We start from the raw sequence: 115343 nt of genomic DNA on the forward strand, positions 1-115343 counted from the left end.
TTTCTTTTTTGATTTTATCTGTTTTTTATTCTGTTACTTTTTATTTTAATATATAATATTCTATATACTATATTTTTTATTTTTGTCTTTTGATATAACTTTCCTCCATAAGCCTTTCTCTCTTAGTTCTGTGATTAAGCTGCTTACTGATTTCTAGTAAAGCCTTCTCTTCACTTAATCCTTCTTTTAATTTGTTATCATAAAAATTTTGAGCATAGTTTCTTCTTAAATTATGAAAAGAGTTTCTTCCTAAACCTAATTTATCTTGAACTCTATTTAAATAACGATTTACGCTACTTGCTTTTATACTAAATAAAGCATTTGAACTATAGTTTTTATCAAGTATTTCTTTTACTAAATTTATATTTTTTATTTTCTTAACTATCTTTTTTCCACCCTTTGTATTTTTGAACAAAATTTCTTTTCTTTCTAAATCTATATTTTCTTTTTTTATATTTACTACCTCGTTAACTCTTACCCCAATCTCTTTCTCTAAAATTATTACATAAGCACTTTGACACTTGTTTTTTTCTGCATATTCAATTATTTTTTTATAGTCTTCATTGCTTATTACTGCTTTAACACCTCTCTCTTTACTTTTAATAGCTTTTATACTTTTAGGTACTTCTATATCCTCTCTCCATTTGACATTAAGATTATAAGTCTTATTTACTACTTCCTGTAATTTATAGATACTATTCTTATAGCTATTTATAGTTTGTTGAGTACAATCATATTTTTTAGAGTCTAAAAATTTATTTATATCTTCTGATTTTATATCTCTTACACCTCTTCTTTCCATTTCATTCTCTCTTAAAAAATTATTTATATCTCTTGCAACATCTTTTAATCTATATAGCTCCTGATAGCTAAATACTTTATTATCCATATCTTGTCCATTCTCTATCTTGTAATCTCTCTTTTTAACTCCTTCTTTAAAATTTTTAGTAATCGCATAATGAAATTGACTCTTTATACTTCTTTTTTTAGCCATTATTACGTTCTCCTTTCTCAAAAATTTTTTAGATGTTTTTACTTTATTTATCTGTGCTTTTGCTTTACTTCAATTCAATTTGGATATATTTTACAAATTTATCTATTACTTGTCCATCATTAACATCCACTTTCGTATCTCCACTTAATGGCGACAAGACATAAAGATAAAATAAAAATATTGCGTGATTTGAATAACAGTTTGATAGAAATTATATTTACTTACTTCTACAAACTAATTGCACCCTCATATCAGCCCGCCGACTAGATAATTTTGTGTGCCTATACAGTTATTATTTATAACTAGATTTATGCTTTTACATATTCGCATTCGCTCATATGCTAAAGCATACTTTATTATGCTAATAACTCATTTCGCTTCGCTGTATGCATTATTAGCATACAATGCTTTTTTAGAATGCTTTTACACATTCTAGTTACACTCAAAGTTCCTAAAAGCATTCTAAGTGTTTTTTTCGTTTTTTATACAATTTTAAATATTAAATAAGTTAAAGCTTTTCCCAATTTTTTTATAAAATTTAATATAAAAATTGTATTCTTTTAAATTAAGTTAGTTGTCCCAATAAACTTAATTTAATTTTTTTCTTTTTTTAATTAATTCATTCTAAACATTTAAGTTTATTCTTTATTATTCTTTAATTTTTTAGTTCAATTATCTTTTATTAAAATAAATTTTTAAATTTGCTATAAGAGCTGTCTACAACAGCAGTTTAAGTAAATTTAAATTCAAATTTTTCAATTTGAATCTTATATTAAATAAAAATATAAGTTCTTACAGTTCAATTAAAAATTTATATTTATTAATCAATAAAATTACTAAAAAATATTTTTTTAATTTAATTTCTCCTATTCTGTTTTACAGATTACTTTATTTCTTTAATTTTCTTTTTTTAATTCCTTCTAATCTCAATTTAATGAGTTTCTATATTTTTTATCATTTAAGATATTTTGATTTGCATTTAAATTAATAAAGCAAAAAAAGTCTATAAGTATAATATGTAGATTTTTTAATCACTTTTGCAATTATTTTTAAACATTTAGTAACTAAATAGTAAAATAAATAAGCCTTTTAGTTACAAATTAATTTTTAATATACTTTTTCATTTAATTAATTAGTAAAACTATTTATTTTAAATTTTCTCTCATAAGAAATATGCTACTTTCCAAGCAAAAAGTTTTTTCTATTCTGTGAAAAATTTATAAAATAAAATTATATTTTAGTTACATTCTCAATTAAATTATTTATTCTTTCTTTAAATTCTCATTTAGGCAATAAAAAAAAGCACTCTTTCGAGTGCTCCAATCGGTATTTTTTCTATATTTATTGAATTTTTTTAATATAAATTTCGCATTAGAGTATTTTAGCAAAATTTTTTATCATTTCAATTTTTCTTTTCTATCTCCTCTTTTAATAATTTAGCTAATTTGATAGTAATATCTTTATTTGGTGTATCAAGATAAAGATATTGTTTTTTAGAATATAAATCAGCAAGCCTACTTTCAATTCTAATTGACATTAAATATGATGCCGCAAAAAACTCTGCTATATTTCTATTTTCTAATTCAAATTCAACAATATAACGTTTTTTAGTCATATCTTGTTTTTTCTTAATATTTAAGATTTTTGCCATAATCATCACTTCCTTTATTTAATATTATATTTTATATTAAAAATCCAAATTTACTTGAATAAATAAAACAAATTATTATTGGATTGAATGCATATAATGCAATCTCTTTATTAAAGAAATTTATTATTGGAGTTATCATTACTAAAATTATAAACGCTTTCACTAATATTTTTATGAATTGATCGCTTTTTTTCTTTAATCAGTTTCCCATTTATCATTACATATGAAAATGCTACATAGAAAATATATATAAATGAAAATTTCACTAAAAAACCACTTATATAATTTTCAAAAAATTGTGTTATAGTATTTTTAATTATATATCCCATCATAACACCAAATAAACTAATCATAATAACATTAAAAATTATAGTTACTATACTATCTATACATCCTAATACTATTTTTTTATTAAATTCTGATTTTAACTTCATTATTATTTCAGGAACTATTACTAAATAAATTATATATACTAAGACACCAATAACAATAAAAATATTTACTATGTCTAAGCTTTGTGTTTTATTCAATAACAATTTTATTATAGGCTTATATATACTTAAAGTTATTGGAATTAATAAAACATTTATTTCTAATGTTTTTTTAAAAAAAGACATAATATCTTTTTTTAAAAATTCTCTAATTAAACATATTATAAAAAATAATGCTGTTAAAAACATTATTTTTCTTTCTTCGTTATAATTTAATAATATTAATAGTAACCCTATAATAGTAATTGCTACTTTACTTACATTATCTAATTTTATTTTTAAATTGTCACTCATTTAATTTACCAACTTTCATATTGAAATTTCTTAATTTTTTTCCTCAATTTTCAACCTTTTAATAATCTAAAAAAAAAAACAGATTAGAAACTATCCAATCTGTTTTTAAACTTATTTACTTAAAATGGAAACATAAAACTCATTTCACAACTTTTAGTTTCTTCTTCAGTCATATCCCTTGTCACATATGGGTAACATATTATAACTAATGATTTATATTCTTCAAAAGCTTCTTCATTTGCAAATCCAATACCAGCATACATATTATTCAAAACACTCATTATATGTTTTAAATATAATATAGGATTAATAAACTCTGATAAATCTTTCCATACATCTGATTCATTTTCTTCTAATCTAAGCTTTAAAAGATTATCACATTCCCCCTTTCAACAAGGCACAATTCTAATAATCTTCTTTGTAATTATATCATCAACAATTTATACCATAGACATCTCTGGGTCTAACATTAAATCTTTACCACAATTTGCACATAAAACTTTTTCTTCTTTTTCAAAAACATTTGATTTATTCATAAATCTCTCCCCCTATTTAATATATTATATCATAAAAATAAGTAACTCTTTATTTACCTTTACTTAAATTTATCCCTATAAATAAACTTCATTTTTAATTATTTAAACCTTAACATTGCAAAAACAAATAAATTCATTGATAATATAACTTCTCCACTCCCTAATCTTACATTTTGGTTTTATAATAATCTCATCCTTTTATCACCATCCAATTTTCTCCTTTAAATTTATCAATTTTCCCTCTGTAGTTATAACTCTTTTATCTAATTGTTCTTGATATTTTTCTTTAGTATAGTCTTTTTCTATTATCTCATTTATGTAATTACAAAGTAATTCACTTATTGATTTTCCTTGCTTTTCAGCTATTTCTTTAATTCTCTTTTTATCTTCTGATTTTATTCTAAACTGTATCAATTCTTTTTTACTCATGTTATTGTCATTACACCTTTTCTTTAATGTAATTACACTTTTTTATTTGCCATTACATAAAAAATTAAGTGTAATTATAAAATATTCTGTAATTACACTCATTTTCCCTCTATTTTATTCCATATATTTTGGAGTTATTTAAATCATTTTTATATTTTTCTATTTTATTTAAAATATATTCTGTTACATTTAACTTTTCCGAATTCTGATACAATTCATTGAATTTTTTTATAAATTCTTCTTCATTTTCTAAATATTCAACTGGATAATATTCCTTATAATATTCTATATTATTAACTATTACTATTTCTATTCCAGTCCCTAATGCTTTTTCATCTAATTCTTCTAAGTTTTTCAATATACCATTATAACCAAATGAACCTATCATATCAGCTTTTCTTAAAATAATAGCTTCCATTACATATCACCACCTTTTTATTTAACATCATCTAAAGTTATTTCTTTTCCCAAATATTTTGCACTTTGCTTATATAATATTTTTCCGTATACATCCCTCTTATATATATTATAATGGAATTAAAGTATTTTTTTACAATTTAATTATAACAATTTTTTAAGGAGGCAATCCAATTATTATGTATAGTAATATTATAATTACGATTCTTTTTCTTGTTATATTTCTTAAAAATTTGATTTTTCCTAAAAAATACGATTCTATTCTTTTTAATTCATCTAAATATCAAGTAATAGATGCTTCTTTCTATAAACTTGAACATTTTTTATTAAAAATTTTCTGAATATTTCTTATACTTATCTGCTTACCGCATATTATTATTCTTTCTATTCCATATCAATATGAATTAACTATGGGTGGAGAGATTTTAATATTTATATTTTTAACACGATATTCTCTATTGAAATTTAACTATATAAAAAAAATATAATAAGGAGTTTTTATGATACAACTTATTTTAATTGAATTATTTTTTATATTTTATTAAATACTATCTTTAATTATTTTGACAAAAAAAAGAAAACTATAAATTGCTTTATAGTTTTCTTTTTTTTTATAATCACCCAAACTTATTCTTAAACTTTCTTAAATTTTCCTCAAAAGTAATAACTTTTTTTCTAATTGCTCTCACTATACTTTTTAAATTTTTCTCTTTCAATTATATCTACAACATATTCATTTATTAATTCACTCATTGTAAGCCCTTTATTTTTTGCAATTTTCTTTAAATCAACTTTTGTTTTACATTCTCTTCTAATTGTAAGGCTTGAATTTTTTCATTTTTTCAACCATTTTTAAACCTCTCAAAATCCCTCTTATCCCTTTAATTCTAGATTTCTTAAATTAATTTCTTTTTGCCTTACATAGTAATTTATAAATTTTTGACTGCAACTACATCAAACGCCAAAAACTTGGTATCCTATATAGAATAAACAAACTAAAATAGTATAGTAGAATAAAAAAATTAATAAATAAAAGAATATATAATATTAAATAAAAACCAAGAGCTAATAGAAGTTCCCCCATATAGTCCTTAACATTTCAAGCAATGCTAATAGGAAATCTTTTTATTTTTTGATTTTAAATATATGTACATCATATAGTTATATTAAAATTTAATCTAATTTTACCTGAACTATTTAACTTAATTACTATATTTTGATTTATTATTAATTTATTCTTCACTAAAACTTCTACAAATACATATATAGTTATTACTATTATATATAATATTGTCTGTGTTAATATTAAGTGCAAATTTAATTTCCATTCTTCAGTAGCTTCTTTTTACCTAGTTCTTTTCGGTTAACATCTTTGGCTTTTGAATATTAGATATTGGATTAACTTTTTTTCGTTCTTCTTAACCTCTATTTTAGTACCTTTGTTATCTATATTATTTTTATATTTTTTATTATAAATAATCGAACTACAAATTATTATAATTATCACAAAAACTATTACTATACTTATTCCTATAACCTAATAATTGTTTATTAAACTATGTAAATGAATGTAAATATGGACTTGTTTAAAATCAAGGTGTAGAATAATATGTAAAGGCAGTCATCTTAATTCTTACATAGATTATTTTTTGAAGGGAAGATTTTACTATGGAAGAAGATAAATCAAAAGCAGGTAAACTTGGATTAGTTGGACTTATTGCACTTTGTATTAGTGCTATGGTTGGGTCAGGAGTCTTTGATTTACCTAAAAATATGTCTATGGAAGCTGGGGTTACAGCTCAGTTTATATCTTGGATTATTACTGGTATAGGTATTTGGTTTATTGCAAAAATGTTCGTTATTCTTAGTGATGTTAAACCAAATTTAACCGCTGGATTATATAAATATGCTGAAGTTGGTTTTGGACCATTTAGTGGATTTTTTACTGCTTGGGCTTACTTTATTTGTGAATGTGCTGCAAATGCTGCATATGCAGTTTTAGTTATGAGTACATTAAATTATTTTTTCCCAGGTGTTTTCACTGGTGGTAATAACTGGCCAGCAGTTATAGGTGCATCTATTATTACTTGGTTAATTACTGCTTTAGTTCTTCAAGGTGTAAAAATTTCAAGTGGAATACAAAAAGTTGCTACAGCTTTTATGCTTGCAGTAGTTTTTGTATTCTTAGCAACTGTTCTATTCCATTTTAATTTACACACATTTACTGCTAATGCAGCAGCAACTAGGGCTCTTCCATCTTTACAAGATAAACCTATGGGAAGCATTATGCACCAAGTTATGAATACTATGATGGTTACATTATGGTTATTTGGAGGTATTGAAGGTGCTGTTGTTATGTCTGGTAAAGCAAAAGATGTAAGACAAGTATCTAAAGCAACAATTATAGGTTTTATTGTTTGCTTAGTAATGTTTGCTGCTGTAGGTATGCTTTCACTTGGTGTATATTCATATGGCGAATTAACTAATATGACTTCACCATCTACTGCATATATTCTTATGAATTTATGGCATAGTACTCTTGGACGTGATGTAATAACTGTTGCATTGTTATTTGCTGTTTTTTCAAGTTGGATTTCATGGATTCAAATGTTAGCTGAACTTCCTCAACATGCTGCTGCAGATGAAGGTTCATTCCCTAGAGCTTTTGCTAAAATCTCTAAAAAAGGTGTTCCTGCATTCTCAATTATTATAGCAACTATTGTAATTGAAGCAGTTATTCTAATTGCCCATTTTGATAGTAGTGCTTACCAAATGCTTTTAACTATTGTTGGGGTTATGACTATTCCACCATACTTATTTTCAGCAATGTATTTAATTAAAATTAGTAAAAATAAAGATAGTAATGATTTTGCTGTGAATACAAAACATAGCAGGAAAAGTGCATTAGCAATTGGTATCCTTGCATTTTTGTATATTATTTTCATGGCATATTCTGCACAAATTAAATATACATTCATTTCATTTATTTTCTATGCTATCGGAATTCCAATTTATATATTAGCTAGAAAACAACATGGTAAAAAAATATTTAGTAAAGGCGAAATTATATTTGCCGTTATAATTGTATTAGTCGCAATTTATGGTATTTTCGCTTTAATTAAGTAATAAATTTTTAAATAAGCTTAGTAGAAAATTTTAATTTTCTACTAAGCTTATTTTTTTAATAACTTCTAAAAACTTCACTAATTTAAAACAAATAGTTTATTTATTTCTTAATTTAGAAAAATTTTATATAGTTAATATTTAAATTTTATATAGTTTAAAAGATTTTGATTTTAATAAAAAATTTTTACCATTAGTAATTTATTGTTAATTAATAGTATATTTAGAAATTGATTAAAATTTTTTTAATATTATCAAACCTTTTTATAATATAAAAAAAATTATATTTATTATGAATATAAAGGTTATTTTATACATATATTAACTTTTTATTCAATAATTTTATTTATTTACTAATTTACCACTATAAAGTAGTTGCTTGAATAGCAAATTTATTAAGAATACACTTGTCTTGTAAGAATACAGATGGCGCCTTCTTAATTTACATTATTTAAATTTAATTAACGGAGGTTTTTGATATGAGTGAATTAGATATAAAATTAAATAAACTTGGAGTAGACCGTATTGCTATTAATCCATATAAACAATGGACACGTGGTTATATGGAACCTGGAAATCTTGGTAATGGATATGTTACTGGTTTAAAAGTTGATGCTGGTGTTAGAGATAAAACTGATGATGATGTTTTAGATGGAATTGTTTCATATGATCGTGCTGAAACAAAAAATGCATATATTGGACAAATTAATATGACAACTGCTTCAAGCTTTACTGGTCCACAAGGACATGTTATTGGTTATGACATTTTAAGAAATCCAGAAGTTGATGAAGCTAAACCACTTTTCACTGTAAAACAATGGGATGGTAGTGATTTACCAATTTATGATGCAAAGCCTTTACAAGATGCACTTGTTGAATATTTTGGTACTAGAGATGATCGTAGACATTATCCAGCACCTGGTTCATTTATTGTTTGTGCTAACAAAGGTGTTACAGCAGAACGTCCAAAAAATGATGCTGATATGAAGCCTGGTCAAGGTTATGGAGTTTGGTCTGCTATTGCAATTTCATTTGCTAAAGATCCTGCTAAAAATTCTAATATGTTTATTGAAGATTCTGGTGTTTGGGAAACTCCTAATGAAGATGAACTTATTGAATTCTTAGACAGTCGTCGTAGAGCAATTGCAAAATCTATTGCTGAATGTGGTGAAGATGCTAATACATCATTTAAAGAATCTTGGATTGGTTTCGCTTATACAATGATGGAACCTGGTCAAATTGGTAATGCTATTACTGTTGCTCCTTATGTTACATTACCTGTTGATTCTATACCAGGAGGATCAATTCTTACACTAGATAAGGACATGGAAATAATGGAAAATCTAACTATGCCAGAATGGCTAGATAAAATGGGATATAAATCTCTAACTATAGATGGAAAAATTAAGTACTAATAGATAATGGAGGTATTGTTGCATGGAGGAAGTATCAAAGATAAATAATATTCGATTTGAAAAGCGTGTTCCAAATAAGCTATATCAAAAATTATTTGGATTGTATATTTCTAAACTTGATGAAAAAATATCACAAATCGTTATTAATGAAGAAAATAATAGCTTAGCTATGTATGTTACCTCTATTCATAAGGTTTATAAAATTTATTCTGATGTAATCAATGAAGTTACTAAGGAATCTGTTAATTATGCATGTGCATCAAAAGGTACACCTAATGGAAAGTTAAAGATTGGCTTTAAATCAGGTAATGAGTGGGTTCTTGATAATATTATTTTTGGTCGTGCATATGATTTTGTTCAAGATGTAAAGCCAAAAAAAATTAATAGTGCGAATTATGACAATACTATTAGAGGTGAATTTCCTCAATTATTAGATCCAGACCATGCAGAAGAAGTTGATCGTCTACGTCGTTGGATGCAAGATGGTAATATCAGTCATTATCAATATGATGATGCTAATCCAGTTTATCCTAAAGCTGGGAAGTAATAATTGATATTTACAAAGGATAAAGTAAATTATAGCTTTGTTCTTTGTAAATATTTATTTGTTTTTAAGATATATTAATATTAAAAAGTTCTTATTTAAAAGACCTTTTATTTTTTCTCCTCTTTAATCATTTCTTTTTATTATATATTTGAATTGCTCATGAAAAAATACCGTATATTTTTCTGAATAATACGGTATTTTCTTAATTTAATATTTAATTTTATCTTAGTAATATATTATTATTTGTATTATTATTTTAACTTCATATGTAATATAGGGAATGGATTACCTTGTTCATCAAACTCTGACTTTTTAAAAACTTGAAATCCCATGTGTTTATAAAATCCTATTGCTTGTGGGTTTTGTTCATTTACATCTACATAATTTACATTTAAAACTTCTATTGCATAGTCTATAAGTTTTTTGCCAATTCCTTTTCCTCTACTCTCATTACTTACAAATAACATTTCAATTTTAAAATCATGTATTCCCATAAAAGCTTTTATAGTATCTTTTTTATCTCTTACGCATAAAAGTTTGCTAACATATTTAACTCCTTCTATAACTTGAGGTTTTATTGATATTATATCATCTTCACTTAAAAAGTCATGTGTTGCTCTTACTGATGATTCCCATGTATCTAATATTTCATTTATATCCTTATTGTTAATGTCATTTAAACTTTCTATTTTTATCATTAAAAAATCCCCCTAAGTATATACATCACTTAATATCATATATTAAATAAAATTTTAAAAAAATTTATTAAGAATATCTATGTAATAGCTATAATCGACTAAATATATTTATTTTTATAAATATATAAATTAATATATTTAAATATTAAACTAGCAACTCCTTAACACCCTATAGATAATCAATCTATAATTCTATTTTGTCTGAAAACCACTAAATACAATTTATTAAACTAATGGTTTCATTGTTAGAACTACACAAATAAAAATTAAAATTAAAAAATTTAGTGATACTAATACAATATAAAATAATTTAGCTTCCTTTGTAAAAAAGTCAATAAAATATATTATACTCAGTTCAAAAGATATATACATATAAATAGTACATAAACTTATACCCATAAATAAAATTCTAAATTTCATAATAAAATATAACACTAACATAGTAATTATAAAAACTAATATTTTCTTTTTTAGTGGAAATTTTATAAATAAATTACCAATAAAAAAAGAAATTATTATAGAAAATATTATATAAATTTCACGAATATCTTTTGTTATTATATAATTTTTAAAAGACATTTCTGTATTTCCAAAGGATACTATAACAATACCTGCAAAACATAAAAATTTAATTATATTAAAAACAGTACATTTTTGACTTAATTTCATAAATCATCTCCTTATATGTAAAATATTACATATAATATTATATGATATTTCATATATAAACTAAAGAAAAAAACTCTATTAAAACAATAGAGTTTTCCCTTAATATATTAATATCTTTGTAAAACATAATCAAATAATCTTGTACTAGCGACAGCACATTGTAAAAGAGTTAGTCTTATTCCCTTAAATACAACTATAGTTAATAAAAATAATAGTAATCTCCCGTGTGAAGTCTATTTTATTTCCACTACCATAAGTTATAGTTAAATCAATAAAGAAAGTAATTAAACTCTCTTTATTACTTCAAAAGTTTTAAATCCTTGATATAGTAAAATCAAATTCTATATCTTTATTAGATGGAATTAAGAATTCATCATGTACTGGTGCACCCCAGCTATCATCACCACCAACACCCATTTGTTTAGCAATTATACGAACCCAAGTATAATTTATATTAGGTAATTCGTAAATATGCATAGCATTTTCTATTTCATAAGCACTATATGGTAATAAACTTAATTCAAATGGATTATTTTTAAATTTAAATTTCAATCCATCTCCATTATTATTAGTTACTTCTGCCCATCTTACATTCATTCTATTTCCGCATTCTTGAGGAATTAAATATCTTGACATATTTTCTTTGGCTGTACTCTTAAATACTCCAAGTCTTGCTCCTTGACTTCTATCTATATAGTTTTCCTCTGGACCATATCCATAATATTTAAAATTATTAAACTCTCTCTTTAGCTTAAAATCCATAGAAAGTAAAGGAATTTCAGATAAACCTTCTACTCCTTTATAATTTATATTTACATCTATATCTCCACATCTTTTTACAGTATATTTAATGACATTATTAGTTGGTATAGCAGTTGGTAATTCAAATATATATGTTAATATTGCTTCATTTTCTTTTTCTTCTACTTTAAAATCTATAAGTTTTTGGTTTGCTCCTGCTATTTGCCATTGTGCACATCTAAAATTATGCATATTTCCTTTGTCATTATCTGTTGTAGCTCTAAAATAAGATATTTTAGGTGTTCTTGTTATATATTCTTTTCCATCATAACATAAAGAGACTATTCCACCTTCTTGCATAGAGAACATAAAGTAAAAATTATTACCTTTAACTCCTATATTTCCATCTCCATGAATAACTTTAAATTCGCCTTTTTTAATAATTTCCTCTTTTTTAAACTCATTTATATTAAATACATATTGTCCAAAAGTCACTTCATGTCCTTTATTTGTCCATATAGTATCCTTATTTAATACCATAGAAACATTTAATATATATTCTCCATTTTCTTTAAGCTCTGGATATTTAAAATCTATAATTTTCTTTTCTTGTGGATTAACAATTACTTTTATAGTTTTTTCAAGTAATTTTTCTCCTTCTTTTTCTAAAGATATTATAAAATCATAATCCTCTGTAGTTATAAATAAATTATTATTTTTTATAACAATTCCATTCTTATCTATATCTATTTTAACATTTGAATAAAGATATTTAACTTCTTGAACCTTTGGTGATGGAGTTCTGTCTGCATATATAATTCCATTTGTACAGAAACAATAGTCTGTTGCTCTATCATCAAAATCTCCACCATAAGCTAAAATTTTATTTCCATTATCATCAGTTGTTTCTATAGCTTGGTCTATATAATCCCATATGAAGCCACCTTGATACATTAAATATTTATCTTCAAGTTCTGAATATAAATTCATTCCTCCACAAGAATTTCCCATAGCATGAGTATACTCACAATTAATATAAGGCTTTTCAGGATTATTATTTAAATATTCTTCTATCTCATGTGGCTTTGCATACATCCTACTTTCTATATCACTTATTTCATTAAACTCTCTATTCCAGAATACTCCCTCATAATGAACTAAACGAGTATCATCATTTTTATGAAAATAATTTGCCATTTCTAAAATATTTGTTCCAGCATATGACTCATTTCCACAAGACCACATAAGAATAGATGGGTGATTTTTATCTCTTTGAAACATAGATTCAGCTCTATCTACAACTACCTCTCTCCACTCTGGTAATGAACCTGGTATATTCCAGCTAGGTTCACACTTTCCTAGTTTCATCCATGAACCATGACTTTCTAAATTAGCCTCATCTATTAAATAAATTCCATATTCGTCACATAAATCATAAAAATAACTTTGATTTGGATAATGAGAAGTTCTAACTGCATTTATATTATTTTGTTTTATAAATTTGATATCCCAAATCATGTCTTCTTTGCTTATAGCTCGTCCAGTTTTACAACTAAATTCATGTCTATTAACACCTTTAAATAGAATCCTTTTTCCATTTAAATGCATTATTTTATTTTTTAATTCGAACTTTCTAAATCCTATTTTTTGAGGAATTATCTCTATTAAATTATTTTTCTCATCCAAAATTTCAATATATAAAGTATAAAGATAAGGATTCTCTGCACTCCATAAATTAACGTTTTTTATTACTTCATTAAATATTATATTCTCATTTCCTTCTACTTCATTAAATTTAAATATAATTTTTTCATCTTTATCTTTTAGATATGCCTTAACTATACATTTTTCTAAAGCATCTAATTTGATATTAACTTCTAGCTTACCATTTTTATAAGTATCATCTAAATCTTGTTTTACAAATAAATCCTTAACATGGCATTTTGGAGTTGCATATAAATAAACATCTCTAAATATTCCTGAAAATCTCCAAAAATCTTGATCTTCAAGCCAACTAGCACTGCTTCTCTTATATACTTCAACTGCTAATTTATTTTCCCCATCTTTTAGATATTTTGTTAATTCAAATTCTGATGGTGTAAATGAATCTTCACTATATCCTATAAACTCTCCATTTAACCAAAGATAAAAGGCTGTTTCTACTCCTTGAAATGATATAAATACTTTTTTATTCTTTAATTCATTTTTCAACTCAAAATATTTAATATAACTACCTACAGGATTATATTCCTTAGAAATATGAGGTGGTCTAAGCTCTTCTCTTCCATCCCAAGGATATAATGTATTTATATATTGCACATTGTCATATCCTTGAAGTTGTATATGTCCTGGAACATCTATCTCATTAAAATTTTCGCAATTAAAACTTTCTTTATAAAAATCTTTTATTCTTTTATCTTGATTTATTGCATATGAAAATTTCCATTTTCCATTTAAATATTGTCTAAGAGGCATATCATAACCTAATGCTATATCATCCTCTTTTTCATAATATAAATGGTCTGAATGTGCATCTATTCTATTTATCTTAAAAACTTCTGGGTTTTCTAACCAATCTAATCTTGAAATATTATTCATAAAAACATCTCCTTTTAATATCTTTTCATTTCTTGTTAACCTTTACAGAAGGATATACATAATTAACATATGCTTAATTAAAACTCTATAAAAATCTAATAGATTCTTTCTTAATCAATCTTTTTTATATCTATATTTTGTTATCATTAAGCTTAATTTTACCTATGGAACATATTAATATAGCTATAATTATAAAAATAATACAACATGGAAATATTAAATAAGCATTATTTGTTATTAATTTTCCTGCTATAAGATTTCCTATAATCTGTGGAAGACTTATAAATATATTATTTATTCCCATATATTCTCCTAATCTATCTTTAGGTGCAACAGCTGGAATTAAAACATAAAATACTACACTAAACATAGCACAAGCTAATCCAAAAATTAATGTAAATGCCCACAACATACTTAAATTCATAACAAATGCTCCAACAATAAATCCAATTAACCAAATTGTACATGAGATAAATAAAATTAATTGTTTATTGTATCTATCACATAGTTTTCCTATAAGAATTGAAAATATAAGCCCCATTAAAGTCATTCCAGTTAAAGCTGTACTTATTTCATTACTTGTAAATCCATTCATTTTTTCATAATATTGTATCCAATATGGCATAATAAATCCGTATGATAAATATAAAAAGAATGCAGTCATGAATACTTTCATTGCTGATTTATTTTTTATAAAATCAAAACTAATTTTTACAGTTGATTTTACTAAATGATTGCTATCTTCTTTTACAAAGGCAACAGTTATTAAGTTTGTTACTATTACAACAATTCCTGATACAATAAGTGGTAATGCAGGATTTATATTAAATAGAATAACTCCAGAAGCAAACACTATAATTCCACCAATAAAATAAAAAGATGTTCTAAATCCTGTAGCTAGTCCAATTGCATTTTTTTCAACTGCTTCTGGTACCCATGCATAATAAACTCCTTGATAAAAGTTCATTGATAAATAAAATAAAAAAGCAAAAATAAACATTTCAAAATAAAATGAGGAATATCCCAATAAAAACAAGAAAATAGCTCCGGATAATGAACCAACTAAAACAAAAGGTTTTCTTTTTCCTACTCTATCACTTAGGGTTCCTGAAATATACGGAGCAAATAATCCTGTAAATGATGCCATAGAAACTAATAACCCAAGTAGAAATGAAGATTTAGTTACAGTAGCTACAATTAATGGTACTACGGTACTATTCATATTCCAGGCTAATCCTAATCCTATAGCAGGTAATGAAATTAAAATAGGTACTAGTTTATTATTTTGATTTTTCATTTGTTAAATCAGTCCTCTCTTCAAATAGTAGAATTATTCTAAATTTTTAATTTTAAATCACTAATATATCTGTCTAATGCTTCTCTTCCAGCATTATCCCATTTAAATACACCACAATGTTCTAGAACTTTAGCAAATACTTCTCCAACTTCTTTTTGGATTAAATCATCTATATTTTTCTTTGTAAAAGTGTTTCTTTCTTCTATTTCTTCTATCCAATCTAAATGAATTTTTAAAGTATCTGTTATTTTATCTTTATATTTTTCTTTATTTAAAATATAATCTTTTATTTCTTGAAGCTCATCTTTTAATCTTGCTGGAAGAACTGCTAACCCTAAAACTTCAATCAAGCCAATATTTTCTTTCTTTATATGATGAAGCTCTTTATGTGGATGGAATATTCCATCTGGATGTTTTTCATTTGTTCTATTATTTCTTAATACTAAATCTAATTCAAAAAGTTCTCCTCTTCTCCTTATTATTGGAGTTATTGTGTTATGAGGTATATCACCTGAAAAAGCCAATATTTCAACTTTTTCATCAGAATATTCTCTCCAATGTTTTAATATCTTTTCAGCTAATTCACTCAATCTATTTCTATCTTTACTCTTCATTCTAATTACAGTTAATGGCCATTTAATTATTGATAATTCTATATCATCATATCCATCAATACTAAACTTCTTAACATCTTTAGCTCTATCCATAGCAAACTCATATCTTCCACCTTGATAATGATCATGAGATAAAATAGATCCTCCTACAATAGGTAAATCAGCATTTGACCCTAAAAAATAATGTGGAAACTTTTCTACAAACTCTAATCCTCTATCAAAAGTGTCTTTATCTATAACCATAGGAACATGTTTGCCAGAGAAAATTATACTGTGTTCGCTATAATATGAATAGGGTGAATATTGCATATACCATTGTTCATTCTTTAAATCTATCTCTATAACTCTTAGATTCTGTCTTGCAGGATGATTTACTCTTCCACTATAACCTACATTTTCTTTGCAAAGTAAGCAGCTTGGATAAGATGATGCCTTTAAATTTTTTGCAGCAGCTATTGCTTTTGGGTCTTTTTCTGGCTTAGATAAATTTATAGTTATATCTAAGTCTCCATACTCAGTTTCTGATTTCCAAGTAATATTTTTAGATATTCTATCTGTTCTTATATAATTACAAGCTTTGCTTAAATTATAAAAATAATCTGTAGCTTCTTTTTTATCTTTGCTATATTTAAAATAAAATTCTCTAGTTACTTCAGATGGTCTTGGCATTAAAACTCCCATTATTTTGGTGTCTAATAAATCTCTATATACTGATGTGTTCCACTCTAAAATGCCCTGTTCAAAAGCATAGTTTAATAGATTATCTAATATTTCTGTTGGTGAATCTAAGTCTTCATCTTCTGTTTTTACTTCTTTATATTCATCTAAATTAAATAAAGCTATTAAAGAATTCCTTATAAATATCTTGTCCTCTTCTTCAAATAATTCTTTTTTTAATCCATATTGAACTAATCTTTCAATCTCTTTGTATATATCCATAAATATACTCCCTTAAATTTCTGTTGTTCTAGTTCCTATATTTGCTATATAGAACTCTGCATCATATCCTATTTTTTCTTTATATCCTTTAGAAACAAAATCTATAAATTCATCTTTTTTATATGCTTTTACTATAAATACTGCACAACCACCAAAGCCTGCACCAGTCATTCTCGCTCCAATAGTTCCTTCAAAATTCCAAGCTAAATCAACTATTGTGTCTAATTCGATTCCTGTAACCTCATAATCATCTCTTAGTGATATATGTGATTGATTCATAAGCTTTCCAAACTCATTTAAATTTCCTTTTTCAAGCTCTGCTGCTGCTTTTAAAGTTCTTCTATTTTCATAAACAGCATGTTTAGCTCTTTTTCTTCTTATATCACTTTTTATTAAATGTTTATGCTCTTCAAATTCTTCTTCTGTTAACTTTCCAAGTGATGAAATAGAAAGTTCTGTTTGTAATTCTTCTAAAGCCTTTTCACATTCACTTCTTCTTTCATTATATTTTGAATCTCCAAGACCTCTTCTTTTATTTGTATTACCTATAATTATTACTTCATCTTTTAAAACAATTGGATAATAGTTATATTTTAATGTATTGCAATCTAACAATATTGCTGAATCTTCTTTTCCCATTCCAATAGCAAACTGATCCATTATTCCACAGTTAACTCCAATAAATTTATTTTCTGCTTCTTGGCAATACTTAACCAACTCAACTCTATCAATATTAAGCTTGTGGATTTCATTCATCATAACTGCCATTAATAATTCTAATGATGCTGATGATGAAAGCCCAGCTCCATTTGGAATATTTCCGTAAACAACCATTTCAAATCCATTTTTTATTTTATAACCATGCTTGTCCAATACATCTAAAACACCTTTTAGATAGTTTGCCCAATCATGTTCTTTTTCATTTTTTAAATTCTCTATATTAAATTCTATTATTCCTAAATCTTTGAAGTTCTCTGAATAAACTCTAACTAAATTATCTTCTCTAGTTCTTATTGCTCCATAAGTTCCAAAGCTTAGTGAACATGGAAATACATTCCCACCATTATAATCTGTGTGCTCTCCTATTAAGTTAACTCTTCCTGGTGAAAAGAATACTCTTACCCCTTCACAATCTGAGTAAATATTTTTAAACATTTCTATCATTTTATTTTTCATTTCTATTCCTCCTTGTTCCAAATAATTTTTATTTTTACAATATATCCTATATCCATAGGATATTATATTTTTTCTTCAATGTAAACATTTTTAGTAAAAATATTTTTATTTTTTTACTAAAATTTGTTTTATTTTTTACTTTTGCTTTTACTAAAATTTGTTTTACTTTATTTATAAGCACTTAATATGGGAATTAGAATACAATTTAAATAAAAAAAACTCCTAAAAAGGAGTTTTTTTATTTTAAAATTTTAAATTTTTTTTACTGTTTCTCTAACTACTAATCTACTTGCTATAAGAACTTCTTTTGGATATTCTCTTTTTTTATCTATCCTCTCTAACAATAAGTCAATTGCAGCATCAGCTAAATATTCAATATGTGCACTTACTGTTGTTAATGGTGGTGTTGTGTGTCTTGCTCCAACAATATCATTAAATCCAACAATACTTACATCTTCAGGAACTCGAATACCTTCTTCTGATAAAGCCTTTAAAACACCTGTTACTACAGTATCATTCCCTACAAAAAATGCTGTTGGAATTTCTTTTTTACTCTTTAAAAAGCCTTTTATCTTTTCATATCCAAGTAATGCTGTCATTTCATTTGTATCTAATACATTTTCTTCTCTATATGCATTATTTTTCTTCATATACTCTAAATAAATACTATATCTTTCATCTATTTCTTTTTCTTTCTTATCATTTAAAGTTTTTATACTTCCAACATATCCAATATTCTTGTGACCTAATTCCCATAAATATTCTAATGCTTTAAGAGTTCCACTTTTAAAATTAATCTTTACAGAATCATGAGTGTCTCTTGGTGAAGAATCTACAAAAATTATATTTTTAGATAATTTCTCCATTAAGTCCACATCTTCATCATTAAATTTTCCTATTGCAATCACTCCATCAATCTCTTCATCACCAATAAATTTATATACACCTTCTTTTATGTAAATACTAATGGTGCTTAAATTATTTTCAAAGCATTCTTTTTCAATCACTTTTTTAAGTAATAAATAATATGGGTCCTCTAATTGCTCTGTTATACTGCACATTTCAATAATTCCAATTTTTATTTTTTTAACGTCTTTAACTAAGCCTTCTTTTTTATTTTTTAATGTCTTATAATTTAACTTTTCTGCTGTCTCAAATATATTCATTTTTGTTGTATCTGAAACTGAAATCTTATCATCATGATTTAAAACTCTTGATACAGTTGCAATAGACACCCCTACAACTTCTGCTATTTCTTTTAATGTTGCCATAAATCACATTCCTTTATATTCTTTATTACTTTAAATACTATCATATAAGGAAGATTTGTTTCAATGTTTTAGTAAAAAATATAACTTTTTTACTTAAATAATTTAACTACATATTTTATACTATAAATCCTCTTTTTACTTTACTCCAAATTCATATATAGTTTCTTTATTAAATATTTCATGAGCTTTTAAAATAGAAAACTCTTTAAATGATTCATTATATCCTATTGGTGGATATTGAACCTCTAAGCAAATACCATTTCTCTTTTTTGTTTCTTTGCCTTCTTTTAAAACTAAGCCATCTATAAAGTTTTGACTATATACTACAACACAAGGATATTCTGTAGTTACTTTCATATATCTACCGCTTTTTTCATCATAAAGTTCTACATTCCCTTTTTCATTTTCATTAAACATAAATGGATGATCATATCCATATCCAAGCTTCATTTGTTTAGATGATCCTTCTATATCTTGTCCAATCTTTTTTTCCTCTATAAAATCAAACTCTGTATTATTAACAGGAATAATTTCTCCTGTCACTCCCCCATTTTCATCAATAGCTAAAAATCTATCACAATTCATCTTTAAAGTATGATTTAATATATCTTCTTTATAATCTCCTGATAAGTTAAAATAACAATGATTAGTTATATTCATTAAAGTATCCTTGTCTGAAACTCCTTGTATTTTAAATATTAACTTATTATCCTCAGTAATCTCATAAGAAACCTTAATCTCTAAATTTCCTGGATATCCCTCTTCTAAATCCTTTGATAAATAGCTAAACTCTAAAGTTATCTTTTCTTCTGTTTCTATAGCATTTACATTCCAAATCTTTTTATTAAATCCAACACTTCCACCATGTCCACTATTCACTCCATAATTCTTATTAAGAATGTATTCGTTGTCATTTAAAGTAAATCTTCCTTTATCAATTCTTCCTGCTGTTCTTCCTACAGTTGCACCATAATAAGAAGGATTTTCTATATAATTTTTTTCATCTTCATAACTTAAAACTATATGCCCAAACTCTCCATTTCTATCTATTGTTTTTATTTCAGTTATAGTTGCCCCTAAATTTAATATGGATACCTTAAGACCTTTTTCATTATCAACACTATATTTTATTATTTCTTCATTCCCTAAATTTCCTATTGATTCCCTTTTTAACTTCATTTTTTATTTCCTCCTTTTAAAGTAATTATTTACAATTTTATTTACCAAAAAAATAATATCAAATAATTGTTAATTATTTCTAAACTATATCAATTGTGCCTAATTTAAAATTTATTTTTTCATTTCCACATAATCATACCTCTCTTAATTTCCAAATACTTGTAATAATATAAATAATACCACACTATTTTATAGTATGGTATCAAAAATTATGATTAAAAATATTTAATTATAATATATTTTCAATGTTTGTATTTCCTAATTCATTAAATCTAAAGCTCAAAAAAATCCATTACAAGCTTAATTCATAATGGATTCTTTCTTAATTATTTTCTCTCTAATGCTTCCTTTAATATTTTTATAAATCTATAAATTCTTAAGATAATTACTTTGCATTTACATTATTATTTTTTCTAACTCTTCTTCTGTTTTCTCCACTTTATTTTCTTTAATATATGGATTTCTATAAAATGCATAAGCAAGCTGTGCACACATGAAACACCATATAACTGGTTCACTAATTATTACACCCAAGTATTGAAGCATTGGAATAAATACTGCTACAAAAATTATTTTCCCAACAAATTCTATTATACTTGAAATAAGAGGTAAAACCTTTTCTCCTATTCCTTGAAGTGCATTTCTTAAATTCAACAATATCCCTAATACTGCATAAAAAGGTGCGTTTATTACTACATATTTAACCCCTGTATTTATAAGAATCTCTTCACTTGAGCCTGTTAAAAATTTTACTAAAATAGGCGCTACTAATATTAGTGATACAACAAGTATACATCCCCATATAATTGACATTAAATTTGAATAATATACAGCTTTTCTTATTCTATATCCCTGATTTGCTCCTTTATTTTGAGAAACAAAAGTTGAAAGGCTTATGGCAAGTGAGCTAATAGGAATCATTGCAAAACTTCCTATCTTTCTAGCTGCAGTATGTCCAGCAATTATTAAATTTCCAAACCCATTTATAGCAGTTTGAAGTATTACAGTTCCTACTGAAACTATTAAAATCATAAATCCCATAGATAACCCTTGTCCTAATAAATCCTTATATAACTCTTTAGAAACTTTAAAATGTTCCTTCTTAGGAATTAAAATTGGACATTTAAAGTAAATATATAAAATACATAAAATTCCTGATATTCCTTGAGCTATAACTGTAGCCACAGCTGCTCCTCTAATTCCCATATTAAATTGTGTAATAAGTAAAATATCTAATCCAATATTTAATATAGATGCAATTATAAGAAAAACTAAAGGCATCATACTATTTCCTATTGCTCGTAAAAATCCTGAACATAAATTATATAAAAAAGTTACTCCGACAAACATTCCAATTACAGAAATATATGAATATGTTTCTTCTATAATATTTGCAGGTGTATTTACTAATTCTAATAATGGATATAAAAATAATCTTGATATAATCATTATTATAAATGTTAGTCCTACTCCAATAACTAATGAACCTGCAACTGATCTTTTTACTAAATCTTCATCACTAGACCCATATCCTCTAGCTGTTACTATACTAAGACCGTTTCCAACTCCTAGTGAAAATCCAATTAAAAGCTCATAAACAGCTGCACAAGCCCCTATTGCAGCTAAAGATGTATCTCCTAAATAATTACCTACAATCATTATATCTACAGTGTTATATAACTGTTGAAATAAATTAGATATAAATAATGGTATTGCAAATATTATAAGAGATTTTAAAATATTCCCTCTCAATAAATCAACATTACTCTTAAACATTTCCTATCTTTAATAAGAACATTACGAAGCTCTTATTAAATACTCACTCCTCTCTTTATATACCCTTTTACATTAAATAAATTATTATTTTTACTATTTGTCCCATAATTAATATTACTAATTAATTACTTTTAATTCAATCATAATTATTTTGAAATATAATTTAATTTATACATCATAAGCTTAATCAATAAAACAGACTATTTTCACTATAAACATAATAATTTTTTATAATAAATTATATGTCTTTTTAATATTCTTAATTTTTCTAAAATTCAATCCATTCCTATTATATCTATTTTGTTAAATTTAATTTAAAATAAAATATCATAATTAAAATTTATTAAAAAATTACTATGTTAATTATCTTTCTATAATTCTAATCTTCTTTAATATTCGAATTCCATATATACTTACTATATACATAATTTAGAATTAAAATTTTATTATTTTTTCAATTGACTTTTATAAACCTGTCCTATATAATACTCCTAAAAAGACATTGATTAGGAAAAGTAATTGTTCACTGTATTTTTAGAGAGTGCTTGGTTGGTGAAAAAGCATATTACATTTCAATGAAAATCACCTATGAGTTGGTAGCTGAAAAGATTTCTGATTAAGCTTACACGTTAGCTCGCGTTAAGAGATAGGATATGTTAGTATCTGAAATTAAAATCAATATAAATTTTGAAAAATGTCAAATTTATATATTGATTATTAACCATAGGTGGTTTAACGAGTTTACTAACTCGTCCTATTATAGGACGAGTTTTTTTATAAAAAAAATTAAAATTTAACTAAAATAATTTAAGAAACTTAATGTTTTTTGATAAAATTTTAAACATTACATTATTAACTCAAATATAAATATAAAAAAACTAGCTAAATAAATAGTTGCAGAATTCTAAAACTAATTTAATTAAATATTTAAACAAAGGAGAAAGTACTGTGAAGAATAATTTAAGTAAAACTATAACATTTTGGGCAGCATTATCTACAGTAATTGGACTTGTAATAGGTTCTGGTGTATTTTTTATGCCTCAACAAATTTTTAAAGCTACAGGCGGAGCACCTGGCTTAGGTATTTTTGCTTGGATATTAGGTGGAATTATAACTATTGCAGCAGGTTTAACTGCTACTGAAATTTCAGCTTTATTCCCTGAAACTGGTGGAATGATGGTATATATGCGAGAAATTTATGGAGAAAAGCTTTCATATTTAACAGCATGGATGCAAACTATTTTATATTTTCCTAGTGTCATTGCTGCTCTTTCTATACTTTTTGCAGAACAAGCATGTATAGTTATTAATTGTCCTAATTTAAAAATTCCTATTGCTATAGGTATAATCATATTTATAGTAATTTTAAATCTTTTTGGTTCAAAAACAGGAGGTTTTGTACAAATTATTTCTACAGTAGGTAAACTTATACCTATTGTTCTTATAATAGCTTTTGGATTTATTAATAATAAACATGCCTCTAACATAATGACACCATTTTTAGGACATAATCTTAGTTTTGCTTCAGTACTTGGACAAGTATTAGTTGCAACACTTTTTGCTTATGATGGTTGGATATATGTAGGTAATATTGCTGGAGAAATGAAAAATCCTAAAAAAGACCTTCCAATTGCTATAATTGGTGGACTTATGATAATAATGGCTGTTTACATAGCAATTAATATAGCATTTATACTTGTAGTTCCAGCTAAAGATTTAGCAGCTAATTCTACACCTGCTTCATTAGTTGCACAAAAATTATTTGGTAATGTTGGTGCTCAAGTTATAAATATAGGTATATTAATATCTATACTTGGAACATTGAATGGATATATTTTGACAGCTCCTAGAGTTCCTTTTGTTCTTGCAAATAATAGACTTTTACCATTTAGCAAAATTTTTTCAAAAGTAAATAAAAAAAATGTACCAGCTAATGCTACATGGCTTATAGCAATTTTAGCTATGTTATATGCTTTAAGTGGGCAATTTAGTCTATTAAGTAATCTCTCAATATTTACTATATGGATATTCTATTCATTAATATTTATTGGAGTATTTAAATTAAGAAAAGAAAGACCAGAAATTGATAGACCTTATAAAGTTATTGGATATCCTATCATTCCTTTAATAGCTATACTTGGTGGTTTATTTGTTACAATAAATCAGTTATTTATGTCTGGACTTAAAACAAGTATTATTGCTCTTGGAGGACTTATTATAACACTTGTAGGTATTCCTTTATATCACTATATGTTAAAAAGAAAAAATTTTAAATATTAAGCTATAATATTTTTCAACTAATTATAATTTTTATAATATAAGTAATACTACATTTTTAACTCAATTGAATATGTTATTGTATATTACATGGTTTTAAATAAAAAAACAGTTTAGAAAGATTTCCTTTCTAAACTGTTTTTTACTATTTATAAAAATATATCTTATTAAACATATATTCCTTACATTTAAAAACTTTTAATAATATATATTATTTATAATATTTAGTTAGTCTTTTATTTAAATTTGTTTATATAATTCGTCTTTTTTATCTAAATTAAATGCTTTCCAACAAACTAAAGATACAACCCAAACTAATATAAACATTCCTACAAGAGTGAATCCCATCTTACCAAAATCTAAGTTTTGTAGCCATCCCCAAAAACCATTATTTAAGCCTCTTTCCATAGCAAAAACTTGTCCAACTTCTATAATACTTATTACTCCTGCTGCTAATATAGAAAGGATAGTAATAGTCATGTTGTAATATACTTTTTTTAATGGTGAAGTAAGAACCCATTGATAAGCTGTAGACATAAAGAATCCATCTAATGTATCCATAAGACACATACCAGCAGTAAATAAAATAGGGAAAGCTATTACTGCAGTCCATGGAATTCCTTGAGCTGTTGCTGTTGCTGATGTAGCAAGAACTGCTATTTGTGTTGCTGTATCAAATCCAAGTCCAAATAAGAAACCTATAATATATATATGCCAATTTTTATTAGCTATGTTAAGTATGTGATTTATCGTTCTATTTATGTAATTTGTATTTGGTCTCTCAAGACTTTCCTCAACATATGTACCATTTTTCATACTTTTAAACGTTTTTACTACATCTTTTAATATAATAAAGTTAGCAATAGCAAGAAGTAATAAAAATACAGCTGAAATTACAGTACCTATAACTCCTCCAACAGCTTGAAATTGAGGTATTGCTTTCTTTGCCCAGTTAACAGCAAAAATTGTTGCTATTCCCATAAGCATAACTACAGTTGAATGTCCTAATGAAAAGAAGAATCCAGCTCCTCTAGTTTTTCCTCCTTTTTGAACTAACTTACGAGTCATATTATCAATACATGCTATATGGTCACAATCGAATGCATGTGCAAGTCCAAAAGTTAAAGATATCACTCCCATTCCTAAAAGTGTTGGAAACTTAAAGACTCCAGTTGCAAGAAATATTCCTCCACAGATAAACATAAAAATTATGAATGCTCCATATTTTATCGCATCCACTTTCCAGTTTGGACTACTGTTACGCATAAAAAATCATTCCTTTCACTGCACTTAGCGTACATAATTTAATTTTATTGATTATATACAATTTTCTAAATTTATAAATATAAAAATATTTTAATAATAATTATTTTATAATTTTTCATTTCAAAAAATAAATAATTCCAAAAAATAAAGAAAATTATATAAAAATTGGCTACAAGTTGAAGCTGTAATAAGTATAATCCAAAATTAACTTTCTTACAATTTACCTATTAAAAAATTCAAATTATATTTTTTTTTAACTTTTTTTATTAATATTTACAGGCAAAATTTATAAAAAAATTAATAATGAAGCTTTTGTTTTTAAATTTTTTATTTTATTTTTTAATTATTTAAGTCTAAAATAAATAGTAATATCATTACAAATATTCTAAATAATTTAATTTATGTATATTTACTTACTTTTCTATTTTAATTATTTATTAGTTTAAATTTTGTTATTGTAAAATTTAAACTAATATTATGACTAAAAATAACTAAATCTAAATCAATATTTCCCTCAAAAACGGCTCATTATACCATAAAAATCCTATTTTATTTTTTAATAAGTAGATAATTTCCTTAAATATACTTACTATAATTCATTTAATATATGTTTATTTAAATTTTCATAAGCAAATATTTTAAGATTTATTAGTACTTTAAATAAAAAAATAGATTAGAAAATACTAATTTCTAATCTATTTTTTTTATTTTAAACCTATTATTATAAAATTTTATCTAACTATTTTATCAACTTAAAATATATACTTTTATATTAAAAATAAAACTAAAAATCTATTAGATAAACTCTAAAATATATATTCAAGATTTGTGATTATTCTATTTATAATTAAAAATAAAATATTTAATTTCTTAAATCATTAAATAATTTATATCTTTACTCTTACATTCTTATATAAAATTGCTATTGCTATTACTATGAGAATAATCCCCATAAAAGCAAAAGATGAATGACCAAATGCTACATAAATTTGTCCTCCAATTATAGGTCCAATTATTCTCGCTAATGATTGAATAGATTGGCTACCTCCTTGAATTCTTCCTTGCTCACTATCATTTACAGACTTAGATATCATTCCATTAAATGAAGGCCCAATTATTGAATCTCCAAAACCAAATATAAACATTCCAATTATAAAAAGAGGATAGAATGCTAATAAACCTGATGCTGCAATAAAGGCATATCCTATAATTTCTGATACCATTCCAAGAACAGTTATTTTTATATCACTAAGCTTAATTAAAAGCTTTGGCATTATAAATCCTTGTGAAATTATATCTTGAATTCCCATAATTGAAAGTATAAGTCCTATTATTGCAGGTGTCCAATTAAAAGTATTCATTGTAAATTGTGAAAAAAGAGCCTGAAATGATCCACTAGTTATCCAAAGTAAAAAGCCTGAAATAAGTAATCTTTTTAAATTTTTTATAGAAAGCACACTTATAAGTTGTGTAAATGGATTTAGTCTTACAAAAGTAATCTTTTTTAATCTATTATTATTATCAAGGCTCTCAGGCATATAGAAAATTCCATAAACTAAATTTATTAAAGTTATTATTGCTCCAAAATACATTGGTACAGAATAACCAAATTTAGCAAGTAATCCACCTATAGTAGGTCCAAGTACTGTTCCTACTCCTGCCACTGCGCTAATCCACCCAAAATATTTTGTTCTTTGTTCTCTAGGAGTTATATCAGCAAAATATGCAAATATGGTACTTATATTCCCACCTGTTATACCATCTATTATTCTACCAGCAAATAATACCCATAAAGCTCCTCCTATTCCAAAAACTAAGTATCCTATTGCAGATCCCAAAAGGCATACTAATAATATTGGTCTACGTCCATATCTATCACTTAAAGCTCCAAGCCCAGGTGCTGCAAAAAACACACAAACTGCATAAACAGAAGTCAATAAAGTAACAACTATAGCTTGTTCTCCTTGATTACTTATATAAGGTTGTACTAAAAATGGTACAACAGGTGCTATAATACTAAAACCCATTCCACAAAGAAATACAGACATAAGACCAAATATTAAAGCCTTTTTATCTATAGTTTGTTTATCTATTTTATGTTCATTATATGATTTAGATTTAAACACTTAAATTCTCCTCTCAAATTATTTTTGTTTCCTTGTCAACAAAAATAATATCTCAATTTTGTTTCCTTGTCAACAAAAAAATAAAAATAAAAATGCAGCCTACTCTCAATAGAGTTTGCTGCATATTATTTTATTTATCTTTCAGATTTATTTGATATAGCAAAACATTTAAATAATTTCATATTCTATACCATTATATAAATTGATTTTGATAAACTATAATTTATCATACCCTTCTGTTTTCATATCTACACCTAATTTATTTATTTCTTCATCTAAATGATTATTATAGTTTTCTGCAAATCTAATCATAATATCTAATTGCTCTTCAGTTATACCTTCAAATACAAACTTATCTCTTTCTTGAAACTCGTTGTGTAGTTTTTCATGGATTTTATTAATTGATTTACCCTTCTTAGTAAGCCTAAAATATATTTCCTTTTTATTTCCTTCCTTCTGATAGCTTTCTATAAGATCTTTTTCTATTAATTTTTTAGTTATTTTACTTATAGCACTTCTAGTCATATAAAAAGACTCTGCAAGTTTTGTTACATTAGAATCTATATTTCTTCCAATATATTCAATACAATGTATTTCAGAAGGCTTATAATCTTTAAGACTTTTTTTCATCTTAAATGCATCAAGCCAAATCTTCTTATTAAATAAATCCCAAAACCCTGCCATGACTTGCTCTTCTTTGTTCATAGCCTATCCTCCCAACCGTTAATGAATTAACAATATTATATTAAATTATTGTTTCTATTTCAACAATCTCTAATAATCCATATAAAAAAGCTGATCTCTATTTAATATAGAAAACAGCTTTTAAAATATAATTACTTTTCTAATTCCTTTAAAATAAAACTTATTTATATTCAATTTTAAAAATTATAATATTTTAATCATCAATTAAATATTTTTCATTGTTTTATTTTCACCACATAATTTTTCAAAATCTTTAGTAAAAACATCTACTGCACAGGTAACAGTATCATTTTTTATTAATCCTTCAATAACAGTAGGACTTACTGTTGAAGCTCCTACTCCATATTTAGCTAATTCTAGTACTTGTTTAGAGTTTTTAAAACTAGCTCCTAATACTTCACATTTTAATCCATTCTTTTTAAATATGTCATGAATTTCTTTTGCAATTTCAATACCATCAAATCCTAAATTATCAATTCTATTAATATATGGTGCTGCATAATCTGCTCCTGCTTTTCCTGCTAAATATGCTTGCATAGAAGTGTATATAGCAGTTGCTGTAATATTAACACCTTTTGCTTTTAATTCTTTAATTGCTTTTAAACCTTCTCTTGTAACAGGAATTTTAATAAATGTATTATAACCTAATTCTTTTAGAATACATTCTGCCTCTTCTAACATATCTTCTGCTTTTTTAGATATAACTTGAACATGAAGCTCTGCATCCTTTCCAATAAATTCTCTTATCTCTTTTAATACTTCAAATGGATTTCTTCCAGTCTTTGCTAATATAGTTGGATTAGAAGTTACTCCATCTACTGGAAAATACTCATATATATTTTTAATTGATTCAATATTTGCGTCATCAATAATAAATTTCATATCATTATCTCCTTACAATGTTTGTTCTGTTCTTTCAATAATATCATCTTGTGTTTGCTTTGATAGCACATTAAAAAATGCAGAATATCCAGCTACACGAACTATTAAATCACGGTGTTTTTCAGGATTCTCTTGAGCATCTAATAAAGTATCTCTAGAAACTACATTATATTGCACATGGAATCCTTCTAATCTATTAAAAAATGTTCTAATTAACATAGCTAATTTAATTTTATTTTCCTCTGTAGATAACATATTAGGAGTAACTTTTTGATTTAATAATACTCCTCCTGTAATTTCATGAGTTGGTAGCTTAGAAACTGTCTTAAACACAGCAGTTGGCCCATTTTTATCCATTGCATGTGATGGAGAACATCCTTCAGCAAGAGGAGTTCCTGCATTACGTCCATCTGGAGTAGCTAAAGTACCTTTTCCTTGACCTACATTTGCTGAAATTGATGAAGTCCCTGCATATCTAACTCCTCCAATTGGCCCTCTTCCATATCTTGTATTTGGATACTTTTTAACCTCATCTATATAAGTGTTATAAGCATCAACAACTAAATTATCTACATAATCATCATCATTACCATATTTAGGAGCATCCTCAATTAATGCTTTTTGAATTATCTTACCTTTATCACTTTCAAAGTCTTCCATTAAAGCATTCCATAGTTCTGTTGTAGAAATTTTCTTTTCTTCAAATACTAATTTTTTAATTGCAGCAAGAGAATCAGCTAAATTTGCAATACCTACTTGTAATCCTGAAATAAAGTCATATATAGCTCCACCCTCTTTTAAAGGTTTACCTCTACCAATACAATCTTCAGTTAAAGCACTACATAAAACATCTGGTACATCATCTTCTAAAACTAAATCACAACAATTTTCAATAATAACACTGTGCTTAGTAAATTCACGAATAGTTATATCCCAAGCTTCTTTTAAATCTTCATAACTTTCCATATTATTAAAATGTGTTAATCCTTCAACTAATTTAGTTTTACTAGCAGGATCAACTCCTTCATTCATTGCAATTAATAATGTTTTAGGAAAATTTATAAAACTCATTCCTGTACAGCGATATCCCCATTTACCAGGAACAGCAACTTCCACACATCCAATTGCACTATAGTTATAAGCATCTTCTTCTGTAACACCTTTTTCAATAAATGAAGGAATAATAACTTCATCTGAATTAAAAGCAGGCATTCCAGTTCCTAATTTAAGAACTTCAATTGCTTCATTCATAAATTTATCATCTAAACCTCTATGATATCTAACAGTTAAATTAGGCTGAGGTAATTTTGTTTGAGCAACAGATTTTAAAATTAAATAAGATAATTTATTAACTGCATCTTTTTTATCTATAGTTTGTCCACCAATTGTAACATTTTGATATAGAGGTGATCCAGCACTAAATTGTGTATGAGACCAACTTCTTACTTTATTAATTGTGAATGTTTTAATCCATAAATTTGTTAATAATTCAACAGCTTTATCTTCAGTAATATTTCCACTTTCTAAATCTCTTTCTAAATATGGATATAGGTATTGGTCCATTCTACCATATGATAATGAATGTCCATTAGATTCAATTTGAAGAATTAAATGAACAAACCACATTGATTGAACTGCTTCATAAAAACTATTTGATGGTTCATATGGAACTTTTTCTGCTATTCTAGCAATTTCTATTAGCTCAGCTTTTCTAGTTAGATTACTTTCTTCTTTTGCCATATTTTTTGCTAATTCAGAATATCTTTTAGCAAATATTTTAACTGCATCAAGTACGATTAGTATTGCTTCATAAAAATGATATTTTTTTATATTATTAAAATCTGTAAGGTCTAATGCATCCCTTGCAATAATAGTTCTTTCTTCGTATTCTTTTAATCCTTTTTTCATAATACGCCCATAATCAACTGCAATATGTGCATCACCACTAGTAATATTTCCTTCTGCTTTAATAATACCTAAATCATATAATATTCTACTGCTTGGAGGAATGTTGGCTAATCCTTTATCAAGAGTTGTATTATGTTCCCAATATGGAGCTATATTTCTAAGTTCTTCTTTAGTCTCTTCATCAATATAAAAAACATCTCCATCTCTTTTTTCAAATTCATCTAACTCTCTTATTACCCAATCCATAGCGTATTCTGGGAAAATTGGTGCAGCTCTATTAGCTTTTGCTTGATTACCAACAATTAATGTTTGCTTTTCAATAAATATAGGCATTTTTTCTAAAATATTTTTTAACATATAAGCTCTTTTTACAATTATTGGTTTATCTGCATGTTGCTTATAAGCTTCAGTAGTAATAACAGCTCTTGTTGCATCAATAGATGCTTTAGTTTCTAATAACTCTTCACGAAAATCATTCATTCTTTCAGTCAAATTACCAAAATAATTCTTCATCACTATTCCCCCTAAAACATTTTTAAGTTTCATTCGAAACTAATTATAGTTTCATTTATAATATTATGGTATCATATTAGATATAAATGTCAATAAAATATTAAAATAATATAAATTTAGGAGGAATTTATATGGAGAATAAAGGTATAATATTTAACATTCAAAAATTTAGTATTCATGACGGACCTGGAATAAGAACTACAGTATTTTTTAAAGGATGTCCTTTAAAATGTAAATGGTGCTCTAATCCTGAATCACAATTAAATAATATAGAAATACATTTTGATGAATCTAAATGTTCAAAATGTAAAACCTGCGTCTCTAACTGTAATCAAAATGCCCTTAGTTTAAGTGATAATAAAATAACTATAGATAATAAAAAATGCATTGGCTGCTTAAAATGTGTTTCAATTTGCCCTAATAAAGCTATTGAAAATGAAGGAAATTATAAAGAAATTAAAGAAGTTATATATGAATGTCTTAAAGATAAAGATTTTTATGAAGAATCAAATGGAGGAGTAACAATCTCTGGTGGAGAAGGAATGTGCCAACCAGATTTTTTAAAAGAATTAGTTTTATATTTAAAAAAAGAAAATATTCATATAGCTATTGAAACAACAGGGTACATTGAACATAATTTATTTAAAGAATTAGCTATATTGTTTGATTTATTATTATTTGATGTTAAACATTATGACCGTAACAAACATTTTGAAGGAACTGGAGTTTATAATGACTTGATTATTAAAAATTTAAAATGGGCTATTGAACATAAAATAAATATTTTAATAAGAATTCCAGTTATCCCTGAATTTAATAGTTCATTAGAAGATGCTTATCAATTATCAGACTTATTAAAGTCTATTGGAGTAAAAAATGTACAACTTCTGCCATTTCATCAGTTTGGAGAAAAAAAGTATGATATGCTTAACAAAACATATGAACTAAAAGATATAAAACCTTTAAGACCTGAAACATTAGAAAATTATAAAAATATATTCATTGATAAAGGCTTAAATTGTTTTTTCTAACAAGCTAATATTATTAATTAAATCCTTAATTTTAACTTATATAAATATTTTAATTAAATATAAAAAGCTCACTCTGAAACCTCTGTTTCAGAGTGAGCTTTAATATTCTACTTTTTTTACTTCTATATCTTTACTAGATAAATAATCTTCATATTCTTTTGGTATATTCTCATCAGTTATAACTGAACTAATTAAATCAATAGTAATTAAATTAACTACTCCCTTTTGAGAAAATTTAGTTGATTCAGTAAGAATAATTACATTATTAGCTTGATTTGCCATATCTCGTACAGTTTCACTTCTCATATAATCTTTTCCTGTAAAACCTGAATTTTTTGAGAACCCATCAGTACCTATAAACAATTTATCTACAAAGAAATTCTGAACACAGCTTTTTGTAATAGGCCCAACCATTACTTGAGACTCTTTTTGATATTCTCCACCTAATAAGATAATCTTTATATTAGGATATTTTCTTATATATTCAGAGATGAAAGCTGAATTTGTAATTATTGTTATATCTTTTTTTGTTTTTGCTATTTCTAAAGCAAGAAGTGCACAACAAGACCCTGATTCTATCATAATAGTTTCACCATCATTAACTAACTCTGAAGCTATTTGAGCGATTCTCCCTTTAATTTCATAGTTATATGCTAATCTATTATTAATATCATCACTTGAATTTAGTGTTGCAAAACCATGCTCTCTAATTATTAGCCCTTTATTTTCTAAATTTATTAAATCCTTACGAATAGTTACTTGAGATACATCTAATAATTCAGATAATTTAGTAACTTCTACTTTTTTATTTTCAGTTAATAACTTTAAAATTTTACTATGCCTATCCAACATTTTAGTCATATATTATTTCATCACTCTTTTCCTTAATACAATATTACTTAACTAATCTAATTTAAATTAATATTATACAGTATCTAATATAAAATTATAATTTATATGTTAAATATAGATTTCTTATAATGATAACATAAATAATTTATATTTTTCAAACGTTTTACAAATATACAAATTACTTTTGTAAATATTCCTCTCTTAATATTTTGTATTAATTCTTGAACTTTATATTCTTCATGACTTTTCATACATTATAATATATCTAAAGTAGCAATTCTATTTTTAATAAATAAATTTTAATAAAGAAAAAGCAGATAAAATACTATCTGCTTTTTCTATTTAATATATTGAATAAATTAATATTGAATTTATAAGTGTATATCTATTTTGCATCTTTATGTTTTGTCTTTGATCCTTCTAATAACTCATCTTGAATTTGTTCAAGTGATTTACCATGAGTTTCTGGAACAAAACGCATAACAAATGGAATAGCAAGGAAAGAGAAGATTGCAAAAATTCCAAAAGGTCCACCAACGTTATTATGGAAAAGAGCAAGAATAATTAGGAAGAATTGTGTTACTATAAAATTTCCTAACCAGTTTGCTGCAGATCCAAATGAAGATCCTACTCCACGAACACTTAATGGGAATATTTCACCAATAAGTACCCAAGCGATAGGTCCCCATGAAACAGCAAATCCAAAAATATAAATTGCAATAAGAATTATAGTATATGTAGCAGCTGTCTCAATATTAATTGTATAGTTAATAACACTAAGTATAGCTAGTGAAACTCCCATTACGAAAGCACCCCATATTAGTAGTTTCTTACGTGGAAATTTATCCATAATTATAGTAGCTACAATTGTTGATAAGAAGTTTACTACACCTATACCTACTGAAATCCAAATTGCTGAACTAGCTGAGAAATGGAATCCTTCTATAAAAACTTGTGGTAAATAATAAATAACAGAATTAATACCAACTAATTGTTGAAATAACATAATACCGATAGCAGCCACAAGTGCTGGTCTAGCTATAGTAAATAACTCTTTTACACCACCTTTGTGTACTTCAGAGTCAGCATTTTGTATATCACGAAGTTCACCTTCTATTTGTTCAGAAGTATAATCTGGTCTTAATTGTGTTAATACTTTATGTGATTCTTCAACTCTACCTACACGAATAAGAAAACGAGGTGATTCAGGAAGAATTATACTACCAATAAATAAAGCTAAAGCTGGAATAAATGCTGTTGCAAGCATCCATCTCCAATCTGCCCAACCTGCAATATTGTGATGAAGAAAACCAATGTTTGCCATATATGCAAGTAAAATTCCTGCAGTAATCATAAGTTGGAAAAGGGTTTCTAAAGAACCACGTCTTTCCTTAGGAGCAAGCTCTGCTAAATAAGCTGGTGTTAGTGCAGATGCAGAACCAACAGCTAAACCTAAAATAATTCTAGCTATTACGATAACTACAAAATTAGGAGCAAAAGCTGACATTAAAGCCCCAATTATAAAAAGTATTGAAGAGATAAATAAAAGCAATTTACGTCCATATTTATCAGATAATCCACCAATAGTTAAAGCTCCTACACAAGAACCAATAAGTACTGCTGATGTTACAAAACTAATTTCTGAAATTGTTAAATGTAATGCTTTTTCAATAAGTGGTGATGCACCAGAAATAATACCAGTATCAAATCCAAATAATAATCCACCAAGTGCACCAATAACAAAAATAACATTACTGTTTAATGAGTGAGTATTTTTATTTTGTTGTTTAGACATAATAATCTTATCCTTTCGTTTTTTAATTTGAATAGAAACTTTAAAAAGTAAACATTTTCACTTCGAATAGAAACATTCCGAGGTAAACATTTTCATTTTCATCTCCTATTATATACACGCCTATAGAGAAATCAAGTGCTTACTAAAGGCAGAATAAACCAATTTTTTTAATTTTTTTTGTTATACTATATATTTGTTCATTATTTTTAATACTAAAAAAGCACTTTTAATATAATTATGAATATACTTTTTTAAATAAATCTTAATTAATATCGTTTTTTACTAACAAATTAATAATTAAATTTTCTCGTGAAAACTTTTTCACAAATGTTCTAGTTAGTATACTAGTTTTAAATTTAGTTTAATTGTTGGTTTAATTTTAAAAATTTTAATAATATATTAGTATTGTTTTATAATAATTTAATAATATATATTTTATAAAGAAATCAGTACTCTAATATGCTTATAATTAAAGACTTAGAACCATTCCTTTAATTTAATAAAATTTATATATCTTTATAATTTAATTTTAAAACTATATTACATCTATATAATAAACATCTATATAAAAAAATTAAACTAGCAAATTATGCTAGTTTAATTTTCTATATTTAAATAATTTTACCTCCAAACTTAAATAAATAATTCTTATTAAATTATACTTCATCTTCTAATGTTATTGCTCCCATTGGGCATTTTGCTACACATCTAGGTGAATGCTCTGGAGTATCTTTACACATATCACATTTCATTATTTGCTTATGATGAGTTTCTCCTGCTTTTAGAACTCCATAAGGACAAGCCATTATGCACATATAGCAGCTTACACACTTTTCTTTATCATAATATATAAGTTCACTATCTTTTTCTTTATGCATAGCTCCAGTAGGACAAACAAAACTACACTCTGGGCTTTTACATTCTTTGCAAAAAATAGGATTATATTTTCCATTCTTATCTAAAACTATTCTGCTACGACTTTCATTATCTTCATGTGCAATCATACAAGCAGCTGTACAAGTTAAACAACCTATACACTTACTTCTACAAATTTTAATTCTTTTCATAGCTTATCCTCCTATTTCTCTATTCTTACTGCCACTGTCTTATAAGAAGGCTCTCTTGAATAATTATCAAATACTGATGGTGTTAGGTTATTTGTTTCTATATAATGATGAGATGAATAAAAATTTCCTGGCTTTATATCATCTGTTAATCTAGCTGTAAATGTACTTTTTTCACCATTAATTGATTTCACAGTTACTTCTTCTCCTGACTTTATATTTAATTTTTTCGCATCTTCAATATTTATATATATATAAGCTTTTTTAGGAGTTATAATTGAAACTGCTGGTATTTCTCTAGTTCTAGTTTGAGTATGCCATTGTCCAACAGTTGCTCTTCCCGTATTTAATACATAAGGGAATTCTTTTGTTTCATGAACTGGATTTTCTAAAATATCTTCAAATATAAATTTAGCTTTTCCATTTTCTCTATAAAACTTATTATCCGCAAAAAGTCTTCTCTCATCAGATGTTAGCTTTTCACCCTTCTTTAAAGGCCATTGTATTCCTTTAGAATTTTTTAAATCATCATATTCTACTCCTGTTATATCACAAGGCTGACCTTCAGAACATTTCTTTAATAACTCAAAAGCATCTCTTGGTGTCTTCCACTTTTCTAAAAGTTTTCCCATTCCTAAAGCTTGTCCAACTCCTAAGAATATCTCATAATCTGTTTTTTCATACTCTTTTTTAGATAATACAGGTTGTACTCCTGTTAATCTTCTTTCTGTATTTATAAAAAATCCTTCATCTTTGAGTGCTGGAACTGCTGGTAAATATAAACCACAAATCTTAGCACTATCTGTATCTTTATATAAATCTTGTACAATAAATAAATCTAATTTTTTTATAGCTTCTTCAAAAGTTTTATTATTACTCCATGAATGTCTTGGATTTGTTGATACAACCCAAAGAACTTTAATTTCTCCAGAATTAATTTTTCCTATTATCTCATCATAGGCTAAGGTTGGCTTTGATGGTAACATATCTTCTTCTATACCTAAAATATTAGAAATTCTCTTTCTTTCTTCTAAATTATTATATGCTCCTCCACCATATAAACAAGTTGTATTACTAAATAACCTTGAACCCATTGCATTACATTGACCAGTAAGGGAATTAGCTCCTGTACCTGGTTTTCCAATATTCCCAGTAATAAGAGCCAAATTTATAATTGCTTGAGCTGTTCTAACTGCTTGATAACTTTGATTAACTCCCATAGTCCACCAAAAAGAAACTTTTTTTCCTTTATATATTATTTCAGCTAGCTCTAAAACTCTTTCAGGTGATATTCCAGTTTTCTCTTCAACTTTATCTAAAGAGAATTTTTTTACAAATTCCTTAAAGCTTTCATAATCTTCCGTAAAATTATCGATATAATGTTTATCTATCCAATTTTTTTCTATAATCACATTGGCTAATGTATAAAATAAAACTAAATCTCCTTTAGGCTTTATATCAATCCATAAATCTGCGTTTTTAGCACTTTCTGATTTTCTTGGATCAACAACTATTAATTTAGCTTTTTTATTATTTTCGATTTTTTCCCATATTATAGGATGTGCTAAAACTGGATTTGAACCTATCAAAATTATAGTATCTGATAATTCTATATCTTTTAAAGCATAAGGTGGAGCATCAAACCCAAAACTTTGCTTATAGGCTACAACAGCACTAGCCATACAAAGTCTTGTATTTCCATCACCATTTCCTCCTAAAAAATTTCTACCTATGTGTCCTAATAAAGCCATCTTTTCTGTTGTTAATTGTCCTGTACTTAAATAAGCGAAGCTTTCTTTACCATATTTATTTTGATTTTCTTTAATCTTTTCGCTCATTAATTTGAAAGCTTCATCCCATTCTATTGACTTAAATTTACCATCTTTTCCTCTAAGTAATGGAGATTTTTCTGTCTTATATTTACTTGTTTGTTTATCAAGATTTAATCCTTTTATACAACAGGACCCATTATTTATTGGATGATTTTCTGTTGGATGTATTTTTACTATTTTATCATCTTCAACATAAAAATCTAAATTACAAGCTATAGCACAGTAATTACAAGTTGACTGTATAATTTTCATAACTAATCCCCCTTTTTATCTAATCAATAAATGAGGCTATATTAAATTAAGCCTTATTTTATATAAATTTTCTAATTAAAATATATAAAACTAAAATTTAATTATTTTTTCTATTGTAATGTACATGGAAAAGTTCATGTGCTATTTCTCCACCAGGTTCTCCTATATAATTTTCATACATTTTCATTAATGATTTATTTTTATGAGATTTTCTATAAGTTAAATTTTCATCTTGATTATATAAAACACTTGCTCTTAATTTTCTAAAATTTACTTTTTCTCGCACTTTTGAACTAACGAAAGGTTGTCCTCCACCATTTACACATCCTCCAGAGCAAGCCATTACTTCTATAAAGTGATATTGTTTTTTATCCATTAATCCGCTTTTTTGAAATTCAACAAAATTAACAGCTCCATTTATTACTGCTATGTTATAATCAACTCCACCAATAGTTACAGTAGCTTCTTTAATATTATCTAATCCTCTTACTTCTTCATAATCAACATTTTCAAGACAAATTCCTTCTACTAAGTCTTTAGTTGTTCTTAAAGCAGCTTCCATTACTCCTCCAGTAGCTCCAAAGATAGTTCCAGCTCCTGTATATTCTCCCATTGCTAAATCTACTTCACTTTCCTCAAGAGAATTAAAATCTATTTTATATTCTTTTATTAATCTTCCAAGTTCTCTAGTTGTTAAAGAAGCATCTATATTTCTTAATCCTCTATTAACCATTTCATCTCTATCAACTTCAAATTTTTTAGCTGTACAAGGCATGATTGAAACTGTAAAAACATCTTTTGGATTTATTCCAGATATAGATGGGTAATAAGTTTTAGTAGCAGCTCCAAACATTTGTTGAGGAGATTTAGCACTTGAAATATTATCTAGTAACTCTGGATAATAATTTTCAACTAATCTTATCCATCCCGGACAACAAGATGTATACATAGGGAAAGGTCCACCTTTTTTTATTCTTTCAATTAATTCTGTACTTTCCTCAACTATTGTCATATCTGCACCAAAGTTTACATCAAATATTTTTTTGAAGCCTATTTTTCTTAATGCAGTATAAACTTTTTTTGTAACATCAACTCCAAATCCCATATCAAAAACTTCACCTAAAGCTGTTCTAACTGAAGGAGCCATAGCAATTATTACATGTTTATTTGGGTCTTTTAAAGCATTCTTTACTCTTTCTATATGAGATTTTTCATATAAAGCATCTACTGGACAAGTAGTTACACATTGACCACATAATATACAATTTGTATCATCAAATGACTTATCCCAATTTTCAAATCTAACAGCATAAGTTCCGCTTTTATTATTACAGTTAGTTACACATCTATCACAATGAATACATTTTGTTCTATCATATACTATTGCTTTACTTCTATCATCTATTTCTACATCTGAATAATCTATAAATTCTGATTTTTTAGCATTAGTTTTTACAACAATATCAAAGAATTCACAATTGCCTTTTCTTTTACACTCTCCACATTTAAAATTATGTTTATCTAATAATTCTGAAACTCTCTCTTTTACAGCTTTTTGAACTCTTTCATTATTTGTTCTAATTGACATTCCATCTTCTGCAATAGTAGAACAAGACTTAACTAAATCTTCTTTTCCTTCTATTTCAACTAAACACACTCCACAGTGAGACATATTCATGCATTCTTCTATATAACATAAAGTTTGAATATCTATATTATTTCTCTTGGCTACACTTAAAATACTTTCATTTTCATTAGCAATGTACTCTTTACCATTTATCTTTATAGTTTTCATCAACTTAATTCCTCCATAAAAAATATTATTTTTAAAAGTAAATAACAATCTATGCTTTTTTAACGAATTTTACGTTAATATTGCTTTTATATTCTACTTCACTCCAATTCATTCTTTCAGCAACTTTTGCTTCTTCATTAAAATTAACATCTTTGAATAATATTTCTTTTACTTTGTTATAACCAGCCATATCTATTAAATGTCCACCATGCATATAAATAGGAGTATTATTTAATATTTCTTTTGAGAAAGGAATCCAATTTTTAAATATTCCTAAAAGTACATCTTCTGTAACATAATCAACAAACACTTTTCCAATTCTAGGATTCTTCTTACTAGTTCTTCCACCTAAAGTTACTCTATACAATTTTTTATCATATCTAGTTAAAGCTCTTGATGGACAAACATCTGTACATTCTCCACATCCTATACAAATATCTCTATTTATAACTATCCTTCCATTAACTTCTTGTAATGCTCCTGTTGAATGAGCTTTACAAGCTCTTACACAAGCTCCACAAACAACACATCTGTCATAATTATATTGAGGTAATGTAACACCATAAACTCCAAAATCAGTCATATGAGCTTTATTACAGTCATTTGGACAACCAACTATATTAACTTTTATATGATAATGACTTGGATAAATTAATTTTTCTATTTTTTTTGCTAAAGCTACAGTTTTTATATTTGCTTTTATGCAATGGTCTCCACCAACACAAGCACAAATATTTCTTGCACCTAATGCTGGATATCCTAATTCATTTGATTCCATATCAACATTACATTCTTCAATTTCTATTTGTTTTATATAATCTTTTACTAAAGCATTTACTTTTTCTACATTTTCATATTTTATACCTGGAATATTAAAAGTTTGTCTTGTCCCAAAATGAAATTTACCATTACCATATTTAAAAGCTATTTCTTGTACTAAGCTTAAATATTTAGCATCTGTAGTTCCTCCTGGAACTCTCATTTGAAACATAAATTCTCCTGGAATTTTTGATTGACGAAAGCAATTAGCACGAAGTTCATCTACATTTATGTCTTTGTTCATTTATATCACTCCTATTAGTTATTAAATCCTTCTTCTTCATATATTTTATCTAGTTCTAAACTAAATCTATTAACTGTATTTGAGAAATTTATAAGTCTTGGACAAATATCAGTACATCTTCCACAACCTACACAATCTTGTTCATTTGAAGTCTCTACTTGAGACATATAAAATTTATCTAATACTCTTTGACGAATTCTTGTTGGAACTATTTCTGATAGATTTTTCTTTTTAAGAGAATTTGATTTAACTAACTGACATCCATTCCATATTCTTCTTATTTCTATAACATCTGAAGTCTCACTTTTTACTTCTTTTGTAGTTAAACAAGTACAAGTTGGACAGGATATATTACAGCTTCCACATCCAATACAACGCTTACTATATTCTTTCCATAAAGAAAGGTCTTTTGTTTTATCAAAAGTTTGCTTATCCCAATTTTCCATATGTGGCACATTTACTTTTGTTGTATTTTCAGTTGCAAAAGCAAGCTCAAAATTATCTTTACTATAAGAATCATCAATAAATTTATCAAAATCACTATCTTTAATTTTTATAGAAATTCCATCTTCTAAGAATCTTATTCCCATAGAATAATTATCTGTTTTATTTGTTCCAACAGATAAGCAATAACATGTATCAAAGGCCTTTGGACATTCCATAACTATAAACTTGACACCTTTTCTTTTTTCATTGTAATAATCATCTTTAGAAAACTTTTTATCTAATCTTTCTATAGCATGAATATCACAAGAACGTAGAATAATTAATTTCTTTTTATCTTCTTTTTCATAATTTCTAATTACTTGTTCTCCAATTTTAACAGCATAAAGATGATTTATAGGTAATAATACTTCTTTTGGAGAATAATTTGATTTTTTTTCATATACTACTTCATCAAAAGAATTTATTTCTCCGTATCTTATACTATCTATATCACTATATCTTCCTTCACCTTTATAAGATTTAGGTCCAAATACCTTATATTCTTCTTGAAGTTTTAATAAAAAATTATGAGCTTCCTTTTTAGATAATTTAAAATCCATAATATTCCTCCCAAATTTTTGTTTAAATTTTTATTTTTCCAATTTATAACTAAAAACCTATCATTAATTCCTAGAATAATCTAGGAATTAACTTTAATAAATTATATATAAATCAAATAATTTATCTTAAAATAAATCTTTTTATAAACATTTAATTATTTATTTGAGAAAATAATAGAAATAAAAATATTAATTATTAAAAATAAACATCAAAATTCTAGAAAAATCCATTAAAATTATGGATTTTATTCAATAAATTTACTTATATATATTTTTTTGTTAAACATTCTATAATAAAGTGATTTATATCACGCTCAAATATATTTTTTTTAATATTTTATACTTAATTACAATATTCATCATAATTACATTCTATTTAAATTTTAACAAATTTAATTATCAGTCTATAACATTAATTTCTATTATTATGATAATTATTGTTTTTAATAACAAACTATCTATCATTTTTTAATCTTTAAATTAAAACTAAAAAACAAACTTTTTTATTTATTAATGTATAATTTAAAGTATAAGTAAAAAATTTTTTTATTTTGAAATTCTAGATATATTCAATAAATATTCCTTTCAATCTATATAAAAATATTTATAAATCTATTAATTTATTTCCATAATAAATATTCAATATAAAACCTATATTCTTTCTAATAAAAAAAGGTTGATTAAAATTAATTCACCTTTTGAATCATCTGCTTCTTTAGAAGAACATGAAATTAAAAAAAGCTAATGCAAATTATTTTGCATTAGCTTTTTAAAATAGTAACTTTAGAATTTTTAATATATAATTTTAAATAATTTTTTATATTATTTTAAAATATAAAAAATTATTTTTCACTATCTAGTATAAACATACTTACTATTGATGAAAGTATCCCACCTGCTATTGGGGCAACTATGAATACCCATAATTGACCTAATGCTTGTCCACCTGCAAATAATGCTGGTCCTAAACTTCTAGCTGGGTTTACTGATGTTCCATCAACTGGAATTCCAACAAGGTGAACTGCTGTAAGAGTTAATCCTATAACAAGTCCTGCAACTATTGGATTTCCTTTTTTACCTGTTACAACTAAAATAACAAGTACAAATATAAATGTTAAAACAAATTCTGTTAAAAATACTCCCCACCATGTAAAATGTCCAAAAGAGTTTTGTCCAAAATTAGTAAGTGGTTTTTTTCCAGCTTTTAAAATTAAATATAATACCGTTGAACCTAATATTGCACCTAAGCATTGTGCTATTATATAAGATATAAGTTCTTTTAAATTCATTCTCTTATTTATAAACATAGCTACTGAAACTGCTGGATTAATGTGACATCCTGATATAGTTCCTATACTGTAACACATAGCCATAAGTGCTAAACCAAATGCTACAGCTATACCAAGTATACCTACGCCACTCATTCCTCCACCTAAAACAGCACATCCTGTCCCTACAAATACTAGAACGAAAGTTCCTATGAATTCTGCGATAGCTTTTTTAGCCATACTTAGAACCCCCTCTTCTTTTGTATTAGAGTTCTCTAAAAACTCCAAGTAATATCTTATACTTATCTCCCAAAGTTTTCAATAAAATATCCCATATAATGGATTAAAAATGAAAAAAACTACATTCATCTAATTTTTCTTTAATCTATTTTATAATTTTAATATTACCTTCGTTTACATTATTAATTTTATAAAGCATTAATTTCAAATATAAGTTAATATTATCCTTTTTCTCATTTCATAAATTTTATTTTTGAATTATTTAAACCTGAATATAAATTATAGTATCTTTTTATAAAAAAGAGCTAATACAAAATATTTTGTATTAGCTCTTTAAAAATAAATATTTTAAGCTTTTTCAAATCTAGTATTATACACAAATAATATTATAGCTGCTACTATTATTATTACATATCCTATTACATCATACATTTTAGGAAGTTTTCCCCAAACTAAAAATCCAAATATAGCTGAGAATATTACTCCACTATATGTATAAAGTGATATATCTCTAGCTGGTGCAAATTTATAAGCATAAACAACTGTAAATTCTGCCCCTACAACAGCTACGCTAGATAGCATTAGATATAAAAACTGTTTTCCTGTTAATGGAACATAACCATGTATCATAAATGGTAAACATAAAAGTGATGATATAAATGTATAGAAAAATACCACTGTAACTGGTTTTTCTATTGGTCCTAAATATCTCATTGTAGTATATGCTGCACCTGCTAATACTGCACATGATAAAGCACATAATGAAGCAACCAGTTGGAACTTACTTCCTGATGGATGTATTATAAGAATTATTCCAACAAAAGCTAAAGCTATAGCTATTATATGAACTGGTTTTATTTTTTCTTTTAAGAATATAAAAGAAAAAATTATTACAAAGAAAGGACTAAGTTCTGATAACATACTTGCGTTTGCTAAAAGCATATGTGATATAGCATATATATTTGCAAGTATTCCTACTGTTCCTACAACAGTTCTTATAATTAATGCTTTTCTACTTGCTTTAGTTCCAAAAAATGATCCTTTAGTTTTTAGTATTATAATAAAAGATACTACAATACTTAGTGAATTTCTATAAACTAATTTTTCAGCAGTTGGAATATGTCCTGCAAGTTTTATAAACACTCCCATTAAAGATAATAATACAGCAGTTAATATTATTAACCCTATACCTTTGATTTTGTCACTATTCATTTTTCAATCCTACTTTCTATATTGTGTATTAAAAAAACAATATAGACTATATAAATTAGTTTTTAATTATAAAATCTACTAATTTTATATATTCTAAAAACTAATAATATAATTAAGGTTATTTAAAGTATTAATATGCAATTTTATTTAAGTTCTAAAAATTATTTTTAACTTTTCTTTGTACCTATCTAAATTAATAAGCCTCTAAAACTTTTCTTATATATAATTTTAGTCTAGTTTAATATATAAAAATCTTTAATCTCTATATGTCATTTAGAATTATACTATCATTCTCATTTATATTGTCCCTATTTATACCATATTGCATAATAAAGTCCCCCTAAATACAGTTTAAATTATATTTAATCTTTATGATATATAATAAATTTAATAGCTTTCATCTTTAATTTATATAAACCTAAATTTATCAGATAAAAACTAATTTATATGTCTAATTTATTTTTTACTAATTTAAAAAGTATCTTTAAAAGTATTCCTATTAAAGACACTATAAATTTCCCCTTAATATAATTCTCATTTCATTTTCCAATATATTACTTATATTACATTCTAATCAACAGTAATTTTTTTCTTTATTATATTTATCTTGGAAAAATCCTATTCTAGAATAGTCTCTTTTATTTAAATAGTCAATTACATAATTCTATTTTTTATATATTGTTAATATACTCTAACTTAAACTATTAATATACTCTAACTTAAAATGTACAGCACTTTAATTAATTGATAGTTATACTTTAATTTTTTTGATTTTCTTCATATTTTAATTATTAGCACAAATGTTAACCATTGATATATATTTAGCTATATACTATAATTTTCAAAGATACTTTATAAAGCAGGGAGGTAATCTACTAAAATTTAGTAGTATAAAACAATGAAAATACGTATTCCTCATTATTTTAATGATTTTAAATGTATTGCAGATAAATGTGAATCCACTTGTTGTGCAAACTGGGAAGTTGTAATAGATGATGAAAGTCTAGAAAAATATAATGCTGTAAAAGGTCCTTTTAAAGATGTTTTACAAAGTAAGATTACAACTAACTCTGAAAATGAAAATATATTCTTATTAAATAAAAATAGATGTTCCTTCTTAAACTCTAATAATACTTGTGACCTATATATAAATTTAGGAAAAGATAGCTTATGTTATACTTGCTCTCAATATCCAAGATTTATAGAACAATTTTTAGATTTAAAAGAAATGGGACTATCCTTATCTTGCCCTGAGGCTGCACGAATAATTTTAAAAGAAGATAAAGCCTTGGAATTTAGTATATCTTCAAATGAGGAAGTTATTACTGAGATTCCATCAGATTTTGATAAAAAAGTTCTTAATGAATTCTTATTGTCTAGAAATTTAATATTTAAAATTTTAAATGATTCGCACATATCATTTAATAAAAAAATTACTATAATTCTTTCTTTTGTTAATGATCTTCAACTTAAAATTGATTTAGGAGATATGGAAGAGATTCCAGATGTAATAAAAGAATATGAGGAATTTTTAAAAGATGGTTTTATAGAAAAAGTTTTAACTTATATAGATGAAGAAACTCTAGAAAAATCTTTTAAGAAATCTAACCAATTTGAGCAAATTTATGATTATCTTAATGTTTATAAAGATTTTAAACAGATAGATAATACTGATCCACTAAATATAAATAGTTCTATAAACTTTATTGAAAATAATAAACTTTTTTATTTAAGTAAAAGAAATGATTTTAATGATTATTTTAAAGAAAATAATTATGCTTTTAAAAATATACTAGCTTATTTCATCTATAGATATTTTTTAAAAGGCTTTTTCGATTTTGATTTATCTTCCAAAATAAAAATTTCAGTAGTTAGTCTTTTAATTATTCGTGAGCTATCTATTATTCAATGGGCTGAAACTGGTATTTTAACAAATTCTGATTTTATAAAAATACTTTATACTTATTCTAAAAACATTGAGCATTTAGAAGAAAATATAGATATTATGCAAGATATTTTTGAAACAAAAGATGATTTTAAAATATTAAATATACTAAATTTATTAGATTTTGATATATAAATTCTCATTTGAAGTAGAATTATAAAAATTATTGATGGAAAGATAGTCTAATTAGTATTACTATAATTAAATATAGATTTTTAATTAAAGCTGAATCTAAATGTAGCGATTCAGCTTTAATTAATAGTTTAATAAATTTTTGCTAAATATTGTACTTTTATATAAACTTTAACTCATAAATATATTCTCTATATCATAATTAATATTGTTTTTATTTTTAATCATCACTACATGTACAAAAAGAATTCTGTACTTCTATATACTCCTCTTTTGATAAAGATTCTAAATATTTATAAAAATGTTCTTCACTACAAAAATATCCTACTTTATTCTCAAAGTAATCTTTTTCTAGTTCTTCTCTGCAATACATACACTTTTTCATATTATAGCTTCTCCTTTACTTGTAACTTTTATCTTCTATACTATTTTAATTTCTTTATATTATTTATAAGTTTGTATTTATTATATTTAATTACATGCTTATCAAGATTTTCATGATAATTAAAATATGCTCCATTATGTAAATCAAATTTACTTAGCCAAGGATATGTAACAATTATATTATTACAACCTTTTTTACATACATTATAAATATCCTCCATATCATTTGTAGTTATTTCTTTCATTTTATATTTTTCTAATGCTGTCCCTAATTTTCTTACTATATTTTCTAATACTTCTAAAGCTTCTTGTTTCTCTTCTTCATTATCTTCATAATTTAAAAAAGCTCCATTATGAATAAATACCATTCTATCTAATATATCTTTTGTTTCTTTAATCAATATATGTCTATGTCCTATCAATTTAATCTCTTCCTTTGTATTATTTTAAAATATTATTGTATAAATATATATTATACTTTTTACATTATTTATCAAATTAATTTAAAATTATTTTAGAAAAATAATTTTTATCTTATCTTTCCAACCTTAAAACTGTTAAAAATTGATTAAAAATGTATATTTTTGATTAAATTTAATTTAAAATAAATTCACAGAAACTTTTTAATAAAATTTAAATATTACTTTACTAGGAGGTAAATAATGAATAAAAAGCTATTTTTAAAGTTAGGAGTATTATTAGTATCTTTATCATCTCTCTCATTTGTTGCATGTGGACAAAAAAATAATTCAACACAATCAATTGATTTTGATAATAATACTAAACAAGAAGCAAAACAAAATCCTAAAGAAACAGATAATATAGAGCAAAACTCTAAGCAAGAATCGAAGTCAAAAACTACAGAAGCAGAAAATACAAAACAAAAGTCTAATCAAGAATCAAAACCTAAAGAAACAGAAAATATAAAACAAAACTCTAAACAAGAAGAAAAGCCAAAAACTACAGAAGCAGAAACTATGAAGCAAAATTCTCAACAAGAAGAAAAGCAAGAATATTATTATAATTTAATTAAAGAAGCTAAACAAAAGCAAATTGATTATATTAATTCTATTGATGACCCTAAAGTAAAACAATCTGTTCAAACAGCTTTTTCAGCAGCTATTTTTAAAGCAAATGAATTAACTTTAAAGTATACTGAAGATTCTGATATTATAAATGTAAGTTTAAACAAACTTCTTGATAACTAAAAATTTTTAAAATAATATTATATATATCTATTTAATAAAAAAATTACAATTATTGTTTTTTCTAGACTACTAATCAAATCATAATATTTTTCTCTATTTAAGCAATTTTAAAAGTAATATAAATTTAAATTTTTAATCTAAATAATGATTGATAAATATTTTAGGACAACCTGTGTTTTGTATACAAACCGTAGGTTGTCCTAATATTTCAATTATTATTTAAGCAAAAGAATCTCATTTTTATACAAGCAATAAAAACTCTTATAGCTTTATATGCAAATATATATTTTAATTAAATAATTAAACTTTTATTTTTACTATAAATAATATAAAATTTATGTTAATGGTATAAAAGGGGGACTTTTATGAAAAAAAAATTTTTTGGTATTGTATGTATGTTAACAATTGTTTTAGTTGCTTGTTATTTATTTGTCTCTAATATAAATAACGAAACTCTTAGTCTTACTGGCATATATTTAGATGATAATAATCAATTGCATGGTGAAGCAATAGATAAATCTAAAAAGAATGATTCTAAATATATAGGTTATATAGAAGGTAATTTTATTAGCAATACAAATAAAGAAATAACTGAAAATTTTTCTTTAAATAAAATTTACCTTCAAAATTTAAGCTTAGAAATCCCTGATTATTTTCAAACTTTTCAAGCAATGGATAGCAATAATGGTACGATAGCTTTGCTCACAAAAACAGATGATATTTTTAATCATTATAGTAAAGATAGTATAAGTGTATCTATCGTAGATAATGATTCTAATTATACTATTGAAAAATGTATAGAAAATATAAAAGAGTCAAATAAATTTCCAGGACTAGTTAGAAAATTACAAGATATTAATGTAGATGGAAATAGTTTGAAAGTTAATTATAATGGAGACTATAAAGATGTTGGAGATCCAAATGTTCAATCTAAATTTAAAGTTTATGAGCATCATATATTTCAGGATAATAAAATTTATATGATAGAATATCTTTATGAAGATGAAGTTATAGGAAAGAAAGTTATTGATATTTTAAATAAAAGTATTACTATAACTAAGCAATAACTAACTTATTTAAAATTTAATTTATAATAAAAAAACTATTTAAATAGAATATATTAAAATAAATATAAAAAGTTATCTTATTTGAAGATAACTTTTATTTTATTATCTAATAATTATGACTATAATCATAGTAATTTCTTTATTGAAAATTTCATATTTAAAAATATTCATATTCAATTATCTAATAATACTTTTTCCCACCCTGTATTTGACTCCATGCTATCCTCTTTATTATCTAAATAATATTTTAATATAAGCTTTTCCTCCTCTGTAAAACTATTTATAACTTTGCTTATCTCGCCGCCCAAAAAGCAATTATTTAAAATCTCTATTAAGTCTTCTAAACTACTAATTTCATTATGTATTATTATTAATTTGTCTTCTATAAATCTGCAACTTTTTATTTCTTCTATTAAAGCTCTTAACTTTTCATCTTCTATACTTGCATTTCCTATAAATTTTTCTTCTATATAATCTTCTTTCATCTTAAAATTTAGAAAAATATTATCTAAATTATTAAACTCAACACCTTTATTAATCCGTGCTACTAAATTTAATCCACTTTCTTTAATATAATTTTTTTCAAATTCATCTACTATTTCTAGCTCAATGCAAATTTTATCCACTGCTTCTAAAACTATTTCTTTAATAGAATTATTTTTAAAAATCTCTAGTAAAATTCTTCTTTGAATATCTCTTATTTCCATTTCAAATATATTTTCATTTAATATCTGAAGTCCTAGTATATTTGTAAAAACAGGCTCGAATATATTTATTAATAGCCCTTTATAATCTTCACAATAACTATTTAAAATCATTTCAATCTTCTCTTTTTTAAATTTATTACAAAATTTATTTTCAATTAAAAGTCTTTTAAGATATTCATTTATATAATCTATTCCTTGTAATTTTTCATTTACAGGATTTGAAAGCTGATAATCTATACTGCACTTTATTTCATGAGCAAAAAATCTATAATCATACCTTTTTAAACCTGCTCCAATTTCTATTATTGTATCTGAATAGGATATATTTTCAATCTCTGCATCTTCCTTTATTACATTTTCTAAAAGCTCTTTACTTTTACTTATCTCTACCTCTATTTCATTCCATGACTCCTCTAGCACTTTTTCTAAATCATCTATTGTTAATAAATCTATTTCTGATACTTTTTTATTTAATGAAAAACAGATTGATTTTAAAAGTTCTTCAGCTATTTCTATTGGAACTGAACTACTATCTCCCATAGTATATCTTTCAATTCTTTTTCCTAGCAATTTATATAACTTTAAATTTATAATATCTCTTTCTTCTCTACTTATTTTATCAATTTTAGTATCTTTCAAAGTTTCTAGGTATATATTATTTTCTTTCATAAATCCTCCCTGAAACTAATAATCTTTTCTTCTATTAAATCCATATCTAGTTTCACGACAAAGCTCTTCAAGATTTGTGCTACTTAAATACTCTATAGAACCTTGACATTGACCATTAAAATAATTTTTCATAAATTCAATTAACTCTTCATCAGCTATTTGTTCCATAGCTTCTCCTTTAAAAAAATAAAAAATCTCTTGAAGCTCTTCTAAAACTTCCTCATAATTATCTTTCATGATATATGGTGAATCGCAAAAAGCCTCAATTAGATTTTTCAAAATACCATCTCCAAACTCAACTCTTCCAGTATTTTTCAAACTTTCAAAACGTTTATTAATTAAATTTTCTATTTGATTATCTGATAAAGAAACTCCATATTTCATTGTTAATTCATTACAACTCTTTATCTCTAATATCATCTTCTCCTTTTGCATATTTTGAATAATTAAATCAAAACTTTCACTCACATTTATCACCTCTAGCATATCTTACTCTTCTTTTTCAAAGACTACTAGACTTGAAAATTTTTCAATTTTGTGGTAATATATAAACATAGATAAAAGGATATAAAGCTAGAGTTTTGCTTGCTTTACATCCTTTTTTATTTTTTAATAAATATTTTTATTTATCTAAAATATTTGTAATAAAATTATTTTTTTAAAATACTAAAACATATTTTGGTTTTTTCTTAGCTTGTTTTTCTTGTAATTCGTGTGCTTGTGAAGCATGTTTAAAATCTAATGTATAAACATCATCATCCAATAAAAGACCTTTTTTGAATTGATCATTTATAATTTCAGCAGCTATTTTTAGATGTTCTATACTAGCATGGCTTATAACAAATCCTAGTATTTGTCCCATTTTAGTATAAAGAGGCCAAGTATCTATAGTATCAATTGGAGCTGGTGTAATCATTAAAATTCTTCCACCAACATTTAATGCTGTAATATTATTTTGAAGATTTGCATGACCTGATGTATCCACAATTAAATCAAATATTTCTCTTTGATTTTCTGACGGAAAAGTTTCTTTATAATCTATAGTATTATCTGCTCCTAATTTGTGTAATATTTCAAAATCATCTGGATTTGAAGTTGTTGTAATAGAAAGCCCCATTTGCTTAGCTAAACTAACTAGTTTTCTACCAACATGTCCAGCAGCTCCCTGTATTAATATTTTTTCTCCTATTCTCGCTTTTCCTATTTCTGCTAAAAGAATAGCAGCAGTAGCTGAAGAATGTAATGAAGCAACAGCTGAAATAGGATCAACTCCTTCTGGAAGATGATATAGTCTATCTTGGTTAACACTAACAAATTCAGAAGTTACGCCTTGTCTTCCATCATACCCCATACTATTTGCCCAAACAATATCTCCAATTTTGAAGCCTTTTGTAGCCTTTCCAATTTCATGTACAACTCCTACCATATCTCTACCAATAATAAAAGGAAATGGTATTGGTGTTTTATACTTTCCTGAACGAATAAATGTATCTACATTATTTACGGATACGCAAATTGTTTTTACTATAATTTCATCATCACGGCATATTGGGTTATCAACATCACCATATTGTATATTTTTTATACTACCACACTCTGTAATATATGCTGCTTTCACATTAAAACTCCTTTCATATAATTATACTTATGTAAAATAAATATACATTTTCAATAGATAACACGTATCTAACTTTTTACATATTAAATGTATTCTAGCATAAAATTTTTATTAAAATATTAATAATATTTCTGACTTTCTCCAAATCAATCACTACCAAGTATAAATTTATAATTATATTTTCCAAGACTATTTAAGGTTTTATATGTGTTCATTTTATAAATTTATAAATCGAAATCTAAATGATAACATTCCTGTAAATTATTCTCATTTAAATTTAACTTGTATTTCACAAATTTTATTAGGCTCTTTTCTGTAATTAATAAAATTTTTTAAGCAACATTTTTTTATGGATAAGATAAAAAAATTAATAAGTAGAAAATATATTATGAATTAAAATAGGCTTGTATCATTTTAATAAATTGCTAAAAACAGAGTGTTAATTCAAAGTGAAATTATTACATTTAAAAATATAATATGTTTTTTTTATTATAATAATAGAAAAACTACGAAAACTTTATCTATATAAATCGGTGAATTAATGTTAACAAATTATTATAATTGCGTTCTTTGACAATAATGAATTCTATTAGTAATAATTATAAGTAATTGTAATTTTATTAAATAATTTTATTTAAATGTAGTAAAAGAAAAATATGAAAGGATGGATTATATGAATAAATTAAAAAAGCTAACACTGTTTCAGTTAATAGGAATTACTATTGCTTTCTTTGGAAGTGTTAGAAGTGTACCAACATTAGCTATAAATGGATGGACAGGTATCACATATATAGTTGCAGCTGTAATTATTTTTGCAATTCCTATAGCACTTATAGCAGCTGAACTTGCAACTGGTTGGTCAGATGAAGGTGGACCTCAATTGTGGGTTAAGGAAGGACTAGGACCTAAGTGGAGTTTTGTTACTTCTTGGATACTATGGATTCAGATGGTTACAGGAATGACAATGGTAGGGAGTATAGTAGGAGTAATTTTAGCTTATGTAATAGGAATTCCAAGTCTTTCTCAAAATAGTATTTTTGTATTTATTTGTTTACTTATAAGTTTTTGGGGTGTTACGCTTCTTAATTTTAAATTTAATATGGTTAAAGTTGTAGGAAAGTTTGGAACACTTATAGGAGTTCTTATTCCTTTTGCTGCACTTACAATATTAGGTGTTTTATATATGTTCAAATTTGGAATTAATCCAGGACATTATTTAGGAAACTTTGAATTATCTAAATTAGTGCCTAATATACATAATTTAGGTACATTAACATATTTTTCAGGAATTATATTTATCTTTGCAGGGGTAGAGATTTCATCAGTTCATATAAATAATATACATAATCCGAAAAGAAATTATCCAATAGCAGTTATTATATCAGTAGTTATACTGGTAATTGTGAATTTAATAGCAGGACTTACTGTTGCAAATGCAATTCCTAAAGGACAAATTGAGCTAACAAATGTATTACAACCTTTTGTAGTATATACAAAAGCCTTTCACTTACCTACAATAATAGAAAAAATTATTGCATTAATGATAGTAATTGGAGTTCTTGGACAAATGAGTGCATGGGTATTAGGTCCAGCTAAAGCAATGATAAAAGTTGCAGAAGAAGGGAATTTACCAAAAATATTTCAAAGAAAAACAGAAAGAGGAATACCAATAACTATTGTTATAGTACAAGCTATAATGGTTTCTTTATTAGCAGTATCATATGTTGCAATTCCAAATGTTAATGGAGTATTCTTTATGATAACAATTGTTACAACTATACTTTATTGTTTAGTTTACATACTAATTTGTATTTCAGCTATAAGATTAAGATACACAAAACCTAATATAGAAAGAGCTTTTAGATTAGGTGTAAATGGAAATTTAGTAATGTGGATAGTGGCATTACTTGCTTTATTTGGTCTTATATTAACTATAGTAATAAGTTTAATTCCACCATCAATTATAAGTAAGAGTCAAGATGGTTTTTATATTGGATTTCAAGCTATAGGTACAATAATAAATATAATAATTCCATTATTAATATTTAAATTTAAAAAGAAAAGTTGGAAAATAAGATAAAAAATAAAAGCTATATCAAAAATTTTAGATATAGCTTTTATATTTTTTAATAGATAAATAATTATTATATCGGTTTTATTTCATCATAATATCCTTTTAACTTTGAATTTAACTCTCCAAGATTTATATAAACTATACTATTATTATTATTTGACGATTGACCTCCTTCTATACCATTTTTATCAAAAGATTTATCAATAGCTCTTATTTGATACCATGAACTAGTATAAAGATTATTTATTAAATTATTTAAAGCCCTACCACTTATCTGATATTTACTATTTGTACTATTATCATTAAAATGTTTAATATCGTTATTTTCTTGATTACTTTGTTTTACACTTTTATTTATATTTTGATTATAAATTGCTTTTACATTTTCACTTGTTTGCACATCTTTTTGGTTTGTTATAGATTTAGTATTTTTTATATGTATATTTTGTTGATTCGATGTTTCTTCATTAATATTTGTATTTATGTTTTTTTCACTATCTGTTTTAACGTTTTTTAAGCTCTCTTCTTCTGGACTTATTTTATTACTAGCTACTAATTTATTAACCTCGGTTTCTTTATTACTAGAAATTATAACAAACCCACCTATTCCACAAACCATTATTATCCCAACTATTATAGTAATTATTTTTCTCATATGTAAAAATCTCCTTATCAATATATTCTATATTAATCTAACAAATAAATATGAATTTCGAATAACATTTTTATGATAAATTAGATTTTTAATCTAATTTTTTAAAAATTAATTGAATAGTTTTTATAAGTTCAATTTCTAATTTAAATATGTATAATTCTTTTTCTTTTTCATAAGATATAAATGTAGTATTTATATACTTAGCCTTTAAATAAAATATTTGATTTGTTCTCGAAAACAATAGAAAACCCATCCAAAAATGAATGGGTTTTCTATTAATATATTTTTACAAGGAGCTAGAAAAACACTAATCGAATTAATGATTTTCTAGTATACAATAATAATATTAAGTTGTACTAACCATAAAATACATTACTAAATAAATGATAAATAATATTTACAAAAAACATTAAAATTATCATTTTTATAGTTTGGAAAATTATATAACTTTAGTATAAATAATATTAGTTAGTATTATTATGTTAGTATCATATTATTTAATTACTGTAAAGTAAATGTATAACATATATAGTATATCACAATAACTATACATATATTGGATATGCGATTTTAAAACTTTTAATATTTTAATATATTTCTGTAATAAATTTAAATAAAATATCATTCTATAATAATTTGAACAATTAATTCGTTAAAATATATTAAATGTATAAATTTACTTCTAACTAAAACTTTAATATTTCTTTTATTTAATTAGCATAACAATTATTGTTTATCATAAACTAAAATGTAGAAATCTATATATTCAATCTTTAGAATCCAATATTTAATTCATAATAAAAATAATAAAAAGCCGTTCAATAATTCGAACGGCTTTTTATTATATTTTAAAAGGTAATAGCAAAATACTATAATGGTATGTTAATAAAATAGTAGTAAGTTTGTATTAAATACAAAGAATAATTATATTTTATTTATTAAAACCTTTACAAATAAAATTATTCTTTGCTATGGGGAAGATCTGTTTTAGTACCCAACATAAATATAAATTTTAGGTTTATTATTTATATTATTAACATACAACATATTGAGATATAATATATTCAATATGTTTGTATTATAGCACAATATTTATATTTATGTCGTATATATTGAATATATTTATTTTTATAATTTCAGTAATTTGATATACTTTTTTAAAATAAAAATAAATATCTTACTCTTTTATTGCAATTAAAGTAATTAATTATATAAAATTTATTAAAACATATAAATTTTTATTTTAAATTAATTTATATAAATAAAAGATTTATTTTTCAAACAATAAAAAAACTATTCATTTCTGAATAGCTTTTTTAAATAGGTTTTATAAGGAGCTAGTGAAACACCAAAATAAGCGCCTTACTAGTATTAATATTATTAGGTTGCACTAACATAATATTGCTTACTAAACAAATGATAAAAAACATTTACAAAAGTAGTGAAACTATTTATGTGTATACATTAGAAAAAGCTTATAAATTTAATATAAACAATTGTTAGGAGTATTATTATGTTAATTACATATTACATAATTAGTATAAAGTAACTATGTAACATACTTAGTATACCACAATGACTATACATATATTGGATATGTAATTTCAAAACTTTTAATATTTTAATATATTATTGCAATAATTTTAAATACAATGTCACTTTATAATATTTTGGATAATTAATTCGTTAAAACATATTAAATGCATAAATTTTATTCTAATTATATTTTTTTACATTATCATAATGATATTATTAGGTTTACTCTTAGACTATAAATAAAATACTATATTAAATTTTTATTTATCTTAAAATTCAAAAAACAAAATTTAAAAGGGGGTAGTTTATAAAATAATGTATTATTATCTTAAATATTATATATAGCCTCATTATCTTTAAAGGATCAATTATGAAAAAGCTAAATAAAAAATACTACGAATTAATAAGTGAATTAGAAAAGTCATTAAATGATTTTGAAGTTAAAGAAGATAAAAACTTAACTAAAATTTTAACTGAATATAAAGATAAATTTTATTTCTTATACAGAAAAACTTCATTTTCACAAGATGAAGAAGAAATGATAAGAAAATTAAGTGAAATCGGTAAGAGTGCCGGTTTAAATTGAACATATGGTTCTGATTATGGAGATAAATCTATTTTAACTTAAACAAAAAAAGCTAGAGAATTTATTTTCTCTAGCTTTTATTATTTTTAAAATGTATATCAATCTACATTTTAACTAATTAATCTAAATCTTCTCCATTTGATGCAATAACTTTTTTATACCAATAGAATGAATCCTTCTTATATCTCTTATAAGTTCCATTACCTTCATCATCTAAATCAACATAAATAAAACCATAACGTTTACGCATTTCACCAGTAGATGCACTAATTAAATCAATACAACCCCATGGTGTATATGCTCTTAAATCAACTCCATCATCAATAGCTTCTTCCATTGCTTTAATGTGTTCTCTTAAATAATCTATACGATATGGATCATGAATTGATCCATCTTCTTCTTTTTTATCTATAGCTCCCAAACCATTTTCTACAATCATTAAAGGTTTTTGATAACGATCATAAATAACATTTAATAAATATCTTAATCCATCAGGATCTAAAGACCATCCCCAATCACTATATTTTAAATACTTATTCTTTGCACCAAGAACAATATTTCCTGCTCCATCCATTTCAACATCTTCATGAGTTGTCACACAACTTGTTGAATAGTAAGAAAAACTAATAAAGTCTACTACACCTTCTTTTAATTCATCAAGATCTGACTGAGAGAATTCAAGTTCTACACCACTTCTTGCTCTTGTACTTTTTGCAAATGAAGGATAATATCCTCTCACCATAACATCTCCACTATAGAAAAAGTAATCTTGCCATTTACGCTGACAAGCTAATACATCTTTTGGATCACATGTTAATGGATAATTGACAGTTGTAGCAAGCATACAACCAACTTGATAATTTGTATCAATTTGGTGAGCAAGTTTTACAACTCTAGCACTAGCAACCATCTGATGATGTAATTTTAAATAAGTTTCTTTCTTATCATCAGCAGTCATTCCTTTAAAGAAATCAAAATACATTAATAAACTATTTATTTCATTAAATGTTAGCCAATATTTTACTAAGCCCTTATAACGCTTAAAAACTGTTTCTGCATAATGTTCAAAATAATCAATTAAATCATGGTTTGTCCATCCACCACAATCTTCTTCAAGATAAATAGGTGTATCATAATGACATAATGTTACTAAAGGTTCAATTCCATACTTTTTACATTCCTTAAAAACATTCTCATAAAATTTTAACCCTTGTTCATTTGGTTCTTTTTCAATACCATTTGGAAAAATTCTGCTCCATGATATTGACATACGATACATCTTAAATCCCATTTCAGCAAATAATGCAATATCTTCTTTATAATAATGATAAAAATCAATAGCTTTATGATTAGGATAATACTCATCTTCAAAAATAGCTCTTTTAGCCATTTTAGGGAAAGGCTGAAATCCAGAAATCTTTCCTTTATTCCCCTCTTTATCTATATATGTGATAAGACGTGGACTTTTTGCACTTCCAGCTAATAAAAAATCAGAACCTATTTCACCTTTACCATCTAAACCATATCCACCTTCACATTGGTTAGCAGCTGTAGCTCCTCCCCAATAAAATCCTTTTGGAAAACTCATAATATACCTCCTATTTACCTCTTTATACTCTTAAAACTTTTAAAATTGAATCACCATGGCCATGATGTTCATGATCTAATTCAACAACATCTAAATAATCAAAACTATTTGTAACCATCATTGGAATTTCACAATCATATCCTAATTCTTCAATTTTATCTTTTTCAAATGTTAAAAGTAATTGTCCAGCTTTTACTTCGTCTCCTTGAGAAATGTGGTTTTTGAAATATTTCCCTTCTAAAGAAACAGTATTTATACCAATATGGATTAAAATTTCACAACCATCTTCACTTACAATACCAATAGCATGTTTTGTAGGAAATAATGTTCTTACTATTCCATTACATGGAGAATATACTTTTCCATCATCAGGAATTAATAAACATCCTTTTCCTAATGCTCCACTTGCAAAAGCATCATCTTTAGAAGCAGATAAAGCTTGTACTTTCCCAGCAACTGGCATAAGAAATACTTCTTGTTTTGTTGATATTTGTTCTTCTTTTTTTAAAGAAGAAGAATTATTATTCTCTAAATAATCATAGTCAGAATCTTTATAAGAGAATAATCCTAATATTAATGATACAATAAATGGAGCAATAGTCATAATAGCAATAGCTATAAAATTAGGATTTACTGGATCAATAAATCCTAATAAACCGATTACACCCATACCAGCATATGAATACATTTTTAATCCACTTAATGCAACAATAATACCACCTACTGCTCCACCAATACAGTTAATTACAAACATCTTTTTACGAGGTAAAGTTACACCATATGTTGCTGGTTCAGTTACTCCAAATATTGAAGATATAAATGATGGTAAAGCAACTGATTTTAATTTTTCATCTTTTGTTCTTAAAAATACTGCTAAAACTGTACCACAAGTTGCAAAGCATGCTCCATAAGAGAATGCAAGCATCTGACTTGGATTACCTGCAATTAAATCCATAAATGCAAATACTGTTAAAACCCCATGTACTCCAAACATTACAAATACCTGCCATAAACCACCTAATAATACTCCTGCAAGTAATGGTGAAAAACTACAAATTGAAGTTAGAGCCATATTTAACCCTGTCCCAATTAAATTAGCAAAAGGCCCAATAATTACGAAAGTTAAAGGAAATGAAATTACCAAAGTTAATAATGGTGTCATAAATCCTTTAATAGTTTTAGGCATATATTTATCAATTAACTTATATAATGGTGCAGCAAAAAGTAATCCAAATAAAATTGGCATAAATGTTGAAGTATAACTTGCTTTAACAACATATCCAAAAATATTTAGTTCAACATTTTGAATAGTAGGATAACACATAGCTCCTGCTAAAATCATCCCAAAGAAAGGATCTATTTCAAATTTCTTAGCTAAATTATAACCTAACATTAAAGGTAGAAAATAAAAGAAACAATCTCCTGCTGCATTAAATAGCATATAAATACTTGATTCAGGGCTTAGTCCAGCAAAAGCCAATAAAACAGTTAACCCTTTAATAATCCCACAAGCACAAAGTAAATTAAGTACTGGTCCCATACCACCCATAATTACATTTAATACTCTATTAATAATACTCTTTTTTTGTTTTGCGTCTTTATTGACAGCAACTTGATTATCCAATCCTAATTGCTTACATACTTCATCAAAGACCTCTCCAACATGTTCTCCAATAACAACCATATATTGTCCTATTGATTTAACAACAGTTACAACACCATCCATATTCTTTAACACATCATCATTAGCCTTTGATTCATCAATCAATTTAAATCTTAACCTCGTTACACAATGTGTTAAACTCTCTACATTCTCTTTTCCTCCAATATTTTCAATAATATTAGATGCTAGTTTTGTGTATTTACCCATTATTTTTCCTCCATTCTAAGTAATTAAAACTCATTTTGAAGGTTTAGCCAACTTAATGTTACCATCCATTTTTTACAAAACTATATATATCTATATTTACCAAACAGTGATTGTGCGCACTTTTATTTATCACTTGTTTTGATTTTTATATATAACGCGTTCAATATGAATTGTTAAATAAAGTTTTTCTTCATTAGATAATTCATATTTATATTTGCGTAATATAAACTCAGTAATTCTTTCTACACATTTATATGAAGTCTGATACTTCATTTTCACAACTTCTAATAACCCATCATCATTTGAATCTTTAAAAGTCTTATTAAAAACAAGTCTTTGAGCAAAGAATTTTAAATGTGTAATGTAACGATAATAATAAACAGAATCTATATCAAATTCAACTGAAAAATAATACTTTACTATATTAGAAATCTCTTGCATTATTTTTGTTACTTCTAATGTCTGTTTTATGTTACTTTCATCCATTTCAGCATTTACAATGTGTAAAGCAATAAATGCTGCTTCATCTTCAAGTAATTCAACCTGAAAACGCTGTTTAATAATATTTAATGCTTTAAGAGCCAAACCAAATTCTAATTCATAGAATCGTTTAATATCCCATAACATTGAATTTGTAATAGTTATTCCTTCTAAGAATCTTTGAATAGCAGTATAAATATGATCACTTAAAGATATATATATAGTATCATTAAGTTTTTTCCCAAGCTCTAACTTAAACATTTCTATAATCTCATCAACTGCTTCTAAATATTCTAAAGGTATTTCAAAAACAAGTTCTTGAAAACGTTTGTTTTGTATTTGGTCTTGAAGAACAAAGACTTTATTAACTTCTTTTTCATCAATTTTTTCACCAGCTTTTTTCTTAAAAGCAATCCCTTTACCACAAACAACTTTTTCAATCCCTTTTTTATCTTTAATAATAACAACGTTATTATTTAAAACACGATCAATAACCACTTCAACACCCTCTCTTACAAAAAAAAATCCTATTTGCACACTTATAAAAGCAAAAAACTTTCAAAAATCTGCAAATAGGTCTAGCTTGAGTTAACAATTACCATCCTAAATTCTAATTAAATTATATCACATAACATACCTTTGTCAACAAATATTTCAAGTTTATACATTTTTCTACTTTTTGAAAACTATCTTAAATAATTACTATTCAAGATACTTAAAATAGTATGTCCTATAAAATATATTACAAAGAAAATTTTTAATAATTTTAACTTCTAAATTATTATATTTTTTAATAAAAGAAATTAGAATATTAAATTTTTTAAACTCTATTTAATTTAAGATATTTTAGCAAAATTTAAATTAAATCATTTATTTTTTTATTATAAATTTCTATTTTTTCATTTATGTTTTCTAAATATTTTTGCCATTTTAAAATTTCTAATTTAATGTTATCTTTATGCTTTAATAACATCTCTCTTCTCTCTATAAGTGTTGAATCTCCATCATATCTTAAACTAGAATACTTTGCGATTTCTTGTAAAATCATTCCTGTATCCTTTAATTTTTTTATAAAAAGAATCCATTCTATTTCATTTTCTTCATACTCTCTCCTATTAAAGGAATCTCTATTTACTCTTATTAATTCTTTTTGTTCATAATATCTCAATGTATATTCACTTATTCCTGTTAATTTGCTTACTTCACTAATTTTCATAATTTTTTTCTCCTAACACCTTGCTTTAGAGTATAGTCTAAGAACTATCATATAAATGATAAATCTATTAGGAGGTTATTGCAAATGCTGAAAACTAGATTTCAAACAGGTATGAAAAATTTAAATTTAATTGATGGAACAATAGGAGGAAACGTTATTACTTCTATTGAGGACATAGCTCCTGACATTGGTAAATATATTGTTGAGTTTGCCTTTGGAGATATTTATTCAAGAGAAATTTTATCACTACAAGAACGTGAAATCATAACTCTTACAAGTTTACTTACTTCAGGTGGTTGTTAAAACCAATTAAAAGTTCATATTAATGCTTCTTTAAACGTTGGTATCTCAAAAGAAAAAATAATAGAAACCTTTATTCATTGTATTCCTTATGTTGGATTTCCAAAAGTTCTAAATTCAGTTTTTGTTGCTAAAGAAATTTTTGCTGAGATTTAATAAAAAAAAGATTAGAAAGTTATTCTTTCTAATCTTTTTTATTAAAGTTATTTTTCATAAATATTGTATTTATATTTTAATTAAATATCTTTAAGTTCTATAAATTCTTTTATATCTTCTAATATTATTACTAAATTTAGTTAATACTACTTTCTTTTTAATATAAGTTTAATAAATCTACCTGCAAATTCTATTCCAACTAATCCAATAACAACTCCAATAATTAGTCCAAATATTCCTATCATTATTATCACTTCTTCCTTAGTTACTATACAATAATTATATTAATTGGCTTTTTTTGTGTCAATTAAATTTAAAAATATAGAAAAATTTTCTAATTTATTCACAAAACTAAAAACATTTATATGCAAAAATGGAGTTATAATGTAGTAGATACACCATTAAAACTTTACCTAGAATAATATAAATATTTATTACATAGAAAAGCTTATAAATAAGGGAGGATTTAAAAATGGATGATTTAGAAATGGATGATTTAAGAATACAAACTATTATTAAAAATATTCTTGAAAATAAATTAGTTAAAACATTGCTTTATGTTCTAGGAATAATTATATATGTTTATTCATTTATATATATCCCAAATTATGAATCTAAATTAAAAAAATTTTCACCTAAGCTTGAGATTAATTTAACTAAAAATGCAGTTGATCTAGAGTATATTAATGTTCCCAAACATGCTAAAAATGCTAATCTTCAAAATGAAACAAGTAAGTATACATATTCATTTTTTTCAAATGATATATCTTTAGAAAAAGTAAATTCTACTAATATAGATAACTCAAATGTTCTTAATTATAACATAGGAAATCTCGATTCTAATAAAAATAATATGTATAGAGTAGTCTGTTCTCAAAAAAATAGTAACTATAAAGTAAGCTTTAATTTTAAAACTGAAAAACAAGCTGAAAATTTCGAGGATAAATTTAAAAAATTTAAAAATGAATATGATAAAGCATAAAAATTTTTAAGATATACTGAAAGTCAAAATAATTATAAATGATTTTCGCCTTCTTATTATAATATATATTTATTAAGGAGGTGGAATTATAATGAAAAATGACATTAAAATTTCAATTATACAAAAAATATTTGTTAAATCAGTATTTACTTCACTATATATGTATATATCAATTTTTATATTAAGCTTTTTTAAAAATGAATTATTTCTTGGTGAACTAGCAAGTTCTTTATTAAATAAGATAACGTATATACATGATTTATGGATTATAGAAATTTTAATATTTATATATTTACTTATATATGAAACACTATTGAAAAAATTTAAAATATAATTTAAAGGATACATTATATAAAAAATAAAAATCGGCATTAAAACCGATTTTTTTAATAATATCCATATTCACATAATAAATCATAGCAGCTATTTACTTCATCATCAGTAAATAGTTCTGCATATTTAGGTTTAACTATAACTGCTTCCATTGTTAAATCAATACGATTAGCTTTAACAAGTTTATCAAAGCAATCTGAAGTTCTTCCTTTTCTTAATATCTCTTGAATAGTTCTAACTACTCCAAACTTCTCTATATTTAAAAGAAAACGAGTCATTTTACATTCATATTCTTTTTCTGATATATTGCAATTTTTTATAATCTCTTCTTGTAATTTCTTTTCTAATGCTCCCATTATTTCACCTTCTTAATTTTATATAAATTTAATTTCTTTATTAATTATTTCTTTTTCTTTATTTACTATATCAAATTTTTATTTAAATGTAATATTAATCTTAACAATTTCATTTCTTGAACCTATTCTCATAGGAGGTCCCCATGTCCCTAAACCAGAAGTTACAATAGTTTGTAGTCCTGATTCAAATTTTAAGTATCCATAATGATTCTTATAATACATTTTTGTTGCTAAGTTAAAAGGGAATATTTGTCCTTTATGAGTATGTCCAGATAAAACTAAATCTGCTTTTCCATTATACTCATCAAATACTGGTTCATGCTCTAATACTATTATAGGTAATTTATCTTCTCCATCTTTATTCCATTCTTTTTTTCTCTCTTCCCCTTGGAAACCTATTGGACTCATATCTTTTCTTCCTGCAATAGCGAATTTATCTTCTATTTTTACTAAATTATCTTCAAGTAAATTAACATTTGTACTTTCAACAAATCTTTTCATCTCTGTAAAAGTTTCTCCTGCATCATGATTTCCAAAGTTTAAAAATGTACCATATTTACTTTTAATACTATTAAATAGTATTCTTGTTTTATCATTATTTTGTACAGCCTTAAAGTTTCCATCAAAAACATCTCCAGCAATAACTACTGCATCTGGATTTAAGCTATTTATTTTATCTATATTCTTTTTGAATTTCTTGTTATCATTAAAATAACCTAAGTGCAAATCACTAATTAAAACAAGATTAAGCTTATCTAAATTGCTTTTTTTATCTATCTTTATATCGTAATTAGTAATTTTTATTTTACTTGCATTATATCTTCCATATAAAAATACAGCAAAGATTATAATTAACTGAACTAAGCTAAAATAACTTTCATTTATTTTACCTAAAAATATAATTTCTCCAAATAAGTTTGTAATCAAAATTAAAAAGAATGTTATTATAGAAAAACCAAATGAATAAGTTCCTATTTTTCCTACTAAAGCTCCTACATTTTTATTTATTAATCCAATTGTTAAAAGAGCTAATATTGTTCCTATAGTAAATACTAAAAATATAATATATTTTATATTTATATTAAAAGCATTTATAAAATCATTATTAATTGTATTTGCTACATAAAAATTCATTAATGAATATAAGATAATTGCTATAATGATTCCAATGTTACGTGCTACTTTCATCCTTACACAAAACCTTTCTTTAATTTTATTTTTTCTTCTATGATAAATTATACATCTTTTCTTTTGTTTATGGTTAATTTTAATAACTTAGATATTATATAGAGATGTATTACTACTAAGTTAATTTTAAATTTAATTATAAAAATAAAATTCTATATAAAAATTTAAAATATATATTAATATAAATTTGGTATATTATTTGAATTTAATACATATAATAATAGTAGAACTATGTTGAATCATTATAAAATAAAAGTATAAATACACAATACAAAAAGCTAGCTATTTTATAGCTAGCTTTTTTATAAAATATAATTTAATTTATCTGTTTTATTGTATTTAATACATTATAAGCTTCTCTTAACATAACATGATACTCTTGAAGCTGAGGATTGTTTCCTGACATAGGAAAATCAGTTTGACTTCCTGCATAATATTTTACTCCATTTTTATTTTGTATAATTCTAGCACCATCTAAAATATGAAAGTAATCTTCTCTAAGTATATGGAATAAAACACCTTCTCCTCCCGAATCTTGCTTTAACTTCATCATAACTGTCATTCCTTCTTTTTAGCTTCTTCTTATTTTTTCTTTTTTTCTTCTAACTCAGTCTTTTTTATTTCTTCATTAACTGTATTCTTATATACTTCAAGCTTTTCTTCTTGATCTTTTGTTCCATTTTTAATTTCTACTTTTCCTATTTCTTCACTTGCTTTTTTAAATTCTTTTTTATCTATTAAACTAGAAATTAAATTTAACTCTTCATTTATTTTATTTATATTATCTTTTTTTATTTTTATATCTTCTTTAAGATTGTCCACTTTATCCTTTATATTATATTTTGAATACTCACTTGGAATCTTATTTATCTCTTCTTCTGCTCCATTTAAATTTCCTTCTTCAAAATATTTTTTAGAAGCTTCATAAGAGTTTATTATATATATAATATTTTTTGCCTCTTTATTATTAGAATCTAATTTTAAAACCTTTTCCATATAATTTTTACTTTTCTCATAATCTTCAGTATTTAAAGCCTCAATGCCGGAATAAAGCTCTTTATTTATATTATGTTAACCCTTTATTCATATTGTATTTACTTTGCATTATTTTGTCAATTTATCTTATTTTTCATTTTATTAGCTTTAAATTGTAAAAATTATTAACGTAAAATATATTTAAGTAATATTAATCTTATATATCACATTTACTAATACTTAAATAAATAATATAGTAAAATTAATAACACTTAACTATATAAAATATAATTTATATTAAAAAGAATAGGTGATAATTTGGAAGTTTTAAATAATGAAAAAATTAATATTAGTATTGTGTCTCCTTATAGTGAGATGGCTGATTATTTTAATAATCTTAAAGACAAAAGAATTAATATTAATGCAAAGACTATTAATGATAAACAAGAAATTAAGGAATTTATAAAAGAAAATGAAGCTACTACTGATGTTTTTTTAAGTGGTGGTTCAAGTGTTAGTTTTATTAGAGAAAATACAAATATTCCCGTTGTTGATATTAAGATAACTAATTTTGATTTAATTAAAGCTATAAATGACATAGAAATAAATGATAATACTCAAATAGTTTGTTTATCTTATTATAAAGATGTTTTTGATTTAGAAGAAATTAAAAGTATATTTAAGCTAAAAAAAAATATTTTACAAATAAAATATATTATTCCAGAAGATATTAAAGATTCTCTTAAAAAAGCTAAAGAACTTGGAGGCAATCTAGTTGTTGGTGGCGGATGTACTGAAATATATAGTAAGAACTTATCTCTTAAAAGTATATTGTTAAAGTCTAGTGATGAAGCTATGAATAAAGCAATTGAAGATGCTATAAATATTTTTAATGTTAGAAAAAAAGAAATTGAAAAAAACGTAAAACTTAATACTATTTTAAACTTTATAAAACAAGGAATTATTGTAACAGATATAAATAATAAAATTAATATTTGTAATACTGAAGCAGCAAAAATTTTAAATGTAAATAAAGAAGAAATTTTAGATGAAAATATTACAAATATTTTAGGTATATCTGAAAACTCAACAGAATTATCCAGTGATGGAATTATAAATATTAATGGAAAGATGGTTGCAACAAGCACTATAGAAATAAAGATAAATGACACTTTAATTGGAAGAGTTAATTCTTTTGATAAAGCTTCAACTATTCAAAAATTAGAAAGAAAAATAAGGAATAATAATCATAAAAAAGGTCTTGTTGCTAAATACAACTTTGATAACATCATAACTAAAGATAAAAATATGGAAAAGATAAAAAAGATGGCAATGAAATATGCTAAGACAAATGCTACTATTTTAATTTATGGAGAATCAGGAACTGGAAAAGAACTATTTGCACAAAGTATACATAATCAAAGTGATAGACATGATTGGCCTTTTGTTGCTGTAAATTGCGGAGCTATTAATGAAAATTTACTAGAAAGCGAACTTTTTGGATATGATAAAGGCGCATTTACTGGAGCTAAAAAAGAAGGAAAAGTTGGTCTTTTTGAACTTGCACATAGGGGAACTATTTTTTTAGATGAAATTGGAGAACTTCCTTTAAGCCTTCAAGCTAGTCTTTTAAGAGTTATACAAGAGAAAGAAATAATGAGAGTTGGAAGTAATGAAATAACACCTATTGATATTAGAATAGTTTGTGCAACTAATAAAGATTTAAGGCAAGAGGTTTTAAAAGGTAGATTTAGAGAGGATTTATATTATAGATTAAATGTTTTTAATATAAGTGTACCTGCTTTAAGGGATAGAAGAGCTGACATACCTTTAATTTCAAAGGAACTTTTAAATAGATTTGGAGTTTTTAATAAAGAAGAAGTAATAGAAATTATTAAAAAATGTCCAAGTAATTATGCATGGAGAGGAAATATTCGAGAACTTGAAAATGTAATTAGAAGATTATCACTAATGGTAGAATTTAGTGATTTTGATATGGATAATATAGATTATAAATCTTTTATAGATGGCATGGGAAATTATGAAAAAGAATATAGCCTAAAAATTAATATGAATAATAGTTTAAAAGAAATAATAAAAGAAGTTGAATTTAAGATTATAAATAAACTTTTAGAAGATGGTTATAAAATGGAAGACATTTTAGATAAGCTTGAAATCAGTAGAGCAAGCTATATGAGAAAAAAATCTCAAATACGATACCAAAAGTCTCATAATTGATACTTTTGGTATCGTATTTTTTTTATATTCTTAAAAAAATAAAAGATTTTAAGCTATTTCTAATTGTTTTTTAAAGTTGGCACAAAATATGCTTTAAATATCAATGTAAAAATTAATTATAACTTTTAATAAAAGTTGTACTTAATTAATTTTAAAATAACAAATAAATTTACTTAGATATAATATTAAAGTTTTATAAAATGGAGGTAATAAAAATGAAAATAACAATAGGAGATTATTTATTAAAAAGATTAAAGGAGTTTAATGTAAAACATATATACGGTGTCCCTGGAGACTATAACTTGTTATTTTTAGACCACATTGAAGACATGGACGGAATTGAATGGGTTGGTAATTGTAATGAACTTAATGGTTCTTATGCAGCTGATGGATATGCAAGAGTTAATGGTATGTCAGCATTAGTAACAACTTTTGGAGTTGGGGAACTTAGTGCTATAAATGGAATAGCTGGTGCTTATGCAGAAGATGTTCCAATAGTTAAAATTACAGGTATTCCATCAATGAGCATTATGAATAATAGCTCAAAATATGTTCACCACTCTTTAGGAGATGGTCAATATTATAAATTCTACAATATGTTTAGAGAAGTTACATCTGCTCAAACTATTTTAAGTGAAATGAATGCAGAAAGAGAAATAGATAGAGTATTAACTGAATGTTATATAACTAAAAAACCTGTTTATATAGGTCTTCCTTTTGATATTGTTGATACAGAAATAGAAGTTTCAGGAGAAAAATTAAATATTGATGTTAAAACTAATGAAGAAACACTAAAAGAATTTATAAAAGACGTAAAAGAATTAGTTTCAAAATCTAAAGGAGAAATGGTTCTTGCGGATTATGAGGTAGATAGATGTAATCTTAGTTTAGAAGCTAGAAATTTTGTTAAAGTTACAGGACTTCCAGTAAGTACAACAAGTATGGGTAAAAGTGCTGTTAATGAATATTGTGATAATTTCGTTGGTATTTATAATGGAGTTTTAAGCTCTGATTCAGTAAAAGAAGCTATGAATACATCAGATGTAGCATTCTTCTTTGGAGTTAAACTTAGCGACTTTACTACAGCTTGCTTTAACTTAGTACATGAAAATATAACAGTTGTAGAAATACATGCACTACATGCAAAAATTGGAGAAAAAATATATGCTAATATTTTAATGAAGGATGTATTACACGCTCTTTTAAATAATGATATTAACTTTAAACATAAATTTAAAGTAGAGCCTAAAAAAGCTATAAAATATATACCTGAAAAAAATAAAGAACTAACACAAGAAAGATTCTATCAATGTATAGAAAGTATTTTAGAAAAAGGAGATATACTTTTAGCTGAAACAGGAACTTCATTTTCAGGAGCAACTTCTGTTAGAATGCCTGAAAACTCTAAATTCATAGGGCAACCTTTATGGGCTTCTATAGGATATACACTTCCTGCACTTTTAGGATCTCAAATGGCAGATAAAAATAGAAGAAATATACTTATTATAGGTGATGGTTCATTTCAATTAACAGGTCAAGAAGTATCAACTATGATAAGAGAAGATTTACACCCAATAATATTTGTTATTAATAATGATGGATATACAATTGAAAAACTTATACATGGACCAGAAAGAAAATATAATGAAATAAATATGTGGGACTATAAAAACCTTGTAAATATATTTGATTTAAATAAAGAAAAGTCAATTTCCTGTAAGGTTCAAACAGAAGAAGACTTAATTAAAGCTATAGACCTTGCTAACAAAAATAAAGATAAACTTGCTTTTATAGAACTTGTAATGGATAGTAAAGATGCTCCAAATTCACTTATAAGACTTGGTGGATTATTATCAGAAGTTAATGGATACTAAAATAAATTTATAAATAAAAAAAACTGCTTTAAAAATAAACTAAAGCAGTTTTTATATACATTAAAAATATATTTAAATAATTATTCTATTTATACACTTTTATTTTTTAAACCTAAACATAGTTATTCCTCTTTTATTTATAAATTGAATTTTTTAATTAACAAATCTTTATAAATATGTTTAAACTATTTTTCATTAAAGGATAGTACTATTAAACTATAAATTTTATAAGGAGGTCTTAATCTAATGAAAAAATTTTACATAATAATTAGTTTTATTGTTGTTATTTTACTTTCTTTTATTGGAGGATATTTTTTTAGATACCAAAGCACTTCAAAATCTAAAATTAATTCTAAATTAATGGTAAATCTTAAAAACTTTAAAGGTGAATACAATAAATCTGCCATAAAATCTTTATATGACAATCCTTCTCCTAAAATTCAAGATACTATTAAGACTTTAGAAAAGGAAGGTAACAACCTATTAAATACTACTAACTATCCATCTGTAACTGATAAAACTGATTTAATTGCATCAGGTGAAACTAAACATGATTTTGTTTCTATGACACCTTATCTTTATAATGATTCAAACACTAAAACTGGATATATTGTAAAAGATGGAGTTGATAATCCTGAAAGATTAGATGAATCTAAGTTTGATTCACAAAGACTTGCAAAATTAGTTTCTGCCGTAAATACTTTATCTATTGATTATACTTTAACTGGTAAAGAAGTTTATGCAAAAAAAGCAGTTGATTTTTTAAATGCTTGGTTTTTAAATAGTTCAACTAAAATGAATCCTAATATGAAATATTCAGAAATTTTTGTTACTAATTCAGGAAAAACTTATTTCTTTAATAATTCTACAATGATTTCTGCTGTTCCATTTATACAAATAGTAAATGATATTTATTTACTAGAAGGTTCAAATGCATTAACTAATAAAGACCTTAATGGATTAAAAGCATGGTTTAATGACTTCCAAGAATGGCTTTTAAAATCAAGTAAAGGAAATATTGATATGCTTAGAATTGATAATCATGGAACATGGCTTCAAGCTGAATTGGCTTTATTTAATGCTTTTGCAGGAAATAAAGAAAGAACTATAAAGGCCCTAGAAGCAGTTGGACCTTATAGCATTTTTCCTCAAATAAAGAATAGCGGAAAAATTCCATCTGCTTTAATTAGAACAAAATCTGTTGATTATACAGAATATAACCTTGAAGCTTTCATAACCCTTGCTAATATAGGTGAAAAACTATCTATACCTATTTGGGATTATAAATCAACATATGGTGGAAGCATAGAAAAAGCCTTAGACTATTTAAATAACTATTTACTTGGAAAAGAAAAATGGCCATATGAAAATATAAAAGGAAAAAATGTTAATGAAGAAGATAATGGAGAATTTATAAAATATTTAGCATTAGCTTATGACCATTATAAAAATCCTGAATATTTAAAAACAATAAATAAATATAAATCTGAATCTAAAGGAATATCTTATTTAATTTTAGAATCTAGACTTTCTAGCTAAATAAAAAAACTGTTGCAAAATTGTTCTAAAAAATTTTGCAACAGTTTTTATAATATATTTTACTAAATATTATACTTCTGCTATTACTCTACAAGGTAATCCTGTAAGTTCTGTAAAGTTTACTGGATATGTATTTGCTTTAAATTCTTCTGATTTCTTTCCATTTAAAACTTTTTCTAAATTATATAAGTTTTCTATAACAAATGCATTACTATCAGCACAATATTGGTCTGCCCAATCATGTTCTTTTCCTCTTCTAACTCCACAGCAATCAATTGCTATAATAGAAACACCTCTTTTTACTAATTCTTTTATTAATTCTTTTGATAACTCTCTAGGTTCTTTAAAATATTTTTCTGTTCCATATTCAGCTTCATATATAAATCCTGTATAAAAAGCTACAAACATATTTTCTTTTACTTTAGTAATATCAATATCAGGTATTTCAATATCTCTATCTTTTACACTGCTAACATCAAACACTATAGCATCTCTATTTGTATATTCTAATGGGAATTTTTTATTCATAACATCAAAGTGAGTTCCTAAATGTCCTAAATGCTCCATTTTCCCAAATTTCATAGCTAAATCCATATATTTTTTAGTAACTTCTAAACTTAAATCTATTAACATCTATTTTTCCTCCTTAGCATTACGCTTTTCATTATTAACTGCTTTTCTAAATAATTTTATAAACTCTTGTCTCTCTTCATAATCACTTAAACTATTAAGCATTTCACTTGAGACAAACTTATCAAATTCATCATGCTCTTTACTTATTTCAATACCTTTTTCAGTTAATTCTAATTTATAAGACCTTTTATCTGAATCATTTATAACCCTTTTAACTAAATTATTTTTCTCTAATTTATTAATTAAACCTGTTAATGTACTTTTAGGAACTTTAATAACATCTATTATATCTTTCAATATTACATTATCATTATGCCCTAACATATTTATTATTGAAATTTCATTAACACTGAATTTATTTAGATTACTAAATCTTTTTTCTAATTCTAGATATTTTCTAAAAACTAAAAATTCATGAAATATGTTACTCAATTCTGATATTTGATTATCTATATTTTTTTCCACTTTTACCTCCTTTAAATAAATTTATAAAATAGTACTAAAGCAGAATAGTTCGTATTTCGTACTATATTTGTATAATACTATATAAAAATTTTATTATCAATAATTGAGAATAACTTTTAATTATTTTTAACAGTTACTTCATTATTTCTATATTCTATTAGAAATAAATTTTAATAAAAAAATAGTTATCAATTTTTTCTTTACACATCTCTATTAATACTTCTTTTCTTTATAAATAAATAAAAAGCTAGCAATAATGCTAGCTTTTTTGTAGATTAAATATAAATCATAAGATATATTTTATATTAATTTATTATACTTCTACATTTTTTTAAATGCCCAAAGGTCTTTAGTTTCTTTCATAATTAAATTTAGATTCCAAGTTTTTTCACTATTTACCTTACTATCAGGGTCATTTACAATTACTTGTCCATCTTCTGTTATTCCAGTTAAAACAATAAAATGTCCTGTTTTAGTAAATACTCCTGGTCCCATAGCAGCTATAATAGGATTTCCCTCTTTTAGTTCATCAATTATTTTACTTTTTATAAGTGGAATTTCTTTTCCTTCAACTCCAAAATGCTCTGGAATATCAATCATCATTGTCCACTTACTTCCTTCTCCATTTACATATTCTCCTTTGCTTTCGCTATAATCAGCTACAACCTTAGGATTTATGCTTGTATCTCCTGTAAGACCTACAATAACCATAGAAAGAGCTGTTGGTCCGCAACCATTTACTGCTATATAGTTATCTCCATACTTGTCATATCCCCATTGCTTATCCCATTGTAAAAATAAAGGTATTTTTCCTTTTTCATAATAGCTTTTAATATCAATTTTTTTATTTTGATAATATTCTGCTTCAAATGGATAATCATAAACAAAGTCAAGTGCTGCTTTATTGTATGAAGCAAGTTTTACTAATGATTCTGGGTAAAGATTTAAGTTTGCTAATATTGTTTTTATCTTAGGATTACTATCCTCTTTTAAAAGAATTTTTATGTACAATTTTTTTGAATCATAAACGCTCTTTGGTATTTCAGTATTTAATTTTATATCTTTTCTTATTTTTACATTATTAGATAATACACTATTTTTCTTTGCAGGAGAGAAAAGTAATATTGCTCCTACTATCATTATCACAATAGCCGCTAATATTGTGATTATTCCTTTGCTTTTCTTCATTATTTATCACCCTTTAAAGTATTAATTTGATAAATTTTTTTAATTGTAACATTTAAATTATACTATATCTCTTTCTTATGAATTGTAATTTATTATTACAATTCCCTTTTTATTTATGAATAGTTTATCCTTTAAAAATAAAAAAAGCTAGATTTTCCAATTAAATCTAGCTTTTAATTTTATTTTTAAGAAAATTCAATCTAAATCTTGTATATTCATTTTATCTATTTCTGATAATTTTTTTCTACTGATTTCTTTACTAAATACCATATTAAAAACATAATAGCACTTATTAATATATAAAATGCTCCTAAAAAAATCGAAATAAATAAAGTTATAGTGGGTAAAATAATTGCAAATTTCGAAGCTTTCTTAGCTAAAATATATTCAACAAAAAATAAGATGATTGGAACTATTATAAAATGAATAAAACTAACTAAAACTAATACAAATAAAACCGAACTTGTATTACCATCCATAATTATGACTCCTTTTTATTATTTTTATATTCTGAAATAAGAATTTTTGCTGTATCAAAATCTATTTTTTCATTTATAACAAGCCTTTTTATTAATGCTATATATGAATCATTTGTATTATCTTCATTTAATTTAATCTTTTGTATTAACTTATCTAATCTTACTGTTGGATATGTTACATCATATTGTTTCGCTACCTCTTTAAGAGAACCTGAAGATAATATAAATTTTTTCATAAATATAATATCTTCTTTTTCTAAATTAACCATCCATTCTGGTACAATTTCTATAGACATTTATTTTACCTCCTTTAATATAATTAATATATCATTTTAACAATATTAAAGTTAATATTAAACTTTTATGTAATTTTATTAAAATTTTATTTTTTAAATAGAATACTATAGATAAAAACTTTCGCAAAATTTTAATTACTTTTTAAAACAATATTCCCTTTTAATGGATAATAGTGTATAATAAATATTATAAAAATTATTATATTAGCCAGTTTTATAAAGTTTAAATAAAAAGAGCCTTTAAGTGTGTACAAGCTATCTATAGGTTCTTTTTTTAATTTATTTAGTAATTTATTGATTTAGTTTATATAATTTAAGAGCAGAGTGAATATTTTTATTACACTCTGCTCTTTTTATTTAAATCTTTTATTTTAAATATCTACTATTTCTCCATGCTTTTCATATGAAGTTATTTTTTCTATTTTATTTTCTTTATTTACAAATACTACTTTTGGTCTATGTTTTATAGCTTTTTCATTATCTATTATACAATAAGCCATTAAAATTATTCTATCTCCAACTTGTACACATCTTGCAGCAGCTCCATTTAAACACATAACTCCTGAGCCTCTTTCTCCTGCTATTGTATATGTTTCAAATCTCATTCCATTATCTATATCTACTATTTGCACTTTTTCATATTCTAATATTCCAGCTGCATCTAGTAAATCTTCATCAACAGTAATACTTCCCACATAATTTAGTTTTGCTTCTGTAACACAAGCCCTATGAATTTTTCCTTTTAACATTTCTATTTGCATTTTATTTTTCCCCCTCAAAAGTAAAGTTATCTATAAGTCTTGTTTTTCCTATAAATACTGCTATTGCAACTAATATTTTATTTTTTACTGTCTCAACTTCTTGTAATGACTCACTATCTACTATTTCAATATAATCAATTTTTGAAGACTCAGCTTTATTTATTTCTTCTTCAATTACCTTTTTAAGAGCCTGTACATCTCTTTCTCCACTTTCTAGTAGAGCCTTACATTTTTTTAATCCCATACTTAAAACTCTAGCCTCTATTCTTTCTCTTTCTGAAAGATAAGAATTTCTTGAACTCTTAGCAAGTCCATCTTCTTCTCTAACTATAGGACATCCTATTATTTCTACATCAATATTTAAATCTTTAACTAATCTTTTTATTATAGCTAATTGCTGAGCATCTTTTTCACCGAAATATGCTTTATTTGGCTTAACTATATTAAATAATTTTGTTACAACTGTACAAACTCCATTAAAATGTACAGGTCTGCTCTTTCCACAAAGTCCTTCTCTAAGCTTGTCCACTTGAACAAAAGTTGAAAAATTTTCTCCATACATTTCATTTGCATTTGGTAAAAATATATAATCTACTCCAGCATTTAAACAAAGATTTGAATCTCTTTCTAAATCTCTTGGATAACTATCTAAATCTTCATTTTCACCAAATTGAGTTGGGTTTACAAAAATACTTACAAATACTAATTCATTTTCTTCTCTAGCTTTTTTTATAAGACTTAAATGTCCTTCATGTAAAAATCCCATAGTTGGAACAAAGCCTATTTGCTTATTTTTATTATTGTTTACTACTCTTCTCACTTCTGATATGCTTTTTAAAATTTTCATCTCTATAACCTCTTTAATATAATTTTTCTATTATTTCATCACTTATTTTAAATCCATGTTCTTCTCCTGGAAAAACTTTATCTTTTACTTCTTTATCATATTCAATAAAAGATTTTTTCATTTCTTCTCCAATATCTGAATATCTTTTTACAAACTTAGGTTTAAATCCTGAAAACATTCCAAGCATATCTTGATATACAAGAATTTGACCATCACAATCATTTCCTGCACCTATTCCTATAGTTGGTATATTTATTGATTCTGTAATAATCTTTGAAAGTTTACTTGGAACACATTCTAAAACTATAGCAAATGCTCCTGCTTTTTCTAAAGCTTTTGCACTTTCTATAAGAATTCTTCCACTTTCTTCACTTTTTCCTTGAACTTTAAATCCACCAATTTGATTTATAGATTGAGGAGTTAATCCTATATGCCCCATAACAGGAATAGAAGCTTTTACTATTGCTTCAACTTTATCTACTACTTCTAATCCTCCTTCAAGCTTAACAGCTTGTGCTTTTCCCTCTTTTATAAGTCTACCTGCATTTACTACTGCATCATAAACAGAAGTTTGATAAGACATAAAAGGCATATCTGTAACTACAAGAGCATTTTTGGCTCCTCTAGAAACTGCCTTACTATGATGAATCATATCTTCCATAGTAACTTCTAAAGTATCTTTATAGCCAAGCATAACCATTCCTAAAGAATCTCCTACTAATATTCCATTAATTCCTGCTTCATCTACAAGCTTAGCTGTCCCAAAATCATAAGCTGTAAGCATAGATAATTTTTCATGTCCTTTACTTTCTTTAAATGTAACTGCTGTATTTTTTATTTGCATAAAAAGTCCTCCATCTCTTTATAATCTTTATTTTCATTTTTCTTCTTCCCAATTTCTAATAACTTCTTTGATAAAAGCTTATAAATATCCTTATTTTCACATGTTGAAGCTTCTAAATGTTTTTTTACTGTCTCTAAATCTCCTCTTTCTACAGGACCTGTTAAAGCTTCATATAAACCTTTTTCTTTAATATTTTTAATATTATTTTTTATTAAAGGATATAAAGAATCTAAAGCTTCATCACTATTAAAGCCACAACTTTCTAATTCCTCTACACCTATAGAAATTAAAGCTAAAACTAAATTACTTACTAATACAGCACTTTTATGATATTTAACTTTATCATTTTTATCTATTTCTTTTACTTTATTTCCTATAGAAGAAAACATAGAAATTATTATATTTATATATGTTTCATCACCTTCAACAGTAAAAACTGCATCTTTTAAGCTTTTATAGCTTTCATATTTATCTTTAATTGGGAATAATGGATGGACTGAATATCCAAAGACATTGTAATTTTCTCTACCTTTAAAAATCTCAGAGCTTAATGCTCCACTACAATGACAAATGATTTTATTTTTTATAGATAACTTTTTTAGATTTTCCCACACACTCTCTATTTCTGAATCTGTAGTTGTAATAAATAAAATATCACTTTCTGATAATATTTCTTTTAATGAATAGAATTCTTTTGTATTTGTAAAATTTGCAGCTTCTTTAATTGAGTCTACATTTTTACTAAAATATCCTACTACATCAAAATTATTTTCTTTTAAATATTTTCCTAGTGAAAAGCCTACCTTTCCACCACCTATAAACCCTATTTTCATGATTATCACCTCCTAATGAGTGCAATATCACCTATAAAGTTTTCTATAAAAATTTTTAAAAATATAAAAGGTATAGCTAAAAAATATGCCATCCATTTTTAACTATACCAATTTATAGAAATAATTTCAAATACGTTAAGCCTAATATATTTTAAAATATTTTAAAACTATTACGCCATTATCAATTATATATTTATTTAGTTGTAAATTTATTTTAGAAGTATATTCTAAAGTTATTTTTAAGATTAAATTCTCTACCAGTTCATATTTTATTGATTATTTATTAAAATTTTTTTTATATAATTTTATGGTATTTCGACGTTTGGGGGAAATTACAATGAAAAAATTAAGATATTATATTGAAAACAACTTAAGTTTACCAAAGATATTGATTTTGGCTTTTGTTTTAAGACTTATATGGATTCTTGTTATTAAAACAGTCCCAACATCTGATTTTAAACTTATGTACGAAACAGGAAAACTTGCTGCAGAAGGAAACTTTGCTGCATTTCATGGTTTAAGCTATTTTAACTTATTCCCACATGATAGTATAACAGTTTTATATTATTCTTTATTTTTTAAGATAACAAATAACCCATTATTCTTAATAAAATTTATGAATGTAGTATATGAAACTTTTGTAGTTTACATGATTTATGTTATTGGAAAAAAAATTTACAATAAAAACTTAGCAAAACTAGGTGCATTTTTAATAGCAATATTTCCACCATTTATAATGTATTGTAGTGAAACTATGGCTGAACATATGGCTATACCTTTCTTTTTAGTTAGCGTTTATTTCTTTATTAAATTTATTGATACAGATAGTATACTGTTTATATTTTTAAGTGGTATATTTTTATCACTTGGAGACCTTTTTAGACCAGTTGGAATAATCTTTTTTATAGCATATTTAATTTATTTTGTTATAAAAAAGCTAATTCTTCAAAGAAAAAAATATTTAATAAAATTATTAGCCTTTATAATACTTATTATAGGTTGCGCATTACCAACAGTTATTCTTAGTAATATATTAGTAAAAGCAGATATATTACAAAACCAAATTTGGCAACCTGCTGAGCCTTCTATAACAACTGTTTTAAAAGGAACTAACTTTGAAGCCTTAGGTGCTTGGAATGTAGAAGATGCCAAAGTTCCTAGTGAATGTCATTTTAATGCAAAGCTTACTACTGAAAAATCAATGCAATTAATAAAACAAAGATTTGAAAGCCACAGCATACCAGAAATTATTAAATTCTATGCTGAAAAAACATTCCTTCAATGGGGAATTGGAGATTATGGCGCTTATGGATGGACAGTATTAAATAATGCAGGAGAAAGTGCTTTAAAAGCTCCTAGTGCTGTAGTTATAGCAACAATATCATATATAATAATAAGTCTTTATTATATATTTATACTTGTATTTGCAGTAAAAGGAATATTTAATTTAAAGAATTCAAAACAAAAAGGAAAAGTTATGTTTATTTACTTAATCCTTTTAGGCTTTATAGGTTTCTATATGCTAACAGAGAGACAATCTAGATACTCTTTTGTATGTTCATGGACACTTATCTTAACAGCTTTAAATGGATTTAAATTAAAAGAATAAAAAAGCAGTCTTTATTGACTGCTTTTTTTAATATTATAATTACTGCTTAAAACACAATTTATATTTTTAATTTTGAAAAGCCTAATATATTTATTTTTTTAATCTAATTTATCAAATTATATTGTTATATGTATATTAAAATATCATAAATTTCCTTTTTTATCCTTGGTAAGATTAATATCATTTTAAATAATTTAACAAATAATTCATTGAATTTCTTTGGATAAATTTGTATATATCATTTTAAAATTAAATTAGGATATTAAAATAAAAGGGGCTATTTATGATAAAATTTTTAATAATAATTTTATTAATATTATTGATGATTTACTGTTTTTTTAATACTAAAAATTTAGGTTATATTCTTATTGGGTTATTTTTATTAATAGAAATGTACATATCATTTTTTCCAGTTGTTCAATTCAAAATTTATCTTCTAATAATTCGATTAGTTTTATTAATTTCAGGTATATTTTTTATATTAACAGCTAAAAATCAATAAAAAAATAGACTTTATATTTAAGTTATAAATATAAAGTCTATTTAAAGGACATATCATATATTTATAATTAAATTGCTTAGAAATTTAATTAAGCTACATTTACTTGTATCAAAATGTTATTTCTTTAGCTAAATTTAATTATCCATTTATTATTTAATAAGATTTTTCTCTTTTCTTTTTAAATAAACTTCAGCTAATATCCAGCCTAAGAAACCAAATATTACTGGTCCTGAAACTATCCAAATTCCTTGTTGATAGTTATGTTGTAAGAATGGTTGTACTATTGAGAATCCATTTGCAAAAACTAATGTTATAAATGTTATAGATCCAACAACTACTCCCCATTTCTTATTAAAGAATTGATATTCTTTCTTTATATCATCATTTAATTTAAATTTTATATAAGAGAATACTATAAATGCCCATGGAATTGATGTTGATATAGTTACCATATATGTTAAGTTATTATACACAGTGTTTGCTGTATTTCCACCAAATCCTATTAATAACATTGCTCCAATGATTATAGCAGCTTGTACATATAAAGCATTTGCAGTCATTCCATATTTATTTTCTTTAGTTAAGAATTTTGGAAGCATTCCTTTTGGCATTCCTTCAAACATTTGTTTTATTGGATAATATAGCATTAATGGTAAGTTAAGCATTGCTATAAATGTTATCCAAGTTGTTATTCTGTTTACCCATTCTCCTAATGAAACTGATGCTGCATTAGACAATCCTATACATTTTCCAAATTCAAAGAATTGTTGTTGCACCATGTAAATTGAATAATTATATAAGTTAACATTTGAGCTACTAAATGTCTCTTTCCAATTCATAGCCATACCACTTATGATTATTATTGATATATATAAAATTGCAATTATTATCCCTGACATAATCATTGCTCTTGGAACGTTTTTCTTTGGATTCTTAACTTTATCAATTAATCCTCCACTTGCTTCCATTCCACCTAAAGCAAATATAGCAAATACTAAGAAACCAAGTGCTGCAAGTACATTGTCATATGCTTTATTAGGTCCCATGAATAGTGATTGAATTCCAGTATAATGGAAAGGTTGTTGGAAGTGTGCTCCATTCATAAAGAATACGAATAAACCACCACCTAAAATTATTATATGCATAAGTATTGTTACAAGCATTGATATATTAGCTAATTTTGAAATTGATTTTATTCCTCTTCTACAGAAAAATACTATTATCAAAAACCAAATTATCCCTATAATAGCAGTTGTCCCAGTATTACTTAATCCAAATATATGCCATGTTTCTGATTCATCTTTACCAAAAATCATAGTTGATAAAGTTATACAAATTGAACTTATACTAAACCACCATATAACTCCAGAAATATACCAGATAAAGGCTCCTATAGTACTAAATCTTAATCCTACAGAATTTTTCATCCATGAAAATATTCCACCTTTTTCATTATGAAAAGCCGAGCTCATCTCTGAAACAATAAAAGTGTAAGGTATAAAGAATAATACAACGCCTATAATTACATATGTTATAGAAGCATATCCCATTTGATAATAAACTTGTTGTCCATTCGATAATCCATAACAAGTCATAAATATCATAGATACAAAAGACCAAAAACCTACTTTTGCTACTTTTCCTTTTTGATTTATTTTTTCTTCATATACTTCTTCTACTTCTTCTAAATAATCTTCGTTTTTCATATTGTTTTCGTTCACAATCACATTCATCCTTCCGTTTTTTAATTTATAGTATCAGCTCCTAATTTTAAAAATTATATTCTTACCCACTTTTTTCAAATCTTTATACACATATTAAATTTTAAATTAACATTAATCAATACTTTAAAAGTAAATAATTTATAACGCATGATATAAAGCTAAGTTGTATATTATACATTACCTGTGCTTAAAAATTTATTTTAAAATATAAAAGTTTTTAATTATTAAATCGATAATCAAAAACGTATTGGATATCAAAATTTTAAATTTTAAGAGATATTTTAATTTTTTTTCAATTAACCCTTTATTAATATTTTAACTTCTAAAAATCATAGTTAATATATTTATCAAAATAAATCATATTATTATGCATTTTTATTCATTTATAAAATATTATCTGTTTTTGCCAAATAAATATAATAATTTATACATATTTTTCTTTTTTTTATAATAATTTAATAATTCATCTATTTAAAGTGTTAAATTATTTAATATATAAATAAAATTATTACCTTCTCTATAATTTTAAATATATAATAATAAAAAAAGTTGAATCAAAATTGATTCAACTTTTCTAAAACTTTTTTCTTAACTTAATTCTCTTTTCATATACACCCATAATTATAATGACTATTAACCCTATTAAACTATATATTAACTTCTTAACTGAATAATCCCCTGTTGTTATAGGAAGATATGATATTACTAATAATATTACTACTAGAATTAAAATTATGAGTGAAAAAAGTTTCCTTAATCTTTTCTTCATTGTTCACCTCATAAAATTTCTTCTTACAAATTAAGTTTTATCTATTGTTCTTTGAATGTTTTCTTCTATTACCTATCTTTATAAATATAAAAGTAATTACTAAAACTAATAAACTTTCTGTCCAATCTTTATATGTTATATTTCCTATCGGAACTGGCATAGAAGGTAGAGCTACTATTATAATTCCAGCTATGATTAATATAATAATTATTATTTTTCTCATTTTAAGCCTCCTATATTTAGCTTAAAAGCTCAAATACCTCATTATCCTCAAAATCTTTTCTTATTTCTGGACTTATTATTTTCTTTAATTCTTCTTTATTTACCCACTTGAAATCAGTGTGCTCATCTGATAGCTTTACTTCACCATCTTTATATCTGCATAAATAAACTACAAGAAACATTTGAGTTTCTTCATCTATTACTACATTTTTTGCATAAATTATTCCTTCAATATCTATTTCTAAATTTACTTCTTCTCTTACTTCTCTCTTAAGGCAAGTCTCTGTATCTTCTCCAAATTCAAGCTTTCCACCTATAACTTCCCAGTTTCCTGCTCCAATTTTATCTGTAAGCGCTCTTTTAGCCACCAATACTTTATCTTCTCTTACTATTATTCCTTTTAATGCTATTTTTGTTTCTCTATTCATCTTTTCTCCTATATTGCTATTTAATAATTCTAAAGTTTTGTAAAATTATAATCTTAGTTTTTCTATAACTAACAAAATAATTTTCTTATTTTAGATACATTATACACCTTTTCTAAAATTAAACTTATATATTGAGTTTTAAAAATTTAAAATGCAATTTTATTTACTCTCTAATAGTTTTATTCTATCTTTAACAAATCTTTCTTCTAACCCGAATTCTTTAGCAACAGTCTCAAAATTATAATTAATCGTATCTCCTATGCTAATTATATTTTTTTCTAATACTTCTTTTAATTCATCTTTAGGTAGCAAAAAAGCATAAGAAAAAAATTTAGCTTGCTCTTGTAATTCAAATAGTGAAATTTTACCAAATTCAATCTTTCTTGTATATCTAACATCCTTATTTTCTATATTATATCCTAAGTGTAACAATAAATGTCCAATTTCTTTTGCTATATATATACGTTGTTGACATTCCGTTAAGTTAGCGGGTAATTTTAAAACAAAGGAATTTTTTACTCTTTTAATTCTTCCAAATGATGCTTTTGGTACATAATTAGACTTTTGTAATTTAATATCTAATTTATCTATTACTGAATAAATATCAATTTTATTACTCTTTATTTTTAAGCATCTCCTTGTCTTATTTGCAATGTATTCTATATTACTTTTTTCTTTAGTATACATAATATCACCCCTCTTTGGATTGTTTATTAATATTATACTATCGAAAATGATAAACATATATACTTATCTCCCCTAATTTTATAAATTTTAAAAAAAGAAAAAAACTGTGCATAAAATTTATAATTATGCACAGTCTAAGTTGATAAAAAGTTCGATTTTGATACCACTTTTTTCACTTAATTTATTTAGATATTATTACTTTAAAGGAGTTCATCACATTTATATTTATTCTTTTATTTAAATTATATAACTATCTTATTTAATATTGTAATTTTTTAAAGTTCTTAATTTTTAGTTTTTCTAGTTTACAAGTTAAAATAAAGTCTTATTTTTAATTAAACTCTTATTAAAAAATCAGTAAATTTTCATATAAAAAACTTTAAAAATTGCTTTTAAATATTAATAAAAATTTTTTTGGAAAAAGTGTATATTTTTTTTAATTAGGTCAATAATTTAAACATATCCCCATCAATCCTAACCGTAAAGTTAGGCTTAAGTTTTAAATAAATTAATCTTAAAAAATACCTAGTATAAGTTATGAGTTCCCCCTCTCCCTTATGCTAGGTATTTTACTGTTTAAATACATCTATTTATAAATAATTTTAGCTTATATTAATTATTTTTCTTTAAATAAATAATTCCATAGTTTATCTTCAATTAATTTTTAATAAAAAAAGATTAAGCCTTTAAGACCTAACCTTTTTAAAATTTATATATTTATTTATTATTAAAATAATTTAACTTCAAGCTCTGTTGAAATTCCTGTATTGTAAATATATGAATTTCCTACTTCATTTATAAAGTTTTCAATTTCTTCGTCTGTTAAATTAAGTTTTGCAAGTTTTCCGTGGTATCCCATAACATAAGGCATTATTTCACCAATACCATCCATGTTATAATAATTTAATCCCTCATCTGCGATTTTATAATCATTTTTAAGCATTTCTGCAAAAGTTCTTCCACCAAAAAGGTCTGCTAAAAATCTTGTATATGCATGAGCAACAACTCCAATAGGATTACTATTTTTCATTTCTTCAATTCTCTTAACATATGCTTTTGTTGATTCAAGTAATTCTATATTTTTAGCTTCATCACCTAAAATAAATTCTATATCTTTTTTAATTAATTCTGATTTATAAAGTTCTTTTGTAACTAATGGTGCTATTCTTTCATTCTCAATTAATGAATCTAAACTATTTTCAATTGCTTCATATACTGGAAGTAAATTAAGTATGTATTCTGCATAACTTTTCTCATCAGCTTTCCCTGATTGAAGCCTCTTAATAAATCCTGTGCTTTCAGAAGCTTTATGCATATTTTTTGTTCTAGACTTTAATTCATTTGAAAAGTTTTTCATTTAAATCACCAACCCTTTAATTATTTCTTTAAATATAGAATACCAATTCAGACTGTTCTAATCAAGTTTATTTATTAAAATTAATAATATCTTAATAATAATTATTATTTAACATAAAATATTTTTTCTTATACTTATATCTTTTTTAATCTATCTAAATTATTCTATGGATAAAATTTAGTTTTCTAAATTAAATTTTGTTTTTGTTTTCTTAAATAATTTACTGCTAGTATAAATCCTATTAAACCAAATATTATTGGTCCTGAAAGAATCCATATAGCTTGTTGATAATTATGCTCTATAAATGGTTGTATTATTGAAAATACATCTGCAAAAACTAAAGTTACAAATGTTATACTTCCAACTATTACTCCCCATTTTTTATTAAAGAATTGATATTCTTTTTTTATGTTGTCATTTAATTTAAATTTTATGTATGCAAATACTATAAATGCCCATGGAATTGAAGTTGTTATTGTTACCATAAAAGTTAAGTTATTATAAACTGTATTTGCAACATTTCCTCCAAAGCCTATTAAAAGCATTGCTATAATAATTATTGCAGCTTGTACATATAAAGCATTTGCAGTAATTCCACGTTTATTCTTTTTAGTTAAGAATTTTGGAAGCATTCCTTCTGGAACTCCCTCAAATATTTGTTTTATTGGATAATATAGCATTAAAGGTAAATTAAGCATTGATATAAATGTTACCCAAGTTGTAATTCTATTTACCCATTGTCCTAATGCAATTGAAGCTGGAATTGACATTCCTAATTCTCTTCCTAACTCAAAGAATTGTTGTTGTACTATGTAAATTGCATAATTAAAAAGATTAACATTTGGATTGCTAAAAGTTGTTTTCCAATTGATTACCATACCAGTTATAATTACTATTGCAACATATAATATTGCTATTATAATTCCTGAAAGAATCATAGCTTTTGGAACATTTTTCTTAGGATTTTTAACTTTATCAATAAGACCTCCACTAGCTTCCATTCCTCCTAGTACAAATATAGCAAATACTAAGAAAGCAAGAGCTGCTATAGGAGTATCATAAGATTTGTTAGGCCCCATAAATAAAGAATGGATTCCTGTATAATCAAAAGGTTGAGCGAAATGTGCACCATTTAAGAAGAATACTAAAAGACCTCCTCCTAAAACTATTATGTGCATAAGAATTGTTACAAGCATTGAGATATTAGCTAATTTTGAAATTGACTTTATTCCTCTGCTACAGAAAAATACTATTATAATAAACCAAATAACACCTATAATTGCTGTTGTTCCAGTATTACTTAATCCAAATAAATGCCAAGTTTCAGATTCATCTTTACCGAAAATCATTGTTGATAATGTGATACATATAGAACTAGTACTAAACCACCAAATAACTGCTGAAATATACCAAAGAAAAGCCCCAACAGTACTAAATTTTATTCCTACAGAATTTCTCATCCAAGAAAATATTCCACCTTTTTCATCATGGAATGCAGAGCTCATTTCAGATACCATAAATGTATAAGGAATAAAAAATAATACTACACCAATAATAACGTAAGTAATAGCTGCATAACCCATTTGATAATAGATTTGTTGCCCATTTCCAAGACCATAGCAAGTCATAAATATCATTGCTACAAAAGACCAAAATCCAATTTTAGCAACTTTATTATTTTTTCCTGCTTTCTCTTCTATATTTTCTTCTATCTCTTCTGCATATTCACCTTTGTTTAAACTATTGTCCTTCATTAGCCTCATCTTCCTTTCTTAATTTTTTCTTTCGTTAATTAATTCTTTTATTCGTATATTTACGAATAAATAAACTTAAGTTTTTTTAAATGTTCAGAAATTTCTTATTTAGTATGATATACTGAATGCATTTAATAATCAACTCTGCATAAATTAAAATTCTATTAAAAGAGCATTATAAAATTTTTATTTTATTAATTTGTTTTTATTTTTAATCATATTAATAAAACTTTTCATTTTTTTTATTAAATCATTAATTTAAGTTATAACCTTATGTATAATAATGCATTTTAAAAATTTATATAAGAATACAATATTTTACTCTTTATTAATATTTTTTTGAAAGCAATTAATCTAATAAATTCATTTTTCATATTTTTTATTGTTAAAAATTTATTTTAATATATAAAAATGAAAGAAGTATACTTAATTAAATCATTTGGATTTAGCTTTAAGTATACTTGCTTTTAATAAAATATATTATTTTATGCATATTCATTGTATATTTCGTGTTTTCCTTCTTTATAAAATTCTAATAATTAATCTAAAATCTAGTGAGTTTTAATTGCCAGTTGCTTTTCTATTTTATTTACATTCCACATAGTTAATCTAAAACTGAATAAAAAAGTTATACTATCATTATTTGATTATACATTTACATTCCACATAGTTAATCTAAAACAAGGAGGGAAAATCCCTCCTACCTCCTTCTATTCTAATTTACATTCCACATAGTTAATCTAAAACTTTAGAAAGTTTTGGTGCAAAAGTAACAGCAGTGTTATTTACATTCCACATAGTTAATCTAAAACAAATTAGGTGCGAAACCTTCATATCCTTTTATAAAAATTTACATTCCACATAGTTAATCTAAAACTTGTGTTGGAAAATGGCCAATCAGCTACCAACAGTGTATTTACATTCCACATAGTTAATCTAAAACTATTTTCATAACCTAAGCCAAACACCTCAACTTCTTCATTTACATTCCACATAGTTAATCTAAAACCTTTCATTATCTCCATACATCTAAGAATTGAATTTAAATTTACATTCCACATAGTTAATCTAAAACAAGATATAAAAATAAAAGATGAACCAAAAGAATTTAATTTACATTCCACATAGTTAATCTAAAACAATAGAAGAACTGGAACAAAAGATAGACTATATAACATTTACATTCCACATAGTTAATCTAAAACTTGCCAAATTTTAAACTAATATTTACTATTATATTGATTTACATTCCACATAGTTAATCTAAAACCTAGAGAAGAATTAGCTGAAGTAAGAGAGCTTAATAAATTTACATTCCACATAGTTAATCTAAAACTTTTTGTTCCTGCTTCCTGGATTATTTTAAATTGTACTATTTACATTCCACATAGTTAATCTAAAACAGATAAAGATAAAATGCTAATTCATTATAATGCAGAATTTACATTCCACATAGTTAATCTAAAACATGATAATTTTAATGATGATATGACTCCAGTTGATGAATTTACATTCCACATAGTTAATCTAAAACTTAAAGGCTACTTAAGGTTACATCGGGTTACAAAAATATTTACATTCCACATAGTTAATCTAAAACTTTGAGTAGCAGAATGAGAAGATTTCTTCAAGCTGCATTTACATTCCACATAGTTAATCTAAAACGAGACCAAGATTAAGTGCTTGGTCTTATTTTTTTTATTTACATTCCACATAGTTAATCTAAAACGTGAAGTAAAAGTTATTTCTTTCGATTTTAGAGCAATTTACATTCCACATAGTTAATCTAAAACAATTTATTCTTATCTAATCTATTCTGTGCTTCCATAAATTTACATTCCACATAGTTAATCTAAAACTTGATAAAACAATACCCAGTATTTAGTATATTATTAATTTACATTCCACATAGTTAATCTAAAACGGGGATTAGTTTTAGAATTTGGGAATTAAATATTGGATTTACATTCCACATAGTTAATCTAAAACAATTGAAGTAAGACAAACTTATAAAGGTGAAAAATAATTTACATTCCACATAGTTAATCTAAAACGATTTATAAATAATCCACGAAAAATTCAACGAATGGTATTTACATTCCACATAGTTAATCTAAAACCTATATGCAGAACTTACGATACAATTAGTTTGCGTACATTTACATTCCACATAGTTAATCTAAAACGAAAATGGATTTGTAAATGAATTATATCCTATAACAGATTTACATTCCACATAGTTAATCTAAAACATCATTAAGACTTAATAGTGCATTAATAAGAAAACTATTTACATTCCACATAGTTAATCTAAAACCCTATTTTTTTATATAAAAATCTCACCATTTTAAGCCATTTTCAAGCATTTTATTTAACAGAATAATTATTATTTTGCAGTAAACCATTAATAAGTTTTTAATTTATCTATAAGAAACCTACCTAAGCTAAGTAACATCAATGCTTTTCTAATGTATTTATAAAAATTAGGTTTACTGCAAATTACTTTTTAAATAAATAATGTATCTGCATTTCTCTCTATTCCGTATACTTTTTTATTTATATTATTAGGATTTTTAACTTCATAAACATAAAGAGAATCTCCTATCTCCATATACATTTTAACATCATGAACTAGCCTATTCAATTTGCTTTCTGTTATTTCGCCTTCAAATACTGAATTTTGAGTCCAAGTTAAACTCATTTTAAGTTTCTTTCTTACTTTATTTACTCTTTTTTCTCCAACATCATATACAACTATAACAAACATCTACCACCACGCTTTTAATCCTTTGTATTTTTCATCTTCAACTACAGCTTTGATAAGTTTATAACATTCTAACCTTATTAAATATCTATAAGATACTTTTCTATTTAAACTTCTATGTTTAATTGTTGTGTTTAATTTATTTTCATATTCAGTTATAAACTTTTTTCTTCCTAATTCGCTTAAATAGCATATTCCATTATCTTCTATAAAGTCTTTATTATTTAATATATTTTTATTTATTAATGTAAATATTATTGGATCAACTATTAATGGCTTAAATATCTCAGATATATCTAAAGATAATGAAAATCTTTTTGTAGATGGTTGATGTAAATAACTTATAGTTGGATCTAACTGGGTTTTATATATCTCTGATAAAGTTGTTGTATACATAAGACTATTACCAAAAGATATTAAAGCATTTATCTTATCTGTTGGAGGTCTTTTTTCTCTTCTATTAAATTTAAATTCTTCTTTTAAAAATTCATTATAAGATTCATAATATGTTTTTCTTATTCTTCCTTCTGCTCCCATAAGCTCTTCAATTGAATTTGAATTATTCATTATAATTCTCTCTTCCTCAATTTTATTTATATATTCTTTTGTTTTATCTTTATGTCTTCTTATATTTCTAAGCATATGATGTGTAGCAGAATCAATAAAAGCTTTTGCAATTTCTAATCTTTTAAAATAATTTGTATATGCCATTCCTTGATTTATAAGTAGAAATCCTGAAACATTTTTCTTTTTAGAATAATATGTTCCACTATAAAATCCATAATAATTATAAATACTTATCAATATACTGTATTTAGAAATATAATTTAAAAATTTAGTATTTAAATCTATTTCTCCAAACAGATGTAGTCTTTCTATACTTTCTATTGGTATTCCTTTTTTATTTTCTTGCTCATCAATAAAATATATAGTATTTTCCTTTCTTTTTATTCTTCCATTACTAAATATATAATAATCTCTTCCCATATCTTTAAACCTCCTCAACATAACAAAATTCATAATAAGAACACTTTTTACAATAAGGATATTTTATTCTAGCAGGAGGTTTTTCCATATTCAAAATCTTTTTAATATCTACAAGTACTTTTTCTATATATTTTTTATTTTCCTCTGTAAGTTCAACTTTTTCAGTTTTTCTTTCTGTTACATAATTTATTGTTCCAGTTCTTTTAATGCCAATCTTATCTAAATAATATAGATAATATAGTAATTGCATTTTATCAGATTCTTTCATTTTACTAGATATTTTAACTTCCCTTACTTCATTTTCTTCTAATATATCTAGCTTTATAAGTCCGTCTATAAGCTTTTCTTTATTTTCTTCTTTCTTTTTATAAGAATTTTCGTGTATAAGCTTACCTTGACTTACTCTATCACTATTTTCTTCCATACTTATTCCATTATTAAATAGCCATAGTTTTCTTTTACAAACAAAATAATAATTAAACTTTACTCCTTGAACTTTAAAATTTTCAAATTCAAAATCCATATTATCACCTCTTTTTAATTTGATGATAATATGAATAGATGACATAATCGGTGCCCATTTTTTATTTTATAAAAATTGTTCCTCATTAAATTCACTTAAATCTTTTCTAAATTCTACACCTTTTTCTATACTATAATCACAAGGGATAATATATAGTTCTTCAAATTTATTTATTTCTTTTTTTATAACTACATCTTTTTTCACTATATTTTTAAAACTCGTTTCTGATATAGAAACTGTTTTTTGCATTAATTCATCTTTTATTTTTAGTTTTTCTTCTCTATTCTTTAAAGTTTGTAACTTTTCTATTTTTAAATTTATTTCTTTTTCATTATCTTTATAAACTTGTTCTGGAATTACAGTTACAGATAAAATATCTCTAAGCTTTTGCTCATTCTTCTTTAAATCATAAGCTTCAACATTTCTAAAAGCACTTATAGTATTTTTTATTTCTTTATAATAATCAGATTTTTTAAGACTTTTTACACTATAAACCTCTTCTACCATTTTCATTTTTTCAAATTCATTAAGTTCTACGTTATCATATTTTAAAATACATTTTCTTGATTCATTAAATATTGTCCTATCTATTATTCCTCCCTTTTTAGATACACCTGATGGGAAAATATTTTCATTTCCTACAAATACATTTATATTTGCTTCATTTGTATATAAAGGTCTATTTCTATAAGCTCTGCCCATCCTTTGAAGAAGTCCTGATATATCTGAAAGCTCTGTAAATAACACATCAAAGTCTATATCTATACTTGCTTCTACTACTTGTGTTGTTATCCAAATTCCTTCAAACCCATTATCTAATTTTCCATGTTCAAAAATATCTCTTTCTTTTTTACTTCTATCCTCTTTTATAAACCTTGCATGAAATAAATTCACATTATTTATATTTTTCTCTTTTAACTTATCATAAATTTCTTGAGCTTTTTTTATTGTATTTACTATTACAAGCTTTTTCTTTCTTTTATCTTTTATTATTTTTTCTATATCTAATTCTGTTTCATAAACCTTTATTTTATGTCTAAGCATTGGACTTCCATCTATTTCTTTTAAAAATGGTTCTTTTGGTTTTAAATAGTGTTTATTTTCTTTAACTCCTAACATATTAAGAAAATACTCAAATATAGGTGGAAAAGTTGCTGTTACTATGCAAAACTTTCCTCCAACCTTTACAATCTCTTTTATTGCTATTAAAAGGTATGCTACAAGACTACTTGAATACATTTGAATTTCATCTATTACTATCTTAGAATAAGATAATGTTGCTTGTTTAAGTTCAAACCCTTCATATTTAAATATAAAGCTTATTAATTGATCTACTGTACAAACCGTTATAGGCATACTAAGTTGTTTTGTATGATTTAAATACCTTTCATCAAGTTCATTTTTTAAATCTCTCTTTAAATATTCTGAAGCTGTATCTGAATGTAAAAGTGCTACTTTTTCTTTTTTACATCCTATCTTTTTCTCATCTATAATTCTGTCATATATAGCATTTATAGAAACCTTTAATGGAAGTGTAAAAAATCCTTTTTCTTTTCCTATCCAAGCTAATGCACCTTCTGTTTTTCCTATTCCTGTTGAAGCTGTTATTATAAGATTTTTATCATTATTTTCTTCCATATAAAGTTGTAATTTATTAAATCCATTATATTGCTCTAAAGATTTTTTAACTAACATACACATATCACTTGGTTCTATTTCTACTTTTGTCTCACTACTTGCTGCAAAATCTATTTTATTTAAAAGACCTTTTAATATTATGAGGTTTTTACATATTTCTTCATTCTTTTTATATTTATCTGAATTTAAGATTCTAGTTTGCATTTCAATTATATATGACGTATCTAATTTTTCTATTTTACCTATATCATAAAATTCAAAATCATTAATATATTTTTTAACATCTTTTTCTACTACTTTTATTAAATCTCTCATTCTATTTTCATTTAATTTTTCTCTATTATGATGATAATAAATGATTTCTTTAAGAATTCTTATTTCTTCATTTGAAAATTTTTCTTTTAATTTTTCTATATTTAAAAAAGCAGGACTTATATATCCATGAGGAATTTCTTCTATATCTTCAATTTCTGATTTAATATCTTCAAATCTTTTTTCTCCTATTTCCTCATTTAATTTATTCATTATTTTATTTTGAAATTTAGAATTCATTTTTCCTAAATCATGATACAAACAAGCTAAATATAAAAGTTCCCAGTTAACATCTATTTTAGGATAAATCTTTTTTAATAAATAAAAATTATCTACAAGTTTTCTTGTATGTTCAATTATTGTTTCTTTTTTATATGTTTTTGCTAAAAATTTATTTTCCAATTAAAACACTCCTCTTAGTAAATCATTTTAAAAATATGTACTTTTAATTTTTCTATTTAAGATCTAATCCTTTTTATAGATAATTATTTAAAATTTTAGAGGATAGATATTCTACCCTCTGAAATTCTATATAAAAAATACTGGACTATTAAGTTCATCAACTAATATCTTTTCTTTAACTATATTATTTTTTTGACCATTGCAGTAGGCAACTTTAACTTTGCTCCATGTTCTTATTTCTACATCTTTTTTAATTTTTTTCTTTTCATAAATTTTATTTAAATTGTAAGTCGTGCTTATAACATTTTCAAAATAATCTTCTTCTATTGGAATATAATAATTTCCTTTAAATTTTATATTTTCATCTAACCTATGAACTTCTTCTAAGTAAACTATCTCAGCATTCTTTATTAAAATTAAATCTTCTCTTCTTCCAAGTGATATATATTCCTTTGGCTTTCTAAAAGAATTTAATATAGTTTCTAAAAGTTCTTCATCTTCTGGAATTACATGTATTATTAAATTTACATCTACTAATAATTCTGTAGTAGATACTCCTCTTGTAACACCATAACTTTTCCCCTTCTCTTTACTATCAAGTTTTAATTGGTGTCTATCTTTTTCAAAAGTTGAACCTGCAAATTCATACCTTGTATATAAATCATAAACTTTTGACTTATATTCACCTGATATTGATACATCCATAGATTTATATTCTTTAAATCCACATGCAAAATGAATCATTCCTATAACTGTAGATGGAGCTGGAAGTGGATAACTTTCCTTTAATTGAAAGCTTGCTGGCTTTTTATAGTTAACTAGATTTTGATAAATTTCAAGCCTTATAGCTTTTTTCTTTTCCAAGTTAATCACCTACTTACTATAGTATTCTTCTACTTTACCTTCTAAAAGTTTAAAGAATTCTCCTATTTCTTTTGCATTTAGTTCTTCTTTTATTTGGTCATTATTATTAAATATTCCTTCATTTAACCCAACTATAGTATTTTCTTTTATCTCTTCATCTAAGGAAAGTACTGATTTAATAGCATCTATATTTAAGCTATTGTTAAATGACTGTACTCGATTTTCAAAGAAAGGATTTTTAACATCATAAACTCCACCAATTGCAAATATAGGAGATAAATTTTCTCTTCTTCCTTTTATATCTCTATACAAAAATTTTAATGTCTTTAATAAATTTTTTATTCTATTACTTTTTTCTTCATTTGGAATTTCTATATTATCATTTTCATCAATTCCAACCTTATCTAAATCTATAGCAATTGTATATGCATAATAAGATTTGTGAATTTCACTTTGAGCTATGTTTCCCCCTTCTTTTTTCTTATCAGCTGTTTCATTATATCTGTCTAAAAGACCTTTATTTGTTAAAAAATCAATATCCGCATTAAATGTTTCAAGTGCAATCGCATTTGATAATCTAACCACTGCTGCTCTTGTTTTAACTGGCTTTTTTGTTTTCATATATCCAAACAAATCTATTTCTGCATATTCATCAATTTTTGCATCAGGATGAAATTGTAGAACTTCACCATCTAAATCTAATTTTGTTTTATATTCTTCCATTTGATTAACTATATCGTATCTTAAAGCTTGTCTTGATATATAAGAATAAGCTCTTCCACCATCTCTAGTTATCTTTTTAAGTGAAGTTACATTTCCAACCCCTTCACCATAGTTAGCACTTTCTGCCTCAAATATAAATGTTGCTGTTAATCCCTTATTTTCCATTATTATTTTCTCCTCCTTCATTTTTAACTTCTATTCCTTGTAAACCAATAATAAATGCATATCCTACACTAGAAAGTCTGTCATTATATCCCAATGCTTTTATAAAATCTGTAGGTATTTCTTTTCTTACATACATATAAGAATTTATAAGTGTATCCATAAATTTTCCTGTATCTTTTGTTTTAAGTGCATTTAAAAGTCTATAAGTTATTCCTTGTAACTTTGATTCTGACGACTTATCTTTATAAGCTTCTCTAAGCTTTAACCCATAATTCTTATACTTACTACTTTCAGTTAAATTCATATCTTTTACTCCTTTCATATATAAAACTGAGTTATTTATATTTAAAATTCTTTCTATGCTATAAATTCCTTTAAAACTTCCATTTAGATATAAAATTAATAATTGATGTATTAAATCAAACATATTACTTCCATTAAATAGCCTTTTCACAACTTCATTGTATACGTTTATATAATATTTATCTGTAACTTTAACCGTAACTTTTATAAGATTTTCTAAGTTTTTTCTATGTGAATACATAATCCACATAACTTCTTTAGATAACATATTAAAAGTATATGGTCTAGAAGAATTACTTGAATCAAATTTTATAACCTGTATATTTTCAAATTCTTCTTTTATATTTTCTACTGATTGATTTTTCATATAATTAACTATATTTAGATAACTTTTATTCTCCATTTCTTCAAATTTATCTGAATCATAGAAGTCTCTAGTTACATTAACTTGCTTAAGGCTCTCTAAACTTGAATTTTTGTTTATAAAAATTCCTTGTCCATACATTATGTTAAATCCTAATGGAACACATGAATAAACTAAATTACATATAGGACATATATATGCATCAGAATTCAAATTCCAAAAATGAGATGATTTTCTACTAGAATCTACTCCTGTTTTTACTAGCCAAGTTAATTCATATGAATCTGGTTTTCCAAGCTTTGAAATCTTATTATCACAAATAAAGCAATTATATTTATATTTTTCTTTATTAACTGAGTTATATTTTAAAACAGGATTTATAAAATCTTCTTTATAAAGCTTATACATATCCTCTTTATTATTAGTCTTTAGTAATAAGCTTACATTAGTCCAAAATGGTTGAATTATATCATACATAACATTTTTAGCTGCTATTATTCTAAAAACTTCTTCATCTGAAAAGAAATCAATTATTTCTCCTAACAAGTTAGCTTGTTTTAAAACTTCGCCTCTTTTAATTTCTTCTATATCACTTTTTTCCTCTTTTTTAGTTAGCTTTATTTTTGATAACTCTTTAGCTTTTCCTAAAATATCAAAATCATTTTCTATTATCAAATATCCATTTTTATAACTATTTGAAGTAATTTTAGGCTTTATATACTCAATAGCTTTATTTATTTCACTTATTAATTCTTTAGTTAATTTAGATGTTTTTATTCTATCTAATAAAGATTCATAAGCGATTATTTTTGATATAGATAATCTTTCTTTATGAGTATCTATCATTAATCTAAAATAATCTTCTTCAAAATCTTCTAAACACTCTTCATCAAATTCAATGTAATCTTTATCTTCATCTATAAATGTGTTTACTTCTAGAACTTTTATAAGTCCTATTATTCCTGCATTTTTAAGCCAATCTCCTTTTTCAATTCTTATAGTTCCCAAAGTTACACCTCCTTTTATATAATTTCAAATAATCCATATCCTTCAGATCTTCTAAATCCAAGTCCTGATTTTAAAAGCACATTTAAATCCTCTATATCACCCTCTAAATTAAATAACCCATGATAACAATTAACATACATAATATCTTTATTTGTATTTTCTTTAAATCCTTCTATTTCCTCTTTAACAACTTTTTTTCTCATAGCTACATTTATAAATTTTAAATGTTTATTTAAACCATATCCTCTATAAACTTCTAAAAATTTATTAGAAATATAGTTTAATTCTTTTTCAAAATCTTCATCTTCAATGGCTATTGGATTATTATCTCTATCACGTATGTATATAGGCGATAAAGTTTTACAAGGTATAAATCCATTTTTTGCTTCTTTTTCTTTCAATAAAACTACTCTATCAATAGAAATTTTAAAATCTTTATACTTGAACTCTTTTAATTTTAAAACTCCATTATATATTGCAATTCCTAAATTATAATCTGGCGTACTAACTGTTAATTCAACTCCACCAACAGTTTCTATTATTTTTTCTTCTATCTTAAAATTGTTTAAAAATATAGAAAAGCAAAATGGTTTTATTTTTTTATTTTTTTTAGAGTTCCAAAAATATAAATCATTAAATAAACTTTTATCACCTAATTCTATTGTTTTTTTTAATAAACTTACAAACATAAAATTACTATTTCTAGGAATCTTATCTGCACTTATAAAAAATTTAAATTTCATTTTATTCTCTAGTAAAAGTTATTTCCTTTACTAAAAATTCACCTCCACCTTTCAAAGATAAATATTTATGTCTCATTGACTTTATATTAAAGTATAATGATGACATAAACAGGTTCTAATTATTTTTTATTTTAATTTTTTTAGATTTTTTTCTAAAATTTCTTTTATTTCTTCTCTTAATTCTTTTGGTTCTAAAATTTCAACAGAATTTATCATACTTAAAATCCATGAGAGTAGTTCAGGAGCTTTTTTCATCTTAGCTTCAAAAATTATATTTCCATCTTCACTTTCATATATAACTTGATTATCAACCCAAATCCTTTCTTTTACTGTATTTGCTATTGGATGATAAATTTTAAGTCTTATATTTATGTCTTCACCACAAAATATTCCTATATTATTTTTTTCATATTCTTTAATTAGCTTGTCCACATCTATAGTCTTTTCAAATTTTATAGTTTTAACAAAACACCATTTAATTCTTACTAACTTAAAAAATCTTATTTCATTCCTTAATAAGCAATTTGCAATTAAATATGTTTCTCCTTTATATGAAAAAAATTTATATGGTTGTACATCCCTTTTAGATTTTTTACCATTATTATCTTCATATTCTATAGATAATTCATTTGAATTTATTATTGCTGAGTATATCTCATTTTGCATATTCTTAAATTCATCACTTTGTGGTTTTATTCTTGAATATGGCATAAATTGAATTCTACTTTCTTCTTTTTCATTATTTAAAATAGAATAATTTATTTTATCTATAGCATTTTTTAATTTTGTATCTTCTCCAGCGTCAATACTAAATAATTTTAATTTTAAAAGCATTATTTCATCTTCTGTAAGTAATTCTTTTACTGGAAGACATTTATCTACTATCCTATATCCTCCTTTTGGTCCTGGTACAGATTCTATATTAAATATTTCTGATAACTTATTTTTATATCTACTTACTTGTCTTTCTGATACACCTAATTTTTCTGCAAACTCTTTTTTACTTATTAACCTATTACTACTTAAGTTAACTAACATCATTAAGCAATTTGATATATCACTCATTGCAATTCCTCTTTTCATAATTAATTATGCGGGGTTTAATTTTATTTTACCTTTTTTTACATTTATTTCAAATATATTTTTTATAATAATTTTAAATTACAATTTTTATTCTAATTTTAACTTTATTTTTCTTATTTTTTTAAATAAAAAAATCAGGACCTTAAATATCCTGATTTTTTCATCATAGTTAATCTAAAATAATATAATTATATAAACACTATACAAATAAAAATAGCTACCCAATTTCAGGTAACTATTTTTATTAAAATATTCTCTTCTCTACTCCTCAACATTAGCCAATGTATAACTTCTTTGTTGTATTTGAATATTAAGGTTACTATAACTTCTAGGTGTATTATGAGTTGTATCATAAGTAAGAGCTTGTGCAAATTGGCTATTAGGATATAGTTCCTCTTCTTGCTCTAAATATTTATCTGCTTCATATAAGTTTCCATATTCTAAAGCTTTTTCTCCCTTTTCATATATTTGAAAAGGATAGCTGCTATTACAAAGCTCTGTAATGTTTTGTATTTTATTATTTAAATACTTATTATCTGTATGCAATGTATTTAATATTTCTAGTGCTGGCCCATATTGTTCATTATTTGCATAATTTATTGCACCATTTAATTGTATAGCTATATTATCATAATTCCTTAATACTATTTCTTGATTTTCAATAGCTTGTCTTTGAGAACTTGTTATAGCAAATACATCTTGCATTGCTTCCACAGCTTTTTTATAATTCCCAGTTGCTAAATAATTATTACTGCTTGCTATAGATGATTTAACATTTGAACTTAAATATTCATATGTAACATATCCTAGTGAACCTAAACAAATTAAAACTATTATAATTATACCGATTTTTTTCATCTATTTTACCTCCACTGTAAATTTTATAAATATTTAAATTGTAATAATAACTGTTCAATAAATAAAATTTCTTTTTATTTATTGAATTTTATATCATGTAATCCATTTATTAAATATCTTAATAAAAGATTCTTTTTTATACATATTATCATACATATAAAGCCAAATATTTTAAATATTATTAAATATAAAGAAAATTTATAATTTAGATACTTTATTATTTAAATAATAAAAAATAGTTCTCTATTTCTAGAGAACTATTTTTGTATAGATTTACTTTATATTATCTCATTCTCAAAACCCAAATAACCCTCAAATGAAAGTGAGTTTTTGCAATTAATTTTATTTATTTTGAATAGGCTTAATGCTCCAAATGTCTTTTGCATATTCAAGAATAGTTCTGTCTGATGAGAATATTCCCGCATTACAAGTATTCATAAAGCACATTTTAGCCCATTTTTCGCTATCTTTATAAGCTTTAAATACTCTTTCTTCTGCTAATTTAAATGCTTCAAAATCAGCAAGTAAAAGGTATTGATCATTTTCTTCAATTAATGATTTATAAAGCTCTTTGTAAAATCCTGTTCCTTCATCATTAAATGTTCCATCTATTAATGAATCTACAACTCTCTTAATATCTTTATTTTTTTCATAATATTCTTTTGAGCTGTATTTTCCTCTTATATTTTCTATCTCTTCAACTGTTAATCCAAAGATAAAGTTGTTTTCTTCTCCACTTTCTCTTACAATTTCAACATTTGCTCCATCCATTGTTCCAAAAGTAGGTGCTCCATTTAGCATGAATTTCATATTTCCTGTTCCTGAAGCTTCTTTTCCTGCTGTTGAGATTTGTTTTGATATATCAGCTGCTGGGAACAATTTTTCTGCATATGAAACTCTATAATTTTCTACAAATACAACCTTTATCTTATCTTTAACAACTGGGTCATTATCTATAAGATTTGCTACATCATTTGTAAATTTAATTATTGCTTTTGCTCTTCTATACCCTGGGAACGCTTTTGCCCCATAAATAAATGTTATTTTAGGAATATCTAAGCTTGGATTTTCTTTTATTCTGTAATAAAGGTCTAAAACATATAATGTGTTTAATAATTGTCTCTTATATTCATGAAGCCTTTTTACTTGTATATCAAATAAAGAATCTGGATTTATATCAATTCCACTAGTTTCTTTAATATATTTAGCTAATTGAACCTTCTTTTCTTTCTTTATAATCATAAATCTATCAAGAACTTTTTTATCATCAGCATACTTTTCTAAAGTTTTAAGTTTACTTAAATCTTTAACCCAAGATTCATCTCCTATAAGCTCTGTTATAAAGCTTGATAACTCTTTATTACAAAGTCTTATCCATCTTCTTGGTGTAATTCCATTTGTTTTGTTTTGGAATTTATCAGGGTAAAGCTCATACCAATTATGAAGTTCTATGTCTTTTAATATATCTGTATGAAGCTTAGCAACTCCATTTACAGCAAATCCTATGTGAATAGCTAAGTTTGCCATTCTCACTTGTTTATCATTTATTATTCTAAACTCATTTATTTCTTCTTTAGAATATCCTTTTTCAACTAATTCTTTTATAAATCTTAAATCAATTTCTTCTATGATTTCTAAAATTCTTGGGAATAATTCTTCTATAAATTCTACATTCCATTTTTCTAATGCTTCAGCTAATATTGTATGATTTGTATATGCAAAAATCTTTTCTGCAATTTCTATTGCTTTATCTATTTTTACTTGCTTTTCATCAACTAAAATTCTTATAAGCTCTGGTATTCCTAAAACTGGGTGAGTGTCATTTAATTGAATTGCAACATATTTAGGAAGTTCACTATAATCAGTACCATGAAGATTCTCAAATTCTTTTATTATATCTTGAATTGAAGCACTTACTAAGAAATATTGTTGTTTAAGTCTTAATAATTTTCCTTCTCTTGTATCATCATTTGGATAAAGAACTCTTGAAATATGTTCTGCTTTATTTTTTAATAATACAGAATCATCAAATCTACCTGAATTAAAAACATTAAAATCAAAGCTTTCTATTGGCTCACATTTCCAAAGTCTTAATGTATTTATATTCTTGCTATCATATCCTATAATTGGTGTATCATAAGGAACTGCATAAACATCCATTCCATTAAAATGTACTATAACCTTTTCTTTTTCACGTCTTATACTCCATGGATCTCCATAAGTTAACCAATTATCAGCTGTTTCATATTGAAATCCATTTTTAAAGTTTTGTTTAAATAATCCATTTGAATATCTTATTCCATAACCTCTTAGTGGAATTTCCATAGTTGCTGCTGAATCCATAAAACAAGCTGCAAGTCTTCCAAGTCCACCATTACCAAGTGCAGCATCTTCTTCTGCTTCCTCAATAGCATTTAAATCTACATTTAACTCTTCTAAAAGCTCTTTCACTTCATCATATAACTTAAGGCTTATAAGATTGTTTCCAAGTGCTCTTCCCATTAAATATTCAGCAGATAAATAAAATGCTTGTTTTCTTTCTCTATAAATATCTGTTGTGTTATTCCAATCATCTATTATAGTTTCCATTAAAGCTGTTGAAAGGCTACTAAATATTTCACCTTTATTTGCATGTTCAATATCTGTTCCATATTTTATTTTTAATTGTCTTTTTAAACCTTCTTTAATTAGCTCTTTCATTTTTACACTCTCCCATATAATTTTGTTAAATGGTAAATTTTTTCTGCAAGTTCTTTTGTTAATGCTCCCTTTTTAATTCTCCAGCACCAATTTCCTCCTAGAGTTGAAGGTGTGTTCATTCTAGCTTTATTATCTAAGTTTAAAATATCTTGCATTGTCATTATTGCTATATTGCTATGAGATGACATATTTCCTCTTATAAATTTAAATCCTATGTTATCTCCTTCTCTTATATCTAAATAATCTTTAGCTTTAATTCCTTCATCAGTTTCCAAATTATTTAAATACCAACCTTTAGCTGTTTCATTATCATGAGTTCCAACATAAGAAACTGAGTTTTTCTCTGCATTATGTGGTAAGCTTTCAGAATCTCCTTCTCCAAAAGAAAATTGAATTACTTTCATTCCTGGAAATCCTGTTTTCTCCTTAAATTTTAAAAATTCTTCTGTTACAGCTCCTAAATCCTCTGCAATAATATTGACTTCTCCAAGCTCTTTTTTTATTTCATCAAAAAGTTTTAATCCAGGACCTTTAATCCATTTTCCATTTTCAGCTGTTTCATCCTCAGCTGGTATTTGCCAAAAACTATTAAACCCTATAAAGTGGTCAAGTCTTATAACATCATAAAGCTTTAAACTTTCCTTTATTCTAGTTACCCACCACTTAAATCCGTCTTTCTCCATCTTATCCCAATCATAAATTGGATTTCCCCAAAGCTGACCAGTTTTTGCAAAACAATCTGGTGGACACCCTGCTACGAATTTGGCTCTCATATCTTCATTAACTTTAAACATTTCTGGATTAACCCACATATCTGCACTATCTCCAGCAACATATATTGGCAAATCTCCTATTATACTTATTCCATTTGAATTTGCATAATCTTTTAAGCTTGTCCATTGTTCAAAAAACTCATATTGAATAAAATAATAAAATTCTATTTCATCTTTTAATTTTTCTCTATATTTATTTAAAGTTTCCTCATCTCGTAATCTTAGTTTTTCTGGCCATTCAGTCCAAGCCACTAAATTTTGATTATCTTTTATTGCCATATATTCTGCATAATCTTTTAACCAAAACCTATTTTTCTCTATAAAGTCATCATAATCTCTAGCTTTATTTAATTTAAAATTTTCATATGCTTTATATAAAATTGGTTTTCTATTTTCAAAAATTTTTCCATAATCTATTATTTCTTCATTAGAACCAAAATCTACATCTTTAAAATCTTCCTCTTTTAATAATTTTTTATCTTTTAATATTGAAAAATTTATAAAATGAGGATTTCCTGCAAAAGCTGAAAAACATTGATAGGGAGAATCCCCATAGCTTGTGTGTCCTAAAGGTAGTATCTGCCAATACTTTTGTCCACTTTCTACTAGAAAATCTACAAATTCATATGCTTCATCACCAAATGAACCGATTCCAAAATTATTGTTAAGTGATGATATATGCATTAATATTCCACTACTTCTCTTTTTCATATTCTTTCCCCCTGCAAACTTCATCTTAGAGTATAGAGATGTAAACCTCTATATCTAAGACAGTTATTTTTAAGAATCCCCTTCAAAAAGTTCTGTTTTTAATTCTATATGCTTATGTTCACTTTTGTTTTTAATTAAGTCTACTAAAATATCAACTCCCAAGCTCGCCATTTCATCTCTTGGCTGAACTACAGTAGTAATACTTGGATTATAAAACTTAACCATGTCCATTCCATCAAATCCTACAATAGAAACATCTTTTCCAACCTTTAATCCTAAATCAAAAATTGCCTTTGTTGCTCCAATTGCCATTATATCTGATGTACAGAAAACACCATCTACATCATTATTTGTACTTAATATTCTCTTAGTTTGCTCATAAGCACCTAGTGAAGTATATTCCCCATATGCAATTAAATCCTCATTAAACTCTATTTTATTTTCTGATAATATTTTTTTATATCCTTTAAATCTTTGTTTATCAATAATTGATTCATCTTTTGTACCAAGAATTATCGCAATTTTTTTGCAACCTTTTTTTATTAAATGATCCACAGCCATTTTTGCTGAATCTATTTGGTTTATTCCAACAGATGAAAAATTATTAACTTTATCTTTTTTATAACTCTTACTTCCTGATATTAATACAAGAGGTTCATTTATGTCTTTAAAAGTTTCCTCATTAATCTCATCAATATTACACCCAAGGTAAATAAGTCCCTGAAGCCTTATTTCCTTTCCTAGTGCTATAAGATTACGAACTTCATCATCTCCAGATCTTGCATAGTCATTTTGTCTAAGTATCATGGTATAACCAGCCTCTGTTATCTTTTTATTTATAGTATCTACCATTTGAGAGAAAAATGGATTAAATACCCCTCTTATTAATACTCCAATAGCTCTAGAGTTATTTTTTGTTTGTTTTAAATTTCTTGCACTATTATTTGGAATATAATTTATTTCATTTATTACATCCATAACTTTTTTTCTAGTTGATTCTTTTACATTTGGATGGTTATTTAAAACCCTCGAAACAGTTCCAACACCAACATTGGCCATTTTAGCTATATCTTTTATGTTCATATCTTTACTACCTCTTTGTTATTAATAAAAGCTCTTATTACTAGCTTATAGTTAAACTATTTCTTTGTAAAGGTCTTCTTAAAGATTTAGCATTTATTTAAAATATATGTTACTTAAAACAATGATTATTTAAAATACAGTTACTTGACTTTCTTCATCAAATACATGAATATCATTTATATTTATTCTTAAATCTATTTTATCTCCAACCATCATTTCAGTTTCACCATGTTTCTTTAAGACAACTGTTTTTTTACCTATTGTTACATGAAGGCAAATTTCTCCACCAAGATTTTCTATAAGGTCTAGTGTTCCATTAAATTCTATACAAGAGTCCTTTGGAATATTGTGTTCATCTCCATATTGTATTTTTTCTGGTCTTATTCCAACTAAAACTTGTCCATCTTTACTTCCAAAGTTTTTAACTTTTTCAATTTGCCAATCAGAAAGTTTAACTTCCTTAGAACCTTGAACTGATATAAATTTACTATTTTCTTTTGAAGTTAATTCTCCATATAAAAAGTTCATTTGTGGACTTCCTATAAATCCTGCAACAAACATATTTGCTGGATTATTATATATTTCTTTTGGACTAGCTATTTGTTGAACTTCTCCATCTTTCATAACAACAATTCTTGTTCCAAGTGTCATTGCTTCTGTTTGGTCATGTGTTACATATATAAATGTTGTATTTAAATCTCTGTGAAGTTTAGAAATTTCTATTCTCATTTGACCTCTTAATTTTGCATCAAGGTTTGATAATGGCTCATCCATTAAGAATACTTTTGGATTTCTTACAATAGCTCTTCCCATTGCAACCCTCTGTCTTTGTCCTCCTGAAAGTGCTTTTGGCTTTCTATCTAAAAGATGTTCAATATCAAGTATTTTAGCTGCCTCTTTAACTTTTTTATCAATTTCTTCTTTTGGCACCTTTCTAAGTTTTAATCCAAATGCCATATTATCATAAACACTCATATGAGGATATAATGCATAGTTTTGAAATACCATTGCTATATCTCTATCCTTTGGAAGAGCATCATTTACTTGTTTATCTCCAATCCAAAGCTCACCTTTACTTATTTGTTCTAGACCTGCAATCATTCTTAAAGTAGTAGTTTTACCACATCCTGATGGCCCTACAAAAACTATAAATTCTTTGTCCTCTATTTCTAAATTAAAATCTTTTACTGCTTCATATCCATTACTATAAATTTTACATATATTTTTTAAACTTAATCCTGCCATAATTGTAACCTCCTAAGGTATAATGCTTTTTTAATAACTGTCTTAATTTTATCCTTTTACTGAACCTGCAATAAGTCCTTCTGCTATATACTTTTGACTAAATGCAAACATTATTACAAGTGGAATCGATGCCATAACTGCAGCTGCTGAGTATTGAGTCCAGTTAGCTGAGAAGTTATTAGTTATAAAACTTTGTAATCCTGTTGTAATTGTATAATGTGATGGTGATTTTAATAATGCTGATGCAAATACATATTCACTATATGTTGAAATGAAAGTGAATAAGAATATTACTACTGCCATATTTCTTGAAAGTGGAAGTAATATTTTTGAGAATATATCCCATGTTGAAGCTCCATCAACTTTTGCAGCCTCAATAAGTTCATTTGGAATTCCATCCATATAACCTTTTAAAAGCCAAATATTAAATGCACTACCACCACAAAGTAAAAGTATATATGCCCACATATGATCCATTAATTGTGCACTATAAGCAAATTTTAATATTGCTGGAATAGTCATAATTCCTGGAAACATTTGAAGTATTAAAAGAAACATTAATCCATATTTTCTACCTGAGAATCTTAATTTAGAGAAAGCAAATGCTGCTGTCATTGATAATCCTAATTGAACTAAAGAAACTATTATACATATAATCATTGAATTTTTAAACCAAATTAAGAAATTAGTATTTTTAATTACATTTATATAATTATCAAAAGTTATTTGACTTGGGAAAAGTGTTGTTTGTACGAATACTTGACCTTTTGCAAGTGAAGAACCTATTACTGAAATTACTGGAAATATTACAACTAAAATAAATATCCAAACTATTATTCTGCTAATCCATAAGCTTCTTGTTTCATATGAAGTTCGCTTTTCTTTGTAAACTGTTTTTTCTTTTTTACTCATCCTTAATCAACCTCCTCAAATTGACCTGAAGCTTTCATTTGAATAAATGAAATTGTACCTACTATAATAAATACAAGTACACTTAGTGTTGCACCTATATTATATTTGCCAAAATTAACTGCTAACTTATAAATACTTGATGCTAGTATATCTGTATAACCAGCCCATTGAGTAGATACTCTAGGTGGAAGTCCTTTTGTGATTAGATAAATAGTATTAAAGTTATTAAAATTGAATGCGAAACTTGAAATAAGTAATGGATATGCAGTTTTTGCAAGTGCGGGTAAAGTTATTTTTCTAAATTGAGTGAATCTACTTGCTCCATCAATACTTGCAGCTTCATAATAAACTTTAGGAATTGAAGATAAAGCTCCTAAGCATACACACATCATAAATGGAAATCCAAGCCAAACGTTTACAAAAAGTACTGCCGCTCTTGCACATTCTGGATTTGTAAGCCATGGAATTGGAGTACTTATAATGTGTAGATTTAATAAAAGTGTATTAATAGCACCATATGCTGTATTTAAAAGTCCTTGCCATGATAAAGTTGCTATTGTAGCTGGAAGTGCCCATGGTATTATTAATAATCCTTTATAAAATCCTTTTTCTTTCATGTGTGAGTTATTTAATAGCATTGCAAGTATTAATCCAACAAAGAAACATCCAAATGTTGAAACAAGTGCAAAAACTATTGTCCAACCAAATACAGGTAAAAATATTTTACTAAAAGGACCTGTTAAAACTTCTATATAATTATGTAGTCCAGTAAATTTAGCTGAGCCTTGTGTATATATAGTGTAATTTGTAAAAGAAATATATATTGTATAAAGTATAGGTAATAATGATAAGATTGTTATAGAAATTAATGCGGGACCTAAATATTTAGCTGCTTGTCCATTTTCTCTAACTGGTTTTATTAGTAAAGTGTCCCCTTTAGCCTTCTTCATGTCCATCTGCTCCTTTAATAATTTTTTTAAATTCTCCAAGCTTTAAAAAAGCTTGGAGATTTAATTTAAATTTAATTACTTTATTATTGTTGTTTTATACCAGCTTCCATTTGTTTAACTGTGTTATCAGCAGCTTCTTTAGGAGTTAATTTTCCTTCAATTAATAATTGTAAGTTGTTTCCTGCTGGTTCCCACATAGCTTGAATTTCTGGAATATTTGGCATATATTGAGCTACTTTAGCTTGAGCTTCAAATGCTTTTAAATATGGATCATTTTTAGCAGCTTCTGTAGTATCAGCTGATTTTAATACAGGAATTCTGTTACCAACTGATAATAGTACACTTTGTCCATTTTCATCTAAGTATTTAATTAAACTCCAAGCATCTGCAGCTTTTTTAGAATTTTTATTAACAACAGCTAATTGAACAGTTGAGAATGTTGGAATTGATTTTCCATCTAAAGTTGGAAGTTTAGCAACACCAAAATCTAAGTCTTTATTAGATTTAAATGATGGAACATCCCATGGTCCTGAAATATAGAATCCAACTTTTCCAGCTTCAAAGTCAGCTTTAGCAATATTTGCAGTTACACTTGAGTTTATTAATCCATCTTTAACTAATGAATTTAAGAATTCATATCCTTTTATTGCACCAGCATTAGCAAGTCCAATATCATTTAGATCAAGTTTTCCATCATTATCTTTGAATACATAACCACCATTAGCAGCTATAAATCCATATGAGTAGTAGAAGTTAGTAATTGGATATTCAAATCCAACTTTTTTAGCTTCTTTAACTAATTGTTCCATAGTTGTTGGAACTTCTTTAACTAATTTTTTATTATAGAATAAAGCTACAGTTCCTTCAGCAATTGGAGTACCATATTGAACTCCATCAACATTACCTGCTTTTAATAATGCTTCTGAATGGAATTTATCTGATGGGATTAAATCTTTTGGTTGTTCTGATAAAAGACCGGCTTTAACGAAAGTACCAATATTATCATTTGGAATACCAAAGATAGCATCAGGTCCTGAAGGACTCTTCATTGCTTGCATACCTTCTTGGAAATTTGGTTGAGAATAAACCAATTCAACTTTCATGTGGTGTTCTTCACCCCATTTATCAGCTATTGGTTGTAATGCTTCAACTTCTGGTTTAGTTAAATAAGACCATACAGTTAAAGTTTTGCTATTGTTGTTAGACCCAAATGCGAAATATCCAACACCAACAACTATAATTGCAATAACGATTATTATAGGTATTATTTTTTTCTTACCCATGTTTAAAAGACCCCCTCTTTTATTTTAGTGGAACGCTTTTAATATCTAGATTTCATAATGAAGTAATTATTATTTAAATTAGTTCAATTTAATTATTAAAAATTTACTATTCCCCTTGTTTCATAAAAAAATCTAAATATTAATTTATTTAGGTAACGTTTCCAATTAGAATTATAGCAATTAAAGTAAACATTTACAATGTGCCATTTACCACATTAAAAAATTGTTTATATTTATTAAGTGTTTTATTTATTTTTTATTGTATAATATCCTTAGCAATTAGCTAATTTAACAGTTTTTTTATAAAAATATATCTTTTTTATTTCGTTTTCAATTTGTTCAAATTTTATTATATTCTAAAAAATAAGAGCAAGACTATAATCTTACTCTCATTTAAGTCTATGATATTTTACTTATCTTGTTTTCAAGCTCTTCTATATTTTCTTTACATTCCATTATTACTGATTCTATCAATTGTAAAGTATCAAAACAACCAGTTAAAGCTTTTGTTTTTCTTTCATCTTGATTAATTCCTTGCATATTTAAAGCTCTCTTAAATCTTATTATATACCTGCTATGTATATATTTCATATATGATTTCATTAAACATACACTTTTAATCTCATAATTATATCCATTATTTTTCATTATTTCATCTATAAACTCAGAATTATAATTTAAAATTACTCTTCCATCTAATACTTTTGCAATTTCTTCAATACTATCTTTAAAGCTTGGACTATTATTTAAAATTTCCTTATCTACACCCTTTATCATATAAGTATCATCACTAATTCTTTTGTTTATATTAAAAGTTGAATTATAAAGTATAACTCCATTAGTATCTATAATTCCAATATCTAATATTTCATCTATTTTAGGATTTCTTCCTGTTGCTTGTATAAATACAATTACATACTTATCATCTAGTAGTAACCCTTCCCAGTATTCATAATTTTTATAAGCATCTAAAAGTCTATTTTTAAGCGCTTTTTTAATATGATTTTCTTTTTTTTCAGTTGCTCTCACATTCACTGCATTTCTAATTAACTTATTTTTATTTTTGAAAGAATTAATTTTTTCTCTCGAGGTATTATATATATCTTCTAATAAGTAATATTTTTCTCTAAAAAGTTCACCATCAATATATTTATCTTTATAATATGCTATATTTATTATTTTTTCTGCTTCTAATTTTTCTAATATAATTTTATCTACATCTAAAATTTTTAAAATCTCATGTTCATTTACCCCAAAAAATTCATGTTTAGATTTTAAATAAACATACCAAAGATTAATCTTATGATGAAAAATCATTGCTATCATTGATTCTCTGCTACAGTTTCTATTAAAAGGAATATTTTTCATTTCAAGAACTTGTCTTAACGATTCTTCACTTACTTTATCTAGGTCTCTTTTGACAATCTCTCTTATGTATCTTTTAGTAATTATCTTATGCATTATTACTTAGTGAAATAATCTATTATTTCACTTTAACCCCCTTTTTTACAAAATTTTCTTAATATAATGGTAATTTGTATTATATTGTTAATCAATAGTAAAAAAATTAATTTTTTATTAACCAAACTATACATATACCTATCAATTTAACTAAATAAAAGACTATCTTATTAAAAAAATTAATTCTTTATTCATAATTAATCTTTCAAAATAAAAGCCGTAAATTTCACATTGTATTCTATTTACGGCTTTTTTTCTATCTATTCTATTTTTATTTCTTAATTTAATTTTTATATATACTAAAATGTTTTAATCATATTAAATAAAAAATTATTATAAATAAACTATATATAACTAAAATTAAAAACAATATTTATATAAAATATATTAAAGTAAATTGTATTAAATCTATAAAATAATCTTATATACTAATTCTAATTTCCTGAGCTTTCATAAGCTGATAATCCTTTAAGCCAAACACAGTATGCAACACAAATAAATATTACTCCTACTATAAATGTTAATATAATTCCTTTAAAGAATGACTCTTTATTAAGCATATATGCAGCTGGATAATATCCTGTAAAAGCAAATGGAACTATAAATGTTAAGATTCCTCTTATTCCTCCTGGATATATGCTAACAGGATATTTTGCAAATCCTCCAAGTTCATATCCCATCCTAACACATTGAAAACTATTTTTAATCCAAAAAGCCATTGAAGCTGTTATAAGCTTTACTCCTGTATATATAAATACTCCCCCTATAACTGCAATTATAAAGGCTATAATCATAATGAAATTAACTGTTAATCCTAATTTCATTCCTGAATATATTACAAGAATAAATCCTATTATAAGCTCTCCAAACCCATCTGGTTGAAATCTGTTTGCTATAACTTGAAATAATGGATTTAAAGGTCTTAAAAGATATCTATCTACTTCTCCTTTAACAATAGACCCTCCACTAAACATCCAAAGATAATCAGTAAATATATGGTCTATTCCTCTTGGAATTTGAGAAAAACCATATATAAATAGAATTTCATTTAAAGTCCACCCTTTTAAAGCTGGTATATTATTGAATATTAAATTTATAAAAATAAGAGATGTAGCTTGAATTAATAAAAAACCAAAAAGTCCAAATAAAAAATCTTCTCTATATTCCATTAAAGTTTTTAAATATTGCTTTAAAAAGCATTTATACACATATAAATATCTCTTCATTATTTTAGCCCCCTTGTATAGTCAATTTATAAGCTAATCTATTCCAAACTAATTTTGATAAAACAGACATTATAAAAACCCATATAAGCTGAATTATTATAGCTTTTATTGAATCAAATGTACTATATTTTCCTAAATATATCATAGCTGGAGTATATATTATTGAACTAAAAGGTAATATACTAAATATTTGTGCAATTATACTTGGAAAAAAAGTTAAAGGTATTAAAGAACCTGAAATAAGCATAACTATAGCCTGTGCAATTTGGCTTATGCCCCAAATATTATAAAATTTAAATGATAAAAGACCAAACATGTAGCTGTAATAAGTATTTATTAAAAATCCTAAAAATATGCTTACTGAAAATAATATAATTTGCATAATTCCTATGTGTATTCCTTTATAGAAAGAATATGCTGTAACTATTATAAACCCTGGCAAAAATAGAAATATAAAATTATACATAAACACACCAAAGTTCATAAACATAACTCTTTTTCTATAATTTATAGGTTTTATAAGCTCCATTGCTATAGAACCATCTCGAACTTCATCTCCTACAATAAACTTACAATCAGAAAATGTTATTAAAGATATTACAAAAGTTATCATTACATATACAAGCATATCATTTATATTAAATCCATTCATAACACTTTTTGAAGAGCTACTATATATAGCTTTCCATAGAAAAAATGTAACACTGACTATTAATATATTTCCTATAGTCCCCATATATATGTTAGCCTTATAAGCCATACTTCTTTTTAAACTTCCTATAGAAAAGGCTAAATATATTTTGTTCTTTTCCCAAATACTCATATTTACACCTCATCTTTATATATTTTCTTTATTATTTCCTCAAGAGTAGTTTCTTTTATTGCAAAATCTATAATATTTACTTTATCAATTATTTTGCTAATAATCTCTGAGGAAGTTGTCTTATTTTTATTGAATTTTATTATTATCTCTTTATCTTTTATTTCTTCTTGTAAATCTTCTTCACTTAAATTAAGAATCTCATTTATATTTAATTTATTTTCTATATGCTCTTTAATTTTTATATTTAAAATTTTATCAGACCCAAACTTATTTTTTATATCTTCTAAAGTTCCATCATAAAGCTTCATTCCTTTATCAATAATTATTATTCTATTGCAAAGTTCCTCAATATCACTTAAATCATGAGTTGTTAATATTACTGT

General features: G+C 24.9%; 95 protein-coding genes, 1 pseudogene, 1 CRISPR repeat array and 1 other annotated feature (1 of these 98 running past the window's edge). Of the genes and pseudogenes, 17 read left to right on the plus strand and 79 right to left on the minus strand.

The features are described from left to right. Positions 1-76: 76 nt before the first annotated feature. The 6 genes from HMPREF1092_RS13685 to HMPREF1092_RS13710 all read right to left on the minus strand — a co-directional run bounded on the left by HMPREF1092_RS13685 (position 77) and on the right by HMPREF1092_RS13710 (position 4813). Entirely contained in the window at positions 77-994 is a 918-nt protein-coding gene (locus tag HMPREF1092_RS13685; protein WP_002599253.1) for a tyrosine-type recombinase/integrase, read from the minus strand. Positions 995-2396: 1402 nt separating this feature from the next. Then, positions 2397-2645, minus strand: a complete 249-nt coding sequence (locus HMPREF1092_RS13690) for a hypothetical protein (protein WP_002599254.1) — start codon at positions 2643-2645, stop codon at positions 2397-2399. Between the two features lie 110 nt (positions 2646-2755). Continuing rightward, positions 2756-3430 carry a hypothetical protein gene (locus tag HMPREF1092_RS13695; protein WP_002599255.1) on the minus strand — a complete coding sequence of 225 codons (675 nt, stop codon included), beginning with the start codon at positions 3428-3430 and terminating at the stop codon, positions 2756-2758. A 119-nt stretch (positions 3431-3549) separates the two neighbouring features. Then, positions 3550-3711, minus strand: a complete 162-nt coding sequence (locus HMPREF1092_RS17280) for a hypothetical protein (RefSeq protein ID WP_207637638.1) — start codon at positions 3709-3711, stop codon at positions 3550-3552. 456 nt (positions 3712-4167) lie between these two features. Next, positions 4168-4395 carry a ribbon-helix-helix protein, CopG family gene (locus tag HMPREF1092_RS13705; RefSeq protein WP_040414397.1) on the minus strand — a complete coding sequence of 76 codons (228 nt, stop codon included), beginning with the start codon at positions 4393-4395 and terminating at the stop codon, positions 4168-4170. Positions 4396-4504: 109 nt separating this feature from the next. Beyond that, positions 4505-4813 (minus strand): DUF6718 family protein, encoded by a 309-nt coding sequence (locus HMPREF1092_RS13710; RefSeq protein ID WP_002599259.1) that lies wholly within the window; start codon positions 4811-4813, stop codon positions 4505-4507. A gap of 1667 nt (positions 4814-6480) precedes the next feature. Between HMPREF1092_RS13710 and hdcC the strand changes: the two genes are divergently transcribed. From hdcC to hdcB, 3 genes are all read left to right on the plus strand, one after another. After that, positions 6481-7938: a histidine-histamine antiporter gene (hdcC, locus tag HMPREF1092_RS13715; RefSeq protein WP_002599261.1), complete on the plus strand. Its 1458-nt coding sequence runs from the start codon at positions 6481-6483 to the stop codon at positions 7936-7938. A gap of 476 nt (positions 7939-8414) precedes the next feature. Then, on the plus strand, positions 8415-9350 hold the full coding sequence (hdcA, locus tag HMPREF1092_RS13720; protein ID WP_002599262.1) for a histidine decarboxylase, pyruvoyl type: 936 nt from the start codon (positions 8415-8417) through the stop codon (positions 9348-9350). A gap of 22 nt (positions 9351-9372) precedes the next feature. Then, a complete protein-coding gene (gene hdcB / locus HMPREF1092_RS13725; RefSeq protein WP_002599263.1) occupies positions 9373-9897 on the plus strand; it encodes a histidine decarboxylase maturation protein HdcB in 525 nt (174 codons plus the stop codon). A gap of 251 nt (positions 9898-10148) precedes the next feature. On the opposite strand, the gene HMPREF1092_RS13730 is transcribed toward hdcB, so the two are convergent. From HMPREF1092_RS13730 to HMPREF1092_RS13770, 8 genes are all read right to left on the minus strand, one after another. Then, on the minus strand, positions 10149-10595 hold the full coding sequence (locus tag HMPREF1092_RS13730) for a GNAT family N-acetyltransferase (protein WP_002599264.1): 447 nt from the start codon (positions 10593-10595) through the stop codon (positions 10149-10151). Between the two features lie 981 nt (positions 10596-11576). Further along, complete coding sequence (lacZ, locus tag HMPREF1092_RS13740; RefSeq protein WP_002599266.1) at positions 11577-14603, minus strand: beta-galactosidase, LacZ type; 3027 nt, start codon at positions 14601-14603, stop codon at positions 11577-11579. Positions 14604-14733: 130 nt separating this feature from the next. Further along, entirely contained in the window at positions 14734-15900 is a 1167-nt protein-coding gene (locus tag HMPREF1092_RS13745; RefSeq protein WP_002599267.1) for an MFS transporter, read from the minus strand. 38 nt (positions 15901-15938) lie between these two features. Continuing rightward, a complete protein-coding gene (galT, locus tag HMPREF1092_RS13750) occupies positions 15939-17453 on the minus strand; it encodes a UDP-glucose--hexose-1-phosphate uridylyltransferase (protein ID WP_002599268.1) in 1515 nt (504 codons plus the stop codon). Positions 17454-17465: 12 nt separating this feature from the next. Next, positions 17466-18635, minus strand: a complete 1170-nt coding sequence (locus tag HMPREF1092_RS13755) for a galactokinase (protein WP_207637646.1) — start codon at positions 18633-18635, stop codon at positions 17466-17468. Positions 18636-18880: 245 nt separating this feature from the next. After that, positions 18881-19900: a LacI family DNA-binding transcriptional regulator gene (locus HMPREF1092_RS13760; protein WP_002599270.1), complete on the minus strand. Its 1020-nt coding sequence runs from the start codon at positions 19898-19900 to the stop codon at positions 18881-18883. A 135-nt stretch (positions 19901-20035) separates the two neighbouring features. Next, on the minus strand, positions 20036-21079 hold the full coding sequence (locus tag HMPREF1092_RS13765; protein WP_002599271.1) for an aldose epimerase family protein: 1044 nt from the start codon (positions 21077-21079) through the stop codon (positions 20036-20038). Between the two features lie 396 nt (positions 21080-21475). Next, positions 21476-22855 (minus strand): MATE family efflux transporter, encoded by a 1380-nt coding sequence (locus tag HMPREF1092_RS13770; RefSeq protein ID WP_002599272.1) that lies wholly within the window; start codon positions 22853-22855, stop codon positions 21476-21478. Positions 22856-23348: 493 nt separating this feature from the next. Next, positions 23349-23615: a binding site (T-box leader), on the plus strand. Between the two features lie 188 nt (positions 23616-23803). On the opposite strand from HMPREF1092_RS13770, the gene HMPREF1092_RS13775 reads away from it, so the two are divergent. Beyond that, positions 23804-25135, plus strand: coding sequence for an APC family permease (locus tag HMPREF1092_RS13775; protein ID WP_002599273.1), 1332 nt, complete (start codon positions 23804-23806; stop codon positions 25133-25135). A 237-nt stretch (positions 25136-25372) separates the two neighbouring features. On the opposite strand, the gene HMPREF1092_RS13780 is transcribed toward HMPREF1092_RS13775, so the two are convergent. From HMPREF1092_RS13780 to HMPREF1092_RS13800, 5 genes are all read right to left on the minus strand, one after another. Beyond that, positions 25373-26398, minus strand: coding sequence for a HoxN/HupN/NixA family nickel/cobalt transporter (locus HMPREF1092_RS13780; protein ID WP_002599274.1), 1026 nt, complete (start codon positions 26396-26398; stop codon positions 25373-25375). Between the two features lie 887 nt (positions 26399-27285). Then, positions 27286-28524: an MFS transporter gene (locus tag HMPREF1092_RS13785; RefSeq protein WP_002599275.1), complete on the minus strand. Its 1239-nt coding sequence runs from the start codon at positions 28522-28524 to the stop codon at positions 27286-27288. Between the two features lie 216 nt (positions 28525-28740). After that, a complete protein-coding gene (locus tag HMPREF1092_RS13790) occupies positions 28741-29229 on the minus strand; it encodes a MarR family transcriptional regulator (protein WP_002599276.1) in 489 nt (162 codons plus the stop codon). A gap of 204 nt (positions 29230-29433) precedes the next feature. Next, positions 29434-30111: a fructose-6-phosphate aldolase gene (locus HMPREF1092_RS13795; protein ID WP_002599277.1), complete on the minus strand. Its 678-nt coding sequence runs from the start codon at positions 30109-30111 to the stop codon at positions 29434-29436. Positions 30112-30123: 12 nt separating this feature from the next. Beyond that, the gene (locus tag HMPREF1092_RS13800; protein WP_002599278.1) at positions 30124-32532 is read right to left on the minus strand and encodes a glycyl radical protein; all 2409 of its coding nucleotides are present in this window, start codon (positions 32530-32532) and stop codon (positions 30124-30126) included. A gap of 131 nt (positions 32533-32663) precedes the next feature. Here HMPREF1092_RS13800 and HMPREF1092_RS13805 point away from each other — a divergent pair, with 131 nt between their 5' ends. Continuing rightward, entirely contained in the window at positions 32664-33563 is a 900-nt protein-coding gene (locus tag HMPREF1092_RS13805; protein ID WP_002599279.1) for a glycyl-radical enzyme activating protein, read from the plus strand. Positions 33564-33662: 99 nt separating this feature from the next. Here HMPREF1092_RS13805 and HMPREF1092_RS13810 read toward each other — a convergent pair whose 3' ends face one another. The 9 genes from HMPREF1092_RS13810 to HMPREF1092_RS13850 all read right to left on the minus strand — a co-directional run bounded on the left by HMPREF1092_RS13810 (position 33663) and on the right by HMPREF1092_RS13850 (position 45982). Continuing rightward, entirely contained in the window at positions 33663-34415 is a 753-nt protein-coding gene (locus HMPREF1092_RS13810; RefSeq protein WP_040414450.1) for a DeoR/GlpR family DNA-binding transcription regulator, read from the minus strand. Positions 34416-34800: 385 nt separating this feature from the next. Then, on the minus strand, positions 34801-36243 hold the full coding sequence (locus HMPREF1092_RS13815) for a sugar porter family MFS transporter (RefSeq protein ID WP_081606340.1): 1443 nt from the start codon (positions 36241-36243) through the stop codon (positions 34801-34803). 623 nt (positions 36244-36866) lie between these two features. Further along, positions 36867-37277, minus strand: a complete 411-nt coding sequence (locus HMPREF1092_RS13820; RefSeq protein WP_002599282.1) for a 4Fe-4S dicluster domain-containing protein — start codon at positions 37275-37277, stop codon at positions 36867-36869. Between the two features lie 11 nt (positions 37278-37288). After that, the gene (locus HMPREF1092_RS13825) at positions 37289-39358 is read right to left on the minus strand and encodes a molybdopterin oxidoreductase family protein (RefSeq protein WP_002599283.1); all 2070 of its coding nucleotides are present in this window, start codon (positions 39356-39358) and stop codon (positions 37289-37291) included. Positions 39359-39455: 97 nt separating this feature from the next. Continuing rightward, positions 39456-41153, minus strand: coding sequence for a ferredoxin hydrogenase (locus tag HMPREF1092_RS13830; RefSeq protein WP_002599284.1), 1698 nt, complete (start codon positions 41151-41153; stop codon positions 39456-39458). 49 nt (positions 41154-41202) lie between these two features. Beyond that, a complete protein-coding gene (asrC, locus tag HMPREF1092_RS13835) occupies positions 41203-42216 on the minus strand; it encodes a sulfite reductase subunit C (protein ID WP_002599285.1) in 1014 nt (337 codons plus the stop codon). A 14-nt stretch (positions 42217-42230) separates the two neighbouring features. Beyond that, entirely contained in the window at positions 42231-43262 is a 1032-nt protein-coding gene (locus HMPREF1092_RS13840; protein ID WP_002599286.1) for a 4Fe-4S dicluster domain-containing protein, read from the minus strand. Positions 43263-44104: 842 nt separating this feature from the next. Beyond that, the gene (locus tag HMPREF1092_RS13845; RefSeq protein ID WP_002599287.1) at positions 44105-44770 is read right to left on the minus strand and encodes an MIP family channel protein; all 666 of its coding nucleotides are present in this window, start codon (positions 44768-44770) and stop codon (positions 44105-44107) included. A gap of 348 nt (positions 44771-45118) precedes the next feature. Next, positions 45119-45982, minus strand: coding sequence for a DMT family transporter (locus HMPREF1092_RS13850; RefSeq protein ID WP_002599288.1), 864 nt, complete (start codon positions 45980-45982; stop codon positions 45119-45121). Between the two features lie 898 nt (positions 45983-46880). Between HMPREF1092_RS13850 and fliB the strand changes: the two genes are divergently transcribed. After that, positions 46881-48062: a flagellin lysine-N-methylase gene (gene fliB, locus HMPREF1092_RS13855; protein WP_002599289.1), complete on the plus strand. Its 1182-nt coding sequence runs from the start codon at positions 46881-46883 to the stop codon at positions 48060-48062. A gap of 217 nt (positions 48063-48279) precedes the next feature. Here fliB and HMPREF1092_RS17285 read toward each other — a convergent pair whose 3' ends face one another. Together HMPREF1092_RS17285 and HMPREF1092_RS13860 are read right to left on the minus strand one after the other, a co-directional pair. Then, positions 48280-48444 carry a hypothetical protein gene (locus HMPREF1092_RS17285; RefSeq protein WP_002599290.1) on the minus strand — a complete coding sequence of 55 codons (165 nt, stop codon included), beginning with the start codon at positions 48442-48444 and terminating at the stop codon, positions 48280-48282. Positions 48445-48484: 40 nt separating this feature from the next. Then, positions 48485-48865 carry a hypothetical protein gene (locus HMPREF1092_RS13860; protein WP_002599291.1) on the minus strand — a complete coding sequence of 127 codons (381 nt, stop codon included), beginning with the start codon at positions 48863-48865 and terminating at the stop codon, positions 48485-48487. Between the two features lie 240 nt (positions 48866-49105). On the opposite strand from HMPREF1092_RS13860, the gene HMPREF1092_RS13865 reads away from it, so the two are divergent. Then, positions 49106-49651: a hypothetical protein gene (locus tag HMPREF1092_RS13865; RefSeq protein ID WP_002599292.1), complete on the plus strand. Its 546-nt coding sequence runs from the start codon at positions 49106-49108 to the stop codon at positions 49649-49651. A gap of 365 nt (positions 49652-50016) precedes the next feature. After that, positions 50017-50718: a hypothetical protein gene (locus tag HMPREF1092_RS13870; protein WP_002599293.1), complete on the plus strand. Its 702-nt coding sequence runs from the start codon at positions 50017-50019 to the stop codon at positions 50716-50718. Between the two features lie 173 nt (positions 50719-50891). Here the strand turns inward: HMPREF1092_RS13870 and HMPREF1092_RS13875 are convergent, their stop codons facing one another. From HMPREF1092_RS13875 to HMPREF1092_RS13885, 3 genes are all read right to left on the minus strand, one after another. After that, positions 50892-52094: a DUF6179 domain-containing protein gene (locus HMPREF1092_RS13875; RefSeq protein WP_002599294.1), complete on the minus strand. Its 1203-nt coding sequence runs from the start codon at positions 52092-52094 to the stop codon at positions 50892-50894. Positions 52095-52109: 15 nt separating this feature from the next. Continuing rightward, positions 52110-52562: a DUF6323 family protein gene (locus HMPREF1092_RS13880; protein WP_002599295.1), complete on the minus strand. Its 453-nt coding sequence runs from the start codon at positions 52560-52562 to the stop codon at positions 52110-52112. Positions 52563-52752: 190 nt separating this feature from the next. Beyond that, on the minus strand, positions 52753-53712 hold the full coding sequence (locus tag HMPREF1092_RS13885) for an alcohol dehydrogenase catalytic domain-containing protein (RefSeq protein ID WP_002599296.1): 960 nt from the start codon (positions 53710-53712) through the stop codon (positions 52753-52755). 673 nt (positions 53713-54385) lie between these two features. Here HMPREF1092_RS13885 and tyrP point away from each other — a divergent pair. Next, complete coding sequence (gene tyrP / locus HMPREF1092_RS13890) at positions 54386-55792, plus strand: tyrosine-tyramine antiporter (RefSeq protein ID WP_002599297.1); 1407 nt, start codon at positions 54386-54388, stop codon at positions 55790-55792. Positions 55793-55856: 64 nt separating this feature from the next. Here the strand turns inward: tyrP and HMPREF1092_RS13895 are convergent, their stop codons facing one another. Beyond that, positions 55857-56441, minus strand: a complete 585-nt coding sequence (locus HMPREF1092_RS13895; RefSeq protein ID WP_002599298.1) for a hypothetical protein — start codon at positions 56439-56441, stop codon at positions 55857-55859. Between the two features lie 1906 nt (positions 56442-58347). Between HMPREF1092_RS13895 and HMPREF1092_RS13900 the strand changes: the two genes are divergently transcribed. Continuing rightward, complete coding sequence (locus HMPREF1092_RS13900) at positions 58348-58563, plus strand: hypothetical protein (RefSeq protein ID WP_002599299.1); 216 nt, start codon at positions 58348-58350, stop codon at positions 58561-58563. Positions 58564-58681: 118 nt separating this feature from the next. Here the strand turns inward: HMPREF1092_RS13900 and HMPREF1092_RS13905 are convergent, their stop codons facing one another. From HMPREF1092_RS13905 to HMPREF1092_RS13920, 4 genes are all read right to left on the minus strand, one after another. After that, positions 58682-60151, minus strand: coding sequence for a glycoside hydrolase family 1 protein (locus HMPREF1092_RS13905; RefSeq protein ID WP_002599300.1), 1470 nt, complete (start codon positions 60149-60151; stop codon positions 58682-58684). A 22-nt stretch (positions 60152-60173) separates the two neighbouring features. Further along, on the minus strand, positions 60174-62021 hold the full coding sequence (locus tag HMPREF1092_RS13910) for a beta-glucoside-specific PTS transporter subunit IIABC (RefSeq protein ID WP_002599301.1): 1848 nt from the start codon (positions 62019-62021) through the stop codon (positions 60174-60176). Between the two features lie 129 nt (positions 62022-62150). Further along, a complete protein-coding gene (licT, locus tag HMPREF1092_RS13915; protein WP_002599302.1) occupies positions 62151-62999 on the minus strand; it encodes a BglG family transcription antiterminator LicT in 849 nt (282 codons plus the stop codon). 358 nt (positions 63000-63357) lie between these two features. Beyond that, positions 63358-63717, minus strand: coding sequence for a MerR family transcriptional regulator (locus HMPREF1092_RS13920; RefSeq protein ID WP_002599303.1), 360 nt, complete (start codon positions 63715-63717; stop codon positions 63358-63360). 111 nt (positions 63718-63828) lie between these two features. Between HMPREF1092_RS13920 and HMPREF1092_RS13925 the strand changes: the two are divergent. The 3 genes and pseudogenes from HMPREF1092_RS13925 (at position 63829) to HMPREF1092_RS13935 (ending at position 65489) form a co-directional block, all read left to right on the plus strand. Continuing rightward, positions 63829-64173 (plus strand): annotated as a pseudogene (locus HMPREF1092_RS13925) (carboxymuconolactone decarboxylase family protein). Positions 64174-64645: 472 nt separating this feature from the next. Beyond that, positions 64646-65155 (plus strand): hypothetical protein, encoded by a 510-nt coding sequence (locus tag HMPREF1092_RS13930; RefSeq protein ID WP_002599306.1) that lies wholly within the window; start codon positions 64646-64648, stop codon positions 65153-65155. A 91-nt stretch (positions 65156-65246) separates the two neighbouring features. Beyond that, complete coding sequence (locus HMPREF1092_RS13935; protein ID WP_002599307.1) at positions 65247-65489, plus strand: hypothetical protein; 243 nt, start codon at positions 65247-65249, stop codon at positions 65487-65489. Positions 65490-65541: 52 nt separating this feature from the next. Here HMPREF1092_RS13935 and HMPREF1092_RS13940 read toward each other — a convergent pair whose 3' ends face one another. The 4 genes from HMPREF1092_RS13940 to HMPREF1092_RS13955 all read right to left on the minus strand — a co-directional run bounded on the left by HMPREF1092_RS13940 (position 65542) and on the right by HMPREF1092_RS13955 (position 68028). Continuing rightward, the gene (locus tag HMPREF1092_RS13940) at positions 65542-65844 is read right to left on the minus strand and encodes a hypothetical protein (RefSeq protein ID WP_002599308.1); all 303 of its coding nucleotides are present in this window, start codon (positions 65842-65844) and stop codon (positions 65542-65544) included. A gap of 78 nt (positions 65845-65922) precedes the next feature. Then, a complete protein-coding gene (locus tag HMPREF1092_RS13945; protein ID WP_002599309.1) occupies positions 65923-67032 on the minus strand; it encodes a metallophosphoesterase in 1110 nt (369 codons plus the stop codon). A gap of 316 nt (positions 67033-67348) precedes the next feature. Continuing rightward, positions 67349-67585: a hypothetical protein gene (locus HMPREF1092_RS13950; protein WP_002599310.1), complete on the minus strand. Its 237-nt coding sequence runs from the start codon at positions 67583-67585 to the stop codon at positions 67349-67351. 29 nt (positions 67586-67614) lie between these two features. Further along, the gene (locus HMPREF1092_RS13955) at positions 67615-68028 is read right to left on the minus strand and encodes a hypothetical protein (protein WP_002599311.1); all 414 of its coding nucleotides are present in this window, start codon (positions 68026-68028) and stop codon (positions 67615-67617) included. A gap of 297 nt (positions 68029-68325) precedes the next feature. On the opposite strand from HMPREF1092_RS13955, the gene HMPREF1092_RS13960 reads away from it, so the two are divergent. The 3 genes from HMPREF1092_RS13960 to HMPREF1092_RS13970 all read left to right on the plus strand — a co-directional run bounded on the left by HMPREF1092_RS13960 (position 68326) and on the right by HMPREF1092_RS13970 (position 73658). Continuing rightward, positions 68326-70245, plus strand: coding sequence for a sigma 54-interacting transcriptional regulator (locus tag HMPREF1092_RS13960; protein ID WP_002599312.1), 1920 nt, complete (start codon positions 68326-68328; stop codon positions 70243-70245). A gap of 215 nt (positions 70246-70460) precedes the next feature. Then, on the plus strand, positions 70461-72119 hold the full coding sequence (locus tag HMPREF1092_RS13965; protein WP_002599313.1) for an alpha-keto acid decarboxylase family protein: 1659 nt from the start codon (positions 70461-70463) through the stop codon (positions 72117-72119). 246 nt (positions 72120-72365) lie between these two features. Then, positions 72366-73658 carry an alginate lyase family protein gene (locus tag HMPREF1092_RS13970; protein ID WP_002599314.1) on the plus strand — a complete coding sequence of 431 codons (1293 nt, stop codon included), beginning with the start codon at positions 72366-72368 and terminating at the stop codon, positions 73656-73658. 69 nt (positions 73659-73727) lie between these two features. On the opposite strand, the gene HMPREF1092_RS13975 is transcribed toward HMPREF1092_RS13970, so the two are convergent. The 9 genes from HMPREF1092_RS13975 to HMPREF1092_RS14015 all read right to left on the minus strand — a co-directional run bounded on the left by HMPREF1092_RS13975 (position 73728) and on the right by HMPREF1092_RS14015 (position 80004). Then, a complete protein-coding gene (locus HMPREF1092_RS13975; protein ID WP_002599315.1) occupies positions 73728-74291 on the minus strand; it encodes a cyclase family protein in 564 nt (187 codons plus the stop codon). Further along, complete coding sequence (locus HMPREF1092_RS13980; RefSeq protein ID WP_002599316.1) at positions 74292-74756, minus strand: MarR family winged helix-turn-helix transcriptional regulator; 465 nt, start codon at positions 74754-74756, stop codon at positions 74292-74294. A gap of 321 nt (positions 74757-75077) precedes the next feature. Beyond that, on the minus strand, positions 75078-75944 hold the full coding sequence (locus tag HMPREF1092_RS13985; RefSeq protein WP_002599317.1) for a C39 family peptidase: 867 nt from the start codon (positions 75942-75944) through the stop codon (positions 75078-75080). Positions 75945-76168: 224 nt separating this feature from the next. Then, positions 76169-76423: a hypothetical protein gene (locus HMPREF1092_RS13990; RefSeq protein ID WP_002599318.1), complete on the minus strand. Its 255-nt coding sequence runs from the start codon at positions 76421-76423 to the stop codon at positions 76169-76171. 2 nt (positions 76424-76425) lie between these two features. After that, on the minus strand, positions 76426-76719 hold the full coding sequence (locus HMPREF1092_RS13995) for a DUF2089 family protein (protein ID WP_002599319.1): 294 nt from the start codon (positions 76717-76719) through the stop codon (positions 76426-76428). 371 nt (positions 76720-77090) lie between these two features. Then, a complete protein-coding gene (gene panD / locus HMPREF1092_RS14000; RefSeq protein ID WP_002599320.1) occupies positions 77091-77480 on the minus strand; it encodes an aspartate 1-decarboxylase in 390 nt (129 codons plus the stop codon). Position 77481: 1 nt separating this feature from the next. Next, complete coding sequence (gene panC / locus HMPREF1092_RS14005; RefSeq protein ID WP_002599321.1) at positions 77482-78327, minus strand: pantoate--beta-alanine ligase; 846 nt, start codon at positions 78325-78327, stop codon at positions 77482-77484. Between the two features lie 13 nt (positions 78328-78340). Continuing rightward, a complete protein-coding gene (panB, locus tag HMPREF1092_RS14010; RefSeq protein ID WP_040414458.1) occupies positions 78341-79165 on the minus strand; it encodes a 3-methyl-2-oxobutanoate hydroxymethyltransferase in 825 nt (274 codons plus the stop codon). Beyond that, entirely contained in the window at positions 79162-80004 is an 843-nt protein-coding gene (locus tag HMPREF1092_RS14015; RefSeq protein ID WP_002599323.1) for a Rossmann-like and DUF2520 domain-containing protein, read from the minus strand. Before HMPREF1092_RS14015 ends, panB begins: the two co-directional genes overlap by 4 nt. Positions 80005-80341: 337 nt before the next feature. Here HMPREF1092_RS14015 and HMPREF1092_RS14020 point away from each other — a divergent pair, with 337 nt between their 5' ends. After that, entirely contained in the window at positions 80342-81613 is a 1272-nt protein-coding gene (locus HMPREF1092_RS14020) for a glycosyltransferase family 39 protein (protein ID WP_002599324.1), read from the plus strand. Between the two features lie 651 nt (positions 81614-82264). Here the strand turns inward: HMPREF1092_RS14020 and yjeM (HMPREF1092_RS14030) are convergent. The 28 genes from yjeM (HMPREF1092_RS14030) to HMPREF1092_RS14165 all read right to left on the minus strand — a co-directional run. Next, on the minus strand, positions 82265-83836 hold the full coding sequence (gene yjeM, locus HMPREF1092_RS14030) for a glutamate/gamma-aminobutyrate family transporter YjeM (RefSeq protein ID WP_040414409.1): 1572 nt from the start codon (positions 83834-83836) through the stop codon (positions 82265-82267). Positions 83837-84413: 577 nt separating this feature from the next. Continuing rightward, positions 84414-84608 carry a hypothetical protein gene (locus HMPREF1092_RS14035; RefSeq protein WP_002599327.1) on the minus strand — a complete coding sequence of 65 codons (195 nt, stop codon included), beginning with the start codon at positions 84606-84608 and terminating at the stop codon, positions 84414-84416. 37 nt (positions 84609-84645) lie between these two features. Then, entirely contained in the window at positions 84646-84831 is a 186-nt protein-coding gene (locus tag HMPREF1092_RS14040) for a hypothetical protein (RefSeq protein WP_002599328.1), read from the minus strand. Positions 84832-84847: 16 nt separating this feature from the next. After that, positions 84848-85258 (minus strand): NUDIX hydrolase, encoded by a 411-nt coding sequence (locus tag HMPREF1092_RS14045; RefSeq protein WP_002599329.1) that lies wholly within the window; start codon positions 85256-85258, stop codon positions 84848-84850. Between the two features lie 159 nt (positions 85259-85417). Next, on the minus strand, positions 85418-85945 hold the full coding sequence (locus tag HMPREF1092_RS14050) for an ImmA/IrrE family metallo-endopeptidase (RefSeq protein WP_040414411.1): 528 nt from the start codon (positions 85943-85945) through the stop codon (positions 85418-85420). A gap of 727 nt (positions 85946-86672) precedes the next feature. Then, positions 86673-87302: a biliverdin-producing heme oxygenase gene (locus HMPREF1092_RS14055; protein ID WP_002599331.1), complete on the minus strand. Its 630-nt coding sequence runs from the start codon at positions 87300-87302 to the stop codon at positions 86673-86675. 185 nt (positions 87303-87487) lie between these two features. Continuing rightward, positions 87488-89056 carry a glutamate/gamma-aminobutyrate family transporter YjeM gene (gene yjeM / locus HMPREF1092_RS14060; RefSeq protein WP_002599332.1) on the minus strand — a complete coding sequence of 523 codons (1569 nt, stop codon included), beginning with the start codon at positions 89054-89056 and terminating at the stop codon, positions 87488-87490. Between the two features lie 587 nt (positions 89057-89643). Beyond that, positions 89644-91373: direct repeats of the CRISPR family, unit length 29 nt; unit sequence ATTTACATTCCACATAGTTAATCTAAAAC. 189 nt (positions 91374-91562) lie between these two features. Then, positions 91563-91823, minus strand: coding sequence for a CRISPR-associated endonuclease Cas2 (cas2, locus tag HMPREF1092_RS14065; protein WP_002599333.1), 261 nt, complete (start codon positions 91821-91823; stop codon positions 91563-91565). Continuing rightward, entirely contained in the window at positions 91824-92807 is a 984-nt protein-coding gene (gene cas1b / locus HMPREF1092_RS14070; RefSeq protein WP_002599334.1) for a type I-B CRISPR-associated endonuclease Cas1b, read from the minus strand. A 4-nt stretch (positions 92808-92811) separates the two neighbouring features. Then, complete coding sequence (gene cas4, locus HMPREF1092_RS14075; RefSeq protein ID WP_002599335.1) at positions 92812-93330, minus strand: CRISPR-associated protein Cas4; 519 nt, start codon at positions 93328-93330, stop codon at positions 92812-92814. A 66-nt stretch (positions 93331-93396) separates the two neighbouring features. Then, on the minus strand, positions 93397-95682 hold the full coding sequence (locus tag HMPREF1092_RS14080; RefSeq protein ID WP_002599336.1) for a CRISPR-associated helicase/endonuclease Cas3: 2286 nt from the start codon (positions 95680-95682) through the stop codon (positions 93397-93399). A gap of 126 nt (positions 95683-95808) precedes the next feature. After that, positions 95809-96546, minus strand: a complete 738-nt coding sequence (gene cas5, locus HMPREF1092_RS14085; protein WP_002599337.1) for a CRISPR-associated protein Cas5 — start codon at positions 96544-96546, stop codon at positions 95809-95811. 9 nt (positions 96547-96555) lie between these two features. Beyond that, positions 96556-97434 (minus strand): type I-B CRISPR-associated protein Cas7/Cst2/DevR, encoded by an 879-nt coding sequence (cas7i, locus tag HMPREF1092_RS14090; protein ID WP_002599338.1) that lies wholly within the window; start codon positions 97432-97434, stop codon positions 96556-96558. Next, a complete protein-coding gene (cas8a1, locus tag HMPREF1092_RS14095; RefSeq protein WP_002599339.1) occupies positions 97424-99109 on the minus strand; it encodes a type I-B CRISPR-associated protein Cas8b1/Cst1 in 1686 nt (561 codons plus the stop codon). Before cas8a1 ends, cas7i begins: the two co-directional genes overlap by 11 nt. A gap of 14 nt (positions 99110-99123) precedes the next feature. Next, positions 99124-99852, minus strand: a complete 729-nt coding sequence (gene cas6 / locus HMPREF1092_RS14100; protein WP_002599340.1) for a CRISPR-associated endoribonuclease Cas6 — start codon at positions 99850-99852, stop codon at positions 99124-99126. A gap of 126 nt (positions 99853-99978) precedes the next feature. Beyond that, entirely contained in the window at positions 99979-100935 is a 957-nt protein-coding gene (locus HMPREF1092_RS14105) for a helix-turn-helix transcriptional regulator (protein ID WP_242830430.1), read from the minus strand. Between the two features lie 261 nt (positions 100936-101196). Further along, a complete protein-coding gene (locus HMPREF1092_RS14110) occupies positions 101197-101793 on the minus strand; it encodes a hypothetical protein (RefSeq protein WP_002599342.1) in 597 nt (198 codons plus the stop codon). A 342-nt stretch (positions 101794-102135) separates the two neighbouring features. After that, a complete protein-coding gene (locus HMPREF1092_RS14115) occupies positions 102136-104493 on the minus strand; it encodes a glycogen/starch/alpha-glucan phosphorylase (protein ID WP_002599343.1) in 2358 nt (785 codons plus the stop codon). A gap of 2 nt (positions 104494-104495) precedes the next feature. Beyond that, positions 104496-105977: a 4-alpha-glucanotransferase gene (gene malQ / locus HMPREF1092_RS14120; protein ID WP_002599344.1), complete on the minus strand. Its 1482-nt coding sequence runs from the start codon at positions 105975-105977 to the stop codon at positions 104496-104498. 69 nt (positions 105978-106046) lie between these two features. Next, on the minus strand, positions 106047-107060 hold the full coding sequence (locus HMPREF1092_RS14125; protein WP_002599345.1) for a LacI family DNA-binding transcriptional regulator: 1014 nt from the start codon (positions 107058-107060) through the stop codon (positions 106047-106049). Between the two features lie 129 nt (positions 107061-107189). Then, positions 107190-108305, minus strand: coding sequence for an ABC transporter ATP-binding protein (locus HMPREF1092_RS14130; protein ID WP_002599346.1), 1116 nt, complete (start codon positions 108303-108305; stop codon positions 107190-107192). Between the two features lie 48 nt (positions 108306-108353). Next, a complete protein-coding gene (locus HMPREF1092_RS14135) occupies positions 108354-109217 on the minus strand; it encodes a sugar ABC transporter permease (protein WP_002599347.1) in 864 nt (287 codons plus the stop codon). Positions 109218-109219: 2 nt separating this feature from the next. Next, entirely contained in the window at positions 109220-110167 is a 948-nt protein-coding gene (locus HMPREF1092_RS14140; protein ID WP_002599348.1) for a carbohydrate ABC transporter permease, read from the minus strand. Between the two features lie 83 nt (positions 110168-110250). Next, positions 110251-111450, minus strand: coding sequence for a sugar ABC transporter substrate-binding protein (locus HMPREF1092_RS14145; RefSeq protein ID WP_002599349.1), 1200 nt, complete (start codon positions 111448-111450; stop codon positions 110251-110253). Positions 111451-111849: 399 nt separating this feature from the next. Beyond that, positions 111850-112911, minus strand: coding sequence for an exonuclease domain-containing protein (locus HMPREF1092_RS14150; RefSeq protein ID WP_002599350.1), 1062 nt, complete (start codon positions 112909-112911; stop codon positions 111850-111852). 434 nt (positions 112912-113345) lie between these two features. Beyond that, positions 113346-114137, minus strand: coding sequence for an ABC transporter permease (locus tag HMPREF1092_RS14155; RefSeq protein WP_002599351.1), 792 nt, complete (start codon positions 114135-114137; stop codon positions 113346-113348). Positions 114138-114141: 4 nt separating this feature from the next. After that, positions 114142-114960, minus strand: a complete 819-nt coding sequence (locus tag HMPREF1092_RS14160; protein ID WP_002599352.1) for an ABC transporter permease — start codon at positions 114958-114960, stop codon at positions 114142-114144. A 2-nt stretch (positions 114961-114962) separates the two neighbouring features. Continuing rightward, on the minus strand, positions 114963-115343 hold the final stretch of the coding sequence (locus HMPREF1092_RS14165) for an ABC transporter ATP-binding protein (protein ID WP_002599353.1). Its footprint extends 618 nt past the window's final position; 381 of the gene's 999 nt are visible here — the last part of the coding sequence; the start codon falls outside the window, past its right edge — the gene reads right to left on this strand; its stop codon occupies positions 114963-114965.

This window comes from Clostridium thermobutyricum (assembly GCF_000371465.1).
In the GTDB taxonomy this organism is placed as follows: Bacteria; Bacillota; Clostridia; order Clostridiales; family Clostridiaceae; genus Clostridium; species Clostridium thermobutyricum.

What these genes read in the sequence shown, in the direction of transcription:
- panC (WP_002599321.1), bottom strand. Translation starts at nt 78,327, where the DNA reads ATGAAAATTTTAAAAAGCATATCAGAAGTGAGAAGAGTAGTAAACAAT.
- HMPREF1092_RS14160 (WP_002599352.1), bottom strand. Translation starts at nt 114,960, where the DNA reads ATGAGTATTTGGGAAAAGAACAAAATATATTTAGCCTTTTCTATAGGA.
- HMPREF1092_RS13770 (WP_002599272.1), bottom strand. Translation starts at nt 22,855, where the DNA reads ATGTTTAAGAGTAATGTTGATTTATTGAGAGGGAATATTTTAAAATCT.
- HMPREF1092_RS13895 (WP_002599298.1), bottom strand. Translation starts at nt 56,441, where the DNA reads ATGAGAAAAATAATTACTATAATAGTTGGGATAATAATGGTTTGTGGA.
- HMPREF1092_RS13995 (WP_002599319.1), bottom strand. Translation starts at nt 76,719, where the DNA reads ATGTCTATAGAAATTGTACCAGAATGGATGGTTAATTTAGAAAAAGAA.
- HMPREF1092_RS13745 (WP_002599267.1), bottom strand. Translation starts at nt 15,900, where the DNA reads ATGAAAAATCAAAATAATAAACTAGTACCTATTTTAATTTCATTACCT.
- yjeM (WP_002599332.1), bottom strand. Translation starts at nt 89,056, where the DNA reads ATGAAGGACAATAGTTTAAACAAAGGTGAATATGCAGAAGAGATAGAA.
- cas7i (WP_002599338.1), bottom strand. Translation starts at nt 97,434, where the DNA reads ATGGAAAATAAGGGATTAACAGCAACATTTATATTTGAGGCAGAAAGT.
- HMPREF1092_RS13985 (WP_002599317.1), bottom strand. Translation starts at nt 75,944, where the DNA reads ATGAAGAAAAGCAAAGGAATAATCACAATATTAGCGGCTATTGTGATA.
- HMPREF1092_RS13705 (WP_040414397.1), bottom strand. Translation starts at nt 4,395, where the DNA reads ATGAGTAAAAAAGAATTGATACAGTTTAGAATAAAATCAGAAGATAAA.
- HMPREF1092_RS13940 (WP_002599308.1), bottom strand. Translation starts at nt 65,844, where the DNA reads ATGGGAGCATTAGAAAAGAAATTACAAGAAGAGATTATAAAAAATTGC.
- HMPREF1092_RS13710 (WP_002599259.1), bottom strand. Translation starts at nt 4,813, where the DNA reads ATGGAAGCTATTATTTTAAGAAAAGCTGATATGATAGGTTCATTTGGT.
- cas1b (WP_002599334.1), bottom strand. Translation starts at nt 92,807, where the DNA reads ATGGGAAGAGATTATTATATATTTAGTAATGGAAGAATAAAAAGAAAG.
- HMPREF1092_RS13690 (WP_002599254.1), bottom strand. Translation starts at nt 2,645, where the DNA reads ATGGCAAAAATCTTAAATATTAAGAAAAAACAAGATATGACTAAAAAA.
- HMPREF1092_RS14155 (WP_002599351.1), bottom strand. Translation starts at nt 114,137, where the DNA reads ATGAAGAGATATTTATATGTGTATAAATGCTTTTTAAAGCAATATTTA.
- HMPREF1092_RS14140 (WP_002599348.1), bottom strand. Translation starts at nt 110,167, where the DNA reads ATGAAGAAGGCTAAAGGGGACACTTTACTAATAAAACCAGTTAGAGAA.
- HMPREF1092_RS13850 (WP_002599288.1), bottom strand. Translation starts at nt 45,982, where the DNA reads ATGAATAGTGACAAAATCAAAGGTATAGGGTTAATAATATTAACTGCT.
- HMPREF1092_RS14015 (WP_002599323.1), bottom strand. Translation starts at nt 80,004, where the DNA reads ATGAAAATAGGGTTTATAGGTGGTGGAAAGGTAGGCTTTTCACTAGGA.
- HMPREF1092_RS13840 (WP_002599286.1), bottom strand. Translation starts at nt 43,262, where the DNA reads ATGGATTTTAAATTATCTAAAAAGGAAGCTCATAATTTTTTATTAAAA.
- HMPREF1092_RS14045 (WP_002599329.1), bottom strand. Translation starts at nt 85,258, where the DNA reads ATGAATAGAGAAACAAAAATAGCATTAAAAGGAATAATAGTAAGAGAA.
- HMPREF1092_RS13685 (WP_002599253.1), bottom strand. Translation starts at nt 994, where the DNA reads ATGGCTAAAAAAAGAAGTATAAAGAGTCAATTTCATTATGCGATTACT.
- HMPREF1092_RS13795 (WP_002599277.1), bottom strand. Translation starts at nt 30,111, where the DNA reads ATGAAATTTATTATTGATGACGCAAATATTGAATCAATTAAAAATATA.
- tyrP (WP_002599297.1), top strand. Translation starts at nt 54,386, where the DNA reads ATGAATAAATTAAAAAAGCTAACACTGTTTCAGTTAATAGGAATTACT.
- hdcA (WP_002599262.1), top strand. Translation starts at nt 8,415, where the DNA reads ATGAGTGAATTAGATATAAAATTAAATAAACTTGGAGTAGACCGTATT.
- galT (WP_002599268.1), bottom strand. Translation starts at nt 17,453, where the DNA reads ATGGATATATACAAAGAGATTGAAAGATTAGTTCAATATGGATTAAAA.
- HMPREF1092_RS13970 (WP_002599314.1), top strand. Translation starts at nt 72,366, where the DNA reads ATGAAAAAATTTTACATAATAATTAGTTTTATTGTTGTTATTTTACTT.
- hdcC (WP_002599261.1), top strand. Translation starts at nt 6,481, where the DNA reads ATGGAAGAAGATAAATCAAAAGCAGGTAAACTTGGATTAGTTGGACTT.
- HMPREF1092_RS13820 (WP_002599282.1), bottom strand. Translation starts at nt 37,277, where the DNA reads ATGAAAAGAATTAAAATTTGTAGAAGTAAGTGTATAGGTTGTTTAACT.
- HMPREF1092_RS13990 (WP_002599318.1), bottom strand. Translation starts at nt 76,423, where the DNA reads ATGGATGGTAATACAAGTTCGGTTTTATTTGTATTAGTTTTAGTTAGT.
- cas4 (WP_002599335.1), bottom strand. Translation starts at nt 93,330, where the DNA reads ATGGATTTTGAATTTGAAAATTTTAAAGTTCAAGGAGTAAAGTTTAAT.
- HMPREF1092_RS14035 (WP_002599327.1), bottom strand. Translation starts at nt 84,608, where the DNA reads ATGAAGAAAAGATTAAGGAAACTTTTTTCACTCATAATTTTAATTCTA.
- HMPREF1092_RS13945 (WP_002599309.1), bottom strand. Translation starts at nt 67,032, where the DNA reads ATGAAAGTAGCACGTAACATTGGAATCATTATAGCAATTATCTTATAT.
- HMPREF1092_RS14105 (WP_242830430.1), bottom strand. Translation starts at nt 100,935, where the DNA reads ATGAAAAGAGGAATTGCAATGAGTGATATATCAAATTGCTTAATGATG.
- HMPREF1092_RS13935 (WP_002599307.1), top strand. Translation starts at nt 65,247, where the DNA reads ATGAAAAATGACATTAAAATTTCAATTATACAAAAAATATTTGTTAAA.
- HMPREF1092_RS13975 (WP_002599315.1), bottom strand. Translation starts at nt 74,291, where the DNA reads ATGTTAATAGATTTAAGTTTAGAAGTTACTAAAAAATATATGGATTTA.
- HMPREF1092_RS17280 (WP_207637638.1), bottom strand. Translation starts at nt 3,711, where the DNA reads ATGAGTGTTTTGAATAATATGTATGCTGGTATTGGATTTGCAAATGAA.
- HMPREF1092_RS13805 (WP_002599279.1), top strand. Translation starts at nt 32,664, where the DNA reads ATGGAGAATAAAGGTATAATATTTAACATTCAAAAATTTAGTATTCAT.
- lacZ (WP_002599266.1), bottom strand. Translation starts at nt 14,603, where the DNA reads ATGAATAATATTTCAAGATTAGATTGGTTAGAAAACCCAGAAGTTTTT.
- HMPREF1092_RS14130 (WP_002599346.1), bottom strand. Translation starts at nt 108,305, where the DNA reads ATGGCAGGATTAAGTTTAAAAAATATATGTAAAATTTATAGTAATGGA.
- HMPREF1092_RS13900 (WP_002599299.1), top strand. Translation starts at nt 58,348, where the DNA reads ATGAAAAAGCTAAATAAAAAATACTACGAATTAATAAGTGAATTAGAA.
- HMPREF1092_RS14110 (WP_002599342.1), bottom strand. Translation starts at nt 101,793, where the DNA reads ATGAAAAAAATCGGTATAATTATAATAGTTTTAATTTGTTTAGGTTCA.
- HMPREF1092_RS13830 (WP_002599284.1), bottom strand. Translation starts at nt 41,153, where the DNA reads ATGAAAACTATAAAGATAAATGGTAAAGAGTACATTGCTAATGAAAAT.
- HMPREF1092_RS14115 (WP_002599343.1), bottom strand. Translation starts at nt 104,493, where the DNA reads ATGAAAGAGCTAATTAAAGAAGGTTTAAAAAGACAATTAAAAATAAAA.
- HMPREF1092_RS14040 (WP_002599328.1), bottom strand. Translation starts at nt 84,831, where the DNA reads ATGAGAAAAATAATAATTATTATATTAATCATAGCTGGAATTATAATA.
- HMPREF1092_RS13930 (WP_002599306.1), top strand. Translation starts at nt 64,646, where the DNA reads ATGGATGATTTAGAAATGGATGATTTAAGAATACAAACTATTATTAAA.
- asrC (WP_002599285.1), bottom strand. Translation starts at nt 42,216, where the DNA reads ATGAACAAAGACATAAATGTAGATGAACTTCGTGCTAATTGCTTTCGT.
- HMPREF1092_RS13845 (WP_002599287.1), bottom strand. Translation starts at nt 44,770, where the DNA reads ATGGCTAAAAAAGCTATCGCAGAATTCATAGGAACTTTCGTTCTAGTA.
- HMPREF1092_RS13910 (WP_002599301.1), bottom strand. Translation starts at nt 62,021, where the DNA reads ATGGGTAAATACACAAAACTAGCATCTAATATTATTGAAAATATTGGA.
- HMPREF1092_RS14150 (WP_002599350.1), bottom strand. Translation starts at nt 112,911, where the DNA reads ATGCATAAGATAATTACTAAAAGATACATAAGAGAGATTGTCAAAAGA.
- HMPREF1092_RS14055 (WP_002599331.1), bottom strand. Translation starts at nt 87,302, where the DNA reads ATGAAAAACTTTTCAAATGAATTAAAGTCTAGAACAAAAAATATGCAT.
- hdcB (WP_002599263.1), top strand. Translation starts at nt 9,373, where the DNA reads ATGGAGGAAGTATCAAAGATAAATAATATTCGATTTGAAAAGCGTGTT.
- malQ (WP_002599344.1), bottom strand. Translation starts at nt 105,977, where the DNA reads ATGAAAAAGAGAAGTAGTGGAATATTAATGCATATATCATCACTTAAC.
- HMPREF1092_RS13780 (WP_002599274.1), bottom strand. Translation starts at nt 26,398, where the DNA reads ATGCGTAACAGTAGTCCAAACTGGAAAGTGGATGCGATAAAATATGGA.
- HMPREF1092_RS14125 (WP_002599345.1), bottom strand. Translation starts at nt 107,060, where the DNA reads ATGAACATAAAAGATATAGCTAAAATGGCCAATGTTGGTGTTGGAACT.
- cas6 (WP_002599340.1), bottom strand. Translation starts at nt 99,852, where the DNA reads ATGAAATTTAAATTTTTTATAAGTGCAGATAAGATTCCTAGAAATAGT.
- HMPREF1092_RS13950 (WP_002599310.1), bottom strand. Translation starts at nt 67,585, where the DNA reads ATGATGAAGTTAAAGCAAGATTCGGGAGGAGAAGGTGTTTTATTCCAT.
- HMPREF1092_RS13825 (WP_002599283.1), bottom strand. Translation starts at nt 39,358, where the DNA reads ATGAAAATTATACAGTCAACTTGTAATTACTGTGCTATAGCTTGTAAT.
- HMPREF1092_RS13865 (WP_002599292.1), top strand. Translation starts at nt 49,106, where the DNA reads ATGAATAAAAAGCTATTTTTAAAGTTAGGAGTATTATTAGTATCTTTA.
- HMPREF1092_RS13760 (WP_002599270.1), bottom strand. Translation starts at nt 19,900, where the DNA reads ATGGCAACATTAAAAGAAATAGCAGAAGTTGTAGGGGTGTCTATTGCA.
- HMPREF1092_RS13920 (WP_002599303.1), bottom strand. Translation starts at nt 63,717, where the DNA reads ATGAAAATTAGTGAAGTAAGCAAATTAACAGGAATAAGTGAATATACA.
- HMPREF1092_RS14145 (WP_002599349.1), bottom strand. Translation starts at nt 111,450, where the DNA reads ATGGGTAAGAAAAAAATAATACCTATAATAATCGTTATTGCAATTATA.
- HMPREF1092_RS13955 (WP_002599311.1), bottom strand. Translation starts at nt 68,028, where the DNA reads ATGGAAAAGGTTTTAAAATTAGATTCTAATAATAAAGAGGCAAAAAAT.
- HMPREF1092_RS13870 (WP_002599293.1), top strand. Translation starts at nt 50,017, where the DNA reads ATGAAAAAAAAATTTTTTGGTATTGTATGTATGTTAACAATTGTTTTA.
- HMPREF1092_RS13730 (WP_002599264.1), bottom strand. Translation starts at nt 10,595, where the DNA reads ATGATAAAAATAGAAAGTTTAAATGACATTAACAATAAGGATATAAAT.
- HMPREF1092_RS13905 (WP_002599300.1), bottom strand. Translation starts at nt 60,151, where the DNA reads ATGAGTTTTCCAAAAGGATTTTATTGGGGAGGAGCTACAGCTGCTAAC.
- HMPREF1092_RS13765 (WP_002599271.1), bottom strand. Translation starts at nt 21,079, where the DNA reads ATGAAGTTAAAAAGGGAATCAATAGGAAATTTAGGGAATGAAGAAATA.
- HMPREF1092_RS13810 (WP_040414450.1), bottom strand. Translation starts at nt 34,415, where the DNA reads ATGTTGGATAGGCATAGTAAAATTTTAAAGTTATTAACTGAAAATAAA.
- HMPREF1092_RS13965 (WP_002599313.1), top strand. Translation starts at nt 70,461, where the DNA reads ATGAAAATAACAATAGGAGATTATTTATTAAAAAGATTAAAGGAGTTT.
- HMPREF1092_RS13800 (WP_002599278.1), bottom strand. Translation starts at nt 32,532, where the DNA reads ATGAAGAATTATTTTGGTAATTTGACTGAAAGAATGAATGATTTTCGT.
- panD (WP_002599320.1), bottom strand. Translation starts at nt 77,480, where the DNA reads ATGCAAATAGAAATGTTAAAAGGAAAAATTCATAGGGCTTGTGTTACA.
- HMPREF1092_RS14135 (WP_002599347.1), bottom strand. Translation starts at nt 109,217, where the DNA reads ATGAGTAAAAAAGAAAAAACAGTTTACAAAGAAAAGCGAACTTCATAT.
- HMPREF1092_RS13695 (WP_002599255.1), bottom strand. Translation starts at nt 3,430, where the DNA reads ATGAGTGACAATTTAAAAATAAAATTAGATAATGTAAGTAAAGTAGCA.
- fliB (WP_002599289.1), top strand. Translation starts at nt 46,881, where the DNA reads ATGAAAATACGTATTCCTCATTATTTTAATGATTTTAAATGTATTGCA.
- HMPREF1092_RS17285 (WP_002599290.1), bottom strand. Translation starts at nt 48,444, where the DNA reads ATGAAAAAGTGTATGTATTGCAGAGAAGAACTAGAAAAAGATTACTTT.
- HMPREF1092_RS13875 (WP_002599294.1), bottom strand. Translation starts at nt 52,094, where the DNA reads ATGAAAGAAAATAATATATACCTAGAAACTTTGAAAGATACTAAAATT.
- cas2 (WP_002599333.1), bottom strand. Translation starts at nt 91,823, where the DNA reads ATGTTTGTTATAGTTGTATATGATGTTGGAGAAAAAAGAGTAAATAAA.
- HMPREF1092_RS13790 (WP_002599276.1), bottom strand. Translation starts at nt 29,229, where the DNA reads ATGAACAAAGAAGAGCAAGTCATGGCAGGGTTTTGGGATTTATTTAAT.
- HMPREF1092_RS14050 (WP_040414411.1), bottom strand. Translation starts at nt 85,945, where the DNA reads ATGTATACTAAAGAAAAAAGTAATATAGAATACATTGCAAATAAGACA.
- HMPREF1092_RS14020 (WP_002599324.1), top strand. Translation starts at nt 80,342, where the DNA reads ATGAAAAAATTAAGATATTATATTGAAAACAACTTAAGTTTACCAAAG.